This is a genomic window from Blautia sp. AF14-40 (assembly GCF_003479665.1).
Taxonomy (GTDB): domain Bacteria; phylum Bacillota; class Clostridia; order Lachnospirales; family Lachnospiraceae; genus Fusicatenibacter; species Fusicatenibacter saccharivorans.
In genome coordinates, this window is record NZ_QUHK01000002.1 from 57,672 (window position 1) to 173,014 (window position 115,343).

A 115,343-nucleotide genomic window follows, 5' to 3' on the forward strand; every position below is an offset into this window, starting at 1 on the left:
CAAAAAGCTTACAGAACACTGTAAAAAAAGGTGGATGCGGTGAGTGCCAGACATCCTGCCAGTCCGCATGTAAGACTTCTTGCACCGTAGGCAACCAGAGCTGCGAGCATAAGTAAAAGTAATCCATAAGGACGAGTAAAAGGTGTTCCCAGAACCGGTTTCGCCGGATTTGGGAACATTCTTTTTGCCAGGCATATTAAAAAAAGAGAGAGTTATAGAAAGGAATACCACAGTGATACATTTATATAAAAGCAATGGCTTCAACATGGTGCTGGACGTCAACAGCGGCTCCGTCCATGTTGTGGATGACTGCGTATACGATGTGCTTTCCTGCATGAACGAAGGAAAAAATGCAGAAGAGACAGCAGAGGCGCTTAGCAGTAAATACGCCGAGCAGGACATCACCGAAGCCAGAGAAGAAATTCAGGAACTTGCAGACAACGGCATGCTCTTTACCAAAGATATCTACGAAAACGCAATCGATCAGTTTTCCAACCGTCCGACCGTCGTAAAAGCACTCTGCCTCCATATCGCACACGACTGCAATCTTGCCTGTCGTTACTGCTTCGCAGAAGAGGGCGAGTACCACGGAAGACGTGCACTGATGTCCCTGGAAGTCGGCAAAAAAGCGCTTGATTTCCTGATCGCAAACTCCGGCAGCAGAAGAAACCTCGAGGTAGATTTCTTCGGCGGTGAACCGCTGATGAACTGGGATGTTGTAAAACAGCTCGTAGCCTACGGAAGAGAACAGGAGAAGTTACATAACAAGAACTTCCGTTTCACCCTGACCACCAACGGTGTTCTCTTAAACGACGAGGTCATGGAGTTCTGCAATAAGGAGATGGGCAACGTCGTATTAAGTATCGACGGAAGAAAAGAAGTTCACGATCACATGCGTCCGTTCCGCAAAGGTGCCGGAAGCTACGATCTGATCGTGCCGAAATTCCAGAAATTCGCTGAACTCCGTCATCAGGACAAATACTATGTGCGCGGAACCTTCACGCATTACAACACAGACTTTGCTGCCGACGTCCTCCATCTGGCAGACCTCGGCTTCAAACAGATCTCGGTTGAGCCTGTTGTAGCACCTCCGACCGAGGATTACGCGATCCGCGAGGAAGACCTTCCGGTGATTTTCGAACAGTACGACATTCTGGCAAGAGAGATGATCAAGAGAGAAAAAGAAGGAAGAGGCTTCAATTTCTTCCATTTCATGATCGATCTGACCGGCGGACCATGTGTTTATAAACGTCTTTCCGGCTGCGGTTCCGGAACCGAGTACCTTGCGGTAACACCGTGGGGCGATTTCTATCCGTGCCACCAGTTCGTAGGACAGGAAGATTTCTGCCTTGGAAATGTTTACGAAGGCGTGAAAAAGACAGAAACGGTCAACGAATTCAAGAAATGCAACGTTTATTCCAAGAAGGAGTGCAGCCGGTGCTTTGCACGGTTCTACTGCAGCGGCGGATGCGCGGCAAACTCCTACAATTTCACAGGTAAGATCAACGATGTTTACGAGATCGGATGCAAGATGCAGCAGAAACGGATCGAGTGTGCATTGATGATAAAGGCAGCTCTGGCCGAAGATTAAAGAAAAGAGGAAAATCGCGACATGATGAAGAAGAAACAGAGTATCATCGCACTCGTCCTGGCAGCCATTGTAACAGTGCTTCTTGGATGGACGATGATCAAAGGATGGGGTCCTACCGGAACCGGTTCGATGAAGAACATCAACCTGGGTCTGGATCTGTCCGGCGGTGTCAGCATTACCTATCAGGCCGTAAAGGACAACCCGACAGACGAAGAAATGTCAGATACCCGCTACAAGCTGGAACAGCGTGCGCAGCAGTACAGCGAAGAGGCACAGGTATATCTGCAGGGCGACAACCGTATCACCATTGAAATCCCGGGTGCAACCGATGCAACCACCATTCTGGAAGAGATGGGTAAACCGGGAAGCCTGTATTTCATCAAACAGACCAACGATGACGGAACAGAAAACTACACCTACGACAGCTCGACCGGCGAGTACGTTCTGAACGGAAAAACTATCGAAGAGCTCGAGGAGGACGGCTCCGTCGTTCTGACTGGTAAAGATGTGGAGAGCGCAGAAGCCATGCATCAGCAGAACTCCACCACAAAAGCAACCGAGAGCGTCGTTCAGCTGAAAATGACCGACGAAGGAAAACAGAAATTTGCAGACGCAACCCAGGAAGCCTACAGCGCAGGAAAGAGCATCGGTATCTACTATGATGAGAAATTCGTCAGTGTACCGAGTGTAAACGCTGTGATTTCCGATGGTACTGCAGTCATCTCCGGCGGAAACATGGACTGGGATGAAGCAACCAGCCTGGCATCCACCCTCCGTATCGGTTCCCTTTCCCTGAAACTTGAGGAGATCAACTCCAGCGTCGTTGGAGCACAGCTTGGATCTGCAGCTGTTTCCACCAGCGTGAAAGCAGGAGCGATCGGCATTATCCTGATCATCATCTTCCTTGCAGTTGTATACCGCCTGCCTGGTATTGCAGCCGGATGGGCACTGCTCATTTACGTTGAGCTGAACCTGATTTCTTTAAATGCATTTGACCTGACCCTGACTCTGCCTGGTATCGCTGGTGTTATCCTGTCGATCGGTATGGCAGTCGATGCGAACGTTATCATCTACGCCCGTATCGAGGAGGAGATCGGTGCCGGAAAGACGGTTCATGCAGCAATCCGCGACGGATTCAAGAAGGCAGCTTCCGCCATCCTGGACGGAAACGTAACGACTCTGATTGCAGCAGCCGTTCTGTATGCACTCGCAAGCGGAAGTGTCCGCGGATTCGCCATGACACTTGCTCTTGGTATTGTTCTTTCCATGTTCAGCGCCATGGTTGTTTCCAGACTGCTGGTCAACAGCCTGTACGGTATGGGACTGAAGGATGCGAAATACTACGGAACCAAGAAAGAGCGCAAGGGATTTCCATTTGTGGAAAAGAGAAAGATCTTCTTCACGATCTCCTGCATTCTGCTGCTTGCCGTTCCGGCCAGCATGATTTTCATGCATCAGACAAAGGGAAGCGCACTGAACTTCGGCCTTGACTTCAAGGGCGGTACTTCCATCAACGTTCCGTTCAACGAGGATTACTCCATCGAAGAGCTGGACAAAGAGGTAGAGCCGGTTGTGGAAGGCGTGACAAAAGATTCCAATATTCAGATGACAAAGGTTGTCGGAGGCAACAATGTCATCATCAAAACACGTTCTCTGACTCTGGAAGAGCGTGAGCAGGTTTACCAGGCAATGGCAGACAATTTCGGTGTCGATACTTCTGAAATCACTTTCGACAACATTTCTTCTACTGTAAGTAAAGAGATGAGCCAGAATGCAATGAAAGCAGTTATCATCGCTGTAGTCTGCATGCTGCTGTACATCTGGATCCGTTTCCGCGACATCCGTTTTGCATCGAGTGCCATCCTTGCACTGATGCACGATATCGCCATTGTATTCGGATTCTATGTGGTATCCCGTATTTCGGTCGGCAGCACCTTTATCGCGTGTATGCTGACGATCCTCGGCTATTCCATCAACAGTACGATCGTCATCTTCGACCGTATCCGTGAGAATCTGCCGGAGTTAAAGAGAGAGCCGATCGAGTCTCTGGTTGACCGCTGCATCACGGACACCCTGACCCGAAGCATTTACAGTTCCCTCACCACCTTTATCACCATCTTTGTTCTGTTCGTGATGGGAGTTTCTTCCATCCGCGACTTTGCAGCACCTCTGATGGTTGGTATCGTATGCGGAGCTTACACTTCTGTCTGCATCACAGGTGCCCTGTGGTATGTGATGAAGCACGTTGGAAAAAACAAATATGTGCCGTCCAAAGCAGTACAGAATAAGACAAAAAATAAATAAAAGCAGCAAAAACCATAAAAAGAGAAACGCCGGACCGGAAAAGTCCGGCGTTTCCTGCTAACAGGAAAGAGGAGAATATATGAAGAAAGAACGCTGGGTAGTTTCGGCAAAACGCGCCGATTTCCAGGCAATTGCGGACCGGTTCGGCATCGATCCCGTCATTGCCCGCCTGATCCGGAACCGGGATGTGACCGGGGAGAAAGAGATCGAAGAGTATCTCTTCGGTGATCTGGAGCAGCTCCACGATCCGCTGCTGATGAAGGATATGGAGCGCGCGGCAGATCTGATCGCAGAAAAAATCCGGGAGAAAAAGCCGATCCGCATCATCGGGGACTACGACATCGACGGTGTTACGGCAACGTATATTCTGCTGACCGGCTTAAAAGATCTCGGTGCCGATGTGGATGTGCGTATCCCGGACCGGATTGCAGACGGATACGGCTTAAATGAGCATCTTGTGCAGTTTGCCGCGGATGAGGGGCGGGACACGATCGTCACCTGTGACAACGGCATCGCGGCGAGCAGTCAGATCCGTCTGGCAAAAGAGCTCGGCATGACGGTTGTTGTGACGGACCACCACGAGGTTCCGTTTGAGGAGGATGAAAACGGAGAACGCCGCTACATCCTGCCGCCGGCGGACGCGGTTGTCAATCCGAAACAGAAAGACTGTTCCTATCCGTTTCCGGGCCTCTGCGGTGCGGCCGTCGCATGGAAACTGATCCAGACGATGGAGGCAAAAGCAGGTATTCCAAAGGAGCACAGCTTCCGCTTTCTGGAATTTGTCGCCATTGCGACGATCGGTGATGTGATGGATCTGCAGGGAGAAAACCGGATTTTTGTAAAAGCCGGCCTTCGGGCGCTCCATAAAACGCAGAACCTCGGCCTGCAGGAGCTGATCCGTGTGCAGGGCATCGAGGCGGAAAACGTGACACCGTATCACATCGGCTTCGTTCTCGGCCCGTGCATCAACGCATCGGGACGGCTTGACACGGCGGAGCATTCGTTAAAACTGCTCTGCGCAAAGACACGTGAGGAGGCCGCAAAGCTTGCCGGGGACTTGAAAGACCTGAATGAAAGCCGCAAAGAGCTGACGCGCCAGGGTGAGGCGAAAGCAATCGAGCTCGTGGAAACCTCCCCGCTGCAGAACGACAAAGTCCTCGTCGTCTATCTGCCGGACTGCCACGAGAGCCTTGCCGGAATCATCGCAGGTCGCCTGCGGGAGCACTTCCACAAACCATCCTTCGTACTCACCAGAAGTGAGGAGGGCGTCAAGGGCTCCGGCCGCTCGATCGAAGCGTATTCGATGTATGAGGAGCTCTGCAAATGCAAAGAACTGATGACGAAATTCGGCGGCCACCCGATGGCTGCGGGCCTTTCCCTCGCAGGAGAGGAGATGATCGAACCGTTCCGCCGGGCACTGAACGATAAGTCCACGCTGACGGAAGAGGATTTCGTCGAAAAAGTCGTGATCGATGTGCCGATGCCGATCACCTACATCACCAAAAATCTGATCCGCCAGTTAAGTCTCTTGGAGCCGTTCGGAAAAGGCAACACGAAACCGCTGTTCGCACAGAAAGGACTGACTGTATTAAATTACCGCATTTTTGGAAAGAATAGAAACGTGGTGAAAGTACAGCTTGCCGATGCGGGCGGATACCAGATGGATGGTGTCTATTTCGGCGAGGGAGAAGCGTTCGCCGCATACGTGGATGCACATCCGGCCCTCTCGGTAGCGTACTATCCGTCGATCGATACGTGGAACGGACGCGACAAATTACAGATCAATATCCAGAGTTATTTTTAAAGATGCAGAAAAGCCGCAAATACCTGATTTTTCTGCCCTGTTTTCTATCGGAAACGAAATTGACGCAGAAGAATATTGATGCTATACTGTAAGGTGAATTGTCAAACCTTGACGAAACGGAGGAATATTTTATGAAAAAAGTAGAGGATTACGTAAGAAGTATTCCGGATTTCCCGGAACCGGGTATTATTTTCAGAGATGTAACGAGTATCCTGCAGGACGCAGACGGACTGCAGCTTGCCATAGATGAGATGCAGCATTTTGTAGAAGAAGTAGACTGTGATGTAATCTGCGGAACCGAGTCCCGCGGCTTCATTTTCGGTATGCCGATTGCTTACAATCTGCACAAACCGTTCGTGCCGATCCGTAAAAAAGGAAAACTTCCTCTGGAGACCGTCGAGGAGAGCTATGACCTGGAGTACGGCAGCGCAACGATCGAGATGCACAAAGACTCCATCAAACCGGGCCAGAAGGTAGTCATCATCGACGACCTGATTGCAACCGGCGGTACCGTGGAAGCCTGTGCAAAAATGATCGAGCGCCTCGGCGGCGAAGTAACCAGAATCGTGTTCCTGATGGAGCTTGCCGGCTTAAAAGGACGCGAAAAACTGGCAAAATATGATGTAAAATCTGTCATCCGTTACGATGGCAAATAACGTATCCAACGAAACGCAGGGGTTAATCATGAGAGCGGAGGATACATATGGAAGAAGAGAAAAGAATCAGTGAAGAAGAATTAAAGAAGGATGTGGCGGCGGCAGAAGCCAGAATCCGCAAGACGGACGATTTTACAAGTCCGGAGGAATTATACGGGGAATTGATCGCTTCTGTGAAAAAATATCATCCATCGGACGATATTTCCCTGATCGAAAAAGCATACCGCGTGGCAGCGGATGCACATAAGGACCAGAAAAGAAAGAGCGGGGAACCGTACATCATCCATCCGCTCTGTGTGGCAATTATCCTGGCAGATCTGGAGCTCGACAAGGAGTCGATCGCGGCAGGCCTTCTGCACGACGTTGTCGAAGATACCGTCATGACCGAAGAAGAGCTGACCGAGGAGTTCGGCCCGGAGGTGTCCCTGATTGTAAGCGGTGTCACGAAGCTGGCACAGCTGAAATATTCTGCGGATAAGGTCGAGGAGCAGGCAGAAAACCTGAGAAAGATGTTCCTTGCGATGGCAAAGGATATCCGCGTTATTCTGGTAAAACTGGCGGACCGTCTGCACAACATGCGGACCGCACAGTACTGGTCGCCGGAGACGCAGAAGAAAAAAGCGCGTGAGACGATGGATATCTATGCCCCGATCGCACAGCGCCTCGGTATTTCCAAGATCAAGGTCGAACTCGATGACCTTTCTCTGAAATATCTGGAGCCGGATGCGTACTATGAACTGGTGCAGAAGGTCAGCATGAAGCGGGAGCAGCGGCAGGAGTTTGTCGATGCGATCGTAAAAGAGGTGACCCGTCATATCCACCAGGCCGGCATTGAGGCAGATGTCAACGGACGAATCAAGCACTTTTTCAGCATCTACAAAAAGATGGTCAACCAGCACAAGACGCTGGATCAGATCTATGACCTCTTTGCGGTCCGCATCATCGTGGAATCCGTCAAAGACTGCTATGCAGCGCTCGGTGTCATCCATGAAATGTACACGCCGATCCCGGGCCGTTTCAAAGATTACATTGCGATGCCGAAGCCAAACCGTTACCAGTCCCTGCATACAACCCTGATCGGACCGAACGGACAGCCGTTTGAGATTCAGATCCGTACTTATGAGATGCACCGGATTGCAGAATACGGTATCGCTGCACACTGGAAATACAAAGAGGCCTCCGACGGCAAGAAACCGGGACCGGAGCAGGAAGAGGAAAAACTGACCTGGCTGCGCCAGATTCTGGAGTGGCAGCAGGACATGGCGGACAACCATGAGTTCATGAACCTCTTAAAGAGCGATCTCGACCTGTTTGCTGACAATGTTTACTGTTTCAGCCCGGCGGGCGATGTCAAAACGCTTCCGGTCGGCTCCTGTGCCATCGACTTTGCTTACTCCGTCCATAGTGCGGTCGGCAACAAGATGGTCGGAGCGAGGGTCAACGGAAAACTCGTGCCGATCGAGACGGAACTTCACAACGGAGACCGCGTCGAGATCATCACCTCGCAGAACTCCAAGGGACCGAGCCGCGACTGGCTGAAAATTGCGAAGAGTTCCCAGGCAAAGAGCCGCATCAACCAGTGGTTCCGCCAGCAGAACAAGACGGACAACATCGTCAAAGGCAAGGAAATGCTCACCAACTATGCAAAGCTGAAGGGCAAAAATCTTGGAATCTATACGAAACCGATGTACGAAGAGGCTGTCATGAGAAAGTACGGCTTCCGCGACTGGGATTCCGTTCTTGCGGCCATCGGCCACGGCGGCTTAAAAGAGGGCCAGGTCCTCAACAAGCTGATTGAGACGTACGAAAAGCAGCATAAAAAAGAGATCACCGACGAGCAGGTGCTCGAGGCGGCATCCGGAGAGAAAGTTCTGCCGGTTGGAAAGAGCAAGGGCGGCATCGTCGTGCGCGGTATCCACGATGTGGCAGTTCGCTTCTCCAAATGCTGCAATCCGATCCCGGGCGATGAGATCGTGGGCTTTGTCACAAGAGGACGCGGCGTGACCATTCACCGCACCGACTGTGTCAATGTCCTGAATCTGCCGGAATCTGAGCGGGCGCGCCTCATTGATGCTGAATGGCAGGCAGAGGACAACGGCGGCTCTCTCTATACCGTGGAGATCAGCGTTTACGCAAACAACCGTACCGGTCTTCTGGTGGATATCTCCAAGATCTTTACCGAGCGGAAGATCGACCTTGCGGCGATGAACGTGAGAACGAGCAAGCAGGGAACGGCTTCCATCGATGTGACGTTCGACGTGCACAACAACGAAGAGCTGAACAGCATCATCGAGAAGGTGCGCCAGGTGGAGAGCGTGATCGATATTCAGAGATCGAGAGGATAAAAAGGAGAAAAGCGTATGATAAAGGTAAATTACCGGGCACTTGGAATGCTCTCGACAAACTGCTACGTTGTGGAAAATCCGGACAGCCAGAAGGTGCTGATCGTGGACCCGGGCGATTCGCCGCTGGAGATTGAACGCCAGATCGATGAGATCGACGGCGACCCGGAGGCCATTCTGCTGACCCATGGCCATTTCGACCATATGCTGGCAGCGGATGCGCTGCGGAAAAAATACCATATCCCGGTCTATGTCCATGAAAAAGAGCAGCACCTGCTGGGGGATCCAAAGGAAAATCTTTCCGGGCTCTGGAGCAAACCGTACACAATGCAGGCGGACAAAACCGTAAAAGAGGGCGATGTGCTTCATCTCGCAGATTTTGAAATCCACGTTCTTGCGACACCGGGGCACACGGCAGGCGGTGTCTGCTACTATATTCCGGCAGAGAAAGCACTTTTTTCCGGTGATACGCTGTTCTGCGAGTCCTACGGAAGATACGACTTCCCGACATCCTCCGGCAGAGAGCTGATCGCGTCGGTCAAGCGCCTGTTAAAAGAGCTTCCCGGGGATGTGACCGTGTATCCGGGCCACAACGATGAAACTACGATTGAACATGAAAAGAGGTACAATCCCCTTGCTTAATATCAGCCTTTGTTTTAATAGAAAAGATTTTGAATACGATGTGTATTCCCTGATCAAGGCATTCTATCCGGGCTGTGAGATTACCTCATGGTACGAAGAGGATGGGGCGCCGGACGGGGAATTTGCATATTATGATACGATCACATACGAGGCGGATCAGATCTGTTTTTCGATTGCAGACGAGAAACATGAGACGCTCGCTTCGCAGTGTGAGGCGGTGGAATATGAAAAAGACCGCCATGAAACGAAAAATGTCCTGAAACGGATGGTATACCGCACGCTTTCCGAAGTGAGCGGCAAAGAACTTCCATGGGGCGATCTCACCGGCATCCGTCCGACGAAAATTCCGATGAAGATGCTTGAAGAGGGTAAAAAAAATGTAGAGATTGCGAAATACATGCGCGAAACTTACTACACCAGCCCGGAAAAGACGGCACTTGCGATCACGATTGCCAACCGGGAAAAGGACATTTTAAAGACGATCGACTACGAACACGGTTACAGCCTGTACATCGGCATCCCGTTCTGTCCGAGCATCTGCCTGTACTGTTCCTTCGGCTCCCATGTGTTAAGCCGCTGGGAGCATATGGTAGATCCGTATCTCGATGCACTGATCAAAGAACTGATCTTTATCAGTGAGAACATGAAGGATTACACCCTTGATACGATCTACATCGGAGGCGGTACGCCGACCACACTGAATGCGGCACAGATGGAGCGCCTGCTCACGAAAGTGACAGAGCTCTTCCCGATGGAGCAGGTGCAGGAGTTCACCGTGGAGGCAGGACGGCCGGATACGATCAATGAGGAGGTCTTAAAAGCCATCCGCAAATTCCCGGTCACCCGTATTTCGATCAATCCACAGACCATGAACCAGGAAACGCTGGATCTGATCGGACGCCACCATACCGTGGAGGAGATCGAGGAGAAGTTCCGCATGGCGCGTTCCCTTGGATTTGACAACATCAACATGGATCTGATCGTCGGTCTGCCGGGTGAGGACAAGGAAAAAGTGGCGCATACGTTGGAAAAAGTGGAAGCGCTGAATCCGGATTCCCTGACCGTCCATTCCCTTGCGTTAAAGCGTGCAACGAGACTCAACCTGTTCAAAGACAAATATCAGGAGATCTCGTTTGAAAACTCTGCCGAGATCATGAAAATGACGATGGACAGCGCACACCGCATGGAGATGGGACCGTATTACATGTACCGCCAGAAAAATATGGCGGGTAACTTTGAGAATGTCGGCTACTCCCGCGAAGGAAAAGCAGGCATCTACAACATCCTCATTATGGAGGAAAAACAGTCCATTCTGGCCGCGGGAGCCGGAGCGTCCACGAAATTCGTGTTTGAACACGGAGAGCGCATTGAGCGGGTGGAGAACGTGAAGGATCTGAAAAACTACGTGGAGCGTATCGATGAAATGATCGAGAGAAAGCGTATCGGAATGGAGAAGTATCTGCCAAAATGAAAGAAAATTCCAGTCAGCAGCTTCACATGCTGCGCTATACCCTGACCGAGCAGCTCATCCATGGCATGGAAGTGAGCAATTTAGCTTACGATCTTGCGCGGGAACTGGGGTATGAGAAAGAAATCTGCTATGAGCTTGCAAAAGCGGGCGTTCTCCACGATATCGGAAAGATTGTACTGGAGAATTACGTAGAAGAACAGGATACGCTCGTCGTCGAGGAGATGCGCTTTGTGCGGACCCATTCCACACTGGGCTATGAACTCCTGCAGGGACGCGGCTACTCCGATTTTGTGCTGGAGAGTATTCTGTATCACCATGAAAATTATGACGGAACCGGGTATCCGGCCAATCTGGCGGGAGAAAAGATTCCGTTTGGGGCGCGTATCTTACGCATCTGTGATGTGTACTGCGCGCTGACCTCCGACCGCCCGTACCGGAGTGCGTTTCCGCGGGAACAGGCGATGGAGCTTATGACAGAAGAAGTCAAAAATTTCGATCTGAAAATGTTCCTGGCATTTCAGAGAGTGATCCACAGCGGCAGCCGGAAAGCAATCGAGCTTTCTGATGTTGATGAATTGATCCAGGAAATCATAAAGGAGAAAACAGAAAATGGCATTAAAGAAGAAACCGGTTACCGGAATGAAAGATATTTTACCGAAAGAAATGGCAATCCGTGACTACGTGATCCGTCTGATCAAGGAAACTTACGGAACCTTCGGCTTTACCTCCATGGAGACCCCATGCGTGGAGCACATCGAAAACCTGAACAGCAAACAGGGCGGCGAGAATGAGAAACTGATTTTCAAGATCTTAAAAAGAGGAGAGAAGCTGAAACTCGAGACCGCTGAGAAAGAAAACGATCTCGTAGACAGCGGCCTGCGTTATGACCTGACCGTTCCGCTCTGCCGTTACTATTCCAACAACGCAAACGAGCTTCCGTCCCCGTTCAAAGCACTTCAGATGGGAAATGTATGGCGTGCAGACCGTCCGCAGAGAGGAAGATACCGCCAGTTCATGCAGTGCGATATCGATATCCTCGGCGAGCCGACCAACCTCGCAGAGATTGAGCTGATCCTTGCTACCACCACACTGCTTGGAAAACTGGACTTCAAGAACTTTACGATCCGTATCAATGACCGCCGTATCTTAAAAGCAATGGCAGCCTACAGCGGATTCCCGGAGGAGTCCTATGACACCGTATTTATTATCCTCGATAAGATGGATAAAATCGGTTTTGAGGGCGTTGCCAAAGAGCTCGAGGAAGCCGGCTTTGCAAAAGAGTCCGTAGAGAAATACCTGAAAATGTTCGAGGAGATCACCCCGGATACCGCAGGCGTAGAGTACTGCCGTGAGAAACTCGAGGGATTCCTTGACAAAGAGTACGCAGACGGCCTGAAGACCATCATCGACAGTGTCAATGCCGTGAAGACCGCAGAATTCAAGATCGCTTTCGATCCGACTCTGGTGCGCGGAATGTCCTACTACACCGGACCGATCTTCGAGATCGCTATGGATGAGTACGGCGGATCTGTCGGAGGCGGCGGACGCTACGATGAAATGATCGGAAAATTCACCGGAAACCAGACCTGCGCATGCGGATTCTCCATCGGATTTGAGCGTATCGTTATGCTTCTGCTTGAGAGAGATTACCAGATCCCGGGCGCACAGAAGAAAAAAGCGTACCTGATCGAGAAAAACATGCCGGCAGAGGGAATGCAGAAGATCATTCAGCAGGCGACAAAAGAGAGAAGTGAAGGCACGGCCATCAACATTGCCGTGATGAAGAAGAACAAGAAATTCCAGAAAGAGCAGCTTGCCAGCGAGGGCTACACTGAGATCGAAGAATTTTTTGTTGACAAAATGTAAGGAATATCCAATAATAGTAATCGCATGAAAAAACGATGTGCTGCGGATGCAGATTCTTTGTGTCCGCAGTTCCAAATAGGAGGAACAAGAAAATGGCTGAATCCATGAAAGGCCTGAAGAGAACCTGCCGCTGTGCGGAAGTCACAAAAGCAGATATCGGAAAAAAAGTAACCCTGATGGGCTGGGTACAGAAGAGCCGTAATAAAGGCGGAATTATTTTCGTCGATCTGCGTGACAGAAGCGGTATTATGCAGATTATCTTTGAGAACGGCCCGATCAGTGAGGAAGGTTTTGAGAAAGCAGCAAAACTGCGCAGCGAGTTCGTCATCGCCGTAGAAGGTGAAGTTATGGCCCGCTCCGGTGCTGTCAATGAAAATCTGGCAACAGGAGAGCTCGAAGTAAAGGCTGAGTCCTTACGCATTCTTTCCGAGGCAGAAACCCCGCCGTTCCCGATCGAGGAGGATTCCAAGACGAGAGAAGAGCTCCGTCTGAAATACCGTTACCTGGATCTGCGCCGCCCGGACATCCAGAGAAACCTGATCATGAGAAGCAAAGTGGCAATGCTCACCCGTGAGTTCATGTCCAAAGAAGGCTTCCTTGAGATCGAAACCCCGATGCTGACGAAATCCACACCGGAAGGCGCCAGAGATTACCTGGTACCGAGCCGTGTTCATCCAGGCAGCTTCTACGCACTGCCGCAGTCTCCGCAGCTGTTCAAACAGCTTCTGATGTGCTCCGGCTATGACCGTTATATCCAGATCGTAAAATGTTTCCGTGACGAGGACCTGCGTGCCGACCGTCAGCCGGAGTTCACCCAGATCGATATGGAGCTTGCTTTCGTTGATGTAGATGATGTTATCGATGTCAATGAGAGACTGCTGGCACACCTGTTTAAAGAGGTGCTCGGCGTTGAGGTACAGCTCCCGATCCAGAGAATGACCTGGAAAGAGGCTATGAACCGTTTCGGTTCCGACAAACCGGACCTGCGTTTCGGTATGGAGCTGGTTGATGTTTCCGAGACCGTAAAAGATACCGAGTTCGTTGTATTTAAGGGCGCACTTGAAAACGGCGGTTCTGTCCGCGGTATTAACGCAAAGGGACAGGGCGCAATGCCGAGAAAGAAAATCGACAAGCTCGTTGAGTTTGCGAAAGGTTACGGTGCAAAAGGTCTTGCATACATTGCAATCCATGAGGATGGAAGCTGGAAATCTTCCTTCTCCAAATTTATGACAGAGGAGCAGATGGAAGCCCTCATCAAAGCCATGGACGGACAGGCTGGAGACCTTCTTCTCTTCGCAGCAGACCGCAACAAGATTGTTTGGAACGTTCTTGGCGCACTTCGTCTGGAACTGGCAGAGCAGATGGGACTGCTCGACAAGAACGAGTACCGTTTCGTATGGATTACCGAGTTCCCGCTTCTGGAGTGGTCCGATGAGGAGAACCGTTTCACCGCAATGCATCACCCGTTCACCATGCCGATGGACGAGGATCTGCCGCTTCTGGACACCGATCCGGGCGCAGTTCGTGCGAAAGCTTACGATATCGTCCTGAACGGTACCGAGATCGGCGGAGGAAGTGTTCGTATCCACCAGAACGATGTGCAGGAGAAGATGTTTGAGATGCTTGGCTTCACAAAAGCACAGGCACATGAGCGTTTCGGATTCCTTCTGGATGCATTCAAATACGGAGTTCCGCCTCACGCCGGACTGGCTTACGGACTGGACCGTCTCGTTATGCTGATGGCAAAAGAGGACAGCATCCGCGACGTCATCGCATTCCCGAAAGTAAAAGATGCTTCCTGTCTGATGACCGAGGCTCCGTCACCGGTTGACGCAGCACAGCTGGAAGAGCTTGGTCTTGAGGTTGAGCCGCAGGCTGAGGAAGAGACAACAGAAGAGTAAAGAAAATTTTGTAATTTACAGGACAGACAATTTTGCAGAAGTGCAGCGTTGTCTGTCCTTTTTTAGGTTTCACTCGATCAGTGTAAAGAAAAACTTAAGAAATTCTTCCACGTCTTCCCCGTTGTTTTGCTGGAAAAAAGTGCTACAATATGGTTTGTAAGAAAGATACGGAAACATCCATAGCAAGTGGAACACATAGAGAAAAAGACAAGGAGGAATCACGATGTTAGTTACATTAGTCATGCTGGCAACCTGTTTTGGTCTGCTCTGCGGAATTGGAATTTTATTTGGGATCGTCGGACTGCTGCTGAAATTTGGAGGAAAAGTCCTCGGCGCATGCGCCACTATTCTTCTCCCGATCGGCGTGATCTGGCTTGGATTTAAAATCGTGTTCGCCGTCGTTCCGCTTCTGTTCAAACTGGTCTGTGCAGCGCTGATCTGTTATCTCGTATACCGCATTCTGCGGGAGATGAAACTTGTAGCATAAAAAATAAAATCTAACAGATTCGAAAGAAAACCTGCTTTCCGTCATAAACACGGAGGCAGGTTTTTAATGACAAAAACAAAAATCTATTTTCAGAAAAAAGCCAGTATTTGCTTAAAAAAGAGTAAGGAAAAAGTAAGAAAACAAAAAACAAAATGTGATACGATAGAGCTAACTTGGAAAAACTGAAAAATTCTTTGCAAAAATAGAAAAGTGGGAGGAAGCGTATGAAGAAAAAAGTAATCGCGATTGTGTGTGCAGTCGCAGTGCTGGCGGCAGCCGGAGGGGGAGTGACATGGCATTTCCTTGGAAACAGTACAAAAGAGGACGATAACGTCGTCTATGTCAATACTGTAAAAGCCCTGACCAATCTGGGAACTGGAAATGGAATGGAAAACCGCTATGCCGGTGTTGTGGAGTCGGAAAATACCTGGAAGGTAGAGAAAAACAGCGAGAAAAAGGTAAAGGAAGTTTATGTGGAAGTCGGTCAGGAGGTTCAGGTCGGAACACCGCTGTTCTCCTACGATACCGAGAAATTCCAGAGTGACCTCGAGCAGGCGCAGCTGGATCTGGAACGCATAAACAATGAACTTTCAAGTATGAATACCAATATCGACCAGCTTTACAAAGATAAAAAGCAGGCATCAAAAGACCAGCAGGCAAGCATCACACTGGAAATTCAGGAAGCGGAGCTGGATTTAAAGAAAAAAGAATATGAAGGAAAATCAAAACAGGCGGAGATTGATAAATTAAACGATAACATCACCAATGCGACCGTGATCAGCGAAATCGCCGGTGTTGTAAAATCAATCAACAACGATGACAGCAGCGCCGGCGCTTACTCCGGTGACAACTCCGACAATTCCTTCCTGACCGTTCTTGCAACGGGAGATTTCCGTGTAAAAGGCCAGATCAATGAACAGAATATGAGCGACGGTTCGATTACCGAAGGAAGCCAGGTGATCGTGCATTCTCGTGTAGATGAGAATCAGACCTGGACTGGAACTGTGACAAAGATTGATCGGGAAAATGCACGGACAGGAAGCAATAACGTTTACAGCAGTTCGGGAGACGGTATGACGCAGTCAAGCAACTATCCGTTTTATGTACAGCTCAATGGAACAAATGGCCTGATGCTCGGCCAGCACGTTTACGTAGAGCCGGATGTCGGCCAGCAGGAAGTCAAAACAGGAATCTGGCTGTCTGACTCCTTTATCAACGATGTCGACAGCAATCCTTACGTCTGGGCCGATAATGGAAAAGGCAAACTGGAAAAACGAAGCGTAACCCTTGGAACACACGATGAAAATATGATGGAATATCAGATCACCGACGGCCTTGCAGAAGATGATGCAATCACCTTCCCGGAGGACGGTCTGGAAGAAGGGATGAAGACCGTAGTCAGCACCGACGGATCACTGGGACAGAGCAATCCGGCCGGCGGCGAGGATGACGGAATGGTGGATGACGGTATGCTTGACAACGACGATGGAATGGTCGACGACGGTATGACGCAGGATGAAAACGGCATGGTTGACAATACCATGGACGGCGCAGAGTACAGCGGTGAGGAAGATACAACGAACGTGATCGGCGGCGCCGACAATGGTAAGGCAGAACCGGCAGACACACAGGAAGCCGGATCAGCAGATGACGGGGAGGTGCAGCCGTGATTCTGGAATTAGAGAATATCTGTAAAGAATATATGCAGGGCAAAATCCCGGTTCCGGTTCTGAAAAACATCAACTTCTCCATGGAAGAAGGCGAGTACGTTGCGATCATGGGTCCTTCCGGTTCCGGAAAAACAACACTGATGAATATTGTCGGCTGTCTCGACCAGGCGACGAGCGGACGGCTGATCCTCGACGGACAGGACATCAGCAAATGCAGTGACAATCAGATGTCGGACATCCGCCTGCAGAAAATCGGCTTTGTCTTCCAGAACTTCCAACTCCTTGCAAGACAGAGCGCAATGGAAAATGTATGCCTCCCGTTGACGTACGCGGGCGTGCCGAAAAAAGAGAGAAGAGAGCGGGCAGCGATTGCCCTCGAGCGGGTGGGGCTCGGCGACCGTATGAGTTTCAAACCGACCCAGCTCTCCGGCGGACAGAAACAGCGTGTGGCGATTGCAAGAGCGATTGTCAACCATCCGAAAATTCTGCTGGCTGATGAGCCGACCGGAGCACTCGACTCCCATTCCGGCGAGCAGGTCATGGAGCTGTTCCAGAGCCTGAACGACGAGGGCGTCAGCATCTTGATGATTACACATGACGCGGAGATCGCATCGATGGCACAGCGCACCGTGGAGATCCGCGACGGAATGATGAAATCGAAGGAGGTGGCTGAAACATGAAAAAAGGAAAAGCAGCAAAGAAAGCCGCGATTGCAGTTGTGACCGCAGTTGCCGTGGGCGGTGTCAGTGTCGGCGGTTATTACGGCATCCGCCAGGCGCAGAAGACGACCGTAAAAGTGTATCCGGTCAGTGACTTTACGAGTGGTTACTGGGGAGACAGCATGAACATGGAAGGCCAGATCACCTCGACGGCTTCCCAGAACATCTATCTTTCCGACAGCCAGACCATTTCCCAGGTTCTCGTCAAAGAGGGCGATGTGGTAAATGCCGGAGACACGCTGATGACATACGATACCAGCATGATCAAGCTGGATCTGGAAACGCAGCAGTTACAGCTTGCACAGACAAAGCTGAAAATCCAGCAGAGTGAAAAAGAACTGGAAAAGCTGAAAAAGACAAAACCGGTATCGGATACGCCGCTGAATCCGGTGGAGCCGGATTTCCCGGATTTCCCGGATTTTCCAGATGAACCCATCGATCCGGATTTCCCGGACGAACCGATTCCGACCCCAGAACCGGAGCCGACGTACGAGGATGCTGTTCTGTACAGCAGTACGAATAAGCTTGTATTTGGTTCCAAACCATACAAAGGAGAAGGAACGCAGGAAGACCCATACACCTATCTCTGCGCACCGGGAACAGTCCTAACAGGCGGATTCCTGAATCAGATGGCAGGATACGCGGATGAAAAGGGAACGAAAAAAGAAGAGGACAGCGAAGGATACTGGTTTCGCCTGGAGATTCATGAGGAAAACAAAGCCGCAGAGGCGCTGGAAACCGTGTGGGAGCAGGATGGAACGAAGATTGCGAAAGCATACGAGACTTCGTATGAAGCAGTCCTGAGTCTGAAAGAATCCGAATCGGCGGATGCACCGGAAATAAAAATCACCACGCCGCTTGCCAACACAGAGGTGGCAGAGGGCGGCGAGCTGAAGCTGAAAATCGGAATCAATGAGAAGAAAGATACCGAAGAGAAGCCGGATGAGAAAGCCGACGATAAAACGGATGATAGAACCGAGAGTCCGTCCGAGGACGATGTGACACAGCCGGGTGAAGCCGGAAATGGAAGCGGTGAGGCAGACGATTCCACGGAAAACACCGAAACGGATGTCACTTACACATACGTCTGGAAACACAACGGAAAGACAATCGACGGAGATTTTAAGGATACTTACACAAAAGAAAACATCACAAAAGAGGATGCCGGAATCTATACAGTAGAAGTGACAGCGAAAAATGACAAGGGTACTTCCATGGCAGTCAGCACTGCAAATGTGGCGGTAAAAGAAGGAACGATTACCCCGACACCAAGTGTAACTCCGACCCCGAGCGTTACGCCGGGACCGAGTGTAACTCCAGAGCCGACCGTCAGCCCGGAACCAAGTACAACACCGATTCCGACCACAGAGCCGGTTCCAACAGAAACTCCGGTGCCGAGCGAGACCCCAGTTCCGACGGAAACGCCGACGCCGACCGAAGCCCCGGCAGAACCGGAAGCGGAACCGCAGAGCGAAGATGCGCCGGAAGCAGTGCAGACGACAGCAAAAACCGTATTCTACGGTGAAAAAGCATCGGTACAGTCCCTCTTTACATCATCCACAGGAAGCAGCGCAAATAACAATACTTCTTCCGGTGATGATACCCAGATGACCTACACAAAAGATGAATTGAAAAAAGCCATCAGCGAAAAAGAAAGCCAGATCCGTAATCTGAAGCTGGATCAGAAGGAAGAGGAACTCAAAGTCAAAAATACGCAGAAATCCCTGGATTCCCAGACCGTAAAAGCGACGATCAGTGGTGTGGTAAAGAAGGTTGGAAATGCAGAAAACCCGTCCAACGACGGAAGCGCCTTTATCCAGGTCAGTGGAAACGAAGGTCTGTACGTGCGCGGCTACTTAAGCGAGACGTATCTCGATCAGGTAAAAGTCGGCGATGAACTCAACGTGACTTCTTGGTCTTCGGGTGCTTTTGCAGCGGCAACCGTAACCGAGATTTCTCCGTACCCGACAACAAGCTACATGTCGTACAGCGAGACACCAGCCTCCTTCTATCCGTTCACAGCCGTTATCCCGGAAGGCGGAGAAGGTTTTGAAAACGGTGACTGGATCGAGATTGCAATCACTGTCGGAAACGATGTAGAAAACGGCAACGGCCTGTACGTCAGCAAAGAATTCATCCGCGAGGAAAACGGACAGAAATTCGTTTATATCCGGGATGAAAATGATAAATTAAAGAAACAGAATGTGGTAACCGGAAAACTTCTGTGGGGCAGTTATTACGAAGTGAAGAGCGGTCTTTCCGAAGAGGATTACATTGCATTTCCGTACGGCAAAACCGTGGTGGAAGGCGCAGACACGAAGGAATCCAGTTCATCGGATTATTACAACAGTTAAGGAGGCGCATTATGTTAGAAAATGTAAGACTTTCCTTTCAGGGAATCTGGTCACACAAAATGCGTTCCTTCCTGACGATGCTGGGTATTATCATCGGAATTGCGTCGATCATCTCAATTGTCTCCACGATCAAGGGAACGAATGAGCAGATCAAACAGAACCTGATCGGAGCTGGAAACAACAACGTGACCGTCAGCTTAAAGCAGGGCGACGGTGATTACTGGATGGACAACGGACTGCCAAGCGGCGTGTCGAAACTGTCCGGTGATCAGAAAAAGCGGATCCGCGAGCAGGATCAGGTGGAAAATGCATCGTTTTACACCGAAAGAACGTATGTGAGCGGCATCGCAAAAGGAAACACAACACTGGACAGTGCGAAGGCGCTTGGAGTGGATGAAAATTATCTGTCGACGTGCGGATATCAGATTTATCAGGGACGCGGCTTTGTGGAGAGCGATTTCTCGAAGACCCACAAAGTTGTCCTCCTCGACGATACCGCAGTGCTGACACTCTTCCCGGATGAGTCGCCGGTCGGCAAAACGATCGAGATCATGGGAGAGCCGTTCACGGTGATCGGCGTGATCAAAAAAGCCGATTCGTTCCAGCCGGTCATCAATTCCAGAGATGACTACTATACGTACAATCAGGAATCCTATCCGCTGGTGCTGATGCCGGATGTCTGCTGGCCGATCGTATTCCAGTATGATGAACCGGAAAATGCCGTTGTGATGGCAAAAACGACCGAGGATATGAGCACGGTGGGAAAGACAACAGCGGATATCATGAACGAATCCGTGACCAATACAACTGATTCTCTTTCCTATCAGGCAGAGGATCTGCTGGAGAAAGCAAAGAGTCTGCAGGAGTTAGGCCAGAGCACGAACCAGCAGCTGATCTGGATCGCGAGCATTTCGCTTCTGGTCGGCGGTATCGGTGTTATGAATATTATGCTGGTATCTGTAACGGAACGTACAAGCGAGATCGGCCTGAAAAAGGCGATCGGAGCAAGAAAACGCAGAATTCTGTTCCAGTTCCTGACCGAGGCGGCGGTGCTCACCAGCATCGGCGGACTGCTCGGCGTGCTGGGCGGCATTATCATGGCACAGGTGATTTCGAGGGTATCGCAGACGCCTGTGGCGATCAGTATTCCGGCGATCATTTTCTCCGTGGTCTTCTCCATGGTGATCGGTATCGTATTCGGACTGCTGCCGTCGGTAAAAGCAGCGAACCTGAATCCGATCGATGCGCTGCGAAGAGAATAGAACAAAAAAGAGTTGAAAAATCCGTGCGGGTACAGCGTAGGTGCTGGATCCGTGCGGATTTTTTGTGCGGCGTGTGCGGATGAAACTTAAGATCTTTACTTTTTGCGGAAAGTCGGTTATACTGGAAAATAAGCGCAATTTGCGGCGCAGCAAAGAGGCATTCGAGTTTCGGATTCGGTATGTTTATGAAAATATAAGAAAGATTCAAAGACATTTCACATTCGTTTATGGTATAATCAAACAAGAGTATGACCAACGAAAAGGAGTATACGCGAATGAATATTTTGTTTTTTATCACACCGAAAAGTGAAACGGCTTATCTGTATGACGACTGCTCACTTCGGCAGGCCATCGAGAAGATCGAATATCATAAATACACGGCGGTTCCGGTACTGAACAAAAAGGGCTGCTACGTGGGAACACTGACGGAAGGAGATCTGCTCCGCATCATAAAAGAACGGTATCTGCTGAATTACCATGAAGCAGAGGATATCCCGCTCTGGCAGGTTCCAAAACGGTGGAATTATGAGTCCGTCAACATCAACAGCAACATCGAGGACCTGATCGAGATGTCCATGCGGCAGAATTTCGTTCCAGTTGTGGATGACGAGGGAATCTTCATCGGCATCATCCGAAGAAGAGATATCATCCAGTACTGTTATCAGAAAAGCGGCATCAAAGAAGAGGAAGAAGCCCGGCGCAGCGCGCGGAAACAAAACGCAGAACAGATGATTCTGCAGTAAAGAAGAAAATGAGGGAAACATTATGAAAAAACTGATCGATCTTATCCAGGAAGAGCTGGTAAAAGCCTTTACCGCTGCGGAGATGGACCCGTCCTATGCAAGGGTTTCCGTTTCCAACCGCCCGGATCTGTGCGAATACCAGTGCAACGGCGCAATGGCAGCTGCAAAAGCATACCACAAAGCACCGATCCAGCTGGCTGAAGCAGTTGTAGAAAAAGTGACCGATCACAGCGTGATCGGTGAAATTGAAGCCGTAAAACCGGGATTCATCAACCTGAAAATCAACCCGGAATTTCTGGCAGATTATCTTTCCAAAATGCAGAACGACGAAGATCTTTCTGTAGAGAAAGCAAAAAATCCGAAAACCATCATCGTAGATTACGGCGGAGCAAACGTGGCAAAACCGCTTCACGTCGGCCATCTCCGTTCCGCGATCATCGGGGAAAGCATTAAGCGTATGGGACGCTTCATGGGCCACAACATGATCGGTGACGTTCATCTTGGAGACTGGGGTCTGCAGATGGGACTGATCATCACCGAGCTGCAGGAGCGCCATCCGGAGCTTGTTTATTTTGATGAGTCCTTTACGGGAGAGTACCCGGAGGAAGCACCGTTTACGATCAGCGAGCTCGAGGAGATTTATCCTTGCGCAAGCGGCAAATCGAAAGAGGACGAGGACTATAAGAAACGTGCACTCGAGGCAACGAGAGAGCTGCAGCAGGGCAGAAGAGGATATCGTGCGATCTGGAAACACATTATGAACGTTTCTGTTGCCGATCTGAAAAAGAACTATGGAAACCTCGACGTTCATTTCGATCTGTGGATGGGTGAGTCCGATGCACAGGAGTACATTCCAGACATGGTAGATTACCTGAAAGACAATGGTTATGCACATTATGACCAGGGCGCACTCGTTGTTGATGTCAAAGAAGAGACAGACACAAAAGAGATCCCGCCGTGCATGATCTTAAAATCCGATGGGGCAGCTCTGTATGATACGACAGACCTGGCAACCATCATCCAGCGTATGAAACTGTACAAGCCGGACGAGATCTGCTATCTGGCAGACAAACGTCAGGAGCTTCACTTCGTACAGTGTTTCCGCTGTGCAAGAAAAGCAAAACTGGTGAATGATGATACCGTTCTTTCCTTTATCGGCTTTGGTACCATGAACGGAAAAGACGGAAAACCGTTCAAGACCCGTGAGGGCGGCGTTATGCGTCTGGAGCGTCTGATCGGCGAGATCAACGATGAGATGTATCAGAAGATCGTGGAGAACCGCAGCGTAAAAGATACGGATGCAAGAGGAACGGCACAGATTGTCGGACTGTCTGCTATTAAATACGGTGACCTGTCCAACCAGGCATCGAAAGATTATGTATTCGATGTTGAGAGATTTACTTCCTTCGAGGGAAACACCGGTCCGTACATCCTGTACACGATCGTTCGTACAAAATCCATCCTCGGAAAATATAAAGAAGAGGGAAATGAACTGAAGAAAGGCGCACTTCTGGCACCGAAGAGCGACAGCGAGAAAGCTCTGATGCTTTCCGTATCCCGTTTCAACGGCGTTGTGGAGAACGCATTCGAGGAGAAAGCACCGCATAAGATCTGTGCTTATATCTACGAGCTTGCAAACGAGTTCAACCATTTCTACCACGAGACCAAGATCTTAAGTGAGCAGGATGAGGCAAGAAAAGCATCTTACCTGGCACTGCTGGATCTTGTCCGCGAGGTACTTGAGACCTGCATCGACCTGCTGGGATTCTCGGCACCGGAACGGATGTAAGATTCGTCAAGAGGGAAAAAATAGATAAAAAACAGGCGATTTTTTTGGCAGCCGTCGGCTTCTGTAGTTCTTGCGGAAACGGCGGCTGTTGTGTTATACTTACATCACGATTTTTCATCCGCTTGGACATTCGTCCTGAAAAATCGATTCTATATTACTCTATCGAAGAGCCATTCGGCTCAATTTATATCCATGTACAAAAACAGAATATCGGACTGACAAACACTTTGACGTAAAAAGAGGAGGCGGGATCATTGGAAAAGTAGAACTTCCGGGAGGGAAGTATCGCCTGCTGTCAGTGCTCGGAAGAGGGGCAACGTCTGTCGTTTATCTTGCAGAGAAAACTGGATCCGGAAAGCGGTATGCAGTCAAGGTAAGTATATGTGACAGGGAAAAACTGCGCCGGGAAGCGTTTCTTTTACAGAAGTTTTCATATCCCGGGATTCCCTGTGCGGTGGAACTTCTGGAAAGTGGGACAAAAAGCTTTCTGGTGATGGAAGCTGTAAACGGAAAATCTATCGGACAGCGTATGCGTAAGGGAGAACGGTTTTCCAGCCGGGAAATTCTGAAAACGGGAATTGCCCTGAGCGGGATTCTCTGTTATCTCCATGCACAGAACCCGCCGGTTTTCTACCGGGATCTGAAGCCGGACAACGTGATGATAACAGAGCGTGGTGAAATATACCTTGTGGATTTCGGTGCAGCCGGAACAGAAGAAACGGGTGTGGAAGTCCGTTATGGAACCCGCGGTTATGCAGCGCCGGAGCAGTATGACGGGAAGTGTGACGCCCGTTCCGATCTTTATGCACTCGGCGCACTGCTTGCGGCAATGGCGAAGCATGCGAAAAAGCGGCAGAAAAGAGGACTCTGGCGGGTGATGGAAAAGTGTATGCAGAAAAAGCCGGAGGAGCGGTATGCGTCTGCCGGAGAAGTCAAAAAGGCACTGCGGCGGCTGGAAAGAAAGCAAAAAGGCAGGAAGACTCTGCGGATCTTTGCAGTTTTTGCTTTTCTGACAGGAGGAGCGGCTGCGGTTGCCAGCAGGATGCCATGGGGGCAGTTTCCGGCGGCAGACGAATGGGAGGAGCAGGGAGATCTCTGGTTCTGCGGAAATCCGGTGGAAGAAGGCAGTCTGCCGAACTACCAGAAAGCGCGGGAAGCGTTCTTAAAGGCAGACCATCTCAGTCAGGCGGGGCGTGTGGAGCAGGAACTTGTGGAATACTGTCTGGCGGATGATGCGGCAAGGGAAAAAATGCAGATGGAGCCATTGCTGGCTGAATTTTATGATGACACGCAGCAGGAGCCGGAAAAGGAAAAACGCTGCCGCAGATATCTTGCTGTTGCAGGAATGTATTTCAGTTTTTCCGAAGAACTGGCGCGTGAAAATGACACAGACGCCATGCGGAAAGGAATCGAAGTGCTGGAAAAGGCCGCAGGCGAGAATATGGAGGGGCAGTGGGAGGCGGTTATCTGGCAGAGACTGGCGGATGCGTGCTATCTTGGCGGAAAATCCGGGGATGGGGAAAGAGAACAGGACTGGTGCCAGGAGAGTTTTCTCTATTACGAACGGCTTCTGTGCAGCAGACAGGATGGAAACCGGCGGAAAAATCTGCTCAGGGCCGCAGAGCTGGCACTTCAGTTCGACATGCAGGAAAAAGCAGAACAGTACCTCAACGAGGCCGCAGAAATTCCGGGAATGGAGGAGGATATTTTTTATCAGCAGATCAGAAAAAGATGGGAGGAAGCAGGATGAGAAAAAAGACCATATGCGCAATGATGACAGGATTCCTGGCAGTCCAGGGAATCGAAGTCCACGCGGAGACACAGCAGACGACAGGCGAGGCCGCAAGTGCGGTGGAAAGCGTGGAATTAGAAGCTGAAATCATCGAGAACAGTGATGTGACAGATGCAGACGGGAAAGCCGGACCGGAGGAACTGCTGCCGGACGAAAAGTCAGAAGAAGAACCGCCTATAGAAGAGAAACCAGAGCAGGAACCAGAGCCGCCGGAAGAGAAAACAGATCCGGCAGAGACCGGAAAGAAAGAGAAAGAAGGAGAAGAAAAAATGCTTCCCCCGACGGTAATTCCGGATCCGGAGAAAGAACCAGCGGAAAGGTGGGAAGAAGAGGAGAAAGAAATTTCGGAAGATTCAGAATCGGGGAAGCCAGGAGAATTGCCGGAGGCAGGAGATATGGGTTCCGGGGAATCGGAATCAGAGGAAGGATGTGAAGAAACAGATACAAAAGAATCAGAGACAGAAGAGTCAGATTCGGAGAGAACGGATTTTGGAGAAATGGACACAGAAAAACCAGATTATGAAGATACAGGTTCAGAAAAATCCGGAACGGAAAATTTGATGCCAGAAGATCCGGAACCGGAAAAGCCTGATATGGAAGAAACGAAGCAGGAATCTCCGTCAACCGAAAAAGAGTCAGAAAATCAAACCTCGGAAACAAAAGCACCAGAAAAAGAGGAGCCTACCGTAATGCCAGATGCCGGAAAGTCAAACACAGAAAAGCAGGAACAAACGGGGCCCGGGCAATCGTCTCCGGAGAAAGAAGAACTCAAAACAGACGAACAGCTGCCCGTTGCTGCAGCCACGCCCGAGGAGGTGACCCAAGATCCAGATGATATTCCGCTACAAACAGAAGAAAGCAGTCCTCCGCCTGCCGAAACTCCATCTAAGAGTGCCGGGGAGGAGCCATCTCAAATACGGCCGCAGATCATCGCCGATTTCGTATTATCACAGATAGCAGACGAAGATTTCGAAGCGCCGAACCCCCTGATTATCCGCCCGGCCGACACCAGCGTCGAAATAGATCCCGGTTATACCCCGGAAATTCTGCTCGAGGGAGCCGCCGACACGGCTGAAATTCTTTCCTGCATGGTAAATGGCTCCGAAGCCGAATATGAATGGAAAGAAAACAAAATCTGTCTGAAAGCCGAGAGCCTTTCCGAAGGCTACAACCGCATCACTGTAAAAGTGCGTGGCGCAGACGGCATTGTACGAACCATGAAACCGTGGGAAGTCAACGTGAAACCAAAAACTTCCACACTTGTCAGCCAAAGAACCAGCCAGAAACCAAAAGGAACCCGCCTCTTGCAGTCCTTAAGGCGCCTCTGGAACCTGATTCGTGCCATTGCCGAAATTCAGAATCAGACCACCCGCTATCTGCGTGCACTCTGCAGAAAATAGCCTGATCCGGTTTTGTTTGTATTTCTAATTTCGATATGCTAGAATAAAAGACATGTCATACGATAAAAAAGTAAAAGAGGAAATAAGAGTATGTCAGATATGATATTATTTGATCTGGACGGAACCCTGACCGATTCCGGTCCTGGAATTACAAGATGCGTACAGTATGCGCTGGCATCCTTTGGCATCGAAGAGCCGGATCTGGAAAAACTGAACTGTTACGTGGGACCGCCGCTTCTGGAATCTTTCATGAATTTTGCAGGCCTTGGCTGCGAAGAAGCACAGCAGGCCATCACAAAATACCGGGAGCGGTACGAGGCAGAGGGCATTTTTGAAAATGAAGTATACGAGGGAATCCCGGAGGTTCTGGCGTATCTGAAAGAGAAGGGAAAAATTCTGGCGGTAGCATCGTCCAAACCGGAAAAATACGTGGAGCAGATCCTGGAGCATTTCGAAATCAGAAAGTATTTTACCGTAGTAACCGGTTCAGAAATGAACGAAACCAGAACCGACAAAGGAGAAGTCATCGCAGAGACGCTGCGCCGACTCGGAGCAGAAGACAGCCGTTCCGACGTGGTGATGGTTGGTGACAGAAGCTATGACGTAATCGGGGCAAGAGAAAACGGACTGCTCTGTGTCGGCGTATCGTATGGGTACGGCGGAAGAGAAGAACTCGAGGCAGCAGGTGCCGCAAAGGTATGTGATACACCGGAAGAACTGAAACTGCTGGCGGAGGATCCGAAAGAAGAGAAGAAAAGACGCGACCGCATCAAAAAAATGAAGCCGGAGCGTATCCCGTGGCTGACAAGAGGAGAAAGTGGAACAGGAATCTTTGCGCAGAAAGAGAAAAAAGCAGAGAATATAAAAGAAAAAAGGACAGCGAAAACAGAGCCAAAAACGGAGGAAATCGTAATTCCTATCCAGCGGAAGCTATGGCGTCTTTTAAAACCGCTTCTGACGTACGAACTGTTTCTGATCGGAGCAACCGTACTTCTGGCGCTGATCCTGATGACGTTTACGACCGGCGGTTATCTGGAAGAGCGTATGCACGCGACATCCGTTCTTGCATCAGCAATCGGCAGTCTGGCGGCGATCCCGGTTCTCTGGAAACAGTACAAAAAAGATGAAGGCATGTTCCCGAAACCGGAAAAACGGTGGAGTGCGGCAGAGGCAGCCGCCTGTATTCTGCTGGTTATGACCTTCGGCCATCTCCTGAATACTGTAATGAACGTGACCGGCTTTACCAGAATCTTTTCCGGCTATCAGGACATGGCATCAAAGATTTATGAAGGACAGAACCCGCTGCTTCTGATCCTGTCCGTCGGTGTGCTGAGCGCGGCCGCAGAGGAAATTGTTTTCCGCGGCATGATTTACCGCAGGGCAAAAGATTTCTGGGGAACCGGCTGGGGCATCGCAGCATCATGTCTGCTGTTCGGTGCATATCACGGCAATGTGACGCAGTTTGTCTATGCAGCCGTGGTAAGTGTGCTTCTGATCCTTATTTATGAGCGGTGCGGAACACTCCTTGCCCCGGTTCTTGCGCACATGGCAGAAAATATCTGGGGACTTTACCGGAGCCAGTTCGTATCCTGGATGACCCAAAAAGCACCGGCAGGTGCATGGATGTTCATCTTTTTGGAAGCGGTAATCTGCGCCGGAACATTCTGGTATCTGTTTTTAAAGGATAAACAGGGAAAAACACAAAAATAACAGAAAAAAACCGCAGAATCCGCGAAAAAAATGCTTGTCATGAAAAAAACTCTGTGATACAATCTTACTGTTGCACAATAAGCACCCATGCGGTACCAAGGATGGTGCCTGTTTTTTGAAAAACAGGTTCCAAGGTGAAAAAACATGGGGAAGAATAAAACCATAAGGAGATAAAACAATGAGCGTAATTTCAATGAAACAGTTACTGGAAGCCGGTGTTCATTTCGGACATCAGACAAGAAGATGGAATCCTAAAATGGCTCCGTACATCTACACAGAGCGTAATGGTATCTACATCATCGACCTGCAGAAATCTGTAGGAATGGTAGATGACGCATACAAAGCTGTTGCAGACATCGCAGCAGACGGCGGCACAATCCTTTTCGTAGGAACCAAAAAACAGGCTCAGGACGCTATCGCTGTTGAGGCAGAGCGCTGCGGAATGTACTATGTAAACGAGAGATGGCTCGGCGGTATGCTGACCAACTTCAAAACCATCCAGAGCCGTATTGCAAGACTGAAAGCAATCGAGACCATGGAGCAGGATGGCACCTTCGAAGTTCTTCCGAAAAAAGAAGTCATTGAGTTAAAGAAAGAGCTTGCAAAACTGCAGAAAAACCTTGGCGGTATCAAAGAAATGAAGAGACTGCCGGACGCTATCTTCGTAGTAGATCCGAAAAAAGAGAGAATCTGCGTACAGGAAGCTCATACACTGGGAATTCCGCTGATCGGTATCTGCGATACCAACTGCGATCCGGAAGAGCTTGACTATGTAATTCCGGGTAATGACGACGCTATCCGTGCCGTAAAACTGATCGTTTCCAAAATGGCAGACGCAGTTATCGAGGCAAAACAGGGCGAGGCTGAGGAAGCTGCATACGAAGAAGCAGCAGAGACAGACGCTGAATAATTTACGCGAAGTAATGAACTGGGGGGAACTTGAAATTCAGGTTCCCTTCGGCGAATCTCACAATAGCAGACCGGCATGAAGATGCAGTCTGCTGAATCACGTATACGGAGGAATAAAACAATGGCTATTACAGCAGCAATGGTAAAAGAGTTAAGAGAAGTAAGCGGTGCTGGTATGATGGACTGCAAGAAAGCTCTTACAGCTACCGAAGGTGATATGGACAAAGCAATGGAGTTCCTGAGAGAAAAAGGACTTGCTACTGCTCAGAAAAAAGCTGGCAGAATCGCAGCTGAGGGTATCGTTATGCTGAACGTATCCGAGGATGGAAAGAAAGCTGTCGCTGTAGAAGTAAACGCTGAGACAGACTTCGTTGCAAAGAACGAGAAATTCCGTGGCTATGTAGCACAGGTTGCAGAGCAGGCTATGGATACAACTGCAGCAGACGTAGAAGGATTCCTGGCAGAGCCTTGGAAATTCGATACCAACGAGACCGTTGGCGAAGAGCTGGCTCATCAGATCGCTACCATCGGCGAGAACATGAACATCCGTCGTTTCCAGCAGGTAAAAGAGGAGAACGGTTTCGTTGCTTCTTATACTCATATGGGCGGTAAAATCGGTGTTCTGGTTGACGTTGAGACAGATGTTGTAAACGATGACCTCAAAGAGATGGCTAAAAACGTTGCAATGCAGATTGCAGCTCTTCGTCCGCAGTACACAAACCGCGACGAAGTAAGCGCTGATTACATCGCACATGAGAAAGAAATCCTCATGGCTCAGATTCAGAACGACCCGAAAGAGTCCCAGAAACCGGAAAAAGTTATCCAGGGAATGATCCAGGGCCGTATCAACAAAGAGCTCAAAGAGATCTGCCTGCTTGATCAGGTATACGTAAAAGCAGAAGACGGAAAACAGTCCGTAGCTCAGTATGTAGCACAGGTTGCAAAAGCAAACAACGCAACCGTAGCAGTAAAAGGCTTCGTTCGTTTTGAGACCGGTGAAGGAATCGAGAAGAAAGAAGAGAACTTTGCTGAGGAAGTTGCTAAACAGATGAACGCATAATTCAACTGTGAATTTGTAAAAATAACGCAAAAATATAAAACCCTCATAAATGTGCAGAAAATACACGATTTATGAGGGTTTTTTACTGTCACAGGCAGTATCCATCGGAAATGCAGTAAGTGCCCTGAAGGATACCGTCCCCGGAGATTTCTCGGCAATGAATCTTTCGGAGATTTGTGAATTAATCCAGGAACATAAATCGAATGGTCCGGTAATGGAGATGAAACGTTAAACATAAGAAAAGAGGAACAAATTTGAAAAAACAAGACAAAAGAAACTGGCCGAAAGCAGTGATTCAGATCCTTTCTTTCCTGCTGATCCCGGGCTTGTTTGAGGCGCAGTTTTCTGCGGTTGGGACGATTATTTCCGCAGTTTATCAGGGGACGGTTTCGTGGGAACGGATCAGGTATTCGGTATGGATGGTGCTGGCGACGGTTCCGGCGGTGATTATTGTGGGACGGTTTTTCTGCGGATATTTCTGCAGCTTCGGGGCTGTGCAGGATTTTCTGTGGTTTGCAGGAAATAAGCTGAAAAAGCGGTTTCGAAAAGCAGGTGCGAAAAACCTGCATTCAAATTCAAAGAAGAGTGGAAGAAATGTTCCAACAGGCTGGATCAAATATGGTGTGCTCCTGTTCTGGGCAGTCTTCGTATGGAGCGGTATGATAAAATGGAACATCGCAGGGCCGTGGCAGGTGTTTGGACAGTACAGTTCCATCGGACACTGGCCGGGTGTGAAGCCGATGTTTTCGATTGGCGGTGCGCTGATTCTGGTGATTTTCGTCGGATCCGTCTTAATCCAGCGCTTTTTCTGCCGGTATCTCTGTCCCATGGGAGCCATCTACAGCCTGATTTCCAGATGTACGCTGTTAAAAATTGTAAAACCGCGGAGCAAATGCGGAAGCTGCCGTCTCTGTACTGCAAAATGTACCATGGGAATTGATCTGACAGAAAAAGAGCAGACGGCAGGCGGCGAGTGTATTGGATGCGGGGTATGTATAAACGGATGTCTGAAGAACAATGCACACTGGAAGTACCGATACAGCGTGTGGATCGGTGTCGGGGTGACCTGCCTTACGATTGCAGCGTCACAGTTCCTGATCCGGAGCGAGAGCGGTTCCGTTGGTAAGACAGCAGGTGATGCGGCCATTGATACGGCAGAACAGAATCTGGACAGCAGATTCCAGGACGGCACTTATTCCGGAAGTGGAGAAGGCTACCGCGGAACCGTGACCGTTTCCGTAAAAGTGGAACAGGGAACGATAACCGGACTGACGATAGAGAACGCCGAGGATGATCAGACATATCTGGACAGAGCAAAGTCAGGAATCTTTTCGGAAATCATGAAAAAACAGAGTGCCGAGGAGATAGATACCGTTTCCGGCGCCACCTACAGCAGTAAAGGGTTGATTGAGGCCACTCAAAATGCGTTAAAAGAAGCCGCCGGAGATGAGAATACTGTACAGGAAAATACAGCATCTGAATCGACGGATACAACGGAAGAAAAACAGGCATTCCTGGACGCCGGCCGTTTCCACGACCTGAAAGACGGCATCTGCACGGGTACCGCCGATGCCTTCCGCGGGGATGTCGAAGTGCAGGTAACGGTAGAAAACCAGAAAGTGACCGACATCTCCATCCTTTCCTACTGCGACACCGAGGAATACTTTTTCCGTGCAGCGCCTTACGTGATAGGGCAGATGAAAGAAGAACAGAGCCTTAACATCGACGCCTTGAGCGGTGCCACCTACAGCAGCAACGGTATCATTCACGCCACCGCCAATGCACTCGAAATCCCGGAAGACGAATATGCACCGCGTCCTGGCCGGGATCTGGCACATAAGCAGAAAGAGCACGGTCATATTGTAAAACATACGATCGAGAGCCAGGAGCAGTATGAAGAAAAAGTAAAAGAATACGAAGACGCACAGAATTAAAAAACAAAAATAATCTCAAAATAAGCACTGTAAATACATTCATCTGTATTTGCAGTGCTTTTCTGCTGTAACAGAACCCCGCCCGACTGCATCAAAAATATAAAAAATTTAACAATCATTTGATATAGACCTTATAGGAACAGGATAGCAGTTAAAATACAAATGTGCTACGATCGTGATTGTAGTAAAAAATATTCTGAAAGAAATGGCAGGAACAGTAAAAATACAGCGGTTAGGCTGGAGTCTGGAATGGATGCAGCGCATATCTGAAAAAGGAAACGAAAACCTGGGACAGCTGGGATATACGGATCATTCGCAGAAACACTGTATGCAGGTTGCCCATCATGCAGAGTACGGTACACTTCTTGCAAATGAACTTTTAAAAGAAACGGATATGACGTTGGAAGACAGAGTAACCATCGTTCCTCGGTTCTGCAGTTATTGCAGCTGTAAAACTGGCAGGCGGAACGATCAACGTGGCGGTTGCATGCCTGGCGATTTTATTTGCACTGGGATTTGTTTTCCTGAAAATTGCAGATCGGCAGCCGATGGCGGGGGAGAGATAAAACAGAACATAGCATAAAAAATCTCAAAGCAGGAGAGAAATCCGCTTTGAGATTTTTTGCGTTTCACTCCGGGGTTCCGCAATGAGAGGTTTTGTGGTACAATAAGCAGTGAGTCGGGCCGCAGGGGATGAGGGGGCCTGAAAAATATGAATCATACAGACAGGATGAAACAAAATGGAAAAAACCAAAAAACTGGCGGTAGGCATTTTAGCGCATGTCGATGCGGGAAAGACGACGCTGGCAGAGGGAATTTTATATAAAACAGGCCAGATCCGGAAAGCCGGAAGAGTGGATCACAAGGACGCCTTTCTGGACACGGAGGAACTGGAAAAAGCAAGGGGTATCACGATCTTTTCCAAACAGGCCGTGCTGAAGCTGAACGAGACGGAGGTCACACTCCTTGACACGCCGGGCCATGTGGATTTCTCGGCGGAGATGGAGCGCACTTTACAGGTCATGGACTATGCGGTTCTTCTGATCAGCGGTGCGAACGGCGTGCAGGGTCATGTGGAAACCCTGTGGCGGCTGCTCGCGCGGTATGAGATCCCGGTCTTTCTCTTTATCAACAAGATGGATCAGCCGGGCACGGATGCGGAAAAACTGCTGGAAGAACTGCAGAGCCGTCTCTCAGAGCACTGCCTGAATTTCTCGCAGGATCTCCAGAACGCAGAATTGCTGGAAGAACTCGCCATGTGTGATGAGGACGTGCTGGAGCAGTATCTGGAAACGGGAAGCGTGGAAGAAGACCAGATCCGCACGATGATCGCAGAGCGGAAGGTTTTTCCGTGCTGCTTTGGCTCTGCACTCAAGATGGAGGGCGTGACGGAATTTCTGAAAATTCTGGACCGGTTTACAAAAACGCCGGAGTACGGCGGGGATTTTGGCGCGCGCGTTTTTAAGATTTCAAGGGACACGGCAGGAAACCGTCTGACGCATCTGAAAATCACGGGCGGCGTGCTGAAGGTGAAGCAGATGCTCGGCGAAGAAAAGGCAGACCAGATCCGTATTTATTCCGGTGCGGGCTATACGATGGTACAGGAAGCACCGGCGGGGACGATCTGTGCCGTAACGGGACTGAACAGCACTTTCTCCGGTCAGGGCATCGGCAACGAAACCGAGGCGGAAAAACCGGTGCTGGAGCCGGTGCTGACGTACCGCATCGAGCTTCCGCCGGACTGCGATGTCCATCAGATGCTTGGAAAACTGCGCCAGTTAGAAGAAGAAATCCCGGAGCTCCACATTGTCTGGAATGAGCGCCTCGCGGAAATCCATGCGCAGGTCATGGGTGAGGTGCAGATCGAGATCTTAAAGAGTCTGATCCACGAGCGTTTCGGCGAATGGGTGGAATTCGGAGCCGGAAATATTGTATACAAAGAGACGATCCGCAGTACCGTGGAGGGTGTCGGCCATTTCGAGCCGCTGCGCCATTATGCGGAAGTTCATTTGCTGCTGGAGCCGGCAGAACCGGGCAGCGGACTGCAGATTGGAACCGTCTGCAGCGAGGACACCCTGGACCGCAACTGGCAGCGTCTGATCCTCACACATCTGCTGGAGCGGAAGCATCCCGGCGTGCTGACCGGGTCGGAGATTACCGATATGAAAATCACGCTGGTCAAGGGCCGTGCGCACATTAAGCACACCGAGGGCGGCGACTTCCGCCAGGCGACGTATCGTGCGGTGCGGCAGGGGCTGAAAAAAGCAGAATCCGTTCTGCTGGAGCCGGTCTATGCGTTCCGTCTGGAAATTCCGTCGGAATCGACGGGACGGGCGCTGAACGATATCCAGCGGATGTACGGCAGCTTTGAACCGCCGGAAATGGAAGGCGATATGACAGTGATCACCGGAACCGCACCGGTTGTGACGATGCAGGATTATCAGAAAGAAGTGACTGCTTACAGCCGGGGACGCGGAAGAGTGTTCTGTACCTTAAAAGGATATGAGCCATGTCACAACGCGGAGGAAGTGATTGCCTCCATCGGTTACGATTCCGAGGCGGATGTGGAAAATCCGACGGGTTCTGTGTTCTGTGCCCACGGGGCAGGCTTTGTCGTTCCATGGAATGAAGTGGAAGACCATATGCATCTGGAATACACGCTGGAAAATCCGGAAGAAGAAAGCGATTCAGCCGAATCTGCGGCAGACCGGATCGGCGGAGCATCCTCTGTGCAGAAAGCAAAAAAAGCATCCGACCGCGTGCCGATGGCAGCTTCCCTGCAGGAGGCAAAGGAGCTGGAAGAAATCTTTACGAGGACATACGGCAAAGTGGAGCGGAAGCGCGCCGGTTTCGAGCGGCGGACACGTCCGGCCACCTCGTCATCCGGCATCGGGGATCCCAAATATGCAAAATCAAACCGCCCGAAGGAGCCGCAGGAGGAATATCTGCTGGTGGACGGCTATAACATTATTTTTGCATGGGATGATTTAAATGAGCTGGCGAAGTATAATATTGAGAGCGCCAGAGGAAAACTGATGGACATCCTGTCAAATTATCAGGGATATAAAAAAATGACGCTGATTCTTGTCTTTGATGCCTACAAAGTAAAAGGCAACCAGGGTGAGGTCGGCATGTACCATAATATTCATGTCGTTTATACGAAAGAGGCGGAGACGGCTGACCAGTACATCGAGAAAACGGTTCACAGGATCGGCCACAACGGCAACGTAACGGTGGCTTCCTCGGACGGTCTCGAGCAGATCATCATTATGGGAGCGGGCGCGCATCGTCTCTCCGCACGGGATCTGCGCACCGAGATTGAACATACAAACGGCCAGATCCGGGAAAACTATCTGGAGAAAGAACAGAAAACGAAGTCGTACCTGCTGGAGAACGCCTCCGGAGAACTGGGAGACTTTTTAAAAGAGCTGGAAGAAGAGCGAAAAAAAGAGAGTAAAAAGAGCAAAGGAAAGGCTTAAGATGAATTACGCAATCATACTATCGGGGGGAATCGGAACGAGAATGCAGATGGGGGATTTTCCGAAGCAGTATCTGGAAGTGGAAAAGAAACCGATTCTGCTGTATACGCTGGAGCAGTTTCAGAAAAGCAGTGCCGTTGAGAAAATCGTCATCGTGGCGGCAGATGCCTGGAGAGAGAAGATCCGCGGATGGATGGAAGAAGACGGGATTACGAAATTTCTCGCCTTTGCGGATGCCGGGGATACGCGGCAGGAATCCATTCATAATGGCCTTACCGTCTGCATGGAGGATTCCGTATCGGAGAACGACGGTGTGATCATCCACGACGGCGTGCGGCCTCTGGTGAGCGAACAGCTGATTGGCGACTGCCTTGCGGCGCTTGCCGATCATGAGGGCTGTATGCCGGTGCTGCCGATGAAGGACACGATCTATCAGAGCAGCGACGGAACGAAAATTGACCATCTGCTGGAGCGCAGCACGCTGTTTGCCGGTCAGGCGCCGGAAGCTTTCCGGCTGCATCCGTACGCGAAGATCAACCGGGAAGCATCGGAAGAGGAGCTGTCCCTCACAAGGGGAACAAGTGAAATTGCCTACCGCCATGGAATGGATGTGGCGATGATCCCAGGGGATGAGCGGAACTTTAAGATTACAACAAGGAGCGACCTGGAGCGTTTCTGTACGATTGTGGAAGGAGAAACGAAATGAGAGCATACGAGCTGCATGGAGTCAATGATTTAAGAAGGGAAGACATCGAAAAACCGGAAATCCCATCCGGCTGGGTTCTGGTGCAGGTAAAGGCATCAGGAATCTGCAGCTCCGATATTCCGCGGATTTTCACAAACGGAACATACCATTTTCCAACGATTCCGGGTCACGAGTTTTCAGGCGTGGTTGCCGCATACGGCGAGGGTGTGCCGGAAGAGCGAGTTGGAAAACGGGTCGGCATTTTCCCGCTGATCCCATGCCGCACCTGCCCGCAGTGCCGGCAGAAAAAATATGAGATGTGCGAACACTACGATTACCTCGGCTCGCGCCGGGACGGCGGCTTTGCGGAATACGTAGCCGTGCCGGACTGGAACCTGATGGAGCTGCCGGAAAACGTCAGCTTCCGCGAGGCAGCAATGCTGGAGCCGCTCTCTGTGGCGCTTCATGCGGTGAAACGAAGCGGTGTGAAGCCGGGCGATACCGCAGCAGTGATCGGAACGGGCATGATCGGTTTTGCAGCGGCAGCGTGGGCGAAAGCGCTCGGCGCCGAAACCGTTTTTGTGATTGGACGGGGCGAAGCAAAACGTGCGATCGCAGAACAGATCCCGGGCATCTCATATGTGATGGAAGAGGAGAGTAAAGCGATTCAGGCGGATGTTGTAGTAGAAGCGGTCGGAACGCCGCAGGCCGTTTCCAGTGCAGTTCTTCTTGCGAGACCAGGCGGAAGCATCGTGCTGATGGGAAATCCATCGGGCGATCTTGCGATGGAAAAGAACGTGTACTGGCGCATACTGCGCAAACAGCTGAACCTGATGGGAACGTGGAATTCTTCTTATGAAAAAGATGAAGCCTGCGACTGGACGGAGGTACTCGATGCGCTTTCGAAGAAGAAAATCCCGGCACAGGCGCTGATCACGCACTGTTTCCCGTCCGAAAAGCTGATGGACGGACTGGAACTGATGAAAAATCATAAAGAGCCATACTGCAAAGTAATGGTTTCATGGGAGTAGAAAAATATGAGAAAAAGTCAGATATCGGCATCCATGATGTGCTCAAACCTTGTGGATCTGCAGGCGACGATCGATGTATTTGAAAAAGAAAAAGTCGAATATCTCCATATCGATGTGATGGACGGCGAGTTCGTTCCGAACTTCGGCCTTGGCGTCGACTACATCCGCGGACTGCGGGAACTGACGAGTATTCCGCTTGATCTTCATCTGATGATTAAAGACCCGGAGTACAAGCTGCCGTGGATCGGCATTCACAAAGAGGACATCGTGACGATTCATTATGAGAGCACTTTCCAGGTGCAGCGCGCGCTCGATTACCTCGTGCCGTACGGCTGCAAGCGGTTCCTCGCGATCAACCCGGCGACACCGATCGGGCAGATCGAGGAAGTGCTTGATTATATCGACGGCGTCAATCTTCTGATGGTGAATCCGGGCTTTGCCGGGCAGAAAATTGTGCCGAGTACGCTGCGCAAGGCGGAAAAGCTGCAGAAATTTCTGCAGGAGATGCACCGGGAGGACATCATTTTAGAAGTGGACGGAAACATTACGAAGGAGCACGGCGCGACGCTGCGTTCCTGTGGAGCCAGCATTTTTGTGGCGGGAACTTCGAGCATTTTCTGCACCGATGTATCGCACTTCGGAGAAAAAATCCGGGAATTCCGGAAAGCAGTGGAATAAGAAAAAGAACTGCCTTCCCGGGATGCACGGTTTGAAAAACAGACGAATACTGTAAAGTGAGAAATGACGGAGCGTGTCATATGGTAGAATTGCTTCTGCTTGCTGCGGCGCTCTCAGCCGATAACTTTGCAGTAAGCATCGGATATGGAAGCAGCAATACGAGAATTTCACCAGGCATGACGGCGCTGCTGAATCTGTTTTGCAGTGCTGCCCTGGTTGCTTCCGCGCAGTTTGGAAAAAGATTTCTGCAGTCCGCAGGACCGGAATGGGGAACCAGAGTGGGTGCGGGCTGCTTTTTTCTTATGGGAACGCTGAAAATTTTTGAGGAACTGAGAAAACGCAGAAGAAAAAAGCAGGGAAAACCAGAAGCAAGACTGGAACATCTGGAAAAACAGCTCCACCCACTGGAATTTGGCCTGCTGGCGGTTTCGATGTCGGTGGATGGAATTGTCTCCGGCGTCTTTGCCGCGGATCTTCCGGTGACAGGAGGACAGATCTTTTTTGCCTCCTTCGCGGTCGGAATGGCGGCGATGTATGCCGGAACTGCCATCGGAAAAAAGACGGGGCAGAAAAACGGCGGAAACGGAGCACTGTTCGGAGGAATTCTGTTCTATTTACTGGCGTTTTTAAAGCTCACATAGAATTACATGTAAGAAAGAAAAACCAGCAGATCCCGGCGTAAAATTGACAAGCCCGTGCAGATATGCTATAAAAGTAGGAGGTTTGCTGCTGGAAAATTAAAAAAACAGATGCAGCAGACAAAGTAAGAGAGGAAAATACATGATTTCAGTAGTAATCCCTTCGTACAACGGTGCAGAAACACTGTTTCAGGCAATCGACTCAGTCCTTTGCCAGACAACAAAAACCCCGCTGGAAATCCTGGTGATCGACGACAATTCCACGGACGATACGCTGGAAAAAATGGGGCGTTACGGAGAAAATGACCGGGTACGGTATATCCGGAATGAGACAAACAAAGGAGCGTCCGCATCCAGAAACCGCGGTGTACAGCTCGCAAAGGGCGATTACATTGCCTTTCTGGACGCGGATGATTACTGGGATCCCGAAAAACTGGAAAAGCAGGAAAAAGCCCTTGCAAAGACCGGTGATGTGCTCTGCTGTACGGGTCGGGAGCTGATTTACGATCAGGAACCGGAAAAGCAGAAGATCTTTTCTGTCCCGGAGCGGATCACCTACAAAATGCTGCTGCGCGGCAACGTGATCGGCTGCTCGTCGGTACTGGCCAAAAGAAGCGTTCTGCTGGAATTCCCGATGGAAAAGGACGAGTGCCACGAGGATTATCTGGACTGGCTGCGGATCCTGAAAAAATACGGGACAGCCTGCGGTGTGGATGAGCCTTTGCTGAAATACCGGCTGTCCAGCACAGGAAAATCGGGGAATAAACTGCATTCTGCAGGAATGACTTACCGTGTTTACCGCGAGCTGGGAATGGGAACGTTCCGCTCCCTGTACTGTTTTGCGTGCTATGCCGTAAACGGTGTGCGGAAGTATTACGGTAAGGGCAAAAAGAGAGGAAGAGATTGATGAACTATAAAAACAGGGAACAGTACAAACATCTGATGCGTGTCCTGGCGGTCGCGGCGATTGTGCTTCTGGAATGCGCTGTTTTTTCTGTGTTCTGGGACAGATACTATGCGAGCCACCTGTGGCTGGAGCCGTTCTGGGATAAGGGAAATCAGATTATCGTCGTGATCTACGGCATTTTTCTTCTGGTTTTCATGTACATTTACGGCGGCATGAAGATCGGCTACATGAAGGGAAGCAGCATCATCTATTCCCAGATGATGACGGCATTCTGTGCCAATGCGCTGATGTATCTGCAGATTATCCTGCTGTGGCGTCACCTGCCGTACATTCTGCCGATGGTCGGCATGACACTCGTGGACTTTGCGCTGGCAGGCATTGTATCCTGGCTTTTTGAGAAGACGTTTGCGCGTCTCTTTCCGCCAAGAGAGGTGCTTCTGATTTACGGTGAATACCCGATGGAAAGCCTGGAGCTGAAGATGAACCAGCGGCCGGACAAGTATATTGTAGCACATAAGGTGAGCGTGGAAGTGGGAGAGAAAGAGCTCTGCCGCCAGATTGACGCATACGGTCAGGAGGGCGTGATCCTGGGCGATCTTCATTCGGAGCTGCGCAACCGTCTGCTGAAATATTGCTATGCGAAAGAAATCCGTGTCTATCTGACGCCGAAGCTGTCGGATATTATGGTACGGAAAGCGGAAGCGCTCCATATTTTCGATACACCGCTTCTGCTCGCGCGAAACAGTGGTCTTTCGTTTGATCAGAGATTCTGCAAGCGCCTGCTGGATCTGCTCGTATCGACGATTCTTCTTGTGATCACGTCGCCGATTATGCTGATCGCAGCGCTCTGCATCAAGTTGTATGACCATGGCCCGGTGTTCTTTAAACAGAAACGTCTCACGATCGGCGGAAAAGAATTCTATGTCTACAAATTCCGAAGCATGATCGTGGATGCCGAAAAAGACGGCGTAGCCCGCCTGGCAACGAAGAACGACAGCCGCATTACGCCGGTCGGGAAGGTGATCCGCGCGACGAGAATTGATGAGCTGCCGCAGCTTCTGAACATTTTCAAGGGCGATATGAGCGTCGTCGGACCGCGCCCGGAGCGGCCGGAGATTGCAAAGGAATATGAGGAATCGATTCCGGAGTTTGCTTACCGTCTGAAAGTAAAGGCAGGCCTTACCGGCTACGCCCAGATTTACGGAAAGTACAACACGACCGCATACGATAAGTTGAAGCTGGATCTGATGTACATAGAGAGCTATTCGATTTTAGAGGATCTGAAGCTGATTCTTGCAACCTTTAAGATTGTCTTCACAAAGGAGAGCACAGAAGGGCTCGAGGAAGGACAGACGATCAGCCTGAACGCAAAGGAAGAGGAGAAAAAAGATGTTTAATACCGAGGACGAAATTCTGCGCCGGCTGCAGGAAAAAAATCTGGAAATGGCCGTCATGTTTTACCACTGGTGCCAGAGAAACCATCTGACCTGTTATCTCTGCGGCGGCGGCTGTATCGGTGCAATCCGCCACGGCGGCTTTATTCCGTGGGACGATGATCTCGACTTTTTCATGCCGCGGAAAGATTACGAGAAGTTCCTGAAAATCTGGGATACGCAGGAGGAGAGTAAAATCTACAAGCTCGAGTACCCGAAAGAGGGCTTCTGCAATGCGCACACGTTTGCGAACATCCGCGACAGCCGCACCACGCAGGTGAAAAAGGAGCAGGTCGATATGGATCTCTGCCACGGCGTTGCGCTTGATATTCTCCCGATCGAGGGCTATGCACCGGGAAACCTTGCGCGGAAATGGCAGGTGATCGAGGGAAAGATTTTCCAGCTCTTCTGCACGCAGGTTATTCCGACCAAAGAACGCCACGGCGCGTTTATGCATTACCTGGGAACGATTCTGCTGGCGCTGGCTCCGACGCAGAAGATGCGGTACCGGATCTGGAAGCAGGCAGAAAACTATATTACAAAATTTGATATCGACAGCCCACGGGTGGACGGCATCACCGAGATGTGCGCACCGCAGGCGATTCTCCGGAAATATCCGAAAAAGATTTTTGCATCGGCGATTGAGGTTCCGTTCGAGAACGAGCGCCTGCCGATTCCGGTCGGATATGACACATATCTGCGCATGGCGTTCGGCGATTATATGAAACTGCCGCCGAAAGAACAGCAGAAAGGCCACCACGATGCGGCGTTTCTGGATCTCGATCATCCGTATGAGCAGTATAAGGGGATACACTACTGCTGTAAGAAATAAAGAAAGAGGATAAAACAATGCCGGAAATTTCAATCATTACCCCGGTGTATCAGGCAGAAAAATTTTTAAAAAAATGTGTGGATTCCATTCTCTCCCAGTCTTTTACGGACTGGGAGCTGCTTCTTGTAGATGATGGAAGCACCGACAAAAGCAGTGAAATCTGCCGGACATACGCAGAACAGGATGCGCGGATCCGTTATCACCAAAAAGAGAACGGCGGCGTCAGTTCGGCGCGGAATGCGGGCGTTGCGCTTGCAGAGGGGCGTTATATCACGTTTGTGGACAGCGACGATTTCGCAGCGGAGGATCTTCTGGAAACACTGTATCGTCTGGCGGAAAAATATGATGCCGAAATGAGTATCTGCCGCGGATACGATCTCTATGAAGGAAGGCCGGTGCCGGATCTGAAACAGGAGGGAATCGAATCTGTGACCGACAGCGAGGAGGGACTGCGCCAGGTGATGAAGGCGCGCGTGTTCGGCGTGATGCCGTGGGGCAAGCTGTATCGGAGAGAGATTTTCGAGGGCGTTGTCTATCCGGAGAAAACAATCGCCGAGGATGCATACGTCATCGTTCCGTTAATGGAGCACTGCCGGAAGGTGGCCTTTTCCACAGCACAGAAATACTATTATGTGCACCGGCGCGAAAGCCTCACGACAAGCGGTTTTCGCTGGTCAGATCTGGGTTCGGTGGAAGTATGGGATCATAATCAGAATGTCGTGGAAGAACGCCACCCGGCGCTGAAAAAAGAAGCAGGTGTGCGCTGCTGCTGGGCGCGGTTTTTCGTGCTGGACAAGCTGATGCTGTTGGAAACCATGGACGCGGAGAAAAAGGCGCTTGCGAAGAGGCTGGCAAAAGAGCTTAAAAAGCATCCGCTTCTGGTACTGGAAGGCGATCACTTCACGAACGGGCGGAAAATCGCCTATCTGACCCTGTTTCTGGGAACCGGAATTTACCGGCAGTGCGTTCGTGCACTGTTCCGGAAAAGAAATTTATAAAAAATGCGGCAGAAACGAATGAGATTTTCGTTTCTGCCGCATTTTTATATGGATTTTTCTAGCTTTCTTTTTCGGAAAGCAGAACACCGTTTTTATCAAACACATACGTTGTTCCGTCAATTTTTTTCGTCCCGGTGACGCATCCGCCCCAGCTCTGGAAATAATATGTTTTTCCGTCAATTTCTGCCCAGCCGGTCTGCATGGAAGCATCATCGTTGAAGTAATACCAGTTGTTTTTATAATAGAACCACTGCGATTTTCTCGCACCGCCCCAGCTGTAGGTAAAGTACCAGACACCTTCCCGGATCACCCATTGGTTTGCCGGCATGACGCCGTTTTCATCAACAAAATAAAGATTGTTGTCATACGTAAAGGCTTCATCCGTTTTCCGTGTACAGTCCTCATTAATATAATAGTATTTATTCTGAAGCAGCAGCCAGCCTTCGTGTGCGGCACCGCCCCAGCTTCTGAGATAATAATAGTTTCCATCCCATTTCAGCCACTGGTTCTGATACATTTTTCCGCTCTTATTTACAAAGTAGAGATTGTTGTCATACAGGAAACTTTCGTTCTGCTTTAGGGAACCGTCCGCATTCATAAAATACCAGGCGCCATCGATCTGATACCAGCCATTGGTTACGCAGGAATATTTCTGTACATAATACCAGGCACCGTCATGGTACAGCCAGGTGCTGCCGGAAATACCGCCCCAGGAAAGAAATTTGACGCGGTAACCGTTTAAGGTAAGTGTCGTATTGCGTGCGGCACCTCCCCATGTGTAAAAATAGTACATCGTTTTGGTCTCCGGATCAGCGTGCCATCCGGACGAATACATAATACCGGTATCCTTGGCGAGATAGTACCAGTTGTTGCTGATAAACTGCCATCCGGTCTGCATCTCACCACTGCCGGAAAAATAATAGTAATCTCCGTCAAGCAGAAGCCAGCCTGTTGCCATAACGCCGTCCGCGCCGAGGTAATACGTTTTGTGGTCGAGGGTGAGCCAGCCGGTATACGGTGTTTCATCATCGTTGTAGTAATACCATTTTCCATCCCGTTTTACCCAGCCGATGACGTGGCGTTCGTTTGTGATCACGCCGTTTTCATCAGCGGTATATTTGATGCCCGTTTCTGTGTCGCGCCAGGAAGTGGAGCACACGAGAAGATGGCTGCTGTCTGCATAATATTTCTGTCCGCCGCGGGTGAAAAATCCGCTGTACGGGATGCCGTCATGATAAGCAACGAGCTTGGAAGAACGGTCGCGGTAAATTTCATAGGTATCATCCACGTTGGAAGTGACCGCGGAACCGGAAAAGTCAGCAATGACTGCCGGAAGATCGCCGGAATATTCTGTCGTGGAAAATACGCGCAGCCCCAGAGAGGTCAGGGTCTCGACGGTATCGTTATCCATAATACGGAAGTCACCGGTCTGGATAAAATATTCCGGGTTGACGGCAGCAAGATAGTCTGCATCGACAGCATTCGGATATCCGTGATGATTGGAAGTCATCAGATCAATGCTGTACAGCCCGTAGTTCGAAACAATCCGGCTGGCATCTCCCTCGACGTCGTCGATATCGCTCGTCAGAAAAGCGCGGTGGTCGTTTGCGGAGGCAATTACACCAAGACAGAACTGGTTGGCGTCCTCTTTTGGACTTGTGAGATAATCTTCCTCGTAGTTGACAATCTGGATCTGGAAATTTCCAAAAGCAAAATCAGGAGATCCTTCTTCTGCGGAGGCGGCACCGGGATTCAGATGCTGGATCAGGGTCACGCCTTCAGTCTCTTCTGCAGCAGTAAGAAGCTGGTCGTAGACATAAAGATTGTCCCAGAGACGCGCAGTATTATAGATATAACTGTCATCATACGGGAGCAGATAAACCCGGTCGGGGGAATACAGCCGCACGATGGTATCGCCGGTTCCAATATGGTCGCTGTGCGGATGTGTTGCAACATAAAACTGCAGATTATCGGAGGTGACACCGAGGGAGTCCAGGTAGGAGAGTACCTCATCGTCGTAGCCGGTCGACGTTGTGATGCCGCTGCGCAGCGGATAACGCGGATCAGATCCGTCAGGGTAATCCCAGTCCTCGCCGGAGTCTACCATGCCGAAAATTTTCTGGCCATTATCGTCTACACTTTCCAGAACGATGGCATTGGAGCCGCTGTCGAGTGTCAGAATGTGAATTTTTGCTGTAGTATCAGCCGCATGTGTGTTTTCCGGGGTGAGAAAAAGAAAAGCAGCGGCAAGGGATGCCGCGCCAATGGAAAACATGGATCTGCGGGTATGCCGGGAAAAAGGCATATCAATGGCTCCTTTCGTAACATATATCATTAAAACAAAAAGTAAAACAGCCGGGTGGAAAATAAGCGCTCAACATCACAATTATACAAAATTTCAGGGAAAAGTCAATGTTTATTAGAATTTCGATTACTTGACGCAGACAGGGCATCATGTTAGAATGAGTGGGATTGGGAATGTAAGGAAAAGAAAGGAACCAAACATGATTACCTTATTAAAAATGCCGGCACTGTTTCTGGGAATGCTCGCAGTGTTCTGCTGCCTGGGTTCTTTTTTTATCAGAGAAAACAGGTATGAGAGCGGACATCTGGGTGAAACTGTGCTGTTTGGCTTTATTGCATATTACTTCTTATTTGAACTGATTTCTGTGCCGATGATGGTGCTCGGTGCAAAGCTGCATCTGCTCGCATGGGTATGGGCTGCTGTTGTGGCTGTCCTTGTAATTGCTTCCATCTGTCTTCATCTGGGAATGTGGAGAGAGTGGGGAAAAAGAAGCGGCGGTTTCTGGAGAGGAAAGACGGCGGCTTTTTATGTGATGCTGGTGCTGATTGGAATCCAGCTGTATTTTGTTGCTGCACTGCAGGAAAACGGCAGTGCGGATGCAGCGTATTATGTGGGAAGTGTGACAACGAACCTTGCGACAGATTCCATCAGTAGCTTTGACCCATATACAGGAAAAGCACTGGATTTTTTTAACATCCGTTATGTGTTCAGCATGTATCCGGCAGCAAATGCAGTACTGTGCCGTTTAACGGGCCTTCATCCGCTCGTAGTGACGAAGGTGATTCTCTGTATGATGACGGTAGTTTTAAGTTATCTCGTCTATGCACAGATCGGAAAGGCGCTGTTAAAAGAAAAACAGATGGTATGGGTGCTCCTGTGCTTTATTAGTGTTGTGAATCTGAATTTTCATACGATCTTTTCAAATGCGTCGTTCCTGCTGACGAGGGGATACGAGGGAAAGGCCGTATTGTGCAATATCATCCTCCCGTTTCTGTTTTATCTTGGTCTGCGCATGTATCAGGAGAAAAACGGAAAGAGAGTCTGGCTGCTGTTTTTCATGACAGGCGTCGCTGCGATTGACCTTACGATGTCATCCATGATGACTGTACCGGTGGCCATGAGTGCTGTGATTCTGCCGAATCTTGTGCGGAAAAAACGCTGGGGACAGAGCAGGCTCTATCTGCTTGCTGTGCTACCGTGTGTGCTGGTGCTTGGGGTCTATCTCCTTGGTGTGCGCGGTATCCTGCAGATTCCGGTTGTGCGGTAGAAAGGAGAAAATGTGGGCGGAATAAATCTGAATGAGAGCGGCCTCGATTTTGTGAGACAGGTCTTTGTGACGTTTGGAGGAAACACAACCGTACTGACGCTGTTTCTGCTGTCGGTGCTGTATCTCGCTTTAAAAGGAAAAAAGGAAGAGCGGTATGTGTTCGTAACAACCGCTGTTTTTCTGGCCTTTACGGTATACAATCCATTTGCGGTGAAATATATCCTGGGAAAACTTGGAATGGTCAATGTCTATTACCGGTTTTTCTGGATTCTGCCGATGGTACTGACCATCGGATATGCCTGCACGAAAGTTGTGGGCGGGCAGAAAAAAGGCTGGAGACGGTATCTGACCGCGGCTGCGCTGGCAGCGGTCATCTGTTTTGGCGGAAATTCCGTACTGGCTGGCGGACTGCCGAAGCTGCCGGATAACCAGTACAAGATGCCAGATGATCTTCTGGCCGTCTGTACGGTGCTGCACGAAGAAGCGGGAGAGGGAACCGTAAGAGTTGTCTTTGAACCGGATTTCAACCTGATCGTGCGGCAGTATGATGCTTCGTTTGAACTGGTTCTGGACCGCGATATGGTTCTGACCTATCAGGGCTCCAATACGGTATCAACCGATGCACTGACCGAGCAGGAAATTGAAGACGAAACAAAGATCCTTCAGATTATCACACAGATGGATCTGTCGCTGGATCAGAAAGAATTTTACAGAAGTCTTAGGGAAATGAATGCAGAGTATATTGTACTTTCGAGCAGTTCAGCGGCAGTATCCTATGTGGAAACAGCGGGGTGCATCCCGGTAAGAGAAGTAGAAGGGCATATCATTTTCCGCGTGGAAGAAAAGTAAGAAGGAGGACTTGTTTTTGAATAAGGCAAAAGATTATATTCAGCTGCACCTGAATATCCTGCTGTTTTCTCTGACGAGTGTGTTCTCAAAAGCAGCATCGGTTCAGCTGAACCGGGGAGGAATCAAAAATCCTCTATTATATGTATTTTTATTTCTGATGGTTGCAAACTGTGGCATTTACGCTATTGCATGGCAGAAGGTAATCAAAAAATTCTCTTTGTCAACCGCATATGCAAACCGCAGCGTCTATCTGATCTGGTCCCAGATCTGGGCCGTGCTCATTTTTCATGAAAATCTGACGGTAAAAAATATCATCGGCCTTCTGATTGTGCTGGTGGGAGTTATGGTGGTGCAGCGATATGAATAAATATATGATTTTAATGCTGATCTGTACAATGTTTTCAGCAGTATCACAGATTCTGCTGAAACAAAGCGCCAACGAGGAGCATGCATCTGCACTTCGCGAGTATCTGAACTGGCGCGTGATTGTGGCGTATCTGATTTTTGGCAGTGTACTTCTTTTAAATACGTATGCCTACACACAGGTAGATTTGAAATACGGTCCGGTGTTGGATACCTTTACGTACGTCTTTGTCCTGCTGCTTTCCTTTGGCGTTTTGAAAGAAAAGGTATCAAAAGGAAAGCTGATTGGGAATCTGATTATTATCCTGGGAGTACTGGTGTATACATTGCCGTAAAACGTTCCGATGATGGAAAGAAAGCGATATCAGCTAAGCAGTCCTTGTCCTTTGAAATAGGGGGTCTGCGTACAATAAACGAACGGCTTTTGATTATGAATAAGAAAAAAATAGATTATCGTTTTAAGATATTATATGCTGTGGCGATTCTGATGGTTGTTGCGGGACATTGTGATGGTGGTGGAATTTCTTTGGACTTTGCGCAATGGTTTCCGTATGAGGGAATCCATCTGGCGCTGTTTACTTTTTGTTCAGGATATTTTTTTAAAGATGCAGCACTGAAACGACCGGGGAGATATGTCTGTAAAAAGCTTCGTACCCTGATACTTCCAATGTATGGGTATACGATTGCGTATGGGCTGCTTGTCAGGTTATTACATCGGTGGGGCTTTCAAATCGGTGGAAAATTTAATTTGCACAATATTCTGATTTCACCTTTAAACGATGGGCATCAGTTTGTCCTTAATATGGCCGGCTGGTATATTGTGCCCTTGTTTATGGTAGAAATATTAAATTGTATGATTCGGGCATTTTTTAAGCGAAAAGGATGGCAGATACCGGAATGGATATTTTTTGCAGGGGCAGTACTTATTGGAATGGGCGGCAATTTTTTGGCGATTATGGAATATCGCACCAGCTGGTGGCTGACAGTGGTCAGAATTCTGTATTTTGCTCCGTTTTATGCAATGGGTATTTTTTATAAAAAGATACTGGAGAAATATGTGGACAGGATTCCATCTGTAGTGTATTTTGCGATTGTGTTTGCTGCAAAACTTATGATTTTTCTTCATTATAAAACTAGGTTGGCTTATACGCCAGCGTGGTGCAATGACTTTAATCAAGGACCGGTCATGCCAATTATTATTGGTTTTTTGGGAATTGCACTTTGGATGCGGATTGCAACGATAATGGAACCAGTATTTGGAAGAAAAAAGTGGATTAATCTTCTTGCAGACAACACATTTTCGATTATGGAAAATCAGTTTTTGGGTTTTTTACTTGTAAAAGTTGCTTTCGGAACAATTGCGAATGGCACAAAGCTGTTTTTGAAGTTTGACTGGTCAAGATGTAAAAGTGATATTTGGTGGTATTATATGCCGAAGGACGTAGAACAGACAAAAATTCTGTATTTATTAGCAGCGATTTTTGTTGCCTTACTGATCCAGTGGATCCTTACACAGGTGAAAAAAATGGGAAAAAACATATTTTTGTACGTAAGACAATAGTTAAGCGTATACTGCTTTAAATATTTTGCAAAATAAAAATCCCGCAGAAAAAGAAATGAAAACTTTTTCTGCGGGATTTTATTTTATATTGCATAGATCTGAATCGTTATCAAATTTTTATTGATAATCGATAGGAGACAGGTCGTGAGGATCATCTTCCGCAGAAGAGCCTAGATGTCTGATGGTTTTGGAATTATCCTCATTTTCAGAGAAATCGTCCTCATCTATTCCAGAAGAAGAACTTTCGACTGTGGAATCCAAATCGTTTTCTGTAAAAGAAGAAGCGGAGGAAATGTCACTTACCGAAGTGGAGTCGGGTGTTTCCTCTTCCAATTCAGGATTTGTATCGCAAGGACCCTCGATGAGATGGTAATCCGACTCGGAAAAATGATACCATTTCCCATCCTCAAGCTTTTGCCAGCCGGAAACCGCGTGGCCGTCCTTATCAATAAAATAAGACTGCTTACCGTCAGCCCAGAGCTGATGTGGATTGTAAGTTACCCATTCGTTATTGGCAAATCGATCTTCTTCCTTAATATAAAATTTCTGATATTCGCCATCGCCGACCCAGACGGGGGTAAGATCAGCATCAAGTTCATCGAAGAATCGGGAGCCCATAGAGAGCTGGCGATTCAGTTCATCGAAGCCAAGTTCTTCGGCAAGTGTAGGCTTGTCTGAAAAAAGATTCGTACCAAGTCCAAGACGGTCACCGTCAATGACAGCTCCAAGGCTTGCGAGAGTAGTTGGGAACATATCCATCGTGGTGAAAATCCGATTTTTTTCATGAACCGGAAGAATGGGTGAATTTAAAATAGCGTTATAAGTAGAACGTTGATAATCTTCATCGATGTTTTCACAAAAATCAGAGTCCATGGTCAGATGATCACCGGAAAGAATTATAGTCGTGTTTTCATAAAAAGGCTGTTCCTTGATCCAGTCTATAAACTCACTGACACGGGAACTGGAGCAGTCAATCACCATACCGTAGTGGTCATCTCCGTACTGCTTTTCATCACACTCGTCACATTTGTAGCCGTCCTCGAAGTGGGTGGCAACAGTCAGCATACTGAAGTTGAACGGTTCGTCATTCTTGGAAATCTCCGTCAGTTTATCTTTTGCATACTCAAACAGTTTGGCATCTTCATAGCCCCACCACTGGTAGTAGCCTTCCGGGATCAGTCCCTCGCTGATCGCCCAGTAGTAATCGTCAATTTCATAATCACCGTGCGAAGTGAAGTAATTCTTCCGTCCGCCGAATGCGGCATCGGAACCCATCATAAAGTACTGTTTGTAGCCGGCTTCATTGAGAACGTCGCCAAGTGTTGAAAGCTGCGGAAAAAAGCTGTCCTGATAAGCCATCTCATTGCCTTGAATCGAAAGCTTCAGCGGAAGACCGGAAGTCTGTGCAAAGAGACCGCCCATGGTCCAGGTGGTTCCGGTTGTCGGATAAGCGCCGCCCAGCTTGTCGGAGTTGGAAAAATTGATATTGTCCAGGGCAAGATTAGTCAGGGCGGGAATAAAATTGTGGTCGTAAGCACCGCCGTCTTTTTTATCAGAATAGGTGCTTTCCATTGATTCCAGATAAATATAGATCAGATTCCGTTTCTTTTCCGGGAATGTAATCGTTGTCTGGGACGGATTGACGTAATTATCTTCGATCAAAGTGCTGTAGCTGTTCTGAATGTGCAGGTAAGTATCGATATCCAGCGTCGTCCAGACATTATAAAGAGAATAGGAAGAAAGAGCGATTCCCAGGGCAATGCAGATGCAACCGAGAATGATTTCCACTTTCTTCCGATGGCGCAGGATAATAAAAAGCGCGATCAGAATAGCAAGAACGGCAAAAGAGATCATGCCGCAGGACCAGACGTAACTCCAGAGCACATCCTTGCTGGTACCCTCAAGGGGTGCCTTTAAGTGATAAACAAGTTCTTCCATATCAAGATGCGCCCAGGTCGCGAGCATCCAGCGGGAAGACGTAAAAAGAAGGATCCCAAGGAATCCTAACAGAACGGAAAGAATGGAAAAAAGTATCTTTCCAACATGCTGTACTTTTTTGCGAGACACAGTAAATAACCTCCAGTTTTCTTTAGTGTTTTATAATAGGTAACAAACAGGTAGCGTTAGGTATAAAATATAACTGGGAACTTACGATATTATAACAGAAACTTTACGAAAAAAATAGTATTTTCTTAAAAAATACGAGTGGAAAATGAAAATCCGGGAATTTACATAAAAAGCGGCGGGGCGGGCGTGAAAATGGGTTCTTGAGTTTCTCAGAAAAGAATGGTATAATAGCAAAGATTGTAGACACAAAAGAGGTCAAAAAAAGATCTGTTCACATTTTTGTGGAGAAGAGAAAGGAAAGAAAAATGGGAAAAATTAAAGTAGAATCTTGTGAAATTGAAGGATTAAAAGTAATTACCCCAACCGTATTCGGCGATGAGCGCGGATATTTTATGGAGACATACAATTACAATGATTTTAAAGAAGCCGGCATTGATGTCCAGTTCGTACAGGATAACCAGTCTGCATCCAAAAAAGGTGTCCTGCGCGGACTTCACTTCCAGATCAATTACCCGCAGGACAAACTGGTACGCGTGGTAAACGGTGAAGTATTCGATGTTGCAGTTGACCTTCGCGAGGGATCCAAAACCTACGGAAAATGGTTCGGCGTGCTGCTTTCAGCAGAAAACAAGAAACAGTTCTTTATTCCGAAGAATTTTGCACACGGATTTATCGTACTCTCTGACTACGCAGAATTTGCTTATAAATGTACGGATTTCTATCATCCAAACGATGAAGGCGGTCTGTATTTTGACGATCCGGAGATCGGCGTGGAGTGGCCGATGCCGGAAGGAATGACAAAAGAAGATCTGATTATTTCGGAAAAAGATCATAAATGGGGCGGAATTAAGGATTTAAAGAAATAAGGAGTAAAAAACATTTATGAACGTATTCAAAGAACTTTATCAGAACCGGAAACTGATCTGGAAACTGTCGAAAAATGATTTCCGCAACAAATTTGCCGGAGCGTATTTTGGCATCGTATGGGCATTCATTCAGCCGATGGTGACGGTTGCTGTTTATTTTGTCGTGTTTCAGCTCGGACTGCGTGTACAGCCAGCTGCCACTGGATATCCGTATATCTGCTGGCTGGTTTCCGGTATTATTCCGTGGTTCTTCTTTTCTGATGCACTGCCAAGTGCGTCAAATTGTCTGCTGGAATACAGTTACCTGGTAAAGAAGGTTGTATTTAAGATCAGTGTGCTTCCAATTGTGAAGGTGATTTCTTCCCTGTTTGTACATCTGTTCTTTATTGTGTTTGCTATTTTGATTTTTGCACTGATGGGAAAACTTCCGCCGGTTCAGATTATCCAGATCGGGTACTATACCTTTGCGGTGATCTGTCTCGTCGTTGTACTTTCCTATCTGACCTGTTCCATCACACCGTTTTTCCGCGATTTCGGCCAGATTATCAATGTAATTCTGAATGTCGGCATGTGGGCAACCCCGATTCTGTGGGATACCACAACAATTCCGAATATTCCGAACTGGCTGAACAGCCTTCTGAAGCTGAATCCTCTGTACTATATTGTCCAGGGATATCGTGACAGCTTTATGAATGGACTCTGGTTCTTCGAGCATCCATGGCACACCCTTTACTTCTGGGCTTTTGTGCTTATGGCAGGACTAATCAGTTCCAAAGTGTTCAAGCGCCTCCGGGTTCATTTCTCAGATGTATTATAGGAGGATGGAATGAGCACAGAAAATACAGAAACAGTAATTTCAATTAACCATGTCAGCAAGGTCTACAAGCTGTTTGAAAAGCCGATGGACCGTCTGAAAGAATCGCTTTCACTGACACATAAAAACTATCACACCGATCATTTTGCGCTGGAGGATATCTCGCTCGAGGTGCACAAAGGCGAGTGTGTCGGTATCATTGGAACGAACGGTTCCGGAAAATCCACACTGCTGAAAATCGTCACAGGTGTCTTAAACCCGACGAGCGGAAACGTGGAGTTAAAGGGAAGAGTCAGTGCCATTCTGGAACTGGGTGCAGGCTTTAACATGGAGTATACCGGTATTGAGAACATTTTCCTGAACGGAACGATGCTTGGCTATACCGAGGAGGAGATGAAGGCAAAGCTCGACGATATCATTGCGTTTGCAGAGATCGGTGACTTTATCAATCAGCCGGTTAAGACGTATTCCAGCGGTATGTTTGCCCGCCTTGCCTTCGCGGTTGCGATCAATGTGGATCCGGATATTCTGATTGTCGATGAGGCCTTAAGCGTCGGAGACATTTTCTTCCAGTCCAAGTGTTACCGGAAATTTAACGATCTGAAAGAAGCAGGAAAAACGATCCTTTTCGTTTCCCACGATATGGGCAGCGTCATCAAGTACTGTGAGAGATGTCTTCTGATTAACAAAGGAAAACAGGTGATGGTTGGAAAATCGTCGGAGGCAGTCGATGTCTACAAGAAGATTCTTGCCAACCAGTACGATGACGAGACAAAAGAAGAGGAAGAGACCGAAGAGAGTGCAGAACAGACCGAAGAGAGAACCGAAGCAGATGCATCCGGTGCCGTATCGGCAGAAAAGCCGAAAAAAGGCCTCTGGAGAGAACGCCTGATTGCGAATGCGCAGCTGGTAGAGTATGGAGACAAGGCTGCGGAGATCGTGGACTTTGCGATTATTGACCACAAAGGTATGATTACATCTTCTGTGGATAAAAACCAGAGATTCCGCATCAAGATGAAAATCAAGTTCCATGAAACGATGGAGCATCCGATTTTTGCCTTTTCGATCAAAGACCGGAAGGGAACGGAGATTACCGGAACGAATACGGCGCTGGAGGATTACACAAAAGACGTGGTGGAAGCGGGAAAGACCGTCACGGTATGCTTTGACCAGATCATGCCGCTGCAGAGCGGACAGTATCTGATGTCGTTTGGATGTACCAGCTACCATCTGGAAGAGCTGGTGATCCACCACAGACTGTACGATGCTTGCTTCCTGGAAGTCTTCTCCATGAAAGACACCGTAGGATTTTTTGATATGAACTCTACCGTGACCTACGAGTAGGATGCGGAGGATAAACGACGGGGGTTATATGAAAGAAACAATAGGAAATGTTCTTTTGAACCTGGATTATTATGACGGCGAAGATGCTTACAGCGACGGCAGCATTGAGGACCGGCTGCTGGAGATCGTCAAGACGACGCCGAAAGAGGATTACCAGAAGGTAATCCTCACAGAAAAAAGCTGGCCGATTTTTTATCATCTCTCTCCGGAACGGGAAAATATTCTGGACTGGTATGAGTGGAAAGACGATGCTTCCGTATTTGAAGTCGGAGCCGGCTGCGGAGCCATTTCCGGCGTGCTCTGCAGAAATGCAAAGCGGGTAGTGGCAAACGATCTGTCGAAGCGGCGCAGTACGATCAATGCCTACAAAAATCAGGATGCGTCCAACCTGGAGATTATGGTTGGAAACTTTAATGTTGTTGCAGAAAAAATGGAAGAACGCTTCGATTACGTGACACTGATCGGTGTTCTGGAGTATGCAAAAAGCTATATTGGAAAGGATAATCCGTATCCGGAATATCTGGAAAAGATCAATCGTCTCTTAAAACCGGGCGGAAAAATCCTGATTGCGATTGAGAACCGTCTGGGACTGAAGTATTTTGCCGGCTGCAGGGAAGACCATGTGGGCCGGGAATTTGTCGGAATTGAAGGATATCCGGGGATCGATTTTGTCGAGACATTCAGCAAACCGGAGCTGGAGCAGATGCTGCAGGAAAACGGTTTTTCGAAGTTCAAGTTTTATTATCCCTATCCGGATTACAAATTTCCGGCGGTCATTTATTCGGATGAATATCTGCCGAAGCCGGGTGAATTGAGAAAAAATCAGCGGAATTTTGATGCTGACAGGATCACACTTTTTGACGAAGGCAAAGCATTTGACGGAATCCTGAAGTCCGGTCTGTTTCCGGTTTTTTCCAATTCCTTTCTGATTGAAGTGGAGAAAAAGGAGTAAACGTATGAGGAAAGTTCTGTATACGAAATTTTCGAGAGAACGTCGGAACGAATTTCAGATTATGACCCGGATTACAGAAGAGGATGGGATCCGGCGTGTGTGGAAGCTTCCGCTGCAGAAAGAGGGAGAACTCCACATCCGGCATATGTATGAAAACTATAGAAAGCTGGAGCATCTGTACGCCTATGCGGGCGTACAGATCTGCCCATGCGAACTGGATGAAGAAAAATGCGCGCTTGCATTTCCTTTTGTAGAAGGGGAAAGTCTGGAAACGCGCATTTCCCGTCATGGAAAAGAAAAAGATTTTGCATCGCTGAAAAAGGATTATGAACTGCTGTATCAGATCATTGCATCGGCAAAAGGGAAGAAATCCTTTGTGGAAACCGATGCGTTCTGTGAGGTGTTCGGCCATCCGGCATTGAAAGAAGGACTTGCCGCAGCGGAGATTTCCAATATTGACATGATTCCGGGCAACCTTCTTCTGGATGGAGAAAAGGTCTGGGTGGCAGACTACGAGTGGGTATTCCCGTTTGCCGTACCGATTGCATTTATCTATGCGCGGAGCGTCTTTTTACAGGAGGCGGCGAGTGCACTGACGAAGGAAGAGCAGGAAGAACTGTACGCCATTGGCGGTATTTCCATGGAAGAGATTCCGGTATACTACCATATGGAAGAGTGCTTCCAGGAATTCGCGGCCGGAAAGGGTGAGCCAAATGCGCTCGCCACGTTCTATGGAAAACTGCACCGGCACAATTATCCGCTTTCTATCTGGGAAAAAGAAAAAATGATGTACCCGGTTGTGCTCACCGAAACAGCACCGGAGGAGAGAGAACTCTATTATGAGGACTGCTTCGGCTTGGATGAGCAGAAGGTGATGATGCTTGAAAAGGCAGACGCGGACGGAGAGCTTTCCCTTCAGCTGATGCAGGAGGGGGCTGTCATTAAAATCCGTTCTCTCGCGGGCGTATGCAGCGATGGAAAGACGGAACGTATCGCTTTTTCGCACAACGCCGAGCTTGAGATTATCGACGACTATTATTTCCTTGGAACGCCGGTTCTGAAATTCCGGAATGCCGGTTATGAACAGATCCGGATTGATTACCGGATTTACTACAAAGGCGATGGCGTTACGTCCCAGTTTATTCAATATATCCGTCAGAATAAAGATCTGAGGGATGAACTGAACGGGGAGATTTATCGGAAAGGCCAGCTGCAGGCAGAAATCGAAGCAGAAAAAGCGGCACTTGCACACAGGGAAGAAGAACTCCAGGAAACGAGAAAACAGAAGCAGTTTCTGGAGGAAGAGCTGGAGCGGATGCGCCAGCGTAAGGTTGTGCGTATGGCAGATAAAGTGCAGCATGTGATAAAAAGGAGTAAATAACTATGGATGTATCCATTGTCATTCCTACCAAAAATGGTGGGCATCTGTTTGAAAAAGTGCTGGATGCCGTTTTCAAACAGAAGACAGAGTATGAATATGAAGTAATTTGCGTGGATTCCGGGTCAAAGGACGGAACTCTCGATGTGATCCGCAAATATCCATGCCGTTTGTTTCAGATTGAGCCGTCCGAATTTGGACATGGAAAAACGAGAAACTATGGTGCTTCCAAAGGAAACGGAACGTATATCATCTTTATTACGCAGGATGCGCTTCCAGCGACCGATACCTGGCTGCAGAATTTCATTGATGCCATGAAGATGGACCCGGAAATCGTGGGAGGATTCGGGATTCATTATCCGTATCCGGACTGCAATCTGCTTGACAAGCGTGATCTGGACGGCCATTTTAAAGGATTTGGAGAAACTAATACGATTTTCCACCTTGATGATCCGGAACGCTACGAAAGAGAAGAAGGATATCGTCATTATCTGGCGTTTTTCTCCGACAATAACTCCTGTATCCGAAGAGATATTTTTGAAAAATATCCGTATGAGGATGTCAACTTTGCCGAGGATCAGATCTGGGCGAGAAAGATGATTGAACTCGGATTCAAAAAAGTATACTGCCCGTATGCACCGGTATATCATTCCCACAATTTCAAACTCAGAACGTATTTCAAACGGTATTATGATGAGCAGAAGGGATTATATGAAGTTCATCAGTATATGATTGCACAGAAATGGACGCAGCTTCCGGGCATGCTGTACCGGCAGGTGAGAGGGGACTGCGTGTATATCCGTCAGCAGCCGCTCAGTAAAAAAGAGAAAATCCACTGGGCATTTTATTCCCTGTTTCGCAATTTTGACCGCTTTGTGGGCGGCTATCTCGGCGGAAAATACCATCTGTATTCCAAACGGAAACAACAGTTCCTGGATCGTCACATTTCGCAGCAGTACGATCAGAGACATGCATAGAAGAAAGGAAAAAGAAACGTGAAAAAACCAAATGTAGCATACCGTGCGTTACGGTATCTGAAGAATCATGGATTAAAAGAAACGATTGAGCGCGCAAAACAGGGCAATGAGCCGGCTGTACCGCCGAAGAACAACGTCATCGGATTTTACAGATTTGTCGTAGACAACGATCCGATCCCGTTCAATCAAAAAGAGTATGAGAAACATAAAAACGACAAGAAAAAGATCCTGAATTGGGTTGTACCGGAAATGGGACCTGGTTCCGGCGGTCATACCACCATTTTCCGTTTTATTTCCAACCTGGAGCGCCTCGGTTTCCACAGTAGAGTTTATCTCTACATGTCCCCGAATTTTCAGGATAATGCGTCCATCCGCAAATTCCTAAAAGAGTACTTCCCGCTTCTTGTGCCGGAAGTAGAAGTTTACTGCGATGTATCCCAGATGAAATTTGCACATGCAACCGTAGCAACCTCCTGGACCACCGCTTACTACGTAAGAAAATTCCAGAATACGATTTCGAAGTTTTACTTCGTACAGGATTTCGAGCCGCATTTCTATGCACACGGTTCCGAGTATGAATTTGCTGAGAACACCTATAAGATGGGATTCCGCGGAATCACTGCAGGTGATTGGTTAAGAGACATCATGAGAAATGAGTACGGCATGCAGGCAGACAGCTTCCATTTCTCCTACGATGACAAAGTATATCAGCCGAAAGAAAAACCGGACAACGAAAAGAGAGTCTTTTTCTATGCGCGCCCGGTTACCCCGAGACGTGATTTCGAGCTCGGTATGCTGGCACTCAATGAGCTGTGCCGCAGAATGCCAGAGATCGAGGTTGTTTTCGCGGGATGGGATGTCAGCGGCTATGAGATTCCGTTCAAACACAGAAATTTAGGTATCGTAACACCGCAGGTGCTGGCAGATTCCTATGCGATCTGTGATATGTGCCTTGTTATTTCGAATACCAACCTTTCCCTCGTACCGTTCGAGGTTATGGCCTGCAACTCGGTCGCTGTCTGCTCCAAGGGTGCAAACAGCAGCTGGATGGTAAATGAGGAAAACTCCATTCTGGTTGACTATGATCCGATCCAGATCGCAGACAGAATGGAATATTACTTCAACCACCCGGATGAGCTGGCTACAATCCGCAAAAAGGGAATGGATTTCGTAAAGGGAACCTCCTGGTACAAAGAAGCAGAAAAAGTTTATGCAAGCATGTTAAAGGGAATTGAGGAAGATGAGAAAAAACTGCAGTAAGGATGTGAGCAGAGAACACAGAATAGAAATTCTGTTTGTGTTCGGTGTATTCCTGTTTTACTTTTTATGGTCCTGTACGCAGCGATACAATTTTTCGGCGGATGAATCAATGCGCTATCAGATTGCACAGTTTATCTATGAACACGGAAGTCTTCCGCGCGGAGATGATCCACTGATCCGGAATGAGGACTGGGGAACCTCCTATGCGTTTAATCCCATCCTTTCTTACATGGCATCAGCCGTTCTGATGAAAGGCATGAGTCTTTTTACAACAAATGAATGGATGCTGCTGCTTTCCGCCCGGTTTGTTAATGTACTGCTTGGAGCGTTGATGGCATGGGTTGTGTTGAAGGCAGCAAAATTGTTGTTTCCGAGGCGGTATGCATGGATGTTTACCGCACTGGTTGTCTTTCTGCCGGGAAATGTGATTCTGTATTCTTACGTCAACTGCGATGCGCTCGCCATGTGTTCAACGGCTATTATTTTTTATTCCTGGGTCAAGGCGTATAAGGAAGGATGGAACTGGACAACTTGTGCAGTGTCTGCCATTGGAATGGGCCTTTGTTTCCTGTCGTATTACAATGCGTATGGATTTATCCTGACGACATTTTTCTTCTTTGTGGGAACGATGCTGACCGATCAGGAAAAGGCACCAAAAGAGCGTTGGAAAGAGATGATCCAGAAAGGTCTTTTTATTCTTGTGATCGTCTGTGTCATTGCTTTGTGGTGGTTTATTCGAAATGCAATTCTCTATCACGGGGATTTTCTGGGAAGAGAGACATCGAGTGCGTGTGCGGAACTGTATGCGAGAGCTAAGTACAAGCCATCGAACAGCAAAACATTCCAGAAAAAAGGCGACTCCATGCTATGTATGATCTTCTACAGACCAGTTTATCTGGAGCATGACTGGCTTGTGACAGTGCTGTACAGCTTTGTCGGTGCTTTTGGCTATAATAGGATTTATCTTTCCAAAATGATTATTGTTCCATACCTCTGCTGTCTTGGCATCGGCCTCATTCTGATGCGGAACTGTTGCCAGAGAGACTTTTTCTTCTGGAATGCCGATGGCACACAGACGGCGATTGCTGGTAAAACAAAGAGAAAATGGAGTAAAACAGGATGGTTTACCTGGGCAAATGTGTTTGCACTGCTGATTCCAAACTATCTGAATGCATATTATTCCTACAGCTCTGATTTTCAGCCGCAGGGACGATACAGCATGCCGATGCTGATTCCGCTGATGTATTTCGTGACGAAGGGTGTGCAGGCGTTCCTGAAACGGGAGAAAAAACTACAGAAGTATGAAAAATTGTTCTGTATTCTGGTCTGTGTGGCGGCAGCGGCATTAGCGGCATTCACTTGGGCGAGAATCATCTATCCGATGTACTTGCAGAACTACTACGGATTGCGGTAAGCGGAACAGAGAAAGAAAGCGGTGAAACGTTTGGAAAAAATTTCAGTGCTGACAGCAAAATTAAAAAAAGCTGTTGCAGAAGAAGGAATCGGCGGTCTGGCTGGGCGTACGAAAGGGTACCTTGCGCGGGCAAAAAAAGAAAAAGAGTTTCAGAGAGAAAAATCCCGGGTCTACCGGGATATTCTCTTTATCAGTGGCTGCAATGAACAGCTGCCGCATCCACACCGGTACCGCGTGGTGCATCAGATGGAGCAGCTGGAGGCAGGCGGATATACGTGTGATACGGTTTATTTTCAGGAGCTGAAGCCCTGGATGGTACGCTGCTACGGCGCGTTCGTGATTTTCCGCTGCCCGATGACGGACACCCTGCGGGAATTTGCCACAATGGCAAAGCAGATGAACAAGCCTCTGTGGTACGATGTGGATGATCTTGTGATCGATACGAAATACACCGATCAGATTCCGTTTCTCGACCGGATGCAGCCGGAAGAACGGCAGGCATACGATCAGAATGTCCGAAACATGGGCGAGCTGCTTTCCCTCTGTGATGCGGCGGTTACGACGACAGCGGCGCTGGCAGAAGAACTGAAGCAGTACGTACCGGAGGTGCTGATCAACCGCAACTGTGCGTCAGATGAGATGCTGCTACTGTCCGAGGCGGTGTTAAAAGAAAAACAGAAAAAGAACGAAGCAGATGGAACGGCGAAAAAAGTACGCCTTGGCTATTTCAGCGGCAGTGCGACGCATCTGGACGACATCGAGATGATCGTTCCGGTGCTGAAACAGCTGCTTGGCAAAAATCCGAACCTGGAACTCCTCATCGTGGGAATTCTGGAACTCCCGGTGGAGCTGAAACTGTTTGCTTCCCAGATCCAGATGGAGGGATTTGTCGATTACCAAAAACTGCCGGAGCGGATTGCGTCGGTGGATATCAACTTGGCTCCGCTTACCGATACGATTTTTAACCGTGCGAAATCGGAAAATAAATGGGTGGAAGCGGCTCTGGTGCAGACCGTGACAGCAGCCAGCAATCTCGGCGCTTTTGCTGAGATGGTACAGGATGGAGAAGACGGCGTACTCTGCCGAGACGAAGCGGAGTGGTTGGAAAAACTGCAGTGGCTGATCGACGACGAACCGGCACGAAAAGCCATTGCCGGACGGGCATATGGCCGGTGCAGCCGCGAGTGTGTCACAATCTTTCATGCCACCGGGATTTGCGAGTGGGTGGAGCGCCACTGGAATCTACGCTGTGCCTTTGTGCTTCCAGCGATGGAGATCAGCGGAGGCATCCGCGTTGCACTTCTTCATGCGGAAATGCTGGTAAAAGCAGGAGCGCAGGTCAGCCTCTTTACTCTGGAAGGGGAGGCGGAGTGGTATCATGAGGGTGATTTCCATTTTCCGGTGCTGTCGGCCGAGCGAGAGAAACTGCAGGGAACGCTGGATCTTGCGGTAGCGACGATGTGGAATACCGCAGAGTTCGTCGAACAGTCCAGTAAGATCCGAAAGAAAAAATATCTGGTGCAGAATTTTGAAGTTGGATTTTATCCGCCGGGAAGCCCGTACCGGATCGCAACTTCGGCGACTTACCGGATGAGGAGCCCGATGGAGTACGTAACCATTTCCAAATGGTGTCAGAACTGGCTGCGGGAGGAATACCATACCGAAGCAGTCTATCTTCCGAACGGCATCGATCCGTCCTTCTATCCGAAACGGGGGCGGGATCTGCAGGGAAAAATTCGGATTCTGATCGAGGGAGACTGCAGCGCGGAGCATAAAAACGTGGACGAGAGCTTCCGTATCGTGGAACAGCTGGATCTGGAAAAATTCGAGATCTGGTACATGTCCTACAATGGAAATCCGAAATCCTGGTACCGTGTGGACCGCTTTTTACACCGGGTTCCGTATGAAAAAACACCGGAAGTCTATGCGGCGTGTGATATCCTGCTGAAAACAAGCCTGCTGGAGAGCTTTTCCTATCCGCCGCTTGAGATGATGGCGTCCGGCGGCTACGTCGTTGCTGTGCCGAACGGTGGCAATCTGGAATACCTGAAAGATGGGGAAAACTGTATTCTCTATCCGCAGGGAAATCTCGCGGAGGCAAAAGCGGCGATTGAGCGTATTCTGACAGATGCGGAACTGAGGAAAAAACTGGATACGGGAGCAGAAGAGACGGTAAAGGAAAGAAACTGGAAAAGAATCGAACCACAGATTTTAGAACAGTATCTTGGAAAATAAATAAGCAACAAAAAGGGCTGTCGCACTAGCAAATATTTCTGGCGGTAGCTCTGCTTTATACCCAAATGGCATCGAAATCGGTTGCGTTTTCGATGCCATTCTTTACTTCTTATAGGAAAGTTCGACTTCCGTCGAACTCTTGAATCAGGATCACCCGTTGGACGGGAGGTCCTGATTGCTTATAAATTAGAAGATCAGTGCCGTTTGTTTCGGTTATTGCGGCGTCTGTTTCTGCGTTTCCGTCTCTTTCTCGCGTTGTTGATCACGACAATGATCAGAATCAGAAAAGCGACACCGTTCAGGCCAAGCAGAATATAGAGCAGTGTGGAGAGAAAAGAAATTTTCTTGGTTTCTTCCGGTGTTGGAATATCTGTGCTGTCGGTTTCTTCTGATGAATCGGAGGAAACCGAAGAACTGTCGGAAACAGTACATGGAGCGGAAACCTCGGCTGTTCCGATGAAGTGATCATCGAAAAAATACTGGCGGGTGTACGGTTCCTCAACGGAAGCGCCGTCCGGATCGGTGTAGGTTGCAGTTTCAATTTTCGCATTCTTTGGAAGCGTTACCACACCGGAAAGACTTTCCTTTTTTGCGTTCTTCAGGGTATAATGTGTAAAATTATCATAACCGAAATCAAGTACGGTACGGGTATCGTTGATATAATCGAGGTTATCACAGGTTAAAACAACGCAGACCAGCGTCATATTGCCTCGCTTGGCAGCGGTAACGAGTGTGTTGTGTGCCTCATCGGTATAACCGGTCTTTCCGGCGAAAGCACCCTTGTATCCCCACTGACCGTCCTGGAACAGCAATGCGTGGTGGTTCTGAAGATCACGCGGTGTCGAGGTCATATTGGTCGGCTGAATTGTGTAGGTCAGATCGGACTCGATGCGGCAGAAGGTCTCGTTTTTGATGCACTCCTGCATAATGAGTGCCATATCGTGTGCACTGGTGTAGTGGTTCGGATCTGGCAGACCGTTTGCATTGACAAAATGGGTATTCGTGCAACCAAGTGCAGCGGCGCGTTCGTTCATCATGGCGGCGAAACCTTCCTCGCTTCCGGCAATGTCGATGGCAAGCTGTGTGCAGACCTCATTTGCCGAGGCAAGAAGAATCGCGTGAAGAGCATCCTCCACTGTGATCGTTTCGCCAAGCTGAACGTTGATGCGGGCATTTCCCGGAATGGATTCGCTGACAGCATGTTCGCCGAAGGTAACGGTGTCGGTCATCTGCTTGTTTTCAATGATCAGCAGAGCCGTCAGAATCTTGGTGATGCTGGCAGGATAGCGCTGCTCGTCCATGTTTTTATCGTATAAAACAGCACCAGTATCGGCATCGAGTAAACAGACAGCGCCGGAATTGTTTTCCGGTCCTTCGGGCCAGGTGGTGACTGTTTTTTTATCGGTTGTGGCAAAAATCGTCTGCGGGAGGCAGGACGCGGCAAAAACAAAAGCAAGCAACAGGCATAAAAATGTGCGGGCTGCAGAATTCTTTCTAATCATAACTCACTCCTTCTGATCCAGCGGGTACAGCTGCATAAGACTGTCCGGGCAGCGGATCTCTCTAAAATGTATTAGACACACTTTTATTATTATAACATAAAGCGAGCAGGGAAGAAACACATAATTTCTTAATATTTTCAGTCGGGATTTGCAAAATGCAGTAAAATAGAGTATAATGCGAACGAGTTCATACGGAAAAAACAAAAAACCTGAAAAACAAAAACCCCAAGGAGTTAAAAAAAGTGTCAGATATGAAATGGCTCCGTTTTATACGGAAATTGAAACCTTACAACATACAGAAGGGACTGCGTTACCTGAAACATTATGGCCCAAAGGAATTCCTGATCCGTCTTTCGGAGAGGATGGAGCCGGAGGAGGTTCCGTACGGACCGTGGCGGGAGCAGTACTGCGCAAAAGAGGAGGACCTGGCGTGTCAGAAAAATCATAAATTTTCTTATTGTCCGAAGATCAGCGTTGTTGTTCCGGCTTACCGTACGCCGGAAATTTTTCTGCGTCAGATGATCGAATCCCTGGAAAAACAGAGTTATGAAAACTGGGAACTGGTGATCGGAAATGCCAGCCCGGAGGATGAGACTATGGCGCGCATCCTGAAAGAGTATACCGGAAAAGATCCGCGCGTAAAGAACGTTCCGATTCCGGAAAATATCGGCATTGCAGAGAATACAAATGCAGCGCTTGCCGCAGCAGCGGGAAATTTCGTCGGTTTTATGGATCACGACGATCTGCTTGCGCCGGATGCACTCTTTGAAATTGCCATCCGTCTGGAAAAAGATCCGTCCATCGATGCTTTTTATACCGATGAGGACAAGGTACGGACCGATCTGTCCGAGTATTTCCAGCCGCATTTCAAACCGGATTTCAATCTGGATCTGCTGCGGTCAAACAATTATATCTGCCATTTCTTCGTTGTACGGCGGGAGATTGCGGAGAAAACCGGCGGCCTTCGTCCGGAATACAATGGGGCGCAGGATTATGATTATATCTTCCGCTGCACGGAAATGGCGGGAAAAATTGTACACATTCCGAGAGTTTTATATCACTGGAGGGTCCACAGCGCTTCCACCGCAGACAATCCGGCAAGCAAGCTGTACGCGTATGAGGCCGGAAAAAAGGCAATTGAGGGAAACCTTGCGCGCTGCGGCGAAGAGGGAACCGTCACACTGCGTTCGGATTATGGCTTCTACGATGTAGATTATAAACTGCAGGGAACGCCTCTGGTTTCGATTCTGATCCCGAACAAGGATCAGGCCGATACGTTACGCACCTGTCTGGAATCCATTAAGAAGAAGTGCATGTATCCATCCTATGAGATTCTGATTATTGAGAACAACAGCACTGAGGAAGCAACGTTTTCCTATTACAAAGAACTCGAAGCACAGGGCATCCGTGTCCTGAAGTATCCAAAACAGGGCTTTAACTATTCTGCGATCAATAATTTCGGCGTCAAAGAGGCAAAGGGAGAGTATCTCCTGTTTCTCAATAACGATATGGAAATCATCACACCCGATTTTATGGAAAAGATGGTGTCCAATCTGCAGAGACCGCAGATCGGGGCGGTCGGCGCGAAGCTGTATTATCCGGACAACACGGTGCAGCATGCCGGCATTATCATCGGGATAGGCGGCATTGCGGGCCACGCCTTTTTAGGACTGGCGCGCGGAAGAAGCGGCTATCTGCATAAGGCATCGCTCCAGATGAATGTGAGTGCGGTGACAGCAGCGTGCATGATGATGAAAAAAGAGGTCTTTGAGGAGGTCGGCGGCTTTGAAGAAGAACTGTCCGTCGCTTTCAATGATGTTGATCTGTGCCTGCGCATTGGAAAAGCAGGTTATAAAATCGTATACAATCCGCACGTAGAGTTGTACCATTATGAATCGAAATCCAGGGGAGCAGAGGATGACGAGAAGAAGGTGCGCCGCTTCCAGTCGGAAATCGAATTTATGCGCAGCCGCTGGATTGGGCTGTTAAAGGCAGGAGATCCCTGCTACAATCCAAATTTAACGCTGGCATCGTGGAACTATGGACTGCGTGCCGACGGCAGGGGAGTAAAACCATGGATAAAGTAGCAGTTGTAATACCAAATTATAATGGATACCGGTATCTGGAGACGTGCTTTGCAGCGCTTGCAAAGCAGACCTTTACGGAATTTACCACATATTTCGTGGACAATGGTTCACAGGATGAGAGCTGTGCGTTTCTGCGGGAACACTACCCGGAGACGAAAATCATCCAGCTCGATGATAACTATGGCTTCAGCCGTGCGGTCAACGAAGGCATCCGCCGGTCGAAGGAGCCGTATGTGATCCTTTTAAACAACGACACCGAAGTGTTCCCGGACTTTGTCGAGCGCCTTTATGAGGGAATCTGTAAAAGAAAGAATGCGTTTGCATGCAGCGCAAAGCTGATTTCCTATCAGGAGCGTGATAAAATCGACGATGCGGGAAATTACTATAATATGCTGGGATGGGCATTCGCAAGAGGAAAAGGAAAACCGGTCAGTGAATTTGAAACGTCCGACCGGATTTTTGCGGCCTGCGCCGGAGCAGCGATCTACCGCCGGGAATTTCTGGAAAAGACCGGACTTTTTGACGAAGAACATTTCGCTTATCTGGAAGATACCGACATCGGCTATCGTGCGCGGCTTTTGGGCTACGAGAACTGGTATGAGCCGTCCGCGAAGGTTTACCACGTCGGAAGCGGAACGAGCGGCTCCCGGTATAACCTCTTTAAAATCCGTTATTCTTCCAGGAACAATATTTATCTGATCTATAAAAATATGCCGGTTTTACAGATTTTGCTTAACCTGCCGGCCTTTATCCTCGGTTTTTCGGCAAAACTGGTCTTTTTTGCATCGAAGGGATACGGAAAAGAATATCTGGCAGGAATCAAGAATGGTTTTTTCATCTGCCGGAAGCCGGAAAACAGAGCAAAAAAGATCCGTTTCGAGTGGAAGCGCCTCGGCACGTATTTTGTCATCGAATGGGAGCTTTTTATCAATGTGTTCCGGAGATTTCTGGAGAGGGCATAAGGATTCTTTCAAAAGATTACGAAAAAGTTAAAAAGTTTACGGAAATAAGAAGAATGTTAGAAAAATATGATTGCTCTTTTTTGGAACTTATTGTATAGTTAGGGGTAGGGAATTTTTAAATCCCGAAAAAAACAGATAAGGTGAACGAATTTGATCAACGATAATCAGAAATATTTTGACCGGATGCACGTTCTGATCGATGCCCTGGTGCTCGCACTTTCCTATGTACTGTCCTGGTACTGCTATGTGCGGCTGGGCGTTATGAATAATCATCCGGAGAGGGGAATTCTGCCGCCGGCGACGTATATGATGGCACTGCTCTATATCGTGCCCGGCTATCTGCTGCTTTACTATGCATTCAATCTCTATGCATCCAAGCGTTTTCAGGGAAGACGTCTGGAATTTGCCAATATCTTAAAAGCGAATACGGTTGGATTTCTGGTCTGGCTGGCCAGCCTTTACATGGTGCGCCAGGTTCACTTTTCCCGTGGTATGCTCTGCATCTTCTTTGTGCTGAATGTGACACTGGAAACGATCGTAAGAAATCTGATCCACTATATCTTAAGCAATATGTGGAAACACGGCCGCAACCAGAAGCAGATTCTGATGGTCGGCTACAGCCGTGCGACCGAGGAATACATTGACCGGATCATTGCAAACCCGGAGTGGGGCTATCTCGTCCGCGGAATCCTCGATGACCATGTCAAAGCGGGAACGATGTACCGCGGTATCAAGGTTCTTGGAAGAATCAACAATCTTTCAGTCATTCTGCCGGAAAACAAACTGGATGAAATTGCCATTACCCTTGGACTGAACGAATACTTCCGCCTGGAGGAGATCGTTGCCATGTGTGAAAAATCCGGCGTACATACCCAGTTTGTGCCGGATTACCACAACATCATTCCGACAAAGCCGTACACAGAAGACCTGCAGGGACTTCCTGTCGTCAATATCCGCTATGTGCCGCTTTCCAACACGTTCAACGCGATGCTGAAACGGATTGTGGATATTTTCGGCGCGCTCGTGGCGATCATTCTGTTCTCACCGGTGATGCTGTTTTCCTGCATCATGATCAAGCTGACCTCACCGGGTCCGCTGATCTACCGTCAGACACGCGTCGGACTGCACAACAAACCGTTTGAAATGTACAAGTTCCGTTCGATGGAAGTTCAGACGGAGGAGAAAGAAAAGAAGGCATGGACCGTGAAGAATGACCCGCGTGTGACGGGATTTGGAAAATTCATGCGCCATACCAGCATTGATGAGCTTCCACAGCTCTTTAACATCTTAAAAGGAGATATGAGCCTGGTCGGACCGAGGCCGGAGCGACCTTTCTTTGTGGAAAAATTCCGGGAGGAGATCCCGCGTTATATGGTAAAACATCAGGTTCGTCCCGGTCTTACGGGATGGGCGCAGGTGAATGGATACCGGGGGGATACTTCTATCCGCAAGCGTATTGACTGTGATCTGTATTATATTGAAAACTGGACGCTGGGACTTGATTTTAAAATTCTGTTCCTGACCTTTTTCAAAGGATTTGTGAATAAAAACGCTTACTAAAAGATAAGGGGAAAAGAGATGTCGAAGAAGAATTACAAAAAGAGCAGAAAATACAAAAAAATGCGCCGCAGAAAAATAATTTTCGGAATTGAAATCACCGTTCTGCTGATTCTTTCCGGAATTCTGTTCGTCTACGCATGGATCAACCGTTCGATGGATAAGATGAATCAGGATACGCTGGACAGCTCCCAGATTCAGATCAACAGTGAAGTAAAGGCAAATACCGATCTCTCACAGATGTCCGGTACACAGGTCATCGCGCTGGTCGGCGTGGATGCCAGAGGTGTGGAAGGCTCCGAGCTGGCAGAAAGCATGAACAGTGACACGATTATTCTCTGTTGTATTGATCATGACAAGCAGGAAATCCGTATGGTGTCGATTATGCGTGACACCTGGATGAATATGGCGAAATATACCGATGAATATTATGAGTTTGACAAAGCCAATTCCGCATACAACCGCGGCGGCCCGGAGAGTATGCTCTCCATGCTGAATACAAACCTTGACTTTGCACTGACCGATTACGTTACCGTAAACTTCAAGGCACTCGCCGATGCGATTGATGTCCTGGGCGGTCTCGACATCGAGATGACAAATGCAGAGTGTGTTCATGCAAACAACTACAACAGAGAGGTATCGGAAGCACAGGGCGTAGAGTATGAAGCTATTCCGTATGATGAGGACCTTGGGGATGATTACAGCGAAGTACGTCATGTCAGCGGTGCGCTTGCTACCTCCTATGCGCGGATCCGTTATGGCGGCGGTGATGATGCAAAACGTACCAGCCGTCAGCGAATTGTTATCAATCTTATGGTACAGAAGCTGAAACAGAATCCGACCAAGATTCCGGAAATTCTGGACAAGGTGATGGGAAATGTCAGCACCAGTCTTACCAAGAATGAAATCCTGGAACTTGGTATGCATGCGGTAACGTATACGATGGGAACCTCCTATGCCTATCCGTTCCAGCTCTGCTATGGTGAAAATGTAGTGAATGCCATTGGTGAGGATGTTGTAATTCCGGTTACGCTGGAGTTCAATGTAAGAGAGCTGCATGAATATCTGTATCCGGGTCTTTCGTATGAACCGTCTGCGGCTGTTACAGAGTACAGCGACTACATTGCAAGAAAGAGCGGTTACGATGAAGATATGATCGGCTATGTGCTGAACCAGGGGCCTGGTGCAGAGGCAGATTCGGTGATCGCAGGCGACTAAATACGAGGGAGAAAACCAGACATGAAATTCTATACCGTTGATGTTATGATACCAACGTATAAACCAGGGCAGGAGTTCGCAGAGCTTCTGCCCCGCCTTTTGGAACAGACTTACCCGATCCGGTCGATCCGGGTTGTAAACACAGGGAAAAAGTTCTGGAACCCGGCGTGGGAGCAGTTATCGGATAAAATTATGGTAGAGCATATCCGGCCAAGCGAATTTGACCACGGCGGAACGAGAAGGGCGATGGCAGAAAGTTCGGATGCGGATCTTCTGCTTTTTATGACCCAGGATGCCATGCCGTACGACAATGCGTGCGTGGAACATCTGGTGGAAAAATTTTCACTGCCGCATGTGAAGGCGGCCTATGCGCGGCAGCTTCCGCGGGATGACTGCCGTACACTGGAACGGTTTACGAGAGGCTTTAACTATCCGGAGGAGAGTGATATCAAGGATGCCGGTGATCTGCCAAAACTTGGTGTTAAGACTTTTTTCTGCTCCAATGTCTGTGCAATGTATGACCGCAGGACATATGAAGAGCTGGGTGGATTTGTAGAAAGCACCTTGTTTAACGAAGATATGATCTATGCCGGGCATCTTGTGCAGGCGGGCTATGCGATTGCCTATGCGGCAGATGCGAAGGTGGTACATTCCCACAATTACGGTTGTCTGGCACAGCTTCACCGCAATTTCGACCTCGGTGTATCCCAGGCACAGCATCCGGAGATCTTTGATGCGTATCCGTCTGAGGGTGAGGGAATCCGTATGGTGAAAAAATCGGCATCCTACGTCTGCAAAATTCATAAGCCGTGGCTGCTCGTCACGTTATTTTTTCAAAGCGGATTCAAATATGTGGGATACTTCCTCGGAAAACGATACAAAAGCCTTCCGGACGGTGTGATCCGCTGGTGTACCTCAAACAAAACGTGGTGGGAATATCACGGAAAGATAAGAAAAAAACGAAATAGAAGATAAGTGAAAGTAAAAAACAAAAATAAAAAGATTTTGTAAGTAAATACGAAATGCTCCATAAGGTTGACAGAGAACGGAGCAGCGTGGTAAAAAAGTAAAGAACAAGAAATTAGAAGGCGGCATAACCTGAAAACAGAACAAGGGTGCCGCCTTTTGCTGTTAGGAGGAAAAAATCTATGTGTGGAATTGTTGGATATATTGGAACCTGCCAGGCTGCCCCGGTGCTGCTGGACGGATTGTCAAAGCTGGAGTACCGCGGATACGATTCGGCCGGAATTGCTGTATACGATGGAAACAAAATTCAGATGCAGAAAGCAATGGGCCGTCTGAAGGTGCTTGAGGAAATGACACAAAATGGAGCGACACTTCCGGGTACCGTAGGAATCGGACATACGAGATGGGCAACGCATGGGGCACCTTCCGATCTGAATGCACATCCGCATTTCAATAAAGACCACTCGATTGTCGTTGTACACAATGGAATTATTGAGAATTATCTGAAATTAAAGAAAAAACTGATGTCCAAAGGATATGAGTTCCTTTCGGAGACAGATACCGAGGTAATTGCCCATATGCTGGATTACTATTATAACGGCGATCCGCTTGCAACGATCACAAAGGTTATGCACCGCATGGAGGGATCGTATGCACTGGGTATCCTGTTCCGCGACCATCCGGATGAGGTGTATGCGGTCCGTAAAGACAGCCCGCTGATCGTTGGTACAAGTAAGAGCGGAAACCTGATTGCATCCGATGTTCCGGCTGTCCTGAAATATACAAGAGATGTCTATTTTCTGGAAAATGAGGAGATCGTGAAACTGACCCGCGATGGCCTTCACTTCTACAATATTGACGAGGAGGAGCTGGAGAAAGAGGCAACCCACATCGACTGGGATATGAATGCGGCAGAAAAAGGCGGCTATGAGCATTTCATGCTGAAAGAGATGCATGAGCAGCCAAAAGCCGTAAAAGATACCCTGACGCCGCGTATTAAGAACGGTGATGTTGTGATCGAAGAACTCGGCATGACCGATGAGGAGATCCGCGCGATCCGCAAAATCTTTATCGTTGCCTGCGGTTCTGCATACCACACCGGTGTAACCGCAAAATACGTCTTCGAAAAGCTGGCAAGAATCCCGGTTGAGGTAGATCTGGCAAGCGAATTCCGCTACCGTGATCCGATTCTGCAGGAAAATACGCTCGTGGTCATCGTCAGCCAGTCGGGTGAGACGGCCGATACCCTCGCGGCTCTCCGCCTTGCAAAAGAAAAGGGCGTGCGTACCCTTGGCATCGTAAACGTAGTTGGAAGTTCGATTGCAAGAGAGGCAGACAATGTCATGTATACCTGGGCCGGTCCGGAGATCGCTGTTGCGACAACGAAAGCGTACAGCACACAGCTTATCGCGCAGTACCTTCTGGCGATGAAGTTTGCCAAAGTACGCGGAACCGTTTCACAGAATGACTTCGATGCGATGATCCAGAGCCTTGAGCGCCTGCCGGAGCAGATTTCCCTGCTGCTGTCCCACAAGGAGAACGTACAGCGTTTTGCCAACCGTTATCTTGCGGCAGAACACGTCTTTTTCATCGGACGCGGCATCGACTATGCAATCTCGATGGAGGGCTCCCTGAAGCTGAAAGAGATTTCCTACATCCACTCCGAGGCGTATGCAGCCGGTGAGCTGAAACACGGAACCATTTCCCTGATTGAGGACGGACGCCTTGTCGTAGCCGTGCTGACCCAGCCGGAGCTCTACAAGAAAATGATCAGCAATATTCAGGAAGTGAAGACACGAGGCGCGTTTGTCATGGCGGTAACGACCGTTGGCAATACAGAAGTGGAAAAAGTAGCCGACTACGTAGTTTACCTGCCGGAGACAAATCCGATTTTTGCAAACTCCCTGGCGATCATTCCGCTGCAGCTCTTTGGCTACTACGTATCGATCGGCAGAGGCCTCGATGTGGATAAACCGAGAAACTTGGCGAAATCGGTTACGGTAGAATAAAAACCGCAGCATAAAATTCCTCTTTTTTCAAAATTATCACAGTTTCAACACAATTCTAACGTACAATAGGCAGTAGAAAATGAAGAAAGAAATAAGAGCACTGTGTATTGGTGCCTGAGATAGAAAAGAGAAAGAGGGATCAGCCATGAGTGAAGAATTCAAAAAAGAAGAAATAAATGGTGAGGCAGCAGAGAAAACCAAAGCTGCAGAGCATACAGAAGAAGTAAAAGCAGAAACGACAGCAGAGCAGAGTGCAGCAGAGACGGAAAAACCGCAGGAAACCGCAGAAGCGCCGAAGGCGGAAGAAAAGAAAACGACAACCTACAGCTGGGTGAATCCGAAAATCAGCGGAAAGACCGGCGAGGAGAATAACAGCGCTTCCTACACCGGAGAACCGGACCCGTCGGAGGCAAAGGCAGAGCGGACATCTTCTGCAAAGACAGAACATTATCAGTACCAGTCACAGACACAGAGTGCTCCGAAGCAGGAAAAACCACAGTTTTCTGCCGTTCCGCAGCCGCAGGATCACAAAAAGAAAGCGAAAAAACCAATGTCAGCCGCAAAAAAATGGGGCATGACACTTGCCATGGCAGCGTGCTTCGGACTCGTGGCAGGCGGTGTTTTCATTGGGACTGCAGCAGTCGGTACGAAAGTGATCGGTACAGCAACAGAGCAGAAGCAGGAAGTTACAATTCCGACGACCACCACAACAACGGCAGCAGACAGCAGTGATACCTCCGATACCGTAAAAGCAACCGGCGAGATGTCCGTGAAAGATGTTGCATCGAGTGCGATGCCGTCTCTGGTAGCAATTTCTACGACAACGGTGGAAGAAGTTGAGACATTCTTCGGAACCACAAGCCAGGAAGTTCCTGCAAGCGGAACCGGAGTTATTGTCGGACAGAACGACGATGAGCTCCTGATTGCGACAAACAACCACGTTGTCAGCGGTGCGACGTCTCTTTCCGTCAGCTTTATCGACGATGAGACGGTAGAAGGCCAGATCAAAGGTACCGATGCGGACAATGACCTTGCTGTTGTTGCAGTAAAACTTTCCGACATCAAGGACGAGACAAAGAGCCAGATCAAAATTGCCGTGATGGGAAATTCCGATGACCTTGAGGTCGGTGATCAGGTTGTGGCAATCGGAAATGCACTGGGAACCGGCCAGTCCCTGACGAGCGGATATATCAGTGCAAAAGACCGTACGATCTCCAGTCAGGATGAGAGTACCGGCGAGACGATTACTTCTGAGGGACTGATCCAGACCGATGCAGCCATCAACCCTGGAAACAGCGGCGGCGCCCTTCTGAACATGAACGGTGAGCTGATCGGCATTAACGAAGCAAAATACAGCTCCACACAGGTCGAGGGCATGGGCTTTGCGATCCCGATTTCGAAAGCGGAGCCGATTCTGCAGAACCTGATGAACCTGACAACAAGATACAAAGTCAGCGATGATAAGGCCGCTTATATCGGAATCAACATGGCGGATGTCAGCGCAGATGTTTCCCAGAACTACGGTATTCCGACCGGTGTCTGCATCATGAGCGTTGTGGACGGCAGCCCGGCAGCCGATGCGGGCTTCAAGAAAGGCGATGTTATCACCACGTTTGATGGAAGAAGCATCTCGAACGCCAAAGGCTTAAAAGAGACACTGACCTATTATGCGGCAGGCGAGACCGTAGATGTCACCGTACAGCGTGCGGACAACGGTGAGTACAAAGAAGTAACACTGACGCTGACCCTTGGCTCTGCAGCAGATATGCCGCAGACGAGCGGAAGCAGCAACGGAACCACAAACGATGGAACCGGAAGCTCCGATCAGAATGACCAGGGTATTCAGAATCCGTTTGGCAACAGATAAAAACTCGAAATAACTATTTCCTAAGAGAAAAAAGACGGACAGCACAGGAATATGAACGCCTGGCTGTCCGCCTTTTTTTGCATTTTTTGATATAATTTTTTGAATTTGTAAAATTCTTAAAAAAGTTGGTAATTTTTAAGAAAGTTTTTACTTGTGACCCTATGGCTTTTGGGCTATAATCAAGCTAGACCAAGCGATCTATTACAGAAAGGAATTTGAAAAATCATGTCAGAAGAGAAAGACAGAGTGGACGGTACCGCGGACGAAACTAAGGCGGAAACAAAAAGCTCTGACCATCATACAGAAGATACCTATGAAAAAGTCTGCTTCATGTGCCGCAGACCGGAGAGCAAAGCCGGAAAGATGATTACCCTTCCGGGAAACATCAATATCTGCCCGGACTGCATGCAGAAGAGCTTTGATACCATGAACCAGAACCCGGGCCAGATCAATGAGATGATGAATAATATGAACAACATGCCGAATATCGGCATGCTCGATCTCTCCGGGCTTTCCAACCAGATCCCGAACCGGCAGCGGGTAAAGAAAAAAGAAGAAAAGAAGAAAACAAAAGAATTTTCCATCAAGGACATTCCGCCGCCGCACCGGATCAAGGCGATGCTTGACGAATACGTTATCGGCCAGGACCGTGCAAAGAAAGTCATGTCGGTTGCCGTTTACAACCATTACAAACGTGTCTTTGCACCGCAGGACGGAAATATCGAGATCGAAAAATCCAACATGCTGATGATCGGACCGACCGGTTCCGGAAAAACGTATCTGGTGCAGACACTGGCACGCCTCTTAGATGTGCCGCTTGCCATCACGGACGCCACATCCCTTACCGAAGCGGGTTATATCGGTGATGATATTGAAAGCGTGGTATCTAAGCTTTTAGCGGCCGCAGACAACGATGTGGAGCGCGCGGAGCACGGTATCATCTTCATTGACGAGATCGACAAGATTGCGAAAAAGAAAAATACAAACCAGAGAGACGTCAGCGGAGAAGCCGTACAGCAGGGAATGCTGAAGCTCCTCGAGGGCAGCGACATCGAAGTTCCGGTGGGAGCCAACAGCAAAAATGCGATGGTTCCGCTCGAGACCGTCAATACCAGAAACATTCTCTTTATCTGCGGCGGTGCCTTCCCGGATCTGACGGACATCATCAAGGAGCGTCTGAACAAGACAGCTTCCATTGGCTTCCAGGCGGATCTGAAGGACAAGTATGATGGGGATAAGAACCTGCTGTCACAGGTGACCTTAGAAGACCTTCGGACTTTCGGTATGGTGCCGGAGTTCCTTGGCCGTCTGCCGATCGTATTTACGCTGGAGAGTCTCAATGAGGATATGCTGGTCGAGATCTTAAAAGAACCGAAAAATGCGATCCTGAAGCAGTATAAGAGACTGCTCGAACTCGACGAGGTGAAACTGGAATTTGATGATGATGCACTTCGCTCTATTGCAAGAAAAGCGCTGGAAAAAGATACCGGTGCGAGAGCACTCCGTTCGATCATCGAGGATTTCATGCTGGATATCATGTATGAGATTCCAAAGGACAGCAGCATCGGAGAGGTTATCATCACAAAAGACTATATTGAAAAGACCGGCGGGCCGACGATTCTCCTGCGCGGTCAGGAAGTTCCAAAGTTAGAGCAGAAATAAGGTAACTGGAAAACACAGCGGAGCAGACGTGAAACTGGCGTTTTCTTGAAATAAGAGATAAGAAAGAGAGGGTTTTAACTATGGCAGAGGATTTTTTTGGAAATTTAAGTAAAACACTGAAAAAAACAGTGGATACTGTGGGAAAGAAAACAGATGAATTCGTAGAAATTCAGAAGATCCGCACCCGTCAGCATGCGCTTGAGGATCAGATTGAGAAGAATTACCAGGATATCGGACAGATCATCTACAACCGCTATCTGAACGGCGAAGCATTCGACGAGAATCTTGCCGGCATCTGCAAAGATATCACCGATCTGGAAAAAGAGATTGCAGACTGCAGGGAAGACGTGGCAAACAAGAGAGGCCGCATCGTATGCCCGGCCTGCGGCGCAAGTGTTCCGAAAGATGCAGCTTTCTGCATGCGCTGCGGTGCTGCTATGCCGGAGAAGGAAGAAGAGCCGGAGGATGCCGAGTTTGTACACGTAGAACCGGAAGAAAAAGCAGAAGAAACCGAAGCAGCAGCGCCGGAAGAAGAGCCTGAAAAAGAAGCAGAGGTACCGGAAGAGGAATGATCTGGACCCTGCTGCCGGGAGCGGTTTTCCTTGCAGACGGATGCCTGAAAAAGAAGGCAGAAGAGGAGTTAAAGGAAAATGAGCAGATCCCGGTCTGCAAAGGACATATTGTCCTGCGGAAATGTCATAACCGCGGCGTAGCGGGCGGCGGCTTCGCGGACAGCACGAAGAAGGTGGAAATTCTCACCTTCTTTTTGCTGTCCGGACTGTGGGCGCGTCTCGGAGCGCTGGCGGGCAGACGTAAGTGTAAGGCGAAGAAGCTTGGGCTTGCGCTTACGATTGGCGGCGGCATGTCGAACTGGTATGACCGGCATAAGAGAGGTTACGTGACCGACTATGTCAGCTTCCGGTTTGGACCGGAGAAGTTCCGCAGACTTGTGTTCAATGTTTCTGATTTCTGTATTTTCTTCGGACTTGCGCTGCTGACGGCAATTTCCTGCCGGGAGTCCAGGTGATGCAGGATCTCCCGAAAAGCCCTGCGGATGGCGGGCTTTTCGGGGCAAAAAAGAAAATTTGAAATTTTTTGAAAAAATTTGAAAAAAGCTGTTGACAGATTCGGAATCATCTGGTAATATATGTTTTGTTGAACGGCACATGAGAGCCGCAAGACAAGAAATGCAGGAGTGGCGGAATTGGCAGACGCGCAGGCTTCAGGTGCCTGTGGTCGCAAGATCGTGTGGGTTCAAGTCCCATCTCCTGCATTATTTTTCGCTTTGCGTATCAAGAATTGGTCCGGTGGACCAATTCGGATTACCCTGCCTGGAATGATGCAGAAACTTCCCGGCAGGGTCTTTTTATTTCTGTGCGGAGAAGATGTGCAGACGGGGAAAGAAAAACAGACGAATCTCAGACAGTGTAAAATTGTTTAAAATTATCACTATTATCCATATTTTTCATAAAATCAAAAAAATTAAAATTTTTTCAAAAAAAGTGTTGACTTTTCTTTAGAAAGCTGTTATTATCTATCTTGTCAAGCGGACAACCGCTAAGACAACTAAGAAATGCAGGAGTGGCGGAATTGGCAGACGCGCAGGCTTCAGGTGCCTGTGGTCGCAAGATCGTGTGGGTTCAAGTCCCATCTCCTGCATTATTTTTCGCTTTGCGTATCAAGAATTGGTCCGGTGGACCAATTCGGATTACCCTGCCTGGAATGATGCAGAAACTTCCCGGCAGGGTCTTTTTATTTCTGTGCGGAGAAGATGTGCAGACGGGGAAAGAAAAACAGACGAATCTCAGACAGTGTAAAATTGTTTAAAATTATCACTATTATCCATATTTTTCATAAAATCAAAAAAATTAAAATTTTTTCAAAAAAAGTGTTGACTTTTCTTTAGAAAGCTGTTATTATCTATCTTGTCAAGCGGACAACCGCTAAGACAACTAAGAAATGCAGGAGTGGCGGAATTGGCAGACGCGCAGGCTTCAGGTGCCTGTGGTCGCAAGATCGTGTGGGTTCAAGTCCCATCTCCTGCATTATTTTTTCGCTTTGCGTATCAAGAATTGGTCCGGTGGACCAATTCGGATTGCCCTGATGGGAAGTGTGAAAACTTTCCGTCAGGGTATTTTTATTTTTCCAGAAAAGAAAATAATTCCGACAGGACATTTTATGCCCAATACACACTTCAAAAGTATTCCAGAAAAGAAATTTCCGTAATTCGACAAAAATAGTTGAAATGTTTCCCTGGTTGTGATAGAATCTGAAAGATTAAAGTATGAGATGCATATTTCATACAAACTCAAAACCGAACGAAAAAGAAAGGAAAACGGTGGAATGATGAAAGCTTTTCTAATCTTAGAAGACGGGCATGTCTTTACCGGAACCAGCATTGGTTCACAAAAAGAAGTGATCAGTGAAATCGTATTTAATACATCCATGACTGGATATCTCGAAGTGCTGACTGACCCATCCTATGCGGGACAGGCAGTATGTATGACGTATCCTCTTATTGGAAACTATGGAATTTGTTATGATGATCAGGAGTCCTTAAGACCCTGGCCGGATGGCTATATTGTAAGAGAATTATCCCGTCTCCCCAGCAACTTCCGTTGCCAGGACACCATTCAGAATTTCCTGAAAAAGTTCGATATTCCCGGAATCGCCGGAATCGATACTCGTGCTCTCACCAAAATTCTTCGTGAAAAAGGTACCATGAACGGTATGATCACGACCAACGAAAATTATCACCTCGATGAAATTATTCCAAAATTAAAAGCGTATAATACCGGAAAAGTTGTAGAAAAGGTAACCTGCTCTGAAAAATCAGTTTTAAAAGGAGAAGGCTTTAAAGTTGCACTTCTGGATCTTGGCGCAAAGAACAACATCGCACGTTCCTTAAATGAGCGCGGATGCGAAGTGACCATTTATCCGGCGCTTACTACAGCAGAAGAGATCCTCACCGCAAATCCGGACGGAATCATGCTGTCCAACGGCCCTGGAGATCCGAAAGAGTGCGTATCCATTATCAAAGAGATTAAAAAACTGTACGATTCCAATGTACCGATCTTTGCAATCTGTCTTGGACATCAGCTGATGGCACTGGCTACCGGCGCAGATACCCACAAGATGAAATACGGCCACCGCGGCGGAAACCACCCGGTCAAGGATCTGGCAACCGGAAGAGTTTACATTTCTTCCCAGAACCACGGCTACGTCGTAGATACCGATACCCTGGATCCGAATGTGGCAGTTCCGGCCTTTGTGAACGTCAACGACGGCACCAACGAGGGACTCAAATACGTCGGCAAAAACATCTTTACCGTACAGTTCCATCCGGAGGCATGCCCTGGCCCGCAGGATTCCGGATACCTGTTTGATCGATTCCTTGAGATGATGGGAGGTAACAAATAATGCCAAAGAATCCGAATATTAAAAAAGTTCTGGTTATCGGTTCCGGTCCGATCGTCATCGGACAGGCAGCAGAGTTCGACTACGCAGGAACACAGGCGTGCCGTTCCCTGAAAGAAGAGGGAATGGAAGTTGTTCTTCTGAACTCCAACCCGGCAACCATCATGACCGATAAAGATATCGCAGACCGCGTTTACATCGAGCCGCTGACCGTAGAAGTGGTAGAGCAGCTCATCCAGAAGGAAAAACCGGACAGCGTTCTTCCGACTCTGGGAGGCCAGGCAGGACTGAACCTTGCGATGGAACTCGAAGAAAAAGGCTTCTTAAAAGAAAACAACGTACGCCTGATCGGTACCACAGCACAGACCATCAAAAAAGCAGAGGACCGTCAGGAATTCAAAGATACCATGGAAAAAATCGGCGAGCCGGTAGCGGCATCCCTGGTTGTCCATGATGTACAGGCTGGTATCGATTTCACCAACAAGATCGGTTATCCGGTTGTACTGCGTCCGGCTTACACCCTCGGCGGAAGCGGCGGCGGTATCGCTTACAACGAAGAAGAGCTGATCGAGATCCTCTCGAACGGACTCCGTCTTTCCCGTGTCGGCGAAGTACTCGTTGAAAGATGTATCGCCGGATGGAAAGAGATCGAGTACGAGGTAATGCGGGACAGCGTAGGAAACTGCATCACCGTCTGCAACATGGAGAACATCGACCCGGTCGGCGTTCACACCGGAGACAGTATTGTCGTAGCACCATCCCAGACCCTGGGAGATAAAGAGTATCAGATGCTGCGTACTTCTGCACTCAACATCATCACCGAGCTTGGCATCACCGGCGGATGCAACGTACAGTATGCGTTGAATCCGGACAGCTTCGAGTACTGTGTTATCGAGGTAAATCCGCGTGTCAGCCGTTCTTCCGCACTGGCTTCCAAAGCGACCGGTTATCCGATTGCAAAGGTTGCTGCAAAGATCGCACTTGGCTACACTCTGGATGAGATCCCGAACGCCATTACCGGAAAAACCTACGCAAGCTTCGAGCCGATGCTGGATTACTGTGTTGTAAAAATCCCGCGTCTGCCGTTCGATAAGTTTATCAGTGCAAAACGTACCCTGACCACACAGATGAAGGCAACCGGTGAGGTTATGAGTATCTGCAACAACTTCGAGGGCGCGCTGATGAAAGCCATCCGTTCCCTGGAACAGCACGTAGATTCCCTGATGTCCTATGACTTCAGCCACTTGTCCAAAGACGAGCTGATCGAAGAGCTTCACATCGTAGACGATATGAGAATCTGGAGAATCGCAGAGGCGATCCGTCAGGGCATCTCCTACGACGAGATCCACGAGATCACCAAAATCGATGTATGGTTCATCGATAAGCTGGCTATCCTCGTTGAGATGGAGCAGGCATTACAGGCCAAAGAGCTGGATGAGGATCTGCTGCGCGAAGCAAAACGCCTTGAGTTCCCGGATTACCTGGTGGCAAAACTGGCAGGAAAGACCGAAGAAGAAGTAAAAGCGTTAAGAAAACAGTATGATATCACCGCAGCTTACAAGATGGTAGATACCTGTGCCGCTGAGTTCGCAGCAACCACACCGTATTACTATTCCGTATACGGCGGCGAAAACGAAGCTGTCGAGACAAACGACAGAAAGAAAGTCCTCGTCCTTGGTTCCGGCCCGATCCGTATCGGACAGGGTATCGAGTTTGACTTCTGCTCCGTACATTGTACCTGGGCATTCAAGAAAGAGGGCTATGAGACCATCATCATCAACAACAACCCGGAGACCGTCAGCACCGACTTCGATATCGCAGATAAACTGTATTTCGAGCCGCTGACACCGGAAGATGTAGAAAATATCGTCAACATCGAGCATCCGGACGGAGCCGTTGTACAGTTCGGCGGCCAGACTGCGATTAAGCTGACCGAAGCACTCCTGAAAATGGGTGTGCCGATCCTTGGAACATCTGCAGAGAACGTAGATGCCGCAGAGGACCGTGAGCTGTTCGATGAGATCCTGGAGCAGTGTGAAATCCCGCGTCCGAAGGGACACACCGTATTCACTGCAGAAGAGGCGAAAAAAGCAGCCAACGAGCTCGGCTATCCGGTACTCGTCCGCCCGTCCTACGTCCTTGGAGGACAGGGTATGCAGATCGCCATCAGCGATGAGGACGTCGATGAATTTATCGGCATCATCAACCGGATCGCACAGGAGCATCCGATCCTGGTTGATAAATATCTGCAGGGCAAGGAGATCGAGGTTGATGCAGTCTGCGACGGCACCGATATCCTGATTCCTGGTATCATGGAGCACATCGAGCGCGCCGGCGTTCACTCCGGAGACAGTATCTCCGTTTATCCGGCACAGAGCATCAGCCAGCATGCAAAAGACACCATCGTAGAGTATACGAAACGTCTGGCAAGATCCCTGCATGTCATCGGTATGATCAACATCCAGTTCATCGTATGCGGTGAGGATGTTTACGTCATCGAGGTCAACCCGCGTTCTTCTCGTACCGTGCCGTACATCAGCAAGGTAACCGGAATCCCGATCGTGCCGCTGGCAACGAAAGTCATCCTTGGCCACACGATCCGCGAGCTTGGCTACGAGCCGGGTCTGCAGAGAGAGGCAGATTACATTGCCATCAAGATGCCGGTATTCTCCTTCGAGAAGATCCGCGGCGCAGATATCGCCCTTGGACCGGAGATGAAATCCACCGGTGAGTGCCTTGGTATTGCAAAGACCTTCAATGAGGCTCTTTACAAAGCATTCCTCGGCGCCGGAATCAACCTGCCGAAATACAAAAACATGATCATCACCGTAAAGGATGAGGATAAAGAGGATATCGTTCCGATCGCACAGAGATTCCAGGCTCTCGGCTACAAGATCTATGCGACGAGAAATACCGCGAAAGCCCTGAACGAGAACGGCGTCAATGCGATCCGCACCAACAAGATCGAGCAGCCGTCCCCGAACCTGATGGACCTGATCCTCGGCCACAAGATCGACCTCGTCATCGATACTCCGTCCCAGGGTGTTGAGCACTCCAAAGACGGATTCGTCATCCGCCGGAACGCGATCGAGACAGGTGTCAACGTACTGACCTCTCTGGATACCGCAACCGCACTCGTAACCAGTCTGGAAAATACAGATGTGAAGAAGCTGACCCTGATTGATATCGCAACGATCGACAAGAGATAAGCATGATAGAAGCATAAAGCAAAGAAAAGCTCTCTGCTGCAGAAACAAAGCGGCAGAGAGCTTTTTTGGCCGAATGTGGGTTATGGATTTTACAAAAAAGAAAACGTGACGCGCTTGTGTTTTTGGCATAAGTATGATAGATTTTTAATAGAATGCCAGAAAAGGGCATCCAATTCAAAAAGAGAAAGGTACATATCGTATGAACATCATTGAGTGGTTAAAGGTTATCCTGCTGGGTATCGTAGAGGGCATTACCGAGTGGCTTCCGATCAGCAGCACCGGCCACATGATTCTGGTAGATGAGTTTATTAAGCTGAATGTGACAGCTGATTTCAAGAATGTTTTTGAAGTTGTCATCCAGCTCGGTGCAATCCTTGCGGTTGTCGTCATCTATTTCTGGGATCTCTGGCCGTTTCATGGCAAAAGCAAAGCGAAAAGCAAGAGCTATTTTGCCAATCCAAGCGACAACAAGGTCTTTGCAGGGATTCAGAACTTTGTAGACAATTACTGTTATCTGGACAAAATTATCATGTGGTTCAAGATTGTCGTATCGTGTCTGCCGGCAGCCGTGATCGGACTGGCATTCAACGACTGGATCGAGGCCCATCTGATGAATTACGTGATCGTAGCACTGATGCTGATCATCTATGGTGTCCTCTTCATCATCATTGAGAATTACAACAAGACGAGAACACTGTCTGCAACAAAAATCAAAGAGATTACCTGGAAAAATGCGCTGTATATCGGTGTTTTCCAGCTCCTTTCCATCGTACCGGGAACTTCCCGTTCGGGAGCAACCATCATCGGCGGTATCCTGCTGGGATGCTCGAGAGAGCTGGCATCGGAGTACACGTTTTTCCTTGCCGTTCCGGTTATGTTTGGCGCGAGCCTTTTAAAACTGGTAAAACACGGCTTTGCCTTTACCGGTGTTGAGGTGGCGATCATGATCGTCGGCATGCTGGTGGCATTTGCGGTATCGATTTTTGCCATCAAATTTCTGATGCAGTACATCAAGAAGCACGATTTCAAAGCCTTCGGCTGGTACCGTATCGTACTCGGTGTGATTGTGCTGCTGTATTTCGTAATCAAAACCGTAATTCTGAAAGCATAAAATCGAACAATTCCGAAAATTTACCGGGGAAAATAGAAGAAGAAGTATCGTAAAATGAAAAAAAATTGTGCGATACTTCTTTTTTTACGCGAAAATTACAAAAAACCCTGTAAAAAGTAACCAAAAGCTGATATAATAGGACACAAGAGGGACGCAGAACCAGAAATTAAAAAAAATACCGAAAATTTGCCATATTTTTATTGACTAAAGATATTCTTATGGTAAAATAAATGTGTGCGCCCCGAGGATATCTTTATTTTCGGTGCAATCAGTATAGGGTGAACGTATCATCCAGGGCAATCTGGAAATACTTTACTATAACCTATCAAAATTACAAGTAGGAGGAAAAGTAACAATGGCAAAATGGGTTTACATGTTCACTGAAGGTAATGCAGACATGCGTAACCTTCTCGGTGGAAAAGGCGCAAACCTGGCTGAGATGACAAACCTGGGACTTCCTGTACCACAGGGATTCACGGTAACAACCGAGGCTTGTACACAGTACTATGAGGATGGCAGACAGATCAACGACGAGATCATGGGTCAGATCATGGAAGCAATCGATAAAATGGAAGGAATCACAGGAAAGAAATTCGGAGACGCTAAGAATCCGCTGCTCGTTTCTGTACGTTCCGGAGCAAGAGCTTCCATGCCAGGTATGATGGATACCATCCTGAACCTTGGTCTGAACGAAGAGGTTGTTGAAACTCTGTCACAGGCTTCCGGCAACCCACGTTGGGCTTGGGACTGCTACAGAAGATTCATTCAGATGTTCTCTGACGTAGTTATGGAAGTTGGTAAAAAATACTTCGAAGAGCTGATCGACAAGATGAAAGAGGAGAAAGGCGTAAAACAGGACGTAGATCTTGACGCAGATGACCTCAAAAAACTGGCTGAGCAGTTCAAAGCTGAGTACAAAGCTAAAATCGGTGAGGATTTCCCGACCGATCCTAAGGTACAGCTGATGGAGGCTGTTAAAGCCGTATTCCGTTCCTGGGACAACCCGAGAGCAAACGTTTATCGTCGTGACAACGACATCCCGTATTCCTGGGGTACCGCTGTTAACGTACAGATGATGGCATTCGGAAACATGGGAGATGACTGTGGTACAGGTGTTGCCTTCACCCGTGACCCTGCTACAGGAGAAAACGGACTGTTCGGTGAGTTCCTTACCAACGCACAGGGCGAGGACGTAGTTGCCGGTGTTCGTACACCTATGCACATTTCCGAGATGGAAGAGAAATTCCCGGAAGCTTTCAAACAGTTCAAAGAAGTTTGCAAAACTCTGGAAACACACTACAGAGATATGCAGGACATGGAGTTCACTGTAGAGCACGGTAAACTGTACATGCTGCAGACACGTAACGGTAAGAGAACAGCAAAAGCTGCTCTGAAAATCGCCTGCGACCTTGTAGATGAGGGAATGAGAACAGAGGAAGAGGCAGTTGCAATGATCGATCCTCGTAACCTTGACTCTCTGCTTCATCCGCAGTTCGATGCAAAAGCACTGAAAGAGGCTACTCCAATGGCAAAAGCACTGGGAGCATCTCCGGGAGCTGCTTGCGGTAAAATCGTCTTCACAGCTGATGACGCTGTTGCATGGGCTGAAAGAGGAGAAAAAGTTGTTCTGGTTCGTCTTGAGACATCCCCAGAAGATATCACAGGTATGAAATCTGCACAGGGTATCCTGACTGTTCGTGGTGGTATGACTTCCCACGCAGCCGTAGTTGCCCGTGGTATGGGAACCTGCTGTGTATCCGGTTGCGGTGATATCGTAATGGACGAGGCAAACAAGAAATTCACACTGGCTGGCAAAGAGTTCCACGAGGGAGACTGCATCTCTCTGGATGGTTCTACAGGATGCATCTATGACGGACTGATCCCGACCGTAGACGCTACCATCGCTGGCGAGTTCGGAAGAATCATGGGCTGGGCAGATAAATACAGAACCATGAAAGTTCGTACAAACGCTGATACTCCGGCAGACGCTAAAAAAGCTCGTGAGCTTGGCGCAGAAGGTATTGGTCTTTGCCGTACAGAGCATATGTTCTTCGAAGGCAACAGAATCGATGCATTCCGTGAGATGATCTGCGCTGAAACCGTAGAAGAGAGAGAAGCAGCACTTGCTAAGATCCTTCCGGAGCAGCAGGGAGACTTCGAGAAGCTGTATGAAGCTCTGGAAGGCAACCCGGTTACCATCCGTTTCCTGGATCCGCCGCTTCATGAGTTCGTTCCGACTGAGGAAGAGGACATCAAGAAACTGGCTGACGCACAGGGCAAATCTGTTGAGCAGATCAAAGCAATCATCGCTGGTCTGCATGAGTTCAACCCGATGATGGGTCATCGTGGATGCCGTCTTGCTGTAACTTATCCGGAAATCGCTAAGATGCAGACAAGCGCAGTAATCCGCGCAGCCATCAACGTGAAGAAAGCTCATCCGGATTGGAATGTTAAACCGGAAATCATGATCCCGCTTGTTGGCGATATCAAAGAGCTGAAATACGTTAAGAAATTCGTAGTAGAGACCGCTGACGCTGAAATCGCAGCTGCAGGCAGCGACCTTGAATACGAAGTTGGTACCATGATCGAGATCCCGAGAGCAGCTCTGACTGCAGATGAGATCGCAAAAGAGGCAGACTTCTTCTGCTTTGGAACCAACGACCTTACTCAGATGACTTACGGATTCTCCCGTGACGATGCTGGTAAATTCCTGAACGCTTACTATGACGCTAAGATCTTCGAGAACGATCCATTCGCAAAACTCGATCAGGACGGCGTTGGCAAGCTGATGAAGATGGCTATCGATCTTGGAAGACCGGTTAACTCTTCTCTGCACGTAGGTATCTGCGGTGAGCACGGTGGAGATCCGAGCTCCGTAGAGTTCTGCAACAAACTGGGTCTGGACTATGTTTCCTGCTCACCGTTCCGTGTGCCGATCGCCCGTCTGGCAGCAGCTCAGGCAGCTATCGCTCAGAAGAACGCTTAATTTAAGCAGAATCTGTCCGAATCAGGATTTTCATGCAATAGCATGATTTGTGTTCAAACGTAAGGAGACCCCGGCGGTCTGTAGAAATACAGGCGCCGGGGTCTTTTTTATCAATCGTTTAAAATCAAAGTGGGAGGGAAAACGGATGCAGAATGAAACAGCCAAAGAAAACCTGCTGCGGCAGATCCGGGAATACCGTCCGTACAATGAGCAGGAAGAGCGGGATCGGGCGATTCTGCTGAAATGGATGGAGAGCGGATGCGATATTTTGACGCGGGAAAATGAGACCGCACATCTGACTGCCTCCGCCTGGGTCGTAAGCCCGGATCGGAAGCAGGTGCTGATGGCGTATCACAATATTTACCATTCCTGGGCATGGCTCGGCGGCCACGCGGACGGAGATGCGGATCTTTGCAGCGTGGCGGTAAGAGAAGTGAAGGAGGAATCCGGGATTGAAGAGGTGAAGCTCTTATCGGATCAGCCATTCTCGCTCGAAATCCTGTCGGTGGACGGCCATGTGAAGCGCGGAAAGTACGTGACGACACATCTCCATCTGAATGTGACATATCTCATGGAAGCAGACCCGGTACAGGAAATCCGCTGCAAGCCGGATGAAAACAGCGCAGTCGGCTGGATTCCGGTGGAGCAGATCGCAGAAAAATCGACAGAGCCATGGTTTGTGGAGCGTGTGTATGGCAAGCTGTGTGAGAAAGTGAAAAGAGATTTCTGTGAAGTGTAATATGCAATCCGCGTATGAACTGCCATTTAGAATAAGCATTAGACAAATGAGCTGTTAGATGTCTAAAATAGAGACAGAAAGAAAAATGGCAGGAGGGGTTTTATGTTTACAAATCAGGATTTGAAAAAGCTGATTATTCCGCTTTTCCTAGAGCAGCTTCTGGTGGCTCTGGTCGGAATTGCGGACGTGTTTGTTATCGGATTTGTCGGAGAGGCGGCGGTTTCCGGTGTGTCACTGGTCAATGCGTTTAATATGATCTTTATCAATCTGTTCACAGCGCTGGCATCCGGCGGTGCGGTGGTCATCAGCCAGTATATCGGAAAGAAGGACAAGGAGCAGGCGGGAGCGGCAGCTTCCCAGCTTCTGACGGCATCGGTATTGCTGTCGGTTGTTATTTCTGTAGTGGTACTGGTTGCCAACGAACAGCTGATGCGTTTGATGTTCGGCAAGGTTGAGGATGATGTCATGGCGGCATGCGTGACGTATCTGCGTATCTCGGCATATTCCTATCCGGCAATGGCGATTTACAATGCGGGAGCGGCTTTGTACCGCAGTTTTGGAAAAACCAGCACGACGATGTACCTTTCGATTGCATCGAATGTGATCAACGTAGTCGGAAACTGTATCGGCGTCTTTGCTTTGCATACAGGTGTGCCTGGCGTTGCGGTTCCGTCGCTGATTGCGCGTATCTTTTCCGCAGCTGTTATCACGGTTCTCTGCTTCTCAAAGCGAAATCCGGTGCAGTATCTGAAAGAGTGGATTTTTAAAGTAGACTTGAGCTTCCAGAAAACGATCCTCAGTATCGCAGTTCCGAACGGTATCGAGAGCGGTATTTTCCAGCTCGTCAAAGTAGCACTTTCCAGTGTGGTAGCACTGTTTGGTACCTACCAGATTGCCGCAAACGGCATTGCCCAGAGTATATGGTCCATGGCGGCACTCACAAGCAGTGCACTTTCCCCAGTATTCATCACCGTCATCGGACAGTGCATGGGCGCGGGAGATACTGATCAGGCGGAGTATTATTTCCGCAAGCTGATAAAAATCACACTGATCATTGGAGTGGCATGGAATGCGCTTGTCTTTGCAGTCACACCGTTTGTCCTTTCCTTCTATGCGGTGTCCGAGGAGACGAAGCGGCTGACACTCTGGCTGGTACTGCTGCATAATATTTTCAACGGTATTGCACTCTGCTACGCCGGACCGCTTGGAAGCGGCCTTCGTGCGACAGGAGATGTAAAATTCACAATGGGAATTTCCCTCTTCACGACCATCGGCGTCCGCCTGATTTTCTCTGTGATTTTTGCAATCTGGATGAACATGGGCGTTATGGGAATCGCTCTTGCGATGTGCCTCGACTGGTCCGTGCGCGGCATCATCTTCTGGTGGAGATTCAAACAGGGCAAGTGGAAAACGTTTCAGGTTATCCGTGAGTGAAAAAACGATCCTCTTTTTCTGACGACAGAAAAGTTGTTGGGAAAAGGGGATTTTTGGGGTAAAAGGGATTATTTCGGCGCGTTGAAAATCATGCCGGGGTATGGTAAAATGGACTCCGAAAAACAGCAAAAGGAGGAAAATATAAGTAACTAAATATATTGTCAAATGTGATATAATGTGTTTAAACATACAAAAGGAGAATCATATTATGAACACATCAAATATCACAAACTACAAGCCGAAGGATTTTGCTGAATTGTTAGGGATATCTGTTAAAACGCTACAGCGTTGGGACAGAGAAGGGATTTTAAAAGCAAATCGAACTCCAACTGACAGGCGTTATTATACGTATGACCAATATCTTCAATTCAAAGGCATAAATATCGAAAATGATAAACGTCAGGCAGTTATTTATGCCAGAGTATCTACAAAAAATCAAAAAGACGATTTGCAAAACCAGGTCGCATTTTTACGACAGTTTTGTAATGCCAGGGGAATCATTGTAGACCAATGTATCGAAGAGTATGGAAGTGGTCTTAATTACAACCGCAAAAAGTGGAATAAATTATTAGATGAAGTAATGGAACAGAAAGTAAAAACGATCATCATAACCCACAAAGACAGATTTATCCGATTCGGTTATGATTGGTTTGAAAAATTCTGTATGAAATGCAACACAACGATCGTGGTGGTAAACAACGAAGAATTATCACCACAGGAAGAACTTGTACAGGATATTGTTTCCATACTTCATGTGTTCTCCTGCAGGCTGTATGGACTTCGTAAGTATAAAAAACAAATAGAGAGGGACGAGGAAATTGCTAAAGAGCTTCAGGACGGAAATTCATCCGACAGAAGAGCAGAAAGTCAGGATTCATAAAACAATAGGAACTTGTAGATTTATTTATAATTTCTATCTGGCCCATAACAAAGAACTTTATCAAAATGGCGAAAAATTCATGAGCAGCAGTAAATTCAGAGTCTGGCTGAATCATGAATACCTTCCACAACATCCAGAATATTTATGGATTAAGGAAGCATACTCAAAAGCGGTGACCCAGGCAGTAAATCATGGACAGACTGCATTTAAAAAATTCTTTAATCATGAAAGTGCTTTTCCGAAGTTCAAAAAGAAAGGCAGATCAGATGTGAAGATGTATTTCGTAAAGAATAATCCGAAAGATTGTCGCTGCGAGAGACACCGAGTTAACATTCCATCACTTGGATGGGTTCGTATCAAAGAAAAAGGATACATTCCTACGACGAAAGAAGGATATATCATAAAAAGCGGCCATGTTTCCATGAAAGCGGGCAGATATTATGTTTCGGCTCTTATAGAAATTCCTGATAATAAAACTGCTGATCTTTCTAACGAAGGAATCGGCATCGACCTGGGGTTAAAGGATTTTGCCATTGTTTCAAATGGTAAGACATATAAGAATATCAACAAATCAGCAAGATTAAAGAAATTAGAAAAACGACTCGTTCGGGAACAGAGATGTCTCTCCCGAAAGTATGAAAATCTAAAGAAAGGAGAGTCCACTCAAAGAGCGAATATACAAAAACAAAAACTTAAGGTACAAAAACTTCATCATAAAATAGACAATATCCGTACGGATTACATCAATAAGACAATCGCAGAGATCGTAAAAACCAAACCATCTTATATAACGATTGAAGACTTAAACGTATCGGGAATGATGAAGAACAAACATCTTTCAAGAGCAGTTGCTTCGCAGAAGTTTTACGAATTCAGAATAAAGCTTAAGGCGAAAAGCAGGGAAAATGGTATTGAGCTTCGGGTTGCAGACAGATGGTATCCATCATCAAAAATCTGCCATTGTTGTGGAATGATCAAGAAAGATTTAAAACTTTCAGATAGAATATTTCGATGTCATTGTGGCTATGTCGAAGACAGGGATTTCAATGCGGCACTGAATCTGAGAGGTGTAAAAACTTACAAGATTGCATAAGGACGCAAATGTAAGTATGTACCGAAGGCTATTTCGGGAATTAACGACTGTGGAGTGTACATGGATCTACGAGTAGATATGATTTCGGTCAATCAAAAGTATACACAAGGAAGCAGTAAGTAAGATTCGTGAGAACTTACATTATCTCGATGTGATAAGTATATTTAATCACATTTTGAGTGGCAGGACATGACAGAAGATGAATGATATGAAGCGTCTGCTCTCGTATGCAGGTCCCTACAAGCGGGATATGATTTTCGGAGCAGTGCTGGTATTGGTAGAAACGTGTTTTGAACTTTTTATTCCGATTCTGATTTCCAATCTGATTGACATCGGCGTTGCGAACGGCGATATCCCTTACATTTACCGCAAGGGAATCCAGATGGGAGTCTGCGCGCTCTGTGCGCTTGTGACCGGAATTTTATACGCGCACTTTGCGGCGCGGGCGACGTACGGCTGGGGAGCTGAGATCCGGAAGGCGGAGTATGAGAAAATGCAGCAGTATGCATTTTCCAACCTCGACCACTTTGCGGTATCATCCCTGATCACCCGTATGACGACGGATGTTACCGTCATCCAGAATATGGTAAGCGCCGGCTTCCGCCCGATCACGCGCGGACCGTCGCTTCTGATTATGGGAATCGGCCTTTCATTCTATATGAATCCGCGGCTGGCATTTGTATTCCTTGTATGTACCCCGCTTCTTGGCTTTATTCTCTCCCTGATTGTGCGGAGAGTTGCCCCGATGTACACAAAACTGCAGTCCATGGTGGACCGCCTGAACAACGTTGTCCAGGAGGGGCTGACCGCGATCCGTGCCGTCAAAGCTTTCGTGCGGGATGAGTACGAGGAAGACAAATTCAACGAGGTCAACACCGACCTGACCGCAGCGAGCGAGCAGACGTTCCACTACGCCGTGCTGAATCTGCCGGCATTTCAGGGCGTCATGTATACCGCGATCGTGCTGATTCTGTGGTTCGGCGGAAATATGATTCTGAAAAAACAGCTTGCCGTCGGAAACCTGACCGGATTTCTAAGCTACGTCATGCAGGTCATGAACTCGATGATGATGATTGCAAACGTCTTCCTGCTTCTGACCCGTTCCATGGCGAGCGCACACCGGATTGTCGAGGTGCTCGATGAGAAAATCGTGCTCACCTCGCCGGAAAATGGTGTAACAGAAGTGACAGAGGGCAGCGTGGAGTTTGACAACGTATCGTTTAAATACAAAGAAGAAGCAAAAGAGTACGCACTCTCCGATGTTACGCTGAAGATCAAAGCTGGTCAGACGGTAGGAATCCTCGGAGGAACAGGTTCTTCGAAAACGACGCTGGTGCAGCTCATTCCGCGTCTGTATGATACCAGCCGCGGCACCGTCCGCGTCGGCGGAAAGGATGTGCGCGCGTACGATCTTGCCGCTCTCCGCGATGCAGTCAATATCATTCTGCAGAAAAACGTGCTGTTCTCCGGAACCGTGCGTGAAAACCTGAAATGGGGCAATGTGGATGCATCCGATGAGGAGATCTGGGAAGCATGCCGCGCGGCGTGTGCGGATGAATTTTTGAACCGCATGCCGGACGGCCTCGACACCGTGCTCGAGCAGGGCGCAAGCAACCTCTCCGGAGGCCAGAAGCAGCGTCTCTGCATCGCGCGTGCGCTGATCGGAAAGGCAAAAATCCTGATCTTCGATGATTCGACAAGTGCGGTCGACACGGCAACGGAGAAAAAGATCCGCGAGGCACTGGCGGCGCGGAAGAATGTCACAAAAATTATCATTGCGCAGAGAGTAACATCCGTCATGAATACGGATCAGATCATCATTCTTGATGACGGAAAAGTACACCGGATCGGCACGCACGCTGAACTGCTGGCGGATGACCCGATTTATCAGGAAATTTACGCCTCACAGATGAAAGGAGGAGACGAAAATGGCAGCGAGAGCTTATAGCGGAAAGAAACCAAAGAACCTGAAACACACGCTGCGCGTCTTCCTGTCTTATCTGGGACGGCACAAAAAAATGCTCGCAGTCGTAGCGGTACTGGTAACAATCAGCGCGGGAGCCAACCTCTTTGGAACGTATATGATCCGCCCGGTTGTCAACGGACTGGCGGACGGAGATGTGCACACACTGCTGCGCGGCGTGCTGATTACGGCACTCATTTTCGGGTGCGGCGCACTCGCAGCATACGGCTACACGCAGACCATGGTAAAAGCAGCACAGCAGGTTGTATTTGATATCCGCCGCGATCTGTTCGAACACGTCCAGACACTGCCGCTGCAGTTCTTCGACAGCAGACGCCACGGCGATATCATGAGTCTTTTCACGAACGATATCGACACGATGGCAGATGCCCTGAACAACAGTTTTGCGATGGTTATCCAGAGCTTCATCCAGATTGTGGGAACACTGACCTTGCTGTATATCCTGAACTGGCGGCTCTCGCTGATTGTAACGGTGTGCTACGGTATCATGTTCTGGTATATCAAGTTCAGCGGAAAGCGCAGCAAGGGTTATTATACGAAGCAGCAGAACAGCCTCGGAGAACTGAACGGCTATATTGAGGAGCTGATCACCGGACAGAAAGTCGTCAAGGTGTTCCACCACGAAGAAGAGAGCTTTACGGAATTCTGCAAAAAGAATGAGGAGCTCCGGAAAGCGGGAACCGGCGCGCAGGGGTATGCGGCGACGATGGTTCCTGTCGTTGTCAGCATTTCGTATGTCAATTATGCGATTGTGGCAGTGCTCGGCGGCCTTCTCGCCCTGCACGGAAAAGCCGATATCGGAAGCCTGGCAAGCTACCTTGTCTTTGTCCGCCAGGCGGCGCTTCCGATCAACCAGTTCACCCAGCAGAGCAACTTCCTTCTCTCAGCGCTCGCCGGTGCGGAGCGTGTCTTCGACGTGATGAGCCTGGAGCCGGAAATCGATGAGGGAAAAGTGGAACTGGTCAACGTAAAAGAAGAGAACGGCGCACTTGCCGTCTGCGAAGAGACAACAGGCCGCTGGGCATGGAAGCGCCCGGACGGAACGATGACGGAATTAAAGGGCGATGTGCGTTTTGAAAACGTGGATTTCGGCTACACGGCAGACCGTCTGATCTTAAAGAACATCAGCCTGTATGCCAAACCAGGCCAGAAAATTGCTTTTGTCGGTTCCACAGGAGCCGGAAAAACGACGATCACGAACCTGATCAACCGTTTCTACGACGTCCAGGGCGGCGCGGTTGTCTACGACGGCATTGACGTAAAAGATATCGAAAAAGACGCTCTGCGCCACTCCCTCGGTATCGTTCTGCAGGATACCCATCTGTTCACGGGAACCGTAGCAGAAAACATCCGTTTTGGAAAACTCGATGCCACGCAGGAAGAAATTGAACATGCGGCCAAAATTGCGAATGCGGATTCCTTCATCCGCCGTCTGCCGAACGGCTACGACACGATGCTGACCTCCGACGGAGCCAACCTCTCCCAGGGCCAGCGCCAGCTTCTCGCGATTGCCCGTGCCGCCGTTGCCGATCCGCCGGTGCTGATTCTTGACGAGGCAACATCTTCCGTTGACACCAGAACCGAGGCGCTGATCGAAAAAGGAATGGACCAGCTCATGGAGGGCAGAACCGTATTTGTCATCGCCCACCGCTTAAGCACCGTGCGAAACGCCAATGCGATCATGGTGCTGGAGCAGGGAAATATCGTAGAGCGCGGCGACCACGACGCACTTCTGGCACAGAAAGGAAAATATTATCAGCTCTATCATGGAATGTTTGAGCTGAGTTAAAAAGAAAGGAGTAAAGAGTATGAGAAAATATAACCGTATTTTTCTGATCGTCCTGGATTCTCTCGGAATCGGGGCGATGGCGGATTCGGAGAAGTTTGGGGATGTCGGTGTCAATACCTTCGGCCACATCTGGGAGAGTCAGGGAGGCCTTGAAATCCCGAACCTGCGCCGCCTCGGCATGGGAAATCTCTGCGGTGTGACAGAGGATGAGGCAAAGAGTTACGCCAGAAGACTGAACGAGGCGAGCAACGGAAAAGACACCATGACCGGCCACTGGGAGATGATGGGAATTTACACGACAAAGCCGTTCGTTACGTTCACCGACCACGGATTTCCGAAAGAACTGATCGACGAGCTGGAAAAACGAACCGGCAGAAAGATCATCGGCAATAAGGCGGCGAGCGGAACGGAGATCCTCGATGAGCTGGCAGAGCGCGAGATCGAAAACGGAGAACTGATTGTCTATACCTCGGCGGATTCCGTACTGCAGATCTGCGGCAACGAGGAGACGATGGGACTGGAGACGCTGTATCATTACTGCGAGATTGCCCGTGAGCTGACCATGAAAGACGAGTGGAAAGTCGGCCGTGTCATTGCAAGACCGTACGTCGGAAAGAAAAAAGGAGAGTTCGTCCGCACCGCAAACCGTCACGACTACGCTGTCAAACCGACGGGAAAAACCGTGCTCAACGCGATGCAGGAGGCAGGATATGATGTCATCAGCATCGGAAAAATCAACGATATTTTCTGCGGCGAGGGCATCACGGAGAGTCTGAAATCCAAGAGCAGCGTCCACGGCATGGAGCAGACGATTGAGACGGCAGGAAAAGATTTTACCGGACTGTGCTTTGTCAACCTCGTCGATTTCGATGCACTCTGGGGCCACAGAAGAAACCCGGAAGGCTACGGAAAAGAGATTGAAAAATTCGATGTGAACCTTGGAAAGCTGCTGGAGCAGTTAAAAGACGACGATCTGCTCCTGATCACGGCAGACCACGGCAACGACCCGACTTATACCGGAACGGACCACACCAGAGAACAGGTGCCGCTCCTTGCGTACTCACCGTCTATGAAGGAGAGCGGCCTTCAGGAGACGAAGGACACCTTCGCTGTGATCGGCGCATCCGTTGCAGAGAACTTCGGCGTAAAAATGCCGGAGGGAACGATCGGAACATCGATCCTGGAATCGTGGAAATAAGGAAGCGATGGCGTTTTCAGCTGAGGCGGTAAGAACCTTTCGAAAGTTTCACAAGCTGTCCTTCTTCGAGCAGCTTCTTTAAAAACCGCTGGAGCTGGCGGCGGCTGCAGTGGAGCTGCATGGCCATCTTTTCCACGCCGGAAAACGTCTGATCCGGACAGCGCTCTGAGAGATAAGAGAGGAAGGATTCCTCGAGCGTGGAAAAATTCGACTGGGAGCTGGAATAAAGCATCAGCTTTTCGGTGACAGAGTTTAAAAGATATCGTAAAAAGCGGTTGTCGTTCAGCAGAAGCTCTTTCGTGGAAGCGAGCGGCAGAACAATACAAAGCGCGGTGGTGCGTGCCTCGATCTGGTGCGTATCATCGCGTTTTCCGCAGAATTCCATATCGCCGATGCAGGTAAAGCCGTCGAGATAGCCGATCGGGTAGCTCGTGCCGTCGGCGCGGTTGGCGCTGATCTCGATGGAACCGTCCACGAGGAACGAGAGGTATTCCTCCGGATTCAGCGTGTCGAGCCGTTCGCCTTTTTCAAACTGATACAGAGAAAATGCGAAATCCGGGGTATCGAAAAGAGATGGGATCTCATGTTTCTGAAGATAAAAGTCCAGCAGAGCCGGATCAAAAATTCGTTTCATAGGAAAATCCTTTCACAGAAAAATTTTTTGGAAAACTTTTTCTTTATTGTGACATATGACACAAGAAAAAGCAAGAAAGTCTGCTAAGATAAACCAGAATGAAAAAGGTTACAGTTTGCTGGGTACCAGTGAACTGTAACCGAAAAAGAGGAAAGGGGAGTTTTCAAAATGGAAAACGAATTATTTGAGAAAACAAAAGTGTCCAAAGCATATATGACGCTCGCACTTCCGGTCGTGCTCGGCATGGTCGTGTCGCTGATCTATAATATGGTAGATACTTTTTTCATCGCGCGGACCGGAAACACGGCACTGATTGCCGGCGTATCGCTCGGCACACCGATTTTCACGCTGATGATTGCACTCGGTGACATCTTCGGCGTCGGCGGCAGTTCCGTCATTTCGCGCCTCTTCGGTAAAAAAGAGTACGAGGACGGAAGACGGATCAGCGTATTCTGCTTTTACGCAGCGATTGCTGTCGGCATTGCGGTCAGCATCATCCTGCTTGCCGCCAAACAGCCGATCCTTGGCCTGCTTGGCTGTGATGAGACGACGTGGCAGTATGCGGGGGACTATTACCAGTGGATTGCACTCGGCGCACCGTTTATCATCCTGCAGCTGACGCCGAACAATCTTCTTCGGACCGAGGGCTTCGCAAAAGCCTCGATGATCGGAACAATGCTGGGAGCCGTTGTCAACATCATTCTTGACCCGATCTTTATTTACACGCTCGGCATGGGAGCAGCCGGAGCAGCGATTGCAACGGTGATCGGCAACATCTGCGGTGATATTTTCTATGTTATCTTTATGATAAAGAAATGCCGCTATCTCTCCGTCGATTTCCGAAAACTGAAAATGACCGGAGCAGAGGTGCTCGCCGTTCTTGCCATCGGCATTCCGGCATCCGTCACAAACTTCATGCAGAGCATCGGCGTGACGCTGACGAACCGATTTTTGCAGCCGTATGGAACGGACAAAGTTGCAGCGATGGGAATTGCTTTGAAAATTATTATGATTTCTGTTCTTGTGATGGTCGGTTTCGCTTTTGGCGGACAGCCGCTGGTCGGATACAATTATGGAGCGAAAAATAAAAAACGTCTCAGTGAGACGATCCGCTTTGCCTTCCTCCTGGAAGTGCTGACCGGTGCCGGAATGGCGGTTGTGCTCGGTGCGGCGGCTCCGCTTCTCGTGGGACTGTTCTTAAAAGAGGCGGATGTCATTGCAGTGGCCCAGCAGATCCTTCGCGTCCAGCTCATTGGTATGCCGTTTGTTGGTATCGTACTCGCATCGACCTGTATTTTCCAGGCGATCGGAAACGGGGCAGGAGCAATGATTCTTTCAGCAGGACGTCAGGGCGTGATTTTTGCCATTGTAATTTTCTGCGTTTCAAAACTTGCCGGTTTTTCCGGTGTTATTGCCTCCCAGCCGGTTTCTGATTTTCTGACCGCATCGGTGGCTGTGATGATTCTGCTTCAGTGGAAAAAGAAAGAATTTGCAAAATAAGAAAGAACAGCAAAGCGGCTGCGGCACAGCGTTCCGGAACGGGAACCTGCCGCAGCCGCTTTTGGCGTGCGCAAAAAAACAGAATTCCTGCACAGGCGGCCGCCATGTCAAAAACACGTAAAAGTGATGAAAAAACGTCTCTTAATTCGGCAGTATTACGGGATTGCATTCTGAGAAAACAAGATATAAAATGGCATGAGATTCGACAAAAAGGGGAAGCAAAAACATACGACAATAGGGAGGACATCACATGGCAACAAAGAAAAGTGCAGTAAAAGATCTGACAAACGGCAGCCCGGTAAAACTGATTCTGGGGTTTGCACTGCCGCTGCTGCTCGGCATGCTGTTCCAGCAGTTTTACAGCATGGTCGATACGATTATTGTAGGAAAATTCTTAGGCGCGAAAGCGCTCGCGGCTGTTGGAAGCACAGGTTCGATCAACTTTATGATCGTGGGATTCTGTATGGGAGTCTGCAGCGGATTTGCAATTCCGGTTGCGCAGATGTTCGGGGCAGGAGACCGGAAAGCGCTGTGCCGGTATGTAGGAAATGGAGCCGTCCTGGCCGGTATTCTTTCCGTGGTGATGACCGTTCTTGTCTGCATCTGGTGCCGCGACATTCTGATTCTGATGAAAACCCCGTCCGATATTCTGGACGGTGCATACGCTTACATCTTTGTTATTTTCCTCGGAATTCCGCTTATGGTGCTCTATAACCAGACATCAGCAATCATGCGGAGCCTCGGCGACAGCCGCTCCCCACTGATTTTCCTCGGTATCTCTTCAATACTGAATATCGTGCTAGATCTTGCGCTGGTCCGCCCGATGGGAGTAGCGGGAACCGCGTGGGCGACGATTATCGCGCAGGGAGTCTCTGGATTCCTGTGTCTCTTTTATATGAAGAAAAAATTCACTATCCTTGCTTTTACGAGAGAGGACTGGAAGCTGCACAAGCATTATGTGCTTAATCTGTGCAATATGGGAATCCCGATGGGACTGCAGTATTCAATCACCGCGATCGGAAGTGTTATTTTGCAGACCGCTGTCAACGGCCTTGGTTCCACGGCGGTTGCATCTGTTACGGCTGCCGGTAAAATTTCCATGTTCTGCTGCTGCCCGTTCGACGCGCTCGGCTCCACTATGGCGACGTATGCCGGACAGAACGTCGGTGCGAAGAAGATGGATCGTGTCAACACCGGTATTTTGACAAGTTCCATTATTGGAAGCGTGTATTCCGTGGTCATTTTAGGAGTCATGTTTCTGTGGTCCCGCCAGATTTCGCTTCTCTTTGTAGATGCATCTGAGACGGTCATCCTCGACCAGGCGCGTCAGATGCTGCTGATCAACATGGTATTTTACATTCCGCTGACCCTTGTCAATGTCGTACGCTTTACCGTGCAGGGCATGGGCTTCAGCAAATTTGCAATCCTTGCCGGCGTCTGCGAGATGATCGGCCGTTCGGTGGTAGCCTTTTTCCTGGTTCCGTATTTTGGTTACACCGCAGTCTGCTTCGCAAGCCCGGTGGCATGGATTCTCGCCGATCTGTTTCTCGTTCCGGCGTACCTGTACTGCGCAAAAACGCTTCGTTCTCTTTTTGAGAAAAATGCGCAGATGATGTAAGCCGTGCCGCAAGATGGACAAGCTGTTTCAATTCTGGTATAATGGAGCCTGGATTTTAGGAAAGCTGAAAAAGAATCCCATAGAAGAGAGGAAGATATCCTATGAAACAGTCGGTATTAGAATATAAGAAACTTCTGGAGCAGGAAGGCCTTCTGGTGGAATTTGCAGAGCCGGAAGGAAAAGAAGGAGAGGACAGACCCGTTACCCTCGTAACGTATTTTTCGGGCGGAGCGGATCAGGGAACGCTGTTTCTCTGCAAAGGAGCTGCATTCAAAGAGGCATACTTAAAAGACGCCGTAAACCGCGGTGCTGTTGCCTATGTAAGTGAAAAAAAATACGAAGCGGGAAAAGAAATTCCGGCGCTCATCGTCAACGATGCCAGAAAAGCACAGTTTGTGCTGGGTGAGGCGTTTTACGATTATCCGGCAAAGTCGCTGCATGTCACGGCGCTGACCGGAACAAAAGGAAAGACAACGACAGCCTACTACCTGCAGTCGATGCTCGATGCCTGCCTGAAAAAACAGGGCGGAAACGGATGTGCACTGTTAAGTTCGATTGAATATTACGACGGAAAGACGAGAGAAGCATCAACGCTCACCACGCCGGAATCCCTGGAGCTGTGCCGTCATATGCGCAATGCCGTAGATGCAGGCCTTTCCCATATGGTGATGGAAGTATCCTCCCAGGCGCTCAAATACGAGAGAGTCGGAAACACGCATTTTGATACCGCCATTTTCCTGAACATCTCCAAGGACCACATCAGCCCGACGGAGCACAAGGATTTTGATGATTATTTCCAGTCGAAATTAAAGATCTTCGACCGCTGCACCTGCGCCTGCGTGAACCTGGACAGCGACCATATCGGGGAAATCCTGAAAGCTGCGGCAAAATGTGAGCGCGTCGTTACGTTTGGATCGAAAGAAAATGCTGTAATCCGCGTGAGTGATATCAAGCCGGGCAGAGGAAAATTCTATTTCCATGTGGCAGGACCGGATTTCTCGGAAGATTTTACCCTGCCGGTGCACGGAGCCTTCAATGTGGAGAATGCCGTAGCTGCCATTGCGGCTGCCTGGTCGATGGGAATCCCGGTTTCGCTGATCAAGGAAAGCCTCCTTGGCGTCACCGTTCCGGGAAGGATGGAGACGTATGAGAGCAGCGCGGGCGAGGTCACGGCGATCGTGGATTTCGCGCACAATGGCCTGAGTTTTGAAAAAATGTTTGATACCGTAGCACTCGAATATCCGGGGAGCCGCGTAAGCGTTGTGTTCGGAACCCCGGGCGGAAAAGCATTCAACCGCAGAAAAGATATGGGTGAGATTTCCGGAAAACGGGCGGACCGGATTTTCCTCGTACCGGATGATCCGGGAAACGAAGATCCGCAGGCGATCTGTGAGGAGATCGGCGGGTACATAGCAAAGGAAGGTGCATCCTTCCAGATCCGCATGGACCGCGGAGCAGCAATCCGGGAGGCGATTCTTGGCGCCGTACCGGGAGAGGTTGTTCTGATCCTTGGAAAAGGCGCGGACGTGACGATGCACGTCGGAAACGGAAATGTGCCGTACCGGTCAGATGCCGTCTATGCAAAAGAGGCGCTTGCCGAATATGGAAATGCATTTGCCGAAGCGGCAACGGCTCGTGAAACAGAAGAATAGAAGCAAAAACAGAAAAAACAGAGCAAAAAAGACACGGAACAGAAAAATCCGTGTCTTTTTTGCGTCTGGCGGCAGCAGAAATGAAAATCAGACAGGAAATTTGGCGGATACATCCTACAAAATGTAGAAAAGAAGGACAGAAACTAGCCCGTATGACGAAAAGTTGTTAAAAATATAACGAACGAAAGTTAGACTTGTGAAACTAAACACAGAAAGCAAAAACCCGGGAACCATGCGGAAAAAGACGAATTCTGCGGGATGAAGGACAAAGCTGTAAGTTTTTGGAAAGAATTCTTGTGAAAAAGAACAAAAAATGGTATAATTGTATTGAAATATATCCAGAACACCCCTTCTGGAAGCGTACGGGCTCAGTGAGAAAAAAGATTTCACGAAAATGCTCGAAAAAAACACTTGTTAAATTCTTGTCATAGTGCTATGATAAGGAAAGTGAAAAATTTATCAATCACAAAAACCAACTAGGGGTATTTTAGAAAGGAGTATTTATGAGCAGCAAGATTACCATCATTGGAGCTGGAAGCGTTGGATCTACGATCGCCTATACACTGTCGAACGAAGACATCGCGTCTGAGATTGTTCTCATCGATATTAACAAGAAAAAAGTAGAGGGAGAGGTTATGGATATCGCGCAGGGTACCTGCTTCCGCGATCCGGTCTCCATCATCGCAGGTGAGTATGAGGATGCCAAGGACTCTGATATCGTAATTATTACTTCCGGTATTGCAAGAAAGCCTGGCCAGACCCGTATTGAGCTGACCCAGACCAACGTAAACATCTTAAAATCCATCACACCGGAAATCGTAAAAGCGGCTCCGAATGCCATCTACATCATTGTAAGCAACCCGGTTGATATCATGACCTACGTGTTTACAAAGATCTCCGGACTTCCGGAAAACCAGATCCTTGGTTCTGGTACCATGCTGGATTCCGCGAGACTTCGCTGCGGACTGTCTGAACACCTCAACATTGCCCAGAAAAACATCCACGCTTACGTATTCGGTGAGCACGGCGATACTTCCTTCATTCCGTGGAGCGGCGCTTACGTTTCCGGTGTCAGTCTGGACGAGTACTACGAGACCGTAGAAAAAATGGGCAGGAACGTAACCAAGATCGACAAAGATGCTATGCTGGAGTACGTAAGAACTTCCGGCGGACAGGTTATTGCAAACAAAGGAGCTACTTTCTATGCAGTATCTGTTGCAGTATGCAAACTGGTAGCAACCATTCTTTCTTCTTCCGATTCTGTAGCAACCGTATCTTCCATGATGCACGGTGAGTACGGCATCGAGGATGTATGCTTAAGCACACTGACCCTCGTTGGACCGAAAGGCGTACAGGGCAAGATTCCGATGCGTATGACAAAAGAGGAAGTAGAAAAACTCAAAGCAAGTGCCGACGCATTAAAAGCAGTTATCGCACAGATCGAGCACTAAGAGCGGGCAATAAGCTCAAAACATAAAATTTATGGCAGTGGCAGAAAGTGCGAAAGAGCGGTATCTCCCACTGCCTTAACGTGCGCCTGAAGAAATTTTCCGCCGGGTGTACATAAAAAGAGTACCGGAAACTTTTCCGGTGCCGGACAGAAGATACCGCAGGAAAAATGGAAACCAACAGGAGCAAGTAAGAAAGGAGCAATTCCATGACCTACAGTTATTTTCCGGGCTGTACGCTGAAGAACAAAGCAAAAGATCTGGATCATTATGCCAGAGAGTGCGCAAAAGTTCTGGGATTTGAACTGGAAGAAATTGAAAACTGGCAGTGCTGCGGAGCTGTGTATCCACAGGCATCCGATGAAATCGCCACAAAACTTTCTTCGGTTCGCGCCTTAGCAGACGCCAAAGAAAAAGGACAGGATCTGATCACAGTCTGTTCCGCCTGTCATCACGTGATCAAACGCGTAAACGATGACATGGCGAATGTAGAAGACATTCAGACAAAAGTAAACAACTACATGGCTCTTTCCGAGCCATATCTTGGCGAAACGAAAGTACTTCATTATCTGGAAGTGCTGCGTGACGTCGTTGGATTTGACAAGATCAAAGAGAAAGTGGTAAACCCATTAAAAGGAAGAAAAATCGGCGCATATTACGGCTGTATGCTGCTTCGTCCGAGCACCACAATGCAGTTTGACGATCCGGAAAATCCGACAATCATTGAAGACTTTATCAAGGCCCTTGGCGCGACACCGGTCGTATATCCGATGAGAAATGAGTGCTGCGGCGGCTACATATCCCTCAAAGAAAAGAAAATGGCATCCAACATGGTAGACCAGATCATGGTATCCGCATCCTACAAAGGAGCAGAAGAACTGATCACTGCATGTCCGCTTTGCATGTACAACCTGCGCAATAACGGAACAAAAGAAGGTCTTCCGGTTACCTACTTTACCGAGCTTCTTGCAGAAGCACTCGGCATCAAAGAGGAGGTGCAGGCATGAAAATTGCAACATCCGATGAAATCCGTGCCATCGCCGGTGTGGATACCAGAAAATGTATGAAATGCGGTAAATGTTCCGCATCCTGTCCTGCTTATAACGAAATGGACATCCGTCCGCATCAGTTCGTATCCTATGTACAGAACGGCGATGTGGAAGCACTGATGAACTCCAAGTCCATCTGGAAATGCCTCTCCTGCTTCGCATGCGTAGAGCGCTGTCCAAGAGACGTAAAACCTGCCAAACTGATCGAGGCAGTCCGTCTTTCTGTCATCCGCCAGAAAGGTGAGAATTATCTCTCCCCGGATGAAATTCCGGCACTTCTGGACGATGAGACTCCGCAGCAGCTGCTGATGAGTGCATTCCGTAAATATAGAAAGTAAAAAACAACCCATCCACAGAAAGGTGAGAGAAAAGTGCAAAGAATAGGAGTATTTGTCTGCCACTGCGGTACAAATATTGCGGCTACCGTTGATGTTAAAAAAGTTGTTGATGTCATCAGCAAAGAGCCGGGTGTTGTACATGCAGAGGATTATCAGTATATGTGTTCCGAAACAGGTCAGCAGAAAGTGATCGATGCCATTCAGAACGAGCATCTGACCGGCGTTGTTATCTGTTCCTGCTCTCCTCGTATGCATGAAGGAACGTTCCGCAAAGCAGCAGAAAAAGCGGGTCTGAACCCGTATCAGCTGGAGATTGCAAACATTCGTGAGCAGTGTTCCTGGATTCATAAAGATATGGAAGAGGCTACCGAGAAGGCCGTGATCCTGGCCCGTGCAGCCGTTGCAAAAGTTATGCTGGACACCCCGCTTACCCCGGGCGAGAGCCGCGTTGTAAAACGTGCGCTGGTGATCGGAGGCGGTATCGCAGGTATTCAGACAGCACTGGATATCGCAGATGCAGGCTATGAAGTAGATATCGTAGAGAAGACCCCGAGTATCGGCGGAAGAATGTCCCAGCTCGATAAAACATTCCCAACCCTTGACTGTTCTTCCTGTATCCTGACTCCTCGTATGGGAGAGGTAAACGCCCATGAGAAGATCAATATCTATACCTACAGTGAAGTAGAGAGCGTTGGCGGATTTGTCGGTGATTTCAAAGTAGATATCCGCAAAAAAGCAAGATACGTAGATATGGACAAATGTACCGGATGTGGTCTCTGCCAGGAGAAATGTCCATCTAAGAAAAACTTAAGTGAGTTCAACCGCGGACTGTCCACACGTACTGCAATTTACACACCGTTCGCACAGGCAGTTCCGAATGTACCGGTCATTGATACTGCAAACTGTATCCATTTCAAAACCGGAAAATGCGGTATCTGTTCCAAAGTCTGCGCAGCAGGTGCAGTAAATTACGATCAGAAAGATGAAGTAATTACAAGAGAGTACGGTGCTATCGTTGTTGCAACCGGTTTTGATACCATCAATCTGGATAAGTTTGATGAATATTATTACAACCAGAGCAAAGACGTTATTACCTCTCTTGAAATGGAACGTCTGATGAACGCTGCCGGCCCGACAGGCGGTAAAGTAGTACGTCTTTCCAATGGCGAGCATCCGAAGGATATCGTATTTATCCAGTGCGTTGGCTCCCGTGACGTAACCTGCAGAGGAAAGAGCTATTGCTCCAAGATCTGCTGTATGTACACCGCAAAACAGGCCATGCTGGTGCGTGACCATTATCCGGATGTCAATGTACATGTCTTCTACATTGATGTTCGTACCCCGGGTAAGAACTTCGATGAGTTCTATCGCCGTGCAGTAGAAGAGTTTAGCGTAGATTATATCAAGGGTCAGGTAGGAAAAGTATCTGAGGCTCCGAACGGACGTCTTCTGGTACAGGGATCCGACCTTCTGGACAACCGTCAGATCAAGATGGAAGCAGACCTTGTTGTCCTTGCAACGGCAATCGAGCCGAGTAAAGATGCAAGAAAACTGGCTACCATGCTGACTGCAAGTATGGATACCAACGACTTCTTTACCGAGGCACACGCAAAACTGCGTCCGGTAGAGTCTCCGACCGCAGGAGTTTTCCTCTCCGGTGTATGCCAGGGACCGAAAGATATTCCGGAAACCGTTGCACAGGCCGGAGCAGCTGCTGTCAAAGTAGTCGGACTGCTTGCAAAAGACAAACTGACCACCAACCCGTGTACAGCAGAATCCAATCCGCTGTTCTGTAACGGATGTGCATCCTGTGAAAAAGTCTGCCCATACGGCGCGATTTCTTACGAAGATCGTCAGGTCAACGACCACGGAATCCGCGAAACCAGACATGTGGCAGTCGTTAACGGCGCACTTTGCCATGGATGTGGTGCATGTACCGTTGCATGTCCGTCCGGTGCTATGGACCTGAAAGGATTCTCCAATAGACAAATTCTCGCGGAGGTAGATGCAATATGCCGATAGATAACAACGAAAACAAAGAATTTAAGCCAGTCATCGTGGCATTCTGCTGCAACTGGTGCTCCTACGCAGGAGCAGACCTGGCAGGTTCCAGCCGTCTTTCCTATCCGGCAGACGTAAAGATCATCCGTGTTCCATGTTCCTGCCGTGTTAATCCGCTTTTTATCTTAAGAGCTTTCCAGAAGGGTGCTGACGGAGTCATCCTCTGCGGATGCCATCCGGGAGACTGCCATTACAGCACAGGAAACTATTATGCAAGAAGACGTATGACCCTGCTGTTCTCCATGCTCGACTATCTTGGAGTTGAAAACGGACGTACCCGTGTGGAATGGGTATCCGCCGCAGAAGGTGTGAAATTCTCCCAGACCATGAACGAGTTCATTGAGCAGGTGAGAAGTCTTGGTAAAAATGTCAGATTGGAGGATTTACGATGCAAGAAAAATTAGTATCACGCGCAAAAGAGCTTCTGTCTGACGGTACCGTAGTCCGCGTTCTTGGCTGGAGAAAAGGCGATACAGATTTCAGCGCAGAGCCTGCATTTTTTGAAAGTGCCGAGAGTCTTGACGAATTTACCTATGACGGATTCTGTGGTGCCAACTTAAGCAAATACATGATTAAAGCATCAAAAGAAGAAGGAAAAACACTCGTTTTCTTAAAACCGTGCGATACCTACAGCTTTAATCAGTTAATCAAAGAGCATCGTGTGGACCGCGAGAAAACCTATATCGTTGGTGTAGGATGTGACGGAAAACTCGATATCGAGAAAATCCGTGAAGCAGGCTGCAAGGGTATTACCGCTGTAACAGAGGACGGCGATACCATCAAAGTTGCAACGGTTTATGGTGTCAAAGAGCTGAAAAGAGAGGATGTCATCCTCGAGAGATGTAAGGCCTGCAAGGGTGGAAAACATGTAGCATACGACGAGCTCGCAGAAGGCTGTGACGAGGAAAAACCGGCAAAAGAAGGCCGTTTCGAACTGGTTGAAAAGCTTGAGGCAATGGCTCCGGAAGAACGGTTCGCATTCTGGCAGAATGAGCTTTCCCGCTGTATCCGCTGTAATGCATGCCGCAACGTATGTCCGGCCTGCAGCTGTATCAAATGCGTATTTGACAATGATCGTTACGATACTGCACAGAAAGCAAACACTACGACATTTGAGGAGCAGATGTTCCACATCATCCGTGCATTCCACGTTGCCGGACGCTGCACGGACTGCGGCGAGTGTTCCCGCGTATGTCCGCAGCATATTCCGCTGCACCTTCTGAATCGTAAATTCATCAAAGATATCGATGAGTTCTACGGAGAGTATCAGGCAGGAGAAGACACTGACAGCCGTGCACCGCTCACCAACTTCACACAGGAAGATGTAGAGCCAAGTATCGTCAAGGAAAGGGGTTAAGGGATGTATCAGATTAGCAGAGAAAAAATGCCGGAGCTCCTTGCCGCTGTTGCAAAGGAGATGGATCTTTTCCTTCCGGTACAAAACAATGGAATTACCAATTTCGGTTTCTGGACCGAGGACGCGAAAGTGGATCTCGATACCTTAAAAACCGTAAAATCCCCAAAAGACGCCTTTTTCCCGCAGAGTGAAGTTCTTTACTCCTGCTATCAGAAGGCAAACAAGACCAGCATCGAGCCGGCAGCATTAAAAGATGCGCCGTTCGCTATTTTCGGCGTTCGTCCATGCGATGTCCGCGCTTTCGATGTTCTGGACCGCGTATTCTTAAGCGAGCCGGCTGACGTTTACTATGCAGCAAGAAGAGAGCACGGCATTGTGGTTTCTCTTGCATGTCATGAGCCGGAAGACAGCTGCTTCTGCAAGACCTTCGGTATCGATGCGGCAGAACCGCAGGCTGATGTTGCGATGTGGCAGGTAGCTGACGGTTATGCATGGGAAGCAAAAACCGAAAAGGGTGAGAAGCTGACAGAGCTTGTGAAAGAATACCTTACCGAGCAGGATCTTGCAAAAGAGGTTGAGGCTGAAAAAGAAGCCATCCGTACCCTGATCGACAAGATGCCAAACAGCAATCTCTCCCTCGAGGGATGGGGCGTAGGCAAGACAAAAGAGCGTTTCGATGATCCGAAATGGAAAGAGCTTTCCGATGCCTGCTTAGGCTGCGGAACCTGTACGTTCTCCTGTCCGACCTGCCAGTGCTATGATATCAAGGATTTCAATACAGGAAACGGTGTACAGCGTTACCGTTGCTGGGATTCCTGTATGTACTCTGACTTTACGATGATGGCAGCAGGAAACAACCGTACCACACAGATGCAGCGTTTCCGTCAGCGTTTCATGCACAAGCTGGTTTACTTCCCGGACAACAACGATGGAATGTATTCCTGCGTCGGATGCGGACGCTGCGTAGAGAAATGCCCGCAGTCGCTGAATATCGTAAAAGTCATCAAACGCATGGGAGGTACCAAGTAAATGTGCAATTGTAGTTGTGGAAGCGAAGAAAAGAAAAACGCTTTGCTGCCGCAGGTCGGTATCATCACAGATATCCGCCGCGAAACACCGGACGTAAAGACATTCCGTATCGTTCGTCCGGACGGCACCAAGCTGTTTGAACATATGCCGGGCCAGTGCGCAATGCTCTGCGTGCCGGGCGTTGGAGAGGCGCTGTTTTCCATTACATCCTCCCCGACAAACAAAGAGTACCAGGAGTTCTCCATCAAGGAGTGCGGTACTTTAACAAACTATCTTCATAATATGTCCGTAGGAGATGAAATCCTGGTTCGTGGACCGTACGGAAATCATTTCCCGGTAGAAACTGTATTAAAAGGACAGGACCTGCTGTTCATCGCCGGTGGTATCGGACTTGCTCCGCTGCGTTCCGTGATCAATTACGTACTGGACAATCGTGACAACTACGGTACCGTAGATATCGTTTACGGTTCCCGTTCCAAAGACGATCTGGTACAGTTAAAAGAGATCCAGGAAGTATGGGCGAAAGCAAAAGATGTCAACGTGCATCTGACGATTGACCGTGAGCAGGAAGGCTGGGACGGTCATGTAGGATTCGTTCCGAATTATGTGAAAGAACTGAACATGTCCGTTGACAAAACAGCTCTGATCTGCGGACCGCCGATCATGATCAAATTTGTTCTTCAGGGACTTCAGGAACTGGGCTATGAGAAAACACAGGTTTACACTACTTTGGAGCTTCGTATGAAATGCGGTATCGGAAAATGCGGCCGCTGCAACATCGGAGATAAATACGTCTGCAAGGACGGCCCTGTTTTCCGCTGCGACGAGATTGACGAATTACCGAACGAATATTAAACGGAGGTTGAAGAAAATGCAGGAAATGGTAAATATTTACGTTTACGGCAAAAAGTATTCCGTACCTGGCGATCTGACCATCATGACCGCTATGGAGTACGCCGGATATCAGTTAAAACGCGGATGCGGATGCCGTCACGGATTCTGCGGTGCATGTGCGACCATCTACAGAATCAAAGGAAAAAATGAACTGAAAACCTGTCTGGCATGTCAGACACAGGTAGAAGACGGCATGTATATCGCAAGCCTTCCGTTCTATCCGATCGACAAGAGAACATACGATATCGAAGAGATCAGCGCAGAGCAGAGAGTCATGATGGATCTGTATCCGGAAATCTACAGCTGCGTTGGATGTAATGCATGTACCAAAGGATGTCCGCAGAGCCTGAACGTTATGCAGTATATTGCATACGCACAGAGAGGCGACTTCAAGAAATGTGCAGAAGAGTCCTTCGACTGCATCGGCTGCGGAATCTGTGCATCCCGCTGTCCGGCTGGTATCTCCCATCCGATGGTAGGAGAGCTGGCAAGACGTCTGAACGGAAAATACATTGCTCCGAAGTCTGAACATGTAAAGAACCGTGTAGCAGAGATCAAAGAAGGAAAATTCGATGATCTGATCGAGCAGGTTATGCAGAAACCGATCGAAGAAATGCAGGAACTTTACAACAACCGTGAGATCGAGAAATAAGGAGGGAATTTCTAATGTATACACTGGCCAATATGCAGGACTCTATTAAAAAGGTAGAAGCTACCAGAGCCCAGAGAATGGCAACAGAGCCAAGAAGAATGACAGCGGATGAGAAAGATGCCCTTCTTGCAGCATATCATCCGGACTATAAAGAGGAAGGCTTCATCACCCTGAAAGTCGGCCCGAACAAAGGTGAGAAAGTTCCGACAGAGCTCGGCTATCTGCTGGAGTCCAACAGCCGTATCTTAGGTGTTGACATCGACCTTGACAAAGTAGATTACGACGTAGATGTACTCGTTATCGGTGCCGGCGGAGCAGGTTCTTCTGCAGCGATCGAGGCACATGAGGCAGGCGCTAACGTTATGATCACAACAAAACTCCGTATCGGTGATGCAAACACCATGATGGCTGAGGGTGGTATCCAGGCAGCAGACAAAGAGAATGACTCCCCGGCACAGCATTATCTTGATGCATTCGGCGGCGGACACTTTGCTGCAAGACCGGAACTGCTCCGCAAGCTCGTAATGGAAGCTCCGGATGCAATCTCCTGGCTGGAAAACCTCGGCGTTATGTTCGATAAAGATGAGAACGGCCGTATGGTAACAACACACGGCGGTGGAACATCCAGAAAACGTATGCATGCGTGCCGTGACTACTCCGGAGCAGAGATTATGAGAACTCTGCGTGATGAAGTCATCAACCGTGGTATTCCGGTCGTTGAGTTCTCATCTGCAGTAGAGCTGATCAAAGACGATAAGGGACAGGTTGCCGGTGCTGTTCTCCAGAACATGGAGACCGGAGAGTACCAGGTAGCAAAAGCAAAAACTGTCATCATCGCAACCGGTGGTGCAGGACGCCTTCACTACAACAACTTCCCAACCTCCAATCACTACGGTGCAACCGCTGACGGTCTGATCCTCGGATACCGTGCAGGTGCTCCGCTTCTGTATCAGGATACCATTCAGTACCATCCGACCGGAGCTGCTTACCCGGCTCAGATCTTCGGTGCTCTGGTAACCGAGAAAGTACGTTCTCTTGGTGCAATGCTTGTAAACGTAGACGGCGAAGCTTTCATGCATCCGCTGGAAACCCGTGACGTATCCGCAGCAAGCATTATTCGTGAATGCTCCGACGACCGCAACGAGGGCGTTGAGACTCCGCAGGGCAAGGCTGTATGGCTGGATACCCCGATGATCGATCTGCTTCACGGAGAAGGAACCATCGAGAAGAGAATTCCGGCTATGTTCCGTATGTTCATGCAGTATGGTATCGATATGAGAAAAGAGCCGATTCTGGTTTACCCGACCCTGCATTATCAGAACGGCGGTCTGGAAATCAACGGCGAAGGCTTCACCAATACGGTAAACAACCTGCTTGTAGCAGGCGAGGCTGTCGGAGGAATCCACGGAAGAAACCGTCTGATGGGCAACTCTCTGCTTGACGTTATTGTATTTGGCCGCGATGCAGGAAAAGCTGCTGCAGCAAAAGCAAAAGACGTAACGCTTGGCAAGATGAATCTGGATCACGTTGAGAAATACGCTGAGACCTTAAAAGAGGCAGGTATTGATACCGGTATGGTATCTCCGCAGCTTCTGCCGAATTATGCAGGTAAAAGACACCTGTAAAATGCAGTAACCGCGAAAAAGCGTGTCGGAAGGGGGCGGCGTTTAAAAGCCGCTTCCGGGACACGCTTTCCGTGCTGAAATCCAAAAGGTTTTTCGGTACGATAAATCATAGAAGTAAAGAAAGGTGGAGAACCCCATGCGTGAAATTCAGGCTAGTACCATTACGGATGTGGTAGAGAAACTTTGTATCGAAGCAAACTACCATCTTCCGGAAGACGTAAAATGTGCCATCACAGGCTGCCGTGCCTGCGAGGATGGCGAGATTGCAAAAGGTGTTCTGGACAAAATCGTAGAAAATTATGAGATCGCAGACGCACAGAACGTGCCGATCTGCCAGGATACCGGAATGGCATGTGTTTTCCTGGAAATCGGACAGGATGTGCACATCGCAGGAGGAGATCTTGCAGAGGCAGTCAACGAAGGTGTCAGAAGAGGATATGACAAAGGATACTTAAGAAAATCCGTTGTCAAAGATCCGGTCAGAAGAGGAAACACCGGCGACAATACACCGGCTATGCTCTACACCGAGATCGTTCCTGGCGATCAGATCAAAGTAACCGTAGGCCCGAAAGGCTTCGGAAGCGAAAATATGAGTATGATCCGTATGTTCAAACCGTCCGCAGGTCTTCAGGGAATCAAGGATTTCATCCTGGAAGTTGTTGAGACAGCAGGCCCGAACCCATGCCCGCCTATGGTAGTCGGCGTTGGTATCGGCGGAACCTTCGATAAATGTGCACTGCTTGCGAAAAAAGCACTGATGCGCCCGATCGATTCCGAGAACCCGGATCCGTTCTACGCAGATCTGGAAAAAGAAATGCTGGAGAAAGTCAACAAACTCGGCATCGGACCGCAGGGCTTTGGCGGAAAAACCACAGCCATCGGCCTCAATATCGAGACAATGCCGACTCATATTGCGGGAATGCCGTGTGCAGTCAACATCAACTGCCATGTTACCCGTCATAAAACGGAGGTGATCTGATCATGGAAAAACATATTCAGCTGCCTTTAACAGAAGAACTGGCAAAAACACTGCATGCCGGAGATACCGTATATCTGACCGGAACTATCTATACTTCCCGTGACGCCGGACATAAGAGAATGTGTGAAGCGCTCGCAAGAGGAGAAAAAATCCCGTTTGATCCGACAGACGCTACGATTTACTACGTAGGACCGACCCCTGCAAAACCAGGCCAGGTCATCGGATCTGCAGGTCCTACCACCAGCGGCCGTATGGATGCGTATGCTCCGACCATGATGTCCGTAGGCGCAAGAGGAATGATCGGTAAAGGCGCACGTCTTCCGGAAGTTGTAGAAGCCATGAAGAAATATCATGGCGTATACTTCGGAGCCATCGGCGGAGCCGGCGCACTGCTTGCAAAATGCATCAAAAAAGCAGAGCTGATCGCATACGAAGATCTTGGCGCAGAAGCACTTCGCCGTCTGGAAGTAGAAGACATGCCGCTTTTTGTTATCATCGACTGCGACGGAAATAATCTGTATGAGATGGGAAGAAAAGAATACTTAGAAGCGCATAAAGAAGACTAAAGGTTACATTTGTAACGACGAAATACAAGAGAGACCATAGACCCGTCTGATTATTTCAGACAGGTCTCAAGCTGAAAAGACATCAGGGCATTAACACTTGCAAGCGACTTTCGGCAGAAAAAGAAATGAAAGAGGAAGAAAAACATGACTGTAGAAATGATAAGCCACTTACTGGAAGCACTGATGATCCTGTGCTTTGGCCTGTCCTGGCCGCTGTCCATTTATAAATCCTGGACTTCAAGAACAGCAAAAGGAAAGAGCCTTTACTTTGAGGTGTTCATCTGGATCGGATATATTTTCGGTATTGCTAACAAATTTATCAGCTATATGAACAATCCGGACAAAGACTGGATCTTTTTCCTTGCATGGGCTTTCTATTTCCTGAACATTGCAGAGATCACCGTAGATATGGTGCTGTACTTCCGCAATGTAAAACTGGATAAGAAAAGAGAAGCAGAGAAATAAAGCAGCGGAATACAGTTAAACTTACAGAATCCCCGGCGGTGCGGCATTTGAGGCGGCATCGGCGGGGATTCTTATTTCTATACGATGACTCACACTGCGAAAAGAAAACATTGCGGGAACGCAGAAAGCAGGGTATACTTGTGTATAGAATCTGCTTGACTTAAAGTGCACTTCATAGTTTAAAATAAAGAAAGCTGGAGATTTGCGGTGTCAGAAAAGAGAAGGTTCTGACAAAGCAGAGGTTTCGGCTTTCTTTTTATGTTGTATCGTATTTGGGTGTGAAAAAAAGGAAAAAACGAAAACGAGGTGAATGCTTTGGAGGCAAGAGAGGTATTAGAAAAAGTAAAAAACAACGAAATCTCGATCGAGGAGGCAGAGAAATATTTCAAAAAAGAGCCGTTCGAGGAGATGGGATATGCTAAGCTGGATACGCACCGTGAAATCCGGAGCGGATTTGCGGAGGTCATTTTCTGTGCGCGGAAGGCGGATGAACATCTGCTGAAGATTTTTACGCGTCTGTACGAGCAGGATGGGGAGGTCTTCGGAACGAGAGCCAGTGAGCATCAGTATGAGCTGATCCGCGAAAAGTTTCCGGAAGTGGTGTATGATCCGCTGTCGCATATTTTAAAAATAGAAAAGAAAGACAAGAAGCGGATCGGAAAAATTGCGGTCTGTACGGCTGGAACTGCGGATATTTCCGTTGCCGAGGAGGCGGCGCAGACCGCAGAATACTTCGGTGCAAACGTTGAGCGTATCTACGATGTCGGTGTGAGCGGTATCCACCGCCTGCTGTCGCGTCTCGATACGATTCAGAGCGCCAACTGCGTTGTAGCCGTTGCCGGAATGGAGGGGGCGCTGGCGAGCGTGCTCGGCGGCTTGGTGGACAAGCCGGTGATTGCTGTTCCGACATCCGTTGGCTACGGGGCCAGCATGAACGGTCTTTCGGCGCTGCTTACGATGATCAATTCCTGCGCGAACGGAATTGCCGTCGTGAATATCGACAACGGCTATGGAGCCGGATATATTGCAACACAGATTAACAGAATGGGAGTACATCAAGATGAGTA

The 115,343-nt window shown here is 48.7% G+C and carries 92 protein-coding genes and 3 tRNA genes (3 of these 95 running past the window's edge); 91 read left to right on the plus strand and 4 right to left on the minus strand.

The genetic code is table 11. The features are described from left to right. The 34 genes from scfA to DWW13_RS02450 all read left to right on the plus strand — a co-directional run. On the plus strand, positions 1 to 116 hold the 3' portion of the coding sequence (scfA, locus tag DWW13_RS02275) for a six-cysteine ranthipeptide SCIFF (protein ID WP_022461131.1). It extends 25 nt beyond the left edge of the window; 116 of the gene's 141 nt are visible here — the last part of the coding sequence; its start codon lies off the left edge, out of view; it ends in the stop codon at positions 114 to 116. Positions 117 to 232: 116 nt separating this feature from the next. Beyond that, the gene (scfB, locus tag DWW13_RS02280) at positions 233 to 1,591 is read left to right on the plus strand and encodes a thioether cross-link-forming SCIFF peptide maturase (RefSeq protein ID WP_118719123.1); all 1,359 of its coding nucleotides are present in this window, start codon (positions 233 to 235) and stop codon (positions 1,589 to 1,591) included. Between the two features lie 24 nt (positions 1,592 to 1,615). Further along, a complete protein-coding gene (locus tag DWW13_RS02285; protein ID WP_055219577.1) occupies positions 1,616 to 3,895 on the plus strand; it encodes a protein translocase subunit SecDF in 2,280 nt (759 codons plus the stop codon). A gap of 79 nt (positions 3,896 to 3,974) precedes the next feature. Further along, positions 3,975 to 5,699, plus strand: coding sequence for a single-stranded-DNA-specific exonuclease RecJ (gene recJ, locus DWW13_RS02290; protein ID WP_118719125.1), 1,725 nt, complete (start codon positions 3,975 to 3,977; stop codon positions 5,697 to 5,699). Positions 5,700 to 5,830: 131 nt separating this feature from the next. After that, positions 5,831 to 6,355: an adenine phosphoribosyltransferase gene (locus DWW13_RS02295; protein WP_022461135.1), complete on the plus strand. Its 525-nt coding sequence runs from the start codon at positions 5,831 to 5,833 to the stop codon at positions 6,353 to 6,355. A gap of 47 nt (positions 6,356 to 6,402) precedes the next feature. Beyond that, positions 6,403 to 8,700, plus strand: a complete 2,298-nt coding sequence (locus DWW13_RS02300; protein WP_055265315.1) for a RelA/SpoT family protein — start codon at positions 6,403 to 6,405, stop codon at positions 8,698 to 8,700. Positions 8,701 to 8,715: 15 nt separating this feature from the next. Beyond that, a complete protein-coding gene (locus tag DWW13_RS02305; protein WP_022461137.1) occupies positions 8,716 to 9,339 on the plus strand; it encodes an MBL fold metallo-hydrolase in 624 nt (207 codons plus the stop codon). Continuing rightward, positions 9,311 to 10,810: a coproporphyrinogen dehydrogenase HemZ gene (gene hemZ, locus DWW13_RS02310; protein WP_055265317.1), complete on the plus strand. Its 1,500-nt coding sequence runs from the start codon at positions 9,311 to 9,313 to the stop codon at positions 10,808 to 10,810. Before DWW13_RS02305 ends, hemZ begins: the two co-directional genes overlap by 29 nt. Next, complete coding sequence (locus DWW13_RS02315; RefSeq protein WP_117760808.1) at positions 10,807 to 11,487, plus strand: HD-GYP domain-containing protein; 681 nt, start codon at positions 10,807 to 10,809, stop codon at positions 11,485 to 11,487. The genes hemZ and DWW13_RS02315 overlap by 4 nt, the downstream gene beginning before the upstream one ends. Beyond that, positions 11,420 to 12,676, plus strand: a complete 1,257-nt coding sequence (gene hisS, locus DWW13_RS02320) for a histidine--tRNA ligase (RefSeq protein WP_055227609.1) — start codon at positions 11,420 to 11,422, stop codon at positions 12,674 to 12,676. The genes DWW13_RS02315 and hisS overlap by 68 nt, the downstream gene beginning before the upstream one ends. A gap of 92 nt (positions 12,677 to 12,768) precedes the next feature. Beyond that, positions 12,769 to 14,577, plus strand: coding sequence for an aspartate--tRNA ligase (gene aspS, locus DWW13_RS02325; protein WP_055219456.1), 1,809 nt, complete (start codon positions 12,769 to 12,771; stop codon positions 14,575 to 14,577). 223 nt (positions 14,578 to 14,800) lie between these two features. Continuing rightward, positions 14,801 to 15,064 carry a hypothetical protein gene (locus DWW13_RS02330; RefSeq protein ID WP_022461142.1) on the plus strand — a complete coding sequence of 88 codons (264 nt, stop codon included), beginning with the start codon at positions 14,801 to 14,803 and terminating at the stop codon, positions 15,062 to 15,064. Between the two features lie 224 nt (positions 15,065 to 15,288). Then, entirely contained in the window at positions 15,289 to 16,734 is a 1,446-nt protein-coding gene (locus DWW13_RS02335) for an efflux RND transporter periplasmic adaptor subunit (RefSeq protein WP_117760810.1), read from the plus strand. Next, complete coding sequence (locus DWW13_RS02340) at positions 16,731 to 17,414, plus strand: ABC transporter ATP-binding protein (protein ID WP_022461144.1); 684 nt, start codon at positions 16,731 to 16,733, stop codon at positions 17,412 to 17,414. Before DWW13_RS02335 ends, DWW13_RS02340 begins: the two co-directional genes overlap by 4 nt. After that, positions 17,411 to 19,807, plus strand: coding sequence for an efflux RND transporter periplasmic adaptor subunit (locus DWW13_RS02345; protein WP_117760812.1), 2,397 nt, complete (start codon positions 17,411 to 17,413; stop codon positions 19,805 to 19,807). Before DWW13_RS02340 ends, DWW13_RS02345 begins: the two co-directional genes overlap by 4 nt. Before the next feature lie 11 nt (positions 19,808 to 19,818). Then, on the plus strand, positions 19,819 to 21,069 hold the full coding sequence (locus tag DWW13_RS02350) for an ABC transporter permease (protein ID WP_117760814.1): 1,251 nt from the start codon (positions 19,819 to 19,821) through the stop codon (positions 21,067 to 21,069). Positions 21,070 to 21,344: 275 nt separating this feature from the next. After that, positions 21,345 to 21,812: a CBS domain-containing protein gene (locus DWW13_RS02355; protein WP_022461147.1), complete on the plus strand. Its 468-nt coding sequence runs from the start codon at positions 21,345 to 21,347 to the stop codon at positions 21,810 to 21,812. A 22-nt stretch (positions 21,813 to 21,834) separates the two neighbouring features. Beyond that, positions 21,835 to 23,601, plus strand: a complete 1,767-nt coding sequence (gene argS / locus DWW13_RS02360; protein WP_022461148.1) for an arginine--tRNA ligase — start codon at positions 21,835 to 21,837, stop codon at positions 23,599 to 23,601. A gap of 292 nt (positions 23,602 to 23,893) precedes the next feature. After that, a complete protein-coding gene (locus DWW13_RS02365; RefSeq protein ID WP_243856003.1) occupies positions 23,894 to 25,351 on the plus strand; it encodes a serine/threonine-protein kinase in 1,458 nt (485 codons plus the stop codon). Further along, positions 25,348 to 26,793 carry a hypothetical protein gene (locus DWW13_RS02370; protein ID WP_022461150.1) on the plus strand — a complete coding sequence of 482 codons (1,446 nt, stop codon included), beginning with the start codon at positions 25,348 to 25,350 and terminating at the stop codon, positions 26,791 to 26,793. The genes DWW13_RS02365 and DWW13_RS02370 overlap by 4 nt, the downstream gene beginning before the upstream one ends. Positions 26,794 to 26,883: 90 nt before the next feature. After that, positions 26,884 to 28,503 (plus strand): HAD hydrolase-like protein, encoded by a 1,620-nt coding sequence (locus DWW13_RS19825; protein WP_022461151.1) that lies wholly within the window; start codon positions 26,884 to 26,886, stop codon positions 28,501 to 28,503. 178 nt (positions 28,504 to 28,681) lie between these two features. Next, positions 28,682 to 29,413 (plus strand): 30S ribosomal protein S2, encoded by a 732-nt coding sequence (gene rpsB / locus DWW13_RS02380; RefSeq protein WP_022461152.1) that lies wholly within the window; start codon positions 28,682 to 28,684, stop codon positions 29,411 to 29,413. A 120-nt stretch (positions 29,414 to 29,533) separates the two neighbouring features. Next, positions 29,534 to 30,472 carry a translation elongation factor Ts gene (tsf, locus tag DWW13_RS02385; RefSeq protein WP_022461153.1) on the plus strand — a complete coding sequence of 313 codons (939 nt, stop codon included), beginning with the start codon at positions 29,534 to 29,536 and terminating at the stop codon, positions 30,470 to 30,472. 254 nt (positions 30,473 to 30,726) lie between these two features. After that, positions 30,727 to 32,406: an FMN-binding protein gene (locus tag DWW13_RS02395; protein ID WP_022461155.1), complete on the plus strand. Its 1,680-nt coding sequence runs from the start codon at positions 30,727 to 30,729 to the stop codon at positions 32,404 to 32,406. A gap of 175 nt (positions 32,407 to 32,581) precedes the next feature. Then, positions 32,582 to 32,989, plus strand: a complete 408-nt coding sequence (locus DWW13_RS19265; RefSeq protein ID WP_226906371.1) for a hypothetical protein — start codon at positions 32,582 to 32,584, stop codon at positions 32,987 to 32,989. 157 nt (positions 32,990 to 33,146) lie between these two features. Then, positions 33,147 to 35,885, plus strand: a complete 2,739-nt coding sequence (locus DWW13_RS02410) for a translation factor GTPase family protein (protein ID WP_118719127.1) — start codon at positions 33,147 to 33,149, stop codon at positions 35,883 to 35,885. A gap of 1 nt (position 35,886) precedes the next feature. Continuing rightward, positions 35,887 to 36,591, plus strand: coding sequence for an IspD/TarI family cytidylyltransferase (locus DWW13_RS02415; RefSeq protein WP_117760818.1), 705 nt, complete (start codon positions 35,887 to 35,889; stop codon positions 36,589 to 36,591). After that, positions 36,588 to 37,601, plus strand: coding sequence for a galactitol-1-phosphate 5-dehydrogenase (locus DWW13_RS02420; protein ID WP_117760820.1), 1,014 nt, complete (start codon positions 36,588 to 36,590; stop codon positions 37,599 to 37,601). Before DWW13_RS02415 ends, DWW13_RS02420 begins: the two co-directional genes overlap by 4 nt. Before the next feature lie 6 nt (positions 37,602 to 37,607). Next, on the plus strand, positions 37,608 to 38,279 hold the full coding sequence (locus DWW13_RS02425) for a ribulose-phosphate 3-epimerase (protein ID WP_022462993.1): 672 nt from the start codon (positions 37,608 to 37,610) through the stop codon (positions 38,277 to 38,279). Positions 38,280 to 38,359: 80 nt separating this feature from the next. Next, positions 38,360 to 38,920: a manganese efflux pump gene (locus DWW13_RS02430; RefSeq protein WP_055219426.1), complete on the plus strand. Its 561-nt coding sequence runs from the start codon at positions 38,360 to 38,362 to the stop codon at positions 38,918 to 38,920. Positions 38,921 to 39,059: 139 nt separating this feature from the next. Continuing rightward, a complete protein-coding gene (locus DWW13_RS02435; protein WP_055219423.1) occupies positions 39,060 to 39,824 on the plus strand; it encodes a glycosyltransferase family 2 protein in 765 nt (254 codons plus the stop codon). Next, positions 39,824 to 41,221, plus strand: a complete 1,398-nt coding sequence (locus tag DWW13_RS02440) for a sugar transferase (protein ID WP_022462990.1) — start codon at positions 39,824 to 39,826, stop codon at positions 41,219 to 41,221. The genes DWW13_RS02435 and DWW13_RS02440 overlap by 1 nt, the downstream gene beginning before the upstream one ends. Beyond that, entirely contained in the window at positions 41,214 to 42,089 is an 876-nt protein-coding gene (locus DWW13_RS02445; RefSeq protein ID WP_055219421.1) for a LicD family protein, read from the plus strand. The genes DWW13_RS02440 and DWW13_RS02445 overlap by 8 nt, the downstream gene beginning before the upstream one ends. Before the next feature lie 17 nt (positions 42,090 to 42,106). Beyond that, positions 42,107 to 43,087 (plus strand): glycosyltransferase family 2 protein, encoded by a 981-nt coding sequence (locus DWW13_RS02450; RefSeq protein ID WP_055219419.1) that lies wholly within the window; start codon positions 42,107 to 42,109, stop codon positions 43,085 to 43,087. 58 nt (positions 43,088 to 43,145) lie between these two features. Here the strand turns inward: DWW13_RS02450 and DWW13_RS02455 are convergent, their stop codons facing one another. Beyond that, positions 43,146 to 45,392 (minus strand): hypothetical protein, encoded by a 2,247-nt coding sequence (locus DWW13_RS02455; protein ID WP_158579737.1) that lies wholly within the window; start codon positions 45,390 to 45,392, stop codon positions 43,146 to 43,148. A 199-nt stretch (positions 45,393 to 45,591) separates the two neighbouring features. On the opposite strand from DWW13_RS02455, the gene DWW13_RS02460 reads away from it, so the two are divergent. The 5 genes from DWW13_RS02460 (at position 45,592) to DWW13_RS02480 (ending at position 49,432) form a co-directional block, all read left to right on the plus strand. Continuing rightward, positions 45,592 to 46,659, plus strand: coding sequence for a DUF6077 domain-containing protein (locus tag DWW13_RS02460; RefSeq protein WP_118600536.1), 1,068 nt, complete (start codon positions 45,592 to 45,594; stop codon positions 46,657 to 46,659). A 12-nt stretch (positions 46,660 to 46,671) separates the two neighbouring features. Next, positions 46,672 to 47,508 (plus strand): hypothetical protein, encoded by an 837-nt coding sequence (locus DWW13_RS02465; RefSeq protein ID WP_055227571.1) that lies wholly within the window; start codon positions 46,672 to 46,674, stop codon positions 47,506 to 47,508. Between the two features lie 16 nt (positions 47,509 to 47,524). Further along, positions 47,525 to 47,875: an EamA family transporter gene (locus DWW13_RS02470; RefSeq protein ID WP_055265337.1), complete on the plus strand. Its 351-nt coding sequence runs from the start codon at positions 47,525 to 47,527 to the stop codon at positions 47,873 to 47,875. Then, positions 47,868 to 48,206 carry an EamA family transporter gene (locus DWW13_RS02475; protein ID WP_022462983.1) on the plus strand — a complete coding sequence of 113 codons (339 nt, stop codon included), beginning with the start codon at positions 47,868 to 47,870 and terminating at the stop codon, positions 48,204 to 48,206. Before DWW13_RS02470 ends, DWW13_RS02475 begins: the two co-directional genes overlap by 8 nt. Positions 48,207 to 48,301: 95 nt before the next feature. Continuing rightward, positions 48,302 to 49,432 carry an acyltransferase family protein gene (locus tag DWW13_RS02480; RefSeq protein ID WP_055227568.1) on the plus strand — a complete coding sequence of 377 codons (1,131 nt, stop codon included), beginning with the start codon at positions 48,302 to 48,304 and terminating at the stop codon, positions 49,430 to 49,432. Between the two features lie 117 nt (positions 49,433 to 49,549). Here DWW13_RS02480 and DWW13_RS02485 read toward each other — a convergent pair whose 3' ends face one another. Further along, positions 49,550 to 51,499 carry a sulfatase-like hydrolase/transferase gene (locus DWW13_RS02485; protein WP_070103202.1) on the minus strand — a complete coding sequence of 650 codons (1,950 nt, stop codon included), beginning with the start codon at positions 51,497 to 51,499 and terminating at the stop codon, positions 49,550 to 49,552. 305 nt (positions 51,500 to 51,804) lie between these two features. On the opposite strand from DWW13_RS02485, the gene rfbC reads away from it, so the two are divergent. The 9 genes from rfbC to DWW13_RS02530 all read left to right on the plus strand — a co-directional run bounded on the left by rfbC (position 51,805) and on the right by DWW13_RS02530 (position 62,739). Then, complete coding sequence (rfbC, locus tag DWW13_RS02490) at positions 51,805 to 52,365, plus strand: dTDP-4-dehydrorhamnose 3,5-epimerase (RefSeq protein WP_022462980.1); 561 nt, start codon at positions 51,805 to 51,807, stop codon at positions 52,363 to 52,365. A gap of 16 nt (positions 52,366 to 52,381) precedes the next feature. After that, complete coding sequence (locus DWW13_RS02495) at positions 52,382 to 53,182, plus strand: ABC transporter permease (RefSeq protein ID WP_055227566.1); 801 nt, start codon at positions 52,382 to 52,384, stop codon at positions 53,180 to 53,182. A 9-nt stretch (positions 53,183 to 53,191) separates the two neighbouring features. Further along, on the plus strand, positions 53,192 to 54,523 hold the full coding sequence (locus DWW13_RS02500) for an ABC transporter ATP-binding protein (RefSeq protein ID WP_117801715.1): 1,332 nt from the start codon (positions 53,192 to 53,194) through the stop codon (positions 54,521 to 54,523). A gap of 28 nt (positions 54,524 to 54,551) precedes the next feature. Beyond that, a complete protein-coding gene (locus tag DWW13_RS02505) occupies positions 54,552 to 55,475 on the plus strand; it encodes a class I SAM-dependent methyltransferase (protein WP_055227563.1) in 924 nt (307 codons plus the stop codon). A 4-nt stretch (positions 55,476 to 55,479) separates the two neighbouring features. After that, complete coding sequence (locus tag DWW13_RS02510) at positions 55,480 to 56,856, plus strand: hypothetical protein (RefSeq protein ID WP_118700698.1); 1,377 nt, start codon at positions 55,480 to 55,482, stop codon at positions 56,854 to 56,856. Positions 56,857 to 56,858: 2 nt separating this feature from the next. Then, the gene (locus DWW13_RS02515; protein ID WP_022462975.1) at positions 56,859 to 57,830 is read left to right on the plus strand and encodes a glycosyltransferase family 2 protein; all 972 of its coding nucleotides are present in this window, start codon (positions 56,859 to 56,861) and stop codon (positions 57,828 to 57,830) included. Positions 57,831 to 57,848: 18 nt separating this feature from the next. Next, positions 57,849 to 59,090, plus strand: coding sequence for a rhamnosyltransferase WsaF family glycosyltransferase (locus tag DWW13_RS02520; RefSeq protein ID WP_022462974.1), 1,242 nt, complete (start codon positions 57,849 to 57,851; stop codon positions 59,088 to 59,090). A 109-nt stretch (positions 59,091 to 59,199) separates the two neighbouring features. After that, a complete protein-coding gene (locus DWW13_RS02525) occupies positions 59,200 to 60,504 on the plus strand; it encodes an ArnT family glycosyltransferase (RefSeq protein WP_158565081.1) in 1,305 nt (434 codons plus the stop codon). A gap of 21 nt (positions 60,505 to 60,525) precedes the next feature. Then, entirely contained in the window at positions 60,526 to 62,739 is a 2,214-nt protein-coding gene (locus tag DWW13_RS02530) for a glycosyltransferase (protein ID WP_416388226.1), read from the plus strand. 194 nt (positions 62,740 to 62,933) lie between these two features. On the opposite strand, the gene DWW13_RS02535 is transcribed toward DWW13_RS02530, so the two are convergent. After that, positions 62,934 to 64,241, minus strand: coding sequence for a D-alanyl-D-alanine carboxypeptidase family protein (locus DWW13_RS02535; RefSeq protein WP_118640230.1), 1,308 nt, complete (start codon positions 64,239 to 64,241; stop codon positions 62,934 to 62,936). Positions 64,242 to 64,492: 251 nt separating this feature from the next. Here DWW13_RS02535 and DWW13_RS02540 point away from each other — a divergent pair, with 251 nt between their 5' ends. From DWW13_RS02540 to DWW13_RS02655, 24 genes are all read left to right on the plus strand, one after another. After that, positions 64,493 to 66,328, plus strand: a complete 1,836-nt coding sequence (locus tag DWW13_RS02540) for a glycosyltransferase family 2 protein (RefSeq protein WP_118700706.1) — start codon at positions 64,493 to 64,495, stop codon at positions 66,326 to 66,328. After that, a complete protein-coding gene (locus DWW13_RS02545) occupies positions 66,316 to 67,290 on the plus strand; it encodes a glycosyltransferase family 2 protein (RefSeq protein ID WP_055265349.1) in 975 nt (324 codons plus the stop codon). The genes DWW13_RS02540 and DWW13_RS02545 overlap by 13 nt, the downstream gene beginning before the upstream one ends. Before the next feature lie 150 nt (positions 67,291 to 67,440). Further along, positions 67,441 to 68,850 (plus strand): undecaprenyl-phosphate glucose phosphotransferase, encoded by a 1,410-nt coding sequence (locus DWW13_RS02550; protein WP_055219401.1) that lies wholly within the window; start codon positions 67,441 to 67,443, stop codon positions 68,848 to 68,850. An 18-nt stretch (positions 68,851 to 68,868) separates the two neighbouring features. Beyond that, complete coding sequence (locus DWW13_RS02555; protein WP_118600518.1) at positions 68,869 to 70,065, plus strand: LCP family protein; 1,197 nt, start codon at positions 68,869 to 68,871, stop codon at positions 70,063 to 70,065. Positions 70,066 to 70,086: 21 nt separating this feature from the next. Beyond that, the gene (locus DWW13_RS02560; protein WP_055219399.1) at positions 70,087 to 71,040 is read left to right on the plus strand and encodes a glycosyltransferase family 2 protein; all 954 of its coding nucleotides are present in this window, start codon (positions 70,087 to 70,089) and stop codon (positions 71,038 to 71,040) included. Positions 71,041 to 71,213: 173 nt separating this feature from the next. After that, complete coding sequence (gene glmS / locus DWW13_RS02565) at positions 71,214 to 73,040, plus strand: glutamine--fructose-6-phosphate transaminase (isomerizing) (RefSeq protein WP_118719129.1); 1,827 nt, start codon at positions 71,214 to 71,216, stop codon at positions 73,038 to 73,040. Positions 73,041 to 73,185: 145 nt separating this feature from the next. After that, entirely contained in the window at positions 73,186 to 74,907 is a 1,722-nt protein-coding gene (locus tag DWW13_RS02570; protein WP_118600516.1) for a S1C family serine protease, read from the plus strand. A 225-nt stretch (positions 74,908 to 75,132) separates the two neighbouring features. After that, complete coding sequence (clpX, locus tag DWW13_RS02575; protein WP_022462962.1) at positions 75,133 to 76,569, plus strand: ATP-dependent Clp protease ATP-binding subunit ClpX; 1,437 nt, start codon at positions 75,133 to 75,135, stop codon at positions 76,567 to 76,569. An 80-nt stretch (positions 76,570 to 76,649) separates the two neighbouring features. Beyond that, positions 76,650 to 77,141: a zinc-ribbon domain-containing protein gene (locus DWW13_RS02580; RefSeq protein ID WP_118640233.1), complete on the plus strand. Its 492-nt coding sequence runs from the start codon at positions 76,650 to 76,652 to the stop codon at positions 77,139 to 77,141. Further along, positions 77,138 to 77,596 carry a signal peptidase II gene (locus tag DWW13_RS02585; protein ID WP_022462960.1) on the plus strand — a complete coding sequence of 153 codons (459 nt, stop codon included), beginning with the start codon at positions 77,138 to 77,140 and terminating at the stop codon, positions 77,594 to 77,596. Before DWW13_RS02580 ends, DWW13_RS02585 begins: the two co-directional genes overlap by 4 nt. A gap of 162 nt (positions 77,597 to 77,758) precedes the next feature. Next, positions 77,759 to 77,842: transfer RNA gene (locus DWW13_RS02590), tRNA-Leu, on the plus strand. 302 nt (positions 77,843 to 78,144) lie between these two features. Further along, positions 78,145 to 78,228 (plus strand) — tRNA-Leu (locus tag DWW13_RS02595). Between the two features lie 302 nt (positions 78,229 to 78,530). Next, positions 78,531 to 78,614, plus strand: a tRNA-Leu gene (locus DWW13_RS02600). Positions 78,615 to 78,915: 301 nt separating this feature from the next. Further along, positions 78,916 to 79,989, plus strand: a complete 1,074-nt coding sequence (locus tag DWW13_RS02605; RefSeq protein ID WP_118640264.1) for a carbamoyl phosphate synthase small subunit — start codon at positions 78,916 to 78,918, stop codon at positions 79,987 to 79,989. Then, entirely contained in the window at positions 79,989 to 83,195 is a 3,207-nt protein-coding gene (gene carB / locus DWW13_RS02610) for a carbamoyl-phosphate synthase large subunit (RefSeq protein WP_022462958.1), read from the plus strand. Before DWW13_RS02605 ends, carB begins: the two co-directional genes overlap by 1 nt. 199 nt (positions 83,196 to 83,394) lie before the next feature. Then, positions 83,395 to 84,306 carry an undecaprenyl-diphosphate phosphatase gene (locus tag DWW13_RS02615; protein WP_117760874.1) on the plus strand — a complete coding sequence of 304 codons (912 nt, stop codon included), beginning with the start codon at positions 83,395 to 83,397 and terminating at the stop codon, positions 84,304 to 84,306. A gap of 355 nt (positions 84,307 to 84,661) precedes the next feature. Further along, on the plus strand, positions 84,662 to 87,292 hold the full coding sequence (ppdK, locus tag DWW13_RS02620) for a pyruvate, phosphate dikinase (RefSeq protein ID WP_118595188.1): 2,631 nt from the start codon (positions 84,662 to 84,664) through the stop codon (positions 87,290 to 87,292). Between the two features lie 145 nt (positions 87,293 to 87,437). Beyond that, positions 87,438 to 88,031 (plus strand): NUDIX hydrolase, encoded by a 594-nt coding sequence (locus DWW13_RS02625; RefSeq protein WP_022462955.1) that lies wholly within the window; start codon positions 87,438 to 87,440, stop codon positions 88,029 to 88,031. Positions 88,032 to 88,133: 102 nt separating this feature from the next. After that, on the plus strand, positions 88,134 to 89,465 hold the full coding sequence (locus DWW13_RS02630; protein WP_117814222.1) for an MATE family efflux transporter: 1,332 nt from the start codon (positions 88,134 to 88,136) through the stop codon (positions 89,463 to 89,465). A 223-nt stretch (positions 89,466 to 89,688) separates the two neighbouring features. Next, complete coding sequence (locus DWW13_RS02635; RefSeq protein WP_167622812.1) at positions 89,689 to 90,345, plus strand: IS607 family transposase; 657 nt, start codon at positions 89,689 to 89,691, stop codon at positions 90,343 to 90,345. Continuing rightward, entirely contained in the window at positions 90,284 to 91,438 is a 1,155-nt protein-coding gene (locus DWW13_RS02640; protein ID WP_055227538.1) for an RNA-guided endonuclease InsQ/TnpB family protein, read from the plus strand. The genes DWW13_RS02635 and DWW13_RS02640 overlap by 62 nt, the downstream gene beginning before the upstream one ends. A 208-nt stretch (positions 91,439 to 91,646) precedes the next feature. After that, positions 91,647 to 93,386 carry an ABC transporter ATP-binding protein gene (locus DWW13_RS02645; protein ID WP_334294900.1) on the plus strand — a complete coding sequence of 580 codons (1,740 nt, stop codon included), beginning with the start codon at positions 91,647 to 91,649 and terminating at the stop codon, positions 93,384 to 93,386. Then, complete coding sequence (locus DWW13_RS02650) at positions 93,367 to 95,211, plus strand: ABC transporter ATP-binding protein (RefSeq protein WP_055219380.1); 1,845 nt, start codon at positions 93,367 to 93,369, stop codon at positions 95,209 to 95,211. Before DWW13_RS02645 ends, DWW13_RS02650 begins: the two co-directional genes overlap by 20 nt. A gap of 19 nt (positions 95,212 to 95,230) precedes the next feature. Beyond that, positions 95,231 to 96,409: a phosphopentomutase gene (locus DWW13_RS02655; RefSeq protein ID WP_118719131.1), complete on the plus strand. Its 1,179-nt coding sequence runs from the start codon at positions 95,231 to 95,233 to the stop codon at positions 96,407 to 96,409. Between the two features lie 16 nt (positions 96,410 to 96,425). Here the strand turns inward: DWW13_RS02655 and DWW13_RS02660 are convergent, their stop codons facing one another. After that, complete coding sequence (locus DWW13_RS02660; protein ID WP_118719133.1) at positions 96,426 to 97,043, minus strand: hypothetical protein; 618 nt, start codon at positions 97,041 to 97,043, stop codon at positions 96,426 to 96,428. A 168-nt stretch (positions 97,044 to 97,211) separates the two neighbouring features. Between DWW13_RS02660 and DWW13_RS02665 the strand changes: the two genes are divergently transcribed. Continuing rightward, a complete protein-coding gene (locus tag DWW13_RS02665) occupies positions 97,212 to 98,543 on the plus strand; it encodes an MATE family efflux transporter (protein ID WP_118719135.1) in 1,332 nt (443 codons plus the stop codon). Continuing rightward, on the plus strand, positions 98,516 to 98,818 hold the full coding sequence (locus DWW13_RS18705; protein WP_147326094.1) for a hypothetical protein: 303 nt from the start codon (positions 98,516 to 98,518) through the stop codon (positions 98,816 to 98,818). Before DWW13_RS02665 ends, DWW13_RS18705 begins: the two co-directional genes overlap by 28 nt. Continuing rightward, a complete protein-coding gene (locus DWW13_RS02670; RefSeq protein ID WP_055219374.1) occupies positions 98,794 to 100,161 on the plus strand; it encodes an MATE family efflux transporter in 1,368 nt (455 codons plus the stop codon). The genes DWW13_RS18705 and DWW13_RS02670 overlap by 25 nt, the downstream gene beginning before the upstream one ends. Positions 100,162 to 100,262: 101 nt before the next feature. After that, entirely contained in the window at positions 100,263 to 101,813 is a 1,551-nt protein-coding gene (locus DWW13_RS02675) for a Mur ligase family protein (protein ID WP_055219372.1), read from the plus strand. Positions 101,814 to 102,316: 503 nt separating this feature from the next. Further along, on the plus strand, positions 102,317 to 103,264 hold the full coding sequence (locus tag DWW13_RS02680) for an L-lactate dehydrogenase (RefSeq protein ID WP_055219369.1): 948 nt from the start codon (positions 102,317 to 102,319) through the stop codon (positions 103,262 to 103,264). 206 nt (positions 103,265 to 103,470) lie between these two features. Further along, the gene (locus DWW13_RS02685) at positions 103,471 to 104,268 is read left to right on the plus strand and encodes a CoB--CoM heterodisulfide reductase iron-sulfur subunit B family protein (RefSeq protein WP_117509214.1); all 798 of its coding nucleotides are present in this window, start codon (positions 103,471 to 103,473) and stop codon (positions 104,266 to 104,268) included. Further along, on the plus strand, positions 104,265 to 104,648 hold the full coding sequence (locus DWW13_RS02690) for a 4Fe-4S dicluster domain-containing protein (protein ID WP_117509213.1): 384 nt from the start codon (positions 104,265 to 104,267) through the stop codon (positions 104,646 to 104,648). Before DWW13_RS02685 ends, DWW13_RS02690 begins: the two co-directional genes overlap by 4 nt. Before the next feature lie 33 nt (positions 104,649 to 104,681). Further along, entirely contained in the window at positions 104,682 to 106,670 is a 1,989-nt protein-coding gene (locus DWW13_RS02695; RefSeq protein WP_022461170.1) for a CoB--CoM heterodisulfide reductase iron-sulfur subunit A family protein, read from the plus strand. Beyond that, on the plus strand, positions 106,661 to 107,113 hold the full coding sequence (locus tag DWW13_RS02700) for a hydrogenase iron-sulfur subunit (RefSeq protein ID WP_022461171.1): 453 nt from the start codon (positions 106,661 to 106,663) through the stop codon (positions 107,111 to 107,113). Before DWW13_RS02695 ends, DWW13_RS02700 begins: the two co-directional genes overlap by 10 nt. Then, a complete protein-coding gene (locus tag DWW13_RS02705; RefSeq protein ID WP_117509212.1) occupies positions 107,098 to 108,066 on the plus strand; it encodes a 4Fe-4S dicluster domain-containing protein in 969 nt (322 codons plus the stop codon). Before DWW13_RS02700 ends, DWW13_RS02705 begins: the two co-directional genes overlap by 16 nt. 3 nt (positions 108,067 to 108,069) lie before the next feature. After that, a complete protein-coding gene (locus DWW13_RS02710; protein WP_055227522.1) occupies positions 108,070 to 109,095 on the plus strand; it encodes a 4Fe-4S dicluster domain-containing protein in 1,026 nt (341 codons plus the stop codon). Next, positions 109,096 to 109,950 (plus strand): FAD/NAD(P)-binding protein, encoded by an 855-nt coding sequence (locus tag DWW13_RS02715; protein WP_022461174.1) that lies wholly within the window; start codon positions 109,096 to 109,098, stop codon positions 109,948 to 109,950. It begins immediately after the preceding gene. A 16-nt stretch (positions 109,951 to 109,966) separates the two neighbouring features. Continuing rightward, positions 109,967 to 110,641 (plus strand): 2Fe-2S iron-sulfur cluster binding domain-containing protein, encoded by a 675-nt coding sequence (locus DWW13_RS02720; RefSeq protein ID WP_055265389.1) that lies wholly within the window; start codon positions 109,967 to 109,969, stop codon positions 110,639 to 110,641. 14 nt (positions 110,642 to 110,655) lie between these two features. Beyond that, on the plus strand, positions 110,656 to 112,266 hold the full coding sequence (locus tag DWW13_RS02725; protein WP_117509211.1) for an FAD-binding protein: 1,611 nt from the start codon (positions 110,656 to 110,658) through the stop codon (positions 112,264 to 112,266). A 136-nt stretch (positions 112,267 to 112,402) separates the two neighbouring features. Beyond that, positions 112,403 to 113,245: a fumarate hydratase gene (locus DWW13_RS02730; protein WP_055265393.1), complete on the plus strand. Its 843-nt coding sequence runs from the start codon at positions 112,403 to 112,405 to the stop codon at positions 113,243 to 113,245. Between the two features lie 2 nt (positions 113,246 to 113,247). Beyond that, positions 113,248 to 113,811 carry a Fe-S-containing hydro-lyase gene (locus DWW13_RS02735; RefSeq protein ID WP_117509210.1) on the plus strand — a complete coding sequence of 188 codons (564 nt, stop codon included), beginning with the start codon at positions 113,248 to 113,250 and terminating at the stop codon, positions 113,809 to 113,811. Positions 113,812 to 113,955: 144 nt separating this feature from the next. Next, positions 113,956 to 114,276, plus strand: a complete 321-nt coding sequence (locus tag DWW13_RS02740) for a hypothetical protein (protein WP_022461179.1) — start codon at positions 113,956 to 113,958, stop codon at positions 114,274 to 114,276. Between the two features lie 315 nt (positions 114,277 to 114,591). After that, positions 114,592 to 115,343, plus strand: the 5' portion of a protein-coding gene (larB, locus tag DWW13_RS02745; RefSeq protein WP_055219567.1) for a nickel pincer cofactor biosynthesis protein LarB. Its footprint extends 1 nt past the window's final position; 752 of the gene's 753 nt are visible here — the first part of the coding sequence; the start codon lies at positions 114,592 to 114,594; only part of the stop codon is in view: it crosses the right edge, with 2 bases visible at positions 115,342 to 115,343. Continuing rightward, positions 115,337 to 115,343 carry the start of a nickel pincer cofactor biosynthesis protein LarC gene (gene larC, locus DWW13_RS02750; protein ID WP_118719137.1) on the plus strand. The gene runs 1,319 nt beyond the window's last position, so 7 of the gene's 1,326 nt are visible here — the first part of the coding sequence; the start codon lies at positions 115,337 to 115,339; the stop codon falls past the right edge of the window. Before larB ends, larC begins: the two co-directional genes overlap by 8 nt.

Excerpts from the sequence above, each read along its gene's own strand:
- DWW13_RS02605 (WP_118640264.1), top strand. The coding sequence starts at position 78,916 with ATGAAAGCTTTTCTAATCTTAGAAGACGGGCATGTCTTTACCGGAACC.
- clpX (WP_022462962.1), top strand. The coding sequence starts at position 75,133 with ATGTCAGAAGAGAAAGACAGAGTGGACGGTACCGCGGACGAAACTAAG.
- carB (WP_022462958.1), top strand. The coding sequence starts at position 79,989 with ATGCCAAAGAATCCGAATATTAAAAAAGTTCTGGTTATCGGTTCCGGT.
- DWW13_RS02295 (WP_022461135.1), top strand. The coding sequence starts at position 5,831 with ATGAAAAAAGTAGAGGATTACGTAAGAAGTATTCCGGATTTCCCGGAA.
- DWW13_RS02505 (WP_055227563.1), top strand. The coding sequence starts at position 54,552 with ATGAAAGAAACAATAGGAAATGTTCTTTTGAACCTGGATTATTATGAC.
- DWW13_RS02430 (WP_055219426.1), top strand. The coding sequence starts at position 38,360 with ATGGTAGAATTGCTTCTGCTTGCTGCGGCGCTCTCAGCCGATAACTTT.
- rfbC (WP_022462980.1), top strand. The coding sequence starts at position 51,805 with ATGGGAAAAATTAAAGTAGAATCTTGTGAAATTGAAGGATTAAAAGTA.
- DWW13_RS02630 (WP_117814222.1), top strand. The coding sequence starts at position 88,134 with ATGTTTACAAATCAGGATTTGAAAAAGCTGATTATTCCGCTTTTCCTA.
- DWW13_RS02555 (WP_118600518.1), top strand. The coding sequence starts at position 68,869 with ATGTCGAAGAAGAATTACAAAAAGAGCAGAAAATACAAAAAAATGCGC.
- DWW13_RS02690 (WP_117509213.1), top strand. The coding sequence starts at position 104,265 with ATGAAAATTGCAACATCCGATGAAATCCGTGCCATCGCCGGTGTGGAT.
- DWW13_RS02335 (WP_117760810.1), top strand. The coding sequence starts at position 15,289 with ATGAAGAAAAAAGTAATCGCGATTGTGTGTGCAGTCGCAGTGCTGGCG.
- DWW13_RS02735 (WP_117509210.1), top strand. The coding sequence starts at position 113,248 with ATGGAAAAACATATTCAGCTGCCTTTAACAGAAGAACTGGCAAAAACA.
- DWW13_RS02560 (WP_055219399.1), top strand. The coding sequence starts at position 70,087 with ATGAAATTCTATACCGTTGATGTTATGATACCAACGTATAAACCAGGG.
- DWW13_RS02540 (WP_118700706.1), top strand. The coding sequence starts at position 64,493 with ATGAAATGGCTCCGTTTTATACGGAAATTGAAACCTTACAACATACAG.
- DWW13_RS02685 (WP_117509214.1), top strand. The coding sequence starts at position 103,471 with ATGACCTACAGTTATTTTCCGGGCTGTACGCTGAAGAACAAAGCAAAA.
- DWW13_RS02350 (WP_117760814.1), top strand. The coding sequence starts at position 19,819 with ATGTTAGAAAATGTAAGACTTTCCTTTCAGGGAATCTGGTCACACAAA.
- glmS (WP_118719129.1), top strand. The coding sequence starts at position 71,214 with ATGTGTGGAATTGTTGGATATATTGGAACCTGCCAGGCTGCCCCGGTG.
- ppdK (WP_118595188.1), top strand. The coding sequence starts at position 84,662 with ATGGCAAAATGGGTTTACATGTTCACTGAAGGTAATGCAGACATGCGT.
- DWW13_RS02680 (WP_055219369.1), top strand. The coding sequence starts at position 102,317 with ATGAGCAGCAAGATTACCATCATTGGAGCTGGAAGCGTTGGATCTACG.
- DWW13_RS02460 (WP_118600536.1), top strand. The coding sequence starts at position 45,592 with ATGATTACCTTATTAAAAATGCCGGCACTGTTTCTGGGAATGCTCGCA.
- DWW13_RS02410 (WP_118719127.1), top strand. The coding sequence starts at position 33,147 with ATGGAAAAAACCAAAAAACTGGCGGTAGGCATTTTAGCGCATGTCGAT.
- DWW13_RS02665 (WP_118719135.1), top strand. The coding sequence starts at position 97,212 with ATGGAAAACGAATTATTTGAGAAAACAAAAGTGTCCAAAGCATATATG.
- DWW13_RS02730 (WP_055265393.1), top strand. The coding sequence starts at position 112,403 with ATGCGTGAAATTCAGGCTAGTACCATTACGGATGTGGTAGAGAAACTT.
- DWW13_RS02535 (WP_118640230.1), bottom strand. The coding sequence starts at position 64,241 with ATGATTAGAAAGAATTCTGCAGCCCGCACATTTTTATGCCTGTTGCTT.
- DWW13_RS02645 (WP_334294900.1), top strand. The coding sequence starts at position 91,647 with ATGAAGCGTCTGCTCTCGTATGCAGGTCCCTACAAGCGGGATATGATT.
- DWW13_RS02670 (WP_055219374.1), top strand. The coding sequence starts at position 98,794 with ATGGCAACAAAGAAAAGTGCAGTAAAAGATCTGACAAACGGCAGCCCG.
- DWW13_RS02720 (WP_055265389.1), top strand. The coding sequence starts at position 109,967 with ATGCAGGAAATGGTAAATATTTACGTTTACGGCAAAAAGTATTCCGTA.
- DWW13_RS02675 (WP_055219372.1), top strand. The coding sequence starts at position 100,263 with ATGAAACAGTCGGTATTAGAATATAAGAAACTTCTGGAGCAGGAAGGC.
- DWW13_RS02580 (WP_118640233.1), top strand. The coding sequence starts at position 76,650 with ATGGCAGAGGATTTTTTTGGAAATTTAAGTAAAACACTGAAAAAAACA.
- DWW13_RS02355 (WP_022461147.1), top strand. The coding sequence starts at position 21,345 with ATGAATATTTTGTTTTTTATCACACCGAAAAGTGAAACGGCTTATCTG.
- DWW13_RS02655 (WP_118719131.1), top strand. The coding sequence starts at position 95,231 with ATGAGAAAATATAACCGTATTTTTCTGATCGTCCTGGATTCTCTCGGA.
- DWW13_RS02700 (WP_022461171.1), top strand. The coding sequence starts at position 106,661 with ATGCCGATAGATAACAACGAAAACAAAGAATTTAAGCCAGTCATCGTG.
- DWW13_RS02715 (WP_022461174.1), top strand. The coding sequence starts at position 109,096 with ATGTGCAATTGTAGTTGTGGAAGCGAAGAAAAGAAAAACGCTTTGCTG.
- DWW13_RS02285 (WP_055219577.1), top strand. The coding sequence starts at position 1,616 with ATGAAGAAGAAACAGAGTATCATCGCACTCGTCCTGGCAGCCATTGTA.
- DWW13_RS02370 (WP_022461150.1), top strand. The coding sequence starts at position 25,348 with ATGAGAAAAAAGACCATATGCGCAATGATGACAGGATTCCTGGCAGTC.
- rpsB (WP_022461152.1), top strand. The coding sequence starts at position 28,682 with ATGAGCGTAATTTCAATGAAACAGTTACTGGAAGCCGGTGTTCATTTC.
- tsf (WP_022461153.1), top strand. The coding sequence starts at position 29,534 with ATGGCTATTACAGCAGCAATGGTAAAAGAGTTAAGAGAAGTAAGCGGT.
- DWW13_RS02515 (WP_022462975.1), top strand. The coding sequence starts at position 56,859 with ATGGATGTATCCATTGTCATTCCTACCAAAAATGGTGGGCATCTGTTT.
- DWW13_RS02705 (WP_117509212.1), top strand. The coding sequence starts at position 107,098 with ATGCAAGAAAAATTAGTATCACGCGCAAAAGAGCTTCTGTCTGACGGT.
- DWW13_RS02510 (WP_118700698.1), top strand. The coding sequence starts at position 55,480 with ATGAGGAAAGTTCTGTATACGAAATTTTCGAGAGAACGTCGGAACGAA.
- DWW13_RS02495 (WP_055227566.1), top strand. The coding sequence starts at position 52,382 with ATGAACGTATTCAAAGAACTTTATCAGAACCGGAAACTGATCTGGAAA.
- DWW13_RS02740 (WP_022461179.1), top strand. The coding sequence starts at position 113,956 with ATGACTGTAGAAATGATAAGCCACTTACTGGAAGCACTGATGATCCTG.
- DWW13_RS02570 (WP_118600516.1), top strand. The coding sequence starts at position 73,186 with ATGAGTGAAGAATTCAAAAAAGAAGAAATAAATGGTGAGGCAGCAGAG.
- DWW13_RS02330 (WP_022461142.1), top strand. The coding sequence starts at position 14,801 with ATGTTAGTTACATTAGTCATGCTGGCAACCTGTTTTGGTCTGCTCTGC.
- DWW13_RS02425 (WP_022462993.1), top strand. The coding sequence starts at position 37,608 with ATGAGAAAAAGTCAGATATCGGCATCCATGATGTGCTCAAACCTTGTG.
- DWW13_RS02525 (WP_158565081.1), top strand. The coding sequence starts at position 59,200 with ATGCGCTATCAGATTGCACAGTTTATCTATGAACACGGAAGTCTTCCG.
- DWW13_RS02650 (WP_055219380.1), top strand. The coding sequence starts at position 93,367 with ATGGCAGCGAGAGCTTATAGCGGAAAGAAACCAAAGAACCTGAAACAC.
- DWW13_RS02445 (WP_055219421.1), top strand. The coding sequence starts at position 41,214 with ATGTTTAATACCGAGGACGAAATTCTGCGCCGGCTGCAGGAAAAAAAT.
- hisS (WP_055227609.1), top strand. The coding sequence starts at position 11,420 with ATGGCATTAAAGAAGAAACCGGTTACCGGAATGAAAGATATTTTACCG.
- DWW13_RS02480 (WP_055227568.1), top strand. The coding sequence starts at position 48,302 with ATGAATAAGAAAAAAATAGATTATCGTTTTAAGATATTATATGCTGTG.
- DWW13_RS02305 (WP_022461137.1), top strand. The coding sequence starts at position 8,716 with ATGATAAAGGTAAATTACCGGGCACTTGGAATGCTCTCGACAAACTGC.
- DWW13_RS19825 (WP_022461151.1), top strand. The coding sequence starts at position 26,884 with ATGTCAGATATGATATTATTTGATCTGGACGGAACCCTGACCGATTCC.
- DWW13_RS02450 (WP_055219419.1), top strand. The coding sequence starts at position 42,107 with ATGCCGGAAATTTCAATCATTACCCCGGTGTATCAGGCAGAAAAATTT.
- DWW13_RS02545 (WP_055265349.1), top strand. The coding sequence starts at position 66,316 with ATGGATAAAGTAGCAGTTGTAATACCAAATTATAATGGATACCGGTAT.
- DWW13_RS02660 (WP_118719133.1), bottom strand. The coding sequence starts at position 97,043 with ATGAAACGAATTTTTGATCCGGCTCTGCTGGACTTTTATCTTCAGAAA.
- DWW13_RS02500 (WP_117801715.1), top strand. The coding sequence starts at position 53,192 with ATGAGCACAGAAAATACAGAAACAGTAATTTCAATTAACCATGTCAGC.
- DWW13_RS02315 (WP_117760808.1), top strand. The coding sequence starts at position 10,807 with ATGAAAGAAAATTCCAGTCAGCAGCTTCACATGCTGCGCTATACCCTG.
- DWW13_RS02615 (WP_117760874.1), top strand. The coding sequence starts at position 83,395 with ATGAACATCATTGAGTGGTTAAAGGTTATCCTGCTGGGTATCGTAGAG.
- DWW13_RS02585 (WP_022462960.1), top strand. The coding sequence starts at position 77,138 with ATGATCTGGACCCTGCTGCCGGGAGCGGTTTTCCTTGCAGACGGATGC.
- DWW13_RS02725 (WP_117509211.1), top strand. The coding sequence starts at position 110,656 with ATGTATACACTGGCCAATATGCAGGACTCTATTAAAAAGGTAGAAGCT.
- DWW13_RS02475 (WP_022462983.1), top strand. The coding sequence starts at position 47,868 with ATGAATAAATATATGATTTTAATGCTGATCTGTACAATGTTTTCAGCA.
- aspS (WP_055219456.1), top strand. The coding sequence starts at position 12,769 with ATGGCTGAATCCATGAAAGGCCTGAAGAGAACCTGCCGCTGTGCGGAA.
- DWW13_RS02415 (WP_117760818.1), top strand. The coding sequence starts at position 35,887 with ATGAATTACGCAATCATACTATCGGGGGGAATCGGAACGAGAATGCAG.
- DWW13_RS02345 (WP_117760812.1), top strand. The coding sequence starts at position 17,411 with ATGAAAAAAGGAAAAGCAGCAAAGAAAGCCGCGATTGCAGTTGTGACC.
- hemZ (WP_055265317.1), top strand. The coding sequence starts at position 9,311 with ATGAAAAGAGGTACAATCCCCTTGCTTAATATCAGCCTTTGTTTTAAT.
- argS (WP_022461148.1), top strand. The coding sequence starts at position 21,835 with ATGAAAAAACTGATCGATCTTATCCAGGAAGAGCTGGTAAAAGCCTTT.
- DWW13_RS02625 (WP_022462955.1), top strand. The coding sequence starts at position 87,438 with ATGCAGAATGAAACAGCCAAAGAAAACCTGCTGCGGCAGATCCGGGAA.
- DWW13_RS02710 (WP_055227522.1), top strand. The coding sequence starts at position 108,070 with ATGTATCAGATTAGCAGAGAAAAAATGCCGGAGCTCCTTGCCGCTGTT.
- recJ (WP_118719125.1), top strand. The coding sequence starts at position 3,975 with ATGAAGAAAGAACGCTGGGTAGTTTCGGCAAAACGCGCCGATTTCCAG.
- DWW13_RS02420 (WP_117760820.1), top strand. The coding sequence starts at position 36,588 with ATGAGAGCATACGAGCTGCATGGAGTCAATGATTTAAGAAGGGAAGAC.
- DWW13_RS02455 (WP_158579737.1), bottom strand. The coding sequence starts at position 45,392 with ATGCCTTTTTCCCGGCATACCCGCAGATCCATGTTTTCCATTGGCGCG.
- DWW13_RS02300 (WP_055265315.1), top strand. The coding sequence starts at position 6,403 with ATGGAAGAAGAGAAAAGAATCAGTGAAGAAGAATTAAAGAAGGATGTG.
- DWW13_RS02440 (WP_022462990.1), top strand. The coding sequence starts at position 39,824 with ATGAACTATAAAAACAGGGAACAGTACAAACATCTGATGCGTGTCCTG.
- DWW13_RS02435 (WP_055219423.1), top strand. The coding sequence starts at position 39,060 with ATGATTTCAGTAGTAATCCCTTCGTACAACGGTGCAGAAACACTGTTT.